The organism is Halomonas sp. OfavH-34-E (assembly GCF_024124525.1).
In the GTDB taxonomy this organism is placed as follows: domain Bacteria; phylum Pseudomonadota; class Gammaproteobacteria; order Pseudomonadales; family Halomonadaceae; genus Halomonas; species Halomonas litopenaei.
This window is the reverse complement of sequence record NZ_JAMXRY010000021.1, coordinates 1-83,133: the sequence shown is the minus strand read 5'-3', so window position 1 is coordinate 83,133 and position 83,133 is coordinate 1. Positions and strand designations below refer to the sequence as shown.

Annotated in this window: 64 protein-coding genes and 1 pseudogene; 35 read left to right on the top strand and 30 right to left on the bottom strand. The window is 64.3% G+C overall.

From position 1 onward, the window contains the following. The 4 genes and pseudogenes from NH448_RS11060 to NH448_RS11045 form a co-directional block, all read left to right on the top strand. Positions 1-1,611, top strand: a pseudogene (locus NH448_RS11060) (chromosome segregation protein SMC); the annotation flags it as partial. Between the two features lie 225 nt (positions 1,612-1,836). Continuing rightward, a complete protein-coding gene (locus NH448_RS11055) occupies positions 1,837-3,855 on the top strand; it encodes a cell division protein ZipA C-terminal FtsZ-binding domain-containing protein (RefSeq protein WP_253028784.1) in 2,019 nt (672 codons plus the stop codon). Between the two features lie 192 nt (positions 3,856-4,047). Next, on the top strand, positions 4,048-6,090 hold the full coding sequence (gene ligA, locus NH448_RS11050) for an NAD-dependent DNA ligase LigA (protein ID WP_213228528.1): 2,043 nt from the start codon (positions 4,048-4,050) through the stop codon (positions 6,088-6,090). Beyond that, positions 6,087-6,359: a YheU family protein gene (locus NH448_RS11045; protein ID WP_108449937.1), complete on the top strand. Its 273-nt coding sequence runs from the start codon at positions 6,087-6,089 to the stop codon at positions 6,357-6,359. Before ligA ends, NH448_RS11045 begins: the two co-directional genes overlap by 4 nt. A gap of 139 nt (positions 6,360-6,498) precedes the next feature. Here the strand turns inward: NH448_RS11045 and mnmC are convergent, their stop codons facing one another. Both mnmC and NH448_RS11035 read right to left on the bottom strand, forming a co-directional pair. Next, a complete protein-coding gene (gene mnmC / locus NH448_RS11040) occupies positions 6,499-8,544 on the bottom strand; it encodes a bifunctional tRNA (5-methylaminomethyl-2-thiouridine)(34)-methyltransferase MnmD/FAD-dependent 5-carboxymethylaminomethyl-2-thiouridine(34) oxidoreductase MnmC (protein WP_253028783.1) in 2,046 nt (681 codons plus the stop codon). Between the two features lie 275 nt (positions 8,545-8,819). Continuing rightward, a complete protein-coding gene (locus tag NH448_RS11035; protein WP_045991104.1) occupies positions 8,820-9,119 on the bottom strand; it encodes a YciI family protein in 300 nt (99 codons plus the stop codon). Positions 9,120-9,339: 220 nt separating this feature from the next. Between NH448_RS11035 and NH448_RS11030 the strand changes: the two genes are divergently transcribed. Both NH448_RS11030 and NH448_RS11025 read left to right on the top strand, forming a co-directional pair. Then, on the top strand, positions 9,340-10,377 hold the full coding sequence (locus NH448_RS11030; protein ID WP_253028782.1) for a PHP domain-containing protein: 1,038 nt from the start codon (positions 9,340-9,342) through the stop codon (positions 10,375-10,377). A 79-nt stretch (positions 10,378-10,456) separates the two neighbouring features. Beyond that, on the top strand, positions 10,457-11,080 hold the full coding sequence (locus NH448_RS11025; protein WP_045991103.1) for an L-threonylcarbamoyladenylate synthase: 624 nt from the start codon (positions 10,457-10,459) through the stop codon (positions 11,078-11,080). A 174-nt stretch (positions 11,081-11,254) separates the two neighbouring features. Here the strand turns inward: NH448_RS11025 and NH448_RS11020 are convergent, their stop codons facing one another. Continuing rightward, on the bottom strand, positions 11,255-12,232 hold the full coding sequence (locus NH448_RS11020; RefSeq protein ID WP_253028785.1) for an ion transporter: 978 nt from the start codon (positions 12,230-12,232) through the stop codon (positions 11,255-11,257). A 98-nt stretch (positions 12,233-12,330) separates the two neighbouring features. Beyond that, entirely contained in the window at positions 12,331-13,212 is an 882-nt protein-coding gene (locus tag NH448_RS11015) for a CYTH domain-containing protein (protein WP_253028781.1), read from the bottom strand. Between the two features lie 135 nt (positions 13,213-13,347). Between NH448_RS11015 and NH448_RS11010 the strand changes: the two genes are divergently transcribed. From NH448_RS11010 to glrR, 6 genes are all read left to right on the top strand, one after another. Further along, the gene (locus NH448_RS11010) at positions 13,348-14,028 is read left to right on the top strand and encodes a TIGR00153 family protein (RefSeq protein WP_253028780.1); all 681 of its coding nucleotides are present in this window, start codon (positions 13,348-13,350) and stop codon (positions 14,026-14,028) included. Between the two features lie 83 nt (positions 14,029-14,111). Next, positions 14,112-15,377 carry an inorganic phosphate transporter gene (locus NH448_RS11005; protein ID WP_045991099.1) on the top strand — a complete coding sequence of 422 codons (1,266 nt, stop codon included), beginning with the start codon at positions 14,112-14,114 and terminating at the stop codon, positions 15,375-15,377. A 345-nt stretch (positions 15,378-15,722) separates the two neighbouring features. Then, positions 15,723-17,033 carry an amino-acid N-acetyltransferase gene (gene argA / locus NH448_RS11000; RefSeq protein WP_045991098.1) on the top strand — a complete coding sequence of 437 codons (1,311 nt, stop codon included), beginning with the start codon at positions 15,723-15,725 and terminating at the stop codon, positions 17,031-17,033. 810 nt (positions 17,034-17,843) lie between these two features. Beyond that, positions 17,844-19,352, top strand: coding sequence for an ATP-binding protein (locus tag NH448_RS10995; RefSeq protein ID WP_253028779.1), 1,509 nt, complete (start codon positions 17,844-17,846; stop codon positions 19,350-19,352). Next, on the top strand, positions 19,349-19,936 hold the full coding sequence (locus NH448_RS10990) for a hypothetical protein (RefSeq protein WP_231498601.1): 588 nt from the start codon (positions 19,349-19,351) through the stop codon (positions 19,934-19,936). The genes NH448_RS10995 and NH448_RS10990 overlap by 4 nt, the downstream gene beginning before the upstream one ends. 141 nt (positions 19,937-20,077) lie before the next feature. After that, a complete protein-coding gene (glrR, locus tag NH448_RS10985) occupies positions 20,078-21,463 on the top strand; it encodes a two-component system response regulator GlrR (protein ID WP_045991097.1) in 1,386 nt (461 codons plus the stop codon). 277 nt (positions 21,464-21,740) lie between these two features. On the opposite strand, the gene xseA is transcribed toward glrR, so the two are convergent. Continuing rightward, on the bottom strand, positions 21,741-23,132 hold the full coding sequence (gene xseA / locus NH448_RS10980; RefSeq protein WP_253028778.1) for an exodeoxyribonuclease VII large subunit: 1,392 nt from the start codon (positions 23,130-23,132) through the stop codon (positions 21,741-21,743). A 180-nt stretch (positions 23,133-23,312) separates the two neighbouring features. Here xseA and NH448_RS10975 point away from each other — a divergent pair, with 180 nt between their 5' ends. The 4 genes from NH448_RS10975 to NH448_RS10960 all read left to right on the top strand — a co-directional run bounded on the left by NH448_RS10975 (position 23,313) and on the right by NH448_RS10960 (position 28,535). Then, entirely contained in the window at positions 23,313-25,046 is a 1,734-nt protein-coding gene (locus NH448_RS10975) for an alkaline phosphatase D family protein (RefSeq protein ID WP_253028777.1), read from the top strand. A gap of 170 nt (positions 25,047-25,216) precedes the next feature. Next, complete coding sequence (locus NH448_RS10970) at positions 25,217-25,837, top strand: hypothetical protein (protein ID WP_222570038.1); 621 nt, start codon at positions 25,217-25,219, stop codon at positions 25,835-25,837. Next, a complete protein-coding gene (locus tag NH448_RS10965; RefSeq protein ID WP_222570039.1) occupies positions 25,834-27,405 on the top strand; it encodes a GMC oxidoreductase in 1,572 nt (523 codons plus the stop codon). Before NH448_RS10970 ends, NH448_RS10965 begins: the two co-directional genes overlap by 4 nt. Positions 27,406-27,440: 35 nt before the next feature. After that, on the top strand, positions 27,441-28,535 hold the full coding sequence (locus NH448_RS10960; protein WP_253028776.1) for an alpha/beta fold hydrolase: 1,095 nt from the start codon (positions 27,441-27,443) through the stop codon (positions 28,533-28,535). Between the two features lie 31 nt (positions 28,536-28,566). Here the strand turns inward: NH448_RS10960 and NH448_RS10955 are convergent, their stop codons facing one another. From NH448_RS10955 to NH448_RS10940, 4 genes are all read right to left on the bottom strand, one after another. Beyond that, on the bottom strand, positions 28,567-29,637 hold the full coding sequence (locus NH448_RS10955) for an AbrB family transcriptional regulator (RefSeq protein ID WP_253028775.1): 1,071 nt from the start codon (positions 29,635-29,637) through the stop codon (positions 28,567-28,569). 238 nt (positions 29,638-29,875) lie between these two features. Continuing rightward, complete coding sequence (locus NH448_RS10950) at positions 29,876-31,381, bottom strand: tripartite tricarboxylate transporter permease (protein ID WP_045991091.1); 1,506 nt, start codon at positions 31,379-31,381, stop codon at positions 29,876-29,878. 95 nt (positions 31,382-31,476) lie between these two features. After that, a complete protein-coding gene (locus NH448_RS10945) occupies positions 31,477-31,911 on the bottom strand; it encodes a tripartite tricarboxylate transporter TctB family protein (RefSeq protein WP_045991090.1) in 435 nt (144 codons plus the stop codon). Then, positions 31,908-32,882, bottom strand: a complete 975-nt coding sequence (locus tag NH448_RS10940; RefSeq protein ID WP_108449946.1) for a tripartite tricarboxylate transporter substrate-binding protein — start codon at positions 32,880-32,882, stop codon at positions 31,908-31,910. The genes NH448_RS10945 and NH448_RS10940 overlap by 4 nt, the downstream gene beginning before the upstream one ends. A gap of 124 nt (positions 32,883-33,006) precedes the next feature. Between NH448_RS10940 and NH448_RS10935 the strand changes: the two genes are divergently transcribed. The 6 genes from NH448_RS10935 to NH448_RS10910 all read left to right on the top strand — a co-directional run bounded on the left by NH448_RS10935 (position 33,007) and on the right by NH448_RS10910 (position 40,719). Further along, a complete protein-coding gene (locus tag NH448_RS10935) occupies positions 33,007-33,675 on the top strand; it encodes a response regulator (protein ID WP_045991089.1) in 669 nt (222 codons plus the stop codon). Further along, on the top strand, positions 33,672-35,117 hold the full coding sequence (locus NH448_RS10930) for a sensor histidine kinase (protein WP_253028774.1): 1,446 nt from the start codon (positions 33,672-33,674) through the stop codon (positions 35,115-35,117). Before NH448_RS10935 ends, NH448_RS10930 begins: the two co-directional genes overlap by 4 nt. A 119-nt stretch (positions 35,118-35,236) precedes the next feature. Continuing rightward, positions 35,237-36,334 carry an ABC transporter substrate-binding protein gene (locus NH448_RS10925; RefSeq protein WP_108449979.1) on the top strand — a complete coding sequence of 366 codons (1,098 nt, stop codon included), beginning with the start codon at positions 35,237-35,239 and terminating at the stop codon, positions 36,332-36,334. A gap of 126 nt (positions 36,335-36,460) precedes the next feature. Continuing rightward, the gene (gene guaB, locus NH448_RS10920) at positions 36,461-37,930 is read left to right on the top strand and encodes an IMP dehydrogenase (protein ID WP_045991087.1); all 1,470 of its coding nucleotides are present in this window, start codon (positions 36,461-36,463) and stop codon (positions 37,928-37,930) included. 166 nt (positions 37,931-38,096) lie between these two features. Beyond that, complete coding sequence (gene guaA / locus NH448_RS10915; protein ID WP_045991086.1) at positions 38,097-39,674, top strand: glutamine-hydrolyzing GMP synthase; 1,578 nt, start codon at positions 38,097-38,099, stop codon at positions 39,672-39,674. A 520-nt stretch (positions 39,675-40,194) separates the two neighbouring features. Continuing rightward, positions 40,195-40,719 carry a DNA-binding protein gene (locus NH448_RS10910; RefSeq protein WP_253028773.1) on the top strand — a complete coding sequence of 175 codons (525 nt, stop codon included), beginning with the start codon at positions 40,195-40,197 and terminating at the stop codon, positions 40,717-40,719. Between the two features lie 158 nt (positions 40,720-40,877). On the opposite strand, the gene NH448_RS10905 is transcribed toward NH448_RS10910, so the two are convergent. The 3 genes from NH448_RS10905 to NH448_RS10895 all read right to left on the bottom strand — a co-directional run bounded on the left by NH448_RS10905 (position 40,878) and on the right by NH448_RS10895 (position 42,092). Further along, positions 40,878-41,246 carry a transcriptional regulator gene (locus NH448_RS10905; protein WP_108449948.1) on the bottom strand — a complete coding sequence of 123 codons (369 nt, stop codon included), beginning with the start codon at positions 41,244-41,246 and terminating at the stop codon, positions 40,878-40,880. Positions 41,247-41,262: 16 nt separating this feature from the next. Next, positions 41,263-41,565: a type II toxin-antitoxin system HigB family toxin gene (locus tag NH448_RS10900; protein WP_108449980.1), complete on the bottom strand. Its 303-nt coding sequence runs from the start codon at positions 41,563-41,565 to the stop codon at positions 41,263-41,265. A 224-nt stretch (positions 41,566-41,789) separates the two neighbouring features. Then, the gene (locus tag NH448_RS10895) at positions 41,790-42,092 is read right to left on the bottom strand and encodes a hypothetical protein (RefSeq protein WP_045991267.1); all 303 of its coding nucleotides are present in this window, start codon (positions 42,090-42,092) and stop codon (positions 41,790-41,792) included. 322 nt (positions 42,093-42,414) lie between these two features. Here NH448_RS10895 and NH448_RS10890 point away from each other — a divergent pair, with 322 nt between their 5' ends. Then, positions 42,415-44,082 (top strand): GGDEF domain-containing protein, encoded by a 1,668-nt coding sequence (locus tag NH448_RS10890; RefSeq protein WP_253028771.1) that lies wholly within the window; start codon positions 42,415-42,417, stop codon positions 44,080-44,082. A 148-nt stretch (positions 44,083-44,230) separates the two neighbouring features. Further along, entirely contained in the window at positions 44,231-45,022 is a 792-nt protein-coding gene (locus tag NH448_RS10885; protein ID WP_253028770.1) for an META domain-containing protein, read from the top strand. Positions 45,023-45,115: 93 nt separating this feature from the next. Here NH448_RS10885 and NH448_RS10880 read toward each other — a convergent pair whose 3' ends face one another. Beyond that, positions 45,116-46,216 carry a GGDEF domain-containing protein gene (locus tag NH448_RS10880; protein ID WP_253028769.1) on the bottom strand — a complete coding sequence of 367 codons (1,101 nt, stop codon included), beginning with the start codon at positions 46,214-46,216 and terminating at the stop codon, positions 45,116-45,118. Positions 46,217-46,407: 191 nt separating this feature from the next. Further along, on the bottom strand, positions 46,408-47,127 hold the full coding sequence (locus tag NH448_RS10875; protein ID WP_108132350.1) for a YebC/PmpR family DNA-binding transcriptional regulator: 720 nt from the start codon (positions 47,125-47,127) through the stop codon (positions 46,408-46,410). 156 nt (positions 47,128-47,283) lie between these two features. Between NH448_RS10875 and NH448_RS10870 the strand changes: the two genes are divergently transcribed. The 4 genes from NH448_RS10870 to NH448_RS10855 all read left to right on the top strand — a co-directional run bounded on the left by NH448_RS10870 (position 47,284) and on the right by NH448_RS10855 (position 54,572). After that, a complete protein-coding gene (locus NH448_RS10870) occupies positions 47,284-48,471 on the top strand; it encodes a Xaa-Pro peptidase family protein (RefSeq protein ID WP_108449952.1) in 1,188 nt (395 codons plus the stop codon). Positions 48,472-48,540: 69 nt separating this feature from the next. Then, positions 48,541-50,379: an ABC transporter ATP-binding protein gene (locus NH448_RS10865; protein ID WP_108449953.1), complete on the top strand. Its 1,839-nt coding sequence runs from the start codon at positions 48,541-48,543 to the stop codon at positions 50,377-50,379. Positions 50,380-50,560: 181 nt separating this feature from the next. After that, entirely contained in the window at positions 50,561-53,590 is a 3,030-nt protein-coding gene (locus tag NH448_RS10860) for an EAL domain-containing protein (RefSeq protein ID WP_162816536.1), read from the top strand. A 43-nt stretch (positions 53,591-53,633) separates the two neighbouring features. Further along, a complete protein-coding gene (locus NH448_RS10855; protein ID WP_108449955.1) occupies positions 53,634-54,572 on the top strand; it encodes a CorA family divalent cation transporter in 939 nt (312 codons plus the stop codon). A 112-nt stretch (positions 54,573-54,684) separates the two neighbouring features. Here the strand turns inward: NH448_RS10855 and NH448_RS10850 are convergent, their stop codons facing one another. The 8 genes from NH448_RS10850 to NH448_RS10815 all read right to left on the bottom strand — a co-directional run bounded on the left by NH448_RS10850 (position 54,685) and on the right by NH448_RS10815 (position 62,915). Further along, positions 54,685-55,926 carry an MFS transporter gene (locus NH448_RS10850; RefSeq protein WP_108449956.1) on the bottom strand — a complete coding sequence of 414 codons (1,242 nt, stop codon included), beginning with the start codon at positions 55,924-55,926 and terminating at the stop codon, positions 54,685-54,687. Beyond that, positions 55,923-56,870, bottom strand: a complete 948-nt coding sequence (locus NH448_RS10845) for a hydroxymethylglutaryl-CoA lyase (RefSeq protein WP_108449957.1) — start codon at positions 56,868-56,870, stop codon at positions 55,923-55,925. The genes NH448_RS10850 and NH448_RS10845 overlap by 4 nt, the downstream gene beginning before the upstream one ends. Before the next feature lie 19 nt (positions 56,871-56,889). Then, on the bottom strand, positions 56,890-57,438 hold the full coding sequence (locus NH448_RS10840; RefSeq protein WP_108449958.1) for a TRAP transporter small permease: 549 nt from the start codon (positions 57,436-57,438) through the stop codon (positions 56,890-56,892). A gap of 7 nt (positions 57,439-57,445) precedes the next feature. Next, on the bottom strand, positions 57,446-58,492 hold the full coding sequence (dctP, locus tag NH448_RS10835) for a TRAP transporter substrate-binding protein DctP (protein WP_108449959.1): 1,047 nt from the start codon (positions 58,490-58,492) through the stop codon (positions 57,446-57,448). A 68-nt stretch (positions 58,493-58,560) separates the two neighbouring features. Further along, on the bottom strand, positions 58,561-59,853 hold the full coding sequence (locus NH448_RS10830; RefSeq protein ID WP_108132357.1) for a TRAP transporter large permease: 1,293 nt from the start codon (positions 59,851-59,853) through the stop codon (positions 58,561-58,563). 52 nt (positions 59,854-59,905) lie between these two features. Next, a complete protein-coding gene (locus NH448_RS10825) occupies positions 59,906-61,114 on the bottom strand; it encodes a CoA transferase (RefSeq protein WP_253028768.1) in 1,209 nt (402 codons plus the stop codon). Positions 61,115-61,188: 74 nt separating this feature from the next. Then, the gene (locus NH448_RS23670) at positions 61,189-61,890 is read right to left on the bottom strand and encodes a GntR family transcriptional regulator (protein ID WP_253028767.1); all 702 of its coding nucleotides are present in this window, start codon (positions 61,888-61,890) and stop codon (positions 61,189-61,191) included. A gap of 278 nt (positions 61,891-62,168) precedes the next feature. After that, a complete protein-coding gene (locus tag NH448_RS10815; protein ID WP_045991981.1) occupies positions 62,169-62,915 on the bottom strand; it encodes a Crp/Fnr family transcriptional regulator in 747 nt (248 codons plus the stop codon). A gap of 178 nt (positions 62,916-63,093) precedes the next feature. Here NH448_RS10815 and thpD point away from each other — a divergent pair, with 178 nt between their 5' ends. The 3 genes from thpD to NH448_RS10800 all read left to right on the top strand — a co-directional run bounded on the left by thpD (position 63,094) and on the right by NH448_RS10800 (position 64,800). Next, complete coding sequence (gene thpD / locus NH448_RS10810; protein WP_045991982.1) at positions 63,094-64,017, top strand: ectoine hydroxylase; 924 nt, start codon at positions 63,094-63,096, stop codon at positions 64,015-64,017. An 89-nt stretch (positions 64,018-64,106) separates the two neighbouring features. Next, positions 64,107-64,316: a hypothetical protein gene (locus tag NH448_RS10805; RefSeq protein WP_045991983.1), complete on the top strand. Its 210-nt coding sequence runs from the start codon at positions 64,107-64,109 to the stop codon at positions 64,314-64,316. Between the two features lie 130 nt (positions 64,317-64,446). Beyond that, a complete protein-coding gene (locus NH448_RS10800) occupies positions 64,447-64,800 on the top strand; it encodes a DUF488 family protein (protein WP_045991984.1) in 354 nt (117 codons plus the stop codon). Positions 64,801-64,865: 65 nt separating this feature from the next. On the opposite strand, the gene NH448_RS23665 is transcribed toward NH448_RS10800, so the two are convergent. The 3 genes from NH448_RS23665 to NH448_RS10790 are packed head-to-tail and all read right to left on the bottom strand — an operon-like array spanning position 64,866 to position 65,732. Beyond that, positions 64,866-65,117, bottom strand: coding sequence for a Rha family transcriptional regulator (locus NH448_RS23665; RefSeq protein WP_083970288.1), 252 nt, complete (start codon positions 65,115-65,117; stop codon positions 64,866-64,868). 56 nt (positions 65,118-65,173) lie between these two features. Continuing rightward, positions 65,174-65,449, bottom strand: coding sequence for a type II toxin-antitoxin system RelE/ParE family toxin (locus tag NH448_RS10795; RefSeq protein WP_083970289.1), 276 nt, complete (start codon positions 65,447-65,449; stop codon positions 65,174-65,176). Continuing rightward, positions 65,436-65,732 carry a type II toxin-antitoxin system RelB/DinJ family antitoxin gene (locus NH448_RS10790; protein ID WP_045991985.1) on the bottom strand — a complete coding sequence of 99 codons (297 nt, stop codon included), beginning with the start codon at positions 65,730-65,732 and terminating at the stop codon, positions 65,436-65,438. The genes NH448_RS10795 and NH448_RS10790 overlap by 14 nt, the downstream gene beginning before the upstream one ends. A gap of 900 nt (positions 65,733-66,632) precedes the next feature. On the opposite strand from NH448_RS10790, the gene NH448_RS10785 reads away from it, so the two are divergent. Continuing rightward, entirely contained in the window at positions 66,633-67,259 is a 627-nt protein-coding gene (locus tag NH448_RS10785) for a recombinase family protein (RefSeq protein WP_239452521.1), read from the top strand. A gap of 1,619 nt (positions 67,260-68,878) precedes the next feature. On the opposite strand, the gene NH448_RS10780 is transcribed toward NH448_RS10785, so the two are convergent. Beyond that, positions 68,879-69,694, bottom strand: coding sequence for an acyl-CoA thioesterase II (locus NH448_RS10780; RefSeq protein WP_045991987.1), 816 nt, complete (start codon positions 69,692-69,694; stop codon positions 68,879-68,881). 122 nt (positions 69,695-69,816) lie between these two features. Here NH448_RS10780 and tadA point away from each other — a divergent pair, with 122 nt between their 5' ends. Next, positions 69,817-70,269 carry a tRNA adenosine(34) deaminase TadA gene (gene tadA, locus NH448_RS10775; protein WP_045991988.1) on the top strand — a complete coding sequence of 151 codons (453 nt, stop codon included), beginning with the start codon at positions 69,817-69,819 and terminating at the stop codon, positions 70,267-70,269. An 86-nt stretch (positions 70,270-70,355) separates the two neighbouring features. Here tadA and NH448_RS10770 read toward each other — a convergent pair whose 3' ends face one another. The 4 genes from NH448_RS10770 to mltF all read right to left on the bottom strand — a co-directional run bounded on the left by NH448_RS10770 (position 70,356) and on the right by mltF (position 78,253). Continuing rightward, on the bottom strand, positions 70,356-72,410 hold the full coding sequence (locus tag NH448_RS10770; RefSeq protein WP_083970291.1) for a diguanylate cyclase: 2,055 nt from the start codon (positions 72,408-72,410) through the stop codon (positions 70,356-70,358). Positions 72,411-72,530: 120 nt separating this feature from the next. Beyond that, positions 72,531-74,555 (bottom strand): sensor domain-containing diguanylate cyclase, encoded by a 2,025-nt coding sequence (locus tag NH448_RS10765; RefSeq protein ID WP_052704288.1) that lies wholly within the window; start codon positions 74,553-74,555, stop codon positions 72,531-72,533. Between the two features lie 237 nt (positions 74,556-74,792). Beyond that, complete coding sequence (locus NH448_RS10760; RefSeq protein WP_253028766.1) at positions 74,793-76,763, bottom strand: diguanylate cyclase; 1,971 nt, start codon at positions 76,761-76,763, stop codon at positions 74,793-74,795. 14 nt (positions 76,764-76,777) lie between these two features. After that, entirely contained in the window at positions 76,778-78,253 is a 1,476-nt protein-coding gene (gene mltF, locus NH448_RS10755) for a membrane-bound lytic murein transglycosylase MltF (protein ID WP_045991989.1), read from the bottom strand. Positions 78,254-78,393: 140 nt separating this feature from the next. Between mltF and purL the strand changes: the two genes are divergently transcribed. Next, positions 78,394-82,311, top strand: coding sequence for a phosphoribosylformylglycinamidine synthase (purL, locus tag NH448_RS10750; RefSeq protein ID WP_045991990.1), 3,918 nt, complete (start codon positions 78,394-78,396; stop codon positions 82,309-82,311). Positions 82,312-82,483: 172 nt separating this feature from the next. Next, on the top strand, positions 82,484-83,133 hold a 650-nt coding region (locus NH448_RS10745), incomplete at its 3' end, for an enoyl-CoA hydratase-related protein (protein ID WP_253028765.1).

The following is an 83,133-nucleotide window of genomic DNA, read 5'->3' as shown; positions in this document are numbered from 1 at the left end:
GCCGACGGCCTGTGGCTAGGCCCTGGTTGGGCGCGCCAGCGGGGCGAGGGAGATGGGCCGGATGCGTTGCTGGTGAGCCGTGCCCGGCTGGACGAGGCAAGTGCCGCCCTGGCAGAGCAGGAACAGCGGCTGGCGTCCGTCGAGCAGGCCCGCGAAGGTGCCCAGGCGCTGGTCGATCAGGCCGAGCAGGGGCTCGAGCAACTGCGGCTGTCGGAGCGTGAGCTGGATCAGGCGCGTCAGCAACTGGCGGTCCAGGACAATGGTCTGGCCAGCCGGCTTGAGCATCTGTCCAGTCGCGGCGCCGAGATCCACGAGGAGCTCGAGGGCCTGGCCGAAGCCGACGAGGAAGCGCGGCTGGCCATCGAGGAAATGCGCGAGCAGTGGCAGAGCGCCATGGCTCGGCTGGAAGAGGGCGCTGAGGTACGCGAGCGTCTCGAGCGCGAGCGCACCCAGGCGCGCGAACGGCTGGCCTCGCTGCGTACCCGCCAGCGTCCGCTGAGCGAGCGCTCCCAGCAGCTCACCCTGGAGCACCAGCGGTTGACCACCGAGCGTGCTGGCCTGGCCGAGCAGCAGGGGCGCGCGGGGGATACCCGCTCACGCCTGGAGGAGCGGGTGGCCGAACTCGAGGAAGCGCGTGAGGGGCTGCATGAGCCGGATGAGGAACGTCGCGAGCGTCTCGATGAGCTGTTGCACCGGCGCGAGCAGGAGGAGCGCCAGCTCAATGAGTCGCGGGCACGGGCGGCGGCGCTGGTCGAGCGCCTGCGCGACGACGAGCAGGCGCGGCAGAGCCACGAGCGAAATCTCGATGGCGTGCGCGAGCGTCTGCAGGAGGCGCGTATGCAGGTTCAGGCATTGGCGTTGAAGGCCGAGACCCAGGATGAGCAGCTCAGGGAACTTGGCCACGATGCCGAGGCTCTGACACAAGGGCTGGACCCCAATGCCACCGAGTCCGCCTGGCAGACCCGGCTGGAGGAGCTGGGCGAGAAGATTCGCCGGCTGGGGGCGATCAACCTGGCCGCCATCGAGGAGTACGAGCAGCAGGCCGAGCGGCGTGACTATCTCGAAGCGCAGCAGGCCGAGCTGAACGAGGCCCTCGAAACCCTGGACAAGGCGATCCGACGTATTGATCAGGAGACGCGGATGCGATTCCGCGATACCTTTGAGCGGGTCAATGCCGGCCTGCAGTCGCTTTTCCCGCGAGTCTTCGGTGGTGGAACCGCATGGTTGACCCTGACAGGCGATGATTTGCTGGAAACCGGGGTGGCCATCATGGCGCGACCTCCGGGCAAGAAGAACAGCACGATTCATTTGCTGTCCGGGGGAGAAAAAGCACTGACGGCGTTGTCCATGGTATTCGCCATCTTTCAGTTGAACCCGGCGCCGTTCTGTATGCTCGACGAGGTGGATGCGCCCCTGGACGATGCCAATGTCGGGCGCTATGCCAAGCTGGTGAAGGAAATGTCCGAGAGCGTTCAGTTCATCTATATCACCCATAACAAGATCGCCATGGAGGCCGGTGAACGACTGATGGGTGTGACGATGCAGGAACCTGGCGTCTCGCGACTGGTCTCGGTGGGCGTGGACGAGGCGGCCGCGCTGGCAGAAGCATGATGCACTTGAAAGGTGGTTATAATAGGGTTACCAAGTAAGACCATGATACTGCATGGCAAGGTAAGCAAAGGGAGTTGGAAGGGCGAATGCGAAGGGCACTGTCGAGAAGACCGGAGAAAATCCGGCGCTTGACAAATAAAAAAAGTGGCCCTTTTTTTCGCAATCACGCTATGCTGTTGACGGACAACCATCAGGCATGGCGCCTTAGCAAAGGCATGACGACCCATGGAACTAAGAGAGTGGCTGATCATTCTGGGGCTGGCACTGGTGACCCTCATCGTTATCGATGGGGCGCGTCGCCTCCAGCGCCAACGTCGCACTCCCCGCCTTGATGAGGTGCAGGGAGACGTCCTCGATAGTGGCTACGGTAGCTACGAAAGCGGCTATGGCAGTGGTCATGGCAGTCGCCATGATCAGGAACCCGCCATGGCGGCGAGCCCCGGACCCAGCGCGCCAGAGCGTCGGGAGGTGGCCTCGGTAGAGGACGACCCCGAGGAGCGTGCGCGCCAGGAAGAAATCAACTGGGAGCTGCCCAATGGAGGGGCCAGGGTCGTCAGGCCTGCGGACTTCTCCAATGTTCAGCCCAAGCCCAAGCTGCAGCGCCAGGAGCACCCCGGGCCATCCCGGGTGTTGTCCGAATTCCGCTCCAGTCAGGCCAGTCGCGCTCAGGAGGCTGGGGACAGCCAGCGCGCCGATGGATCGTCGACCAATGACCGGCCGGCGGACACCGTTGCCCCGCGAGCCAGTCAGCCGGCACCTGCAGCCCGGGCCGAGCAGCCCACCCAGGCAGAGGGTGTAGAAGAGGGTGCAGAACAAGCGCCCGCCGAGGCAGAACCGACTCCAGCACAGGCAGAACCGACTCCAGCACAGGCAGAGCCGTCGGTGCGGGTCGATCAAGCGCCCGCGCAGGCCCCGAACGCTGAAAACGCTGAAGAAGTGGCCGAGCAGTCCTCCCTGTCAGACGAGCCCATGGCGGCCGACAGCCGCGAGGAGCCAAGGGCCACCAGCGAGACGACGATGGACGCTCCGGTGGACGCTGACGCCTCCACCGGCAAGACTGCCCAGGACGAACACGCGGTGCGTGACGATGTCGCCGACGCGGGTGATGGGCGCCGCGAGCCCAGCTTGAGCGCGCGTCGTGACGATGACGTCGCCAGCGAGCCCGGCGACGCTGCCATGCCGTCTCTGGCGGCGGACCCACAGGACCACGAGGAATTCGACGAGGATCAGTATCGTCTGGTGGACTTCGAGGGGATGGGAGATTCGTTGAAGGATCGCTCTCGTCGCATGGGGTCCTCCGTGCATCGTTTTGGCGCTTCGCTGCAGAAGTCGCTGGGAGAACGCCGGGAACAGAAGCGTATCGAACGCGAGAAGCGTGAGGAGGAAAGAGCCGAGAAGGCACGACTCAAGGCCGAGCAGAAGGCCGAACAAGCCAAGCTCAAGGCCGAGGAAGAAGCTCGCCGGCAGGCCGAACAGGCACAGCATCAGGCCGAACAGCAGCGTCAGCGGCAGCAGGAAGAAGGGCTGCGTCAGGAGCAGGCCGCTCAGGAGGCCGAGCGCCGCCGTCAGGAAGCCTTGCTTGCCAGGCAGGCCGCTGCCGATCAGCGTGGCGCCTCGTCGATGGAAGACGAAGCCTCGTTCGACGATGCCACGTACGACGAAGCCGCGTATGACGAAGCCGCATTTAACGAAGCAGCGGACGCCAATGTCGAAGACTCCAGGGTGCGCACCCATCCGGTGCTCGAGAAGGCCCTGCGCCACGACGTCAACGCCGAGCATGCCCGTGACAGCCTGAGCAATGCCGAGGAAATCATCGTCATCAGCGTGATGTCCCGTGACGAGGACGGCTTCCCTGGCACGACCCTGCTGGAGCTGATGATGGCCTGCGGTTTGCGCTACAGCCGAGACATGGGCATCTTCCATCGCTTCGAGACCGAGGATGAGGGCAGCGCCCTGCAGTTCTCCATGGTCAACGTGCTCAAGCCCGGGACCTTCCCGATCGAAGCCATGGACGACTTCACCACACCTGGCATCACCCTGCTGATGCCGCTGCCCAGCGCCAAGGACAGCTCGGCGGCCTTCGAGGCCATGGTCGAGACCGCGATGGTGATCGTGCGCCATATGGGGGGTGAGCTGAAGGACGAGAATCACAGCGTGATGACCGCCCAGACCGTGGAGTTTGCCCGCCAGCGGGTGCAGGAGTTCGAGCGCCGCCACCGCCTGCATCGTTATCAGGTGAACTGACCGCGCAGGCGCTGCCTGGTACGCGACGGCCCCGTGGAGACACGGGGCCGTCTGCGTTTGCCTTCTGTGTCTTGATGGGGCGGACCGGGCTTGCCTGTCGGGGGCGGTGATGTCTGGCGGTTTTCTCCCGGCGGGCATGGGGTAGAATGGCCGATCATCAGCACTTCGCACTTCGCCAGGACAAGGGTTTACATGACCACCGATGCTTCGACCCGTGACGAGGTCGCGCGGCTTCGCACCGAACTCGATGACGCCAACTACCGCTATCACGTGCTCGACGACCCGCGCCTGCCCGACGCCGAGTACGACCGGCTGCTGCGTCGGCTGACGGAGCTCGAACAGGCCCATCCCGAGCTTGCGAGCCCCGACTCGCCGACCCAGCGGGTCGGTGCCAAGCCCGCCGACGGCTTCCCCGAGGTGACCCACGCGCTGCCCATGCTGTCGCTGGACAACGCCTTCGATGACGATGAGATACGAGCCTTCGTCAAGCGGGTGGCCGAGCGTATGGAACTGGACGCCGAGGCGCTGTTCTTCAGTTGTGAGCCCAAGTTCGACGGCGCCGCGGTCTCGCTGGTCTACGAAGACGGTGTGCTGGTCAGCGGTGCCACACGTGGCGACGGCCGTACCGGCGAGGGCATCCTGTCCAATCTGAAGACGCTGAAGTCCATTCCGCTGCGGCTACGGGGCGAGACGCCGCCGACGCTGATGGAGGTGCGCGGCGAGGTCATCATGCGTCACCAGGAGTTCGAGGCGATGAACGAGCGTGCCCGTGAGCAGGGCAGCAAGGTCTTCGCCAATCCTCGTAATGCCGCCGCCGGCAGCCTGCGCCAGCTCGACCCCAGGGTGACCGCCACGCGGCCACTCGAATTCCGTGGCTACCAGGTAGCGCGCCTTGAGCCCGATGGAGGCGCAAGCACCCATAGCGAACTGATGCAGCGGGTGGCCGAGGTCGGCCTGCCGGTCAGTCGCGAGCTCGAAGTGGTCAAGGGGGCGGACGGTGTGATCGACTACTGCCGCCGCCTGGGGGAGCGTCGTGAGCGCCTGGACGTCGATATCGACGGGGTGGTGATCAAGGTCGACGAGCTACGCCTGCAGCGCGAGCTGGGCTTCGTTTCGCGGGCGCCGCGCTGGGCCATCGCCTTCAAGTTCCCGGCTCAGGAGCAGACCACGACCCTCACCGACGTGGAATTTCAGGTGGGGCGCACCGGGGCGATCACCCCGGTGGCACGGCTTGACCCGGTCAGCGTGGCCGGGGTGACGGTGTCCAACGCCACCCTGCACAACGCCGACGAGATCGCGAGGCTTGGCGTGCGCATCGGCGACCGGGTCGCCATTCGCCGCGCCGGCGACGTGATCCCCCAGGTGGTCAGGGTGGTCGAGGCGGCAGGCGAAGGCCAGGATATCGTCTTCCCCGAGCGCTGCCCGGTGTGCGAGTCCGAGATAGAGCGGATCGAGGGCGAGGTGGTGGCACGCTGCTCCGGCGGGCTGGTATGCGCCGCCCAGCGCAAGGAGGCGCTCAAGCACTTCGCCTCGCGCCGGGCGATGGACATCGACGGCCTCGGCGTCAAGCTGATCGATGCCCTGGTCGAGCGTGACTGGGTCAAGACCCCGGCGGACCTGTTCAGCCTGTCCGCCGAACGGCTGGCAGAATTGCCGCGCATGGCCGAGAAGTCGGCCAGCAATCTGGTCGAGGCGCTGGAAAGGGCCAAGGCCACCACCCTGGCACGCTTTATCTACGCCCTGGGTATCCGCGAGGTCGGCGAGGCCACCGCGGCCAACCTGGCTAGCCACTTCGGCAACCTCGATGCCCTCAAGCAGGCCGACCGTGAGACGCTGGAGGCGGTGGACGACGTGGGGCCGGTGGTGGCCGCCCATATCGCCACCTTCTTCCACCAGGCGCACAACCTCGAAACGCTGGAGGCGTTGATCGCCGCCGGGGTGCACTGGGACGAGGTCGACGTCGGCGAGCGCCCCACGCCATTGGAAGGCCAGACCTGGGTGCTCACCGGTACTCTGGAGACCATGACAAGGGACGAGGGCAAGGCGCGCCTGCAGGCGCTGGGCGCCAAGGTGGCCGGCAGCGTGTCGAAGAAGACCCATTGCCTGGTGGCCGGCCCCGGTGCCGGCAGCAAACTGGCCAAGGCCGAGCAGGCGGGGGTCGAGGTGATCGACGAGGCGACCTTCCTCGCGCGCCTTAACGAGTGGGAATCCGAGAGTTCGGAGGAGCAAGCATGAGCCGTTTCGTCGAAGTACCCTATCGCATGTTGCCCGGGGAGACGCTGGACGCCCTGCTGGAAAGCTTCGTCACCCGTCAGGGCTACGACACCACCGACACCGGAGAGGGCATGAATGGCTGGGTCAAGGAGCTCAAGGGCCAGCTCGAGCGCTCGGAGCTGATCATCGCCCACGATCTGGAGACCGAGAGCACCGAGGTGCTGACCCTGGCCCAGTGGCGATCCTTTGGCAGAGACATCGCAGATGACGAGGAAGAAGGAGACATCTGATCTGCCGATGCCCCCGGCCACCAGACGCTTGCTGCGGCGGGTGAAAAAGACGACGGCCCGCCTTCAAGGCGGGCCGTCGGCGTCTGGGCGTTGCTGCTTGCGTCCAGCCCTGGAGCAAGCCTTGGTGCTCATCCTGGAGTCAGCCCTGGCGCTTGCCCTGGACGATATCGCGGATCAGCCGCCGCCCCGGGTGCAGGTGGTCGGCCAGGGGGGCTTCCAGCGGCAGCGGTTCATCGCAGATCCGCGAGGCCAGCAGTTCGGCGCACAGCGGCGCGCTGGCCAGCCCCCGTGAGCCGTGGGCGGCGCTGATCCATAGGCCGGGATGGTGGCTGCCCGCGACGTCCGGCACCCGGGTGGCGTCCTTGGCCAGCACCGCGTAGTCGCGAAGCCATGCCGGCTGATCGGGTAGCGGGCCAGCGTAGGGCGTCTTGTCGGGGCTTGCGCAGCGCACACCGCCACGACCGTCGAGAGTCTCGAGCGCCAGCGGGTGGCCGGCTTGGCGCAGCTGGTCGAGGTAGCCCGGCAGGGTTCTGTCGAGTTCCTCCAGGTTGGCCTGGTGGTCTTCGTCGAGGGTGTCGTTGTCGCTACGCCCCGGGGCAAAGGTCGCGCCGAAGGTCAGCACGCCATCCAGCGGCGGTGCCACGTAGCCACCGGCGCAGACCACTCGCTTCGGCGCCGGGGCCTCGAGCGCCAGGGGCGCGCGGCTGACCTGGCCGCGTACCGCCTGCAGCGGCAGGCCAGTGACCTGGCTGAAGTCAGCCGAGCGATAGGCGGCGGCGACGATGACCTGATCCACCTCGATGGCGACGCTGGAGTGATCGCCCTTCAGGGCGTGGCTGCCGACAAGACGCCAGCCGCCGTCCTCCAGAGGCTCGATGCTGTCGATGCTGGCCTGGACGAAGGTCACCCCTGGCGTGCGGGCGAGCTGCTCGCACAGCTCGCGCGGCCTGGCCCAGCCTGCCAGCGGATAGTAAAGGCCGCCGTGGGGCAGCGAGAGCCCGGCGAGGCTGGAGGCCTCGTCGGCGTCGATGCCACGCACCACAGTGTGGGGAAGGCCGTGGTGATCGAGAAAGCGTCGCTGACGACGGGCCTCGCGCTCGTTGGCACCGAGTTGCAGCACGCCACAGGGCGACCACAGGCGCTGCTCGGGGTCGAGCCGGGCGAGCCAGCGCTGGCTGTAGAGCAGCCCGCCCAGATAGACCCGGCTCTGGTGGTTGGTGTCGGCGGCGAGCTTCACGTATAGCGCGCCCTGGACATTGCCGGAGCCCCCGCTGCCGGGTCGCGAAGCGTCGATCAGGGTGACCTCGACACCACGTCGGGCCAGCGCCTCGGCGGCGCTGCAGCCGGCGATGCCCGCGCCGACAATGGCCACGCGCCGACAGGGCCGCGCCTCAGGGGGACGAAACCAGGGGGTGTGACGTCTGCCGGTATCGTCGGGAGGCGTGTCGATCTCGCCGGCGAGCATCTCGCGCTTGCGTCCGTGGCCCGGTACCTTGCGCCAGGTGAAACCGGCGGCCTTGAGCCCGCGCTTGACGATACCGGCGCAGGTGAAAGTAGCGAAGGTGGCGCCAGGACGGGAGTGCGCCGCCATCGCGGCGAACAGTGCAGGCTGCCACATCTCGGGATTCTTCGACGGGGCGAAGCCGTCGAGGAACCAGGCGTCCACCAGGCCGTCGAGCAGCGCAAGGCGTTCGCTGCTGTCACCCAGGTGCAGATCGAGAATGACCCGGGGCGACAGCACCAGTCGATGCACCCCGGTGACCGCCGCCGGCCATTGGCGAATCAACGCCGCCGCCTTGTCGGCCAGATCCGGCTGGCCTGCCAGGGCCCGAGTCAGATCCTCGGCGCTCATGGGATAGCGCTCGGTGGAGACGATGTGCAGCCGCGCCCGGGGGGGCGCCAGCGCCTCGAAGCTGTGCCAGGCGCACAGCACGTTGAGCCCGGTGCCGAAGCCCGTTTCACCGATCACGAAGGGGCGCTGCTCGTGCCAGGCGGCAAAGCGCTGGGGCAGCCGGTTGGCGGCGATAAACACGTGCTCGGTCTCGGCGCGACCGTCGTGGCGCGAGAAGTACACATCGTCGAAGGCACGGGAGTGAGGGCTGATTCCGCTGTCGTCCTCGCGCCAGTCCAGTTCGGCGGTAGTGGCGGCGGTCAGGGCGGGGAGGCCATCTGGAGATGATGTCACGTCGAAGATTTCCGGCTGGCGGGGCTGGTCAAGAATTGATCACTCTGTTGTCGAGGGCGTGGCAACAGGGTTACAGCAATGCGTCCGCGGCGTTTCAACAGACTTTTCCACAGACTCTGTGAACAAGCAGGCTGTGAACAAGCAGGCTGTGAACAAGACCTGTGCAAACAGGCTGTTCGTGAACGGCAGCCAGGACATCGCCTGTCCACGAACAGGTGCCAGAAGCTGGGTGCCCGCGATCCCGCCAGGTGCGCGGGGCAGGCACTCGGCTCGCCTCAGGGCAGGACCTTCTTGAACGGCTTGACGGTGACCGACGCGTAGACGCCGGCGATCATGTAGGGGTCGGCATCGGCCCAGGCCTGGGCGCTGGCCAGGTCGTCGAACTCGGCGACCACCAGGCTTCCGCTGAAGCCGGCGTCTCCGGGATTTTCGCTGTCCACCGCCGGGTGCGGTCCGGCCAGCACCAGGCGTCCCTCATCGCGCAGGGCCTCGAGTCGAGCCAGGTGGTCGGGCCGGGCGGCCAGTCGACGTTCCAGGCTGTTGTCCACATCTTCGCTGATGATCGCGTAGAGCATCGATAGTTCCTCGATAGGGCCCGGTTGACGTTGGCCCGGGCAGACTCGCCGGGCGGTCGGATGCCGCTCTACGGCATCCTGGATGACGATCACCCGGCTCGGGGAGGCGCATGCGCGACGCGACCAGCATTGACCGCGGCAGGCGCCACGCGCACCATGGAGGCCATATTCTGTCAAAGTCGCCGCCCGGCGTCATGTCGAGGAGCCAGTTTCCTGTCCCATGCCAGCCCTTCCTGAGTCCTTCGAGGGCACGGCCCTCGCCATCGATCTGCATATGCACTCGACCGCTTCCGACGGCGCTCTTGCGCCGTCGGAACTGGTGACGCTGTGCCACGCCAAGGGGCTTTCGCATATCGCCCTGACCGACCATGACAGCCTCGAGGGAGTCGCCGAGGCCGACCTTCGCGCCCGCGAGCTTGGGCTGTCGGTGCTGCCCGCCAGCGAACTGTCCTGTCAGTGGCGGGGACTCAATATCCATGTGGTCGGGCTGTTGCCGTCGGGGCCGGGGGCCATGCTGGAGGCCGGCCTTGCCGAGCAGGCCATCGCCCGCGAGAAGCGTGCCGAGACCATTGCCCGGCGACTCGAGCGCATCGGCCTGAGCGACGGGCTGGCCAAGGCGCGTGCCTGGGCCGGCAGCGACCGGCCGCTCAATCGCCCCGACTTCGCCCACGTGATGGTGGCAGAAGGGCTGGTGGCGGATCTGTCCGGGGCCTTCAGCAAGTATCTTGGCAACGGCAAGATCGGTGACGTGAAGTCGCATTGGCCCTACCTGTCCGAGGTGGTGGAGTGGATCCTCGACAGCGGCGGCGTGGCGGTGCTGGCTCATCCCCTTCGCTACAAGCTGACCCGGCGCAAGCGCGGCCTGCTGCTCGATGAGTTCTGTCGGGCGGGGGGCCAGGCGGCGGAGCTGGTCAGCGGCTTCCAGAACCCGGATGTCACCCGGGACCTGGCGCGACAGTTGATGGAGCGCGACCTGTACGGATCGCTGGGCAGCGACTTTCACTTTCCGGGAGGACACCTGGCACCGGGCAGCATGAGTCCGATTCCGCGCACCGCGGTGGCGCCGGTGTGGGCCCATCCGCGCCTTGCCGCCTGGTTCGCCAGCGCGGCGAGTACGGACGTGGCGGGCCCTGGCGCGATAAATGAGAGCGTGGACGATGACACCCCGCGCGCCCTAGGCCCTGAAGACAAGAGCCCGGAAGACAAGAGCCCGGAAGACAAGAGCCCGGAAGACAAGAACGCCGCCCATTCGGTCTAGTCTGAGAGGGAAGGCCCGCGCTGCGCCTCGTGCTTTCTTCGCCAACTTCTTTTGCCCGTTTGTTCGCCAGGGAGGCAACATGACCCAGTACTTTCAGATTCACCCCGACAACCCCCAGAAGCGCCTGATCGACCGCGCGGTCGAGATCATCCACAAGGGCGGAGTGGTGGCCTATCCGACCGACTCGGGCTACGCCCTGGGCTGCCACCTGGGGGACAAGAAGGCCATCGAGAAGATCAAGTGGCTCAGGTCGCTGGACGACAAGCACAACTTCACCCTGGTGTGCTCGGACCTGTCGGAGATCGGCACCTACGCCAAGGTGGACAACGCCGTCTTCCGCCTGCTCAAGGCCCACACCCCAGGCGCCTACACCTTTATCCTGCACGCCACCACCGAGGTGCCCCGGCTGCTGCTGCATCCCAAGCGCCGCTCCATCGGCGTTCGGGTGCCGGACCACGAGATCTCGCGTGCCCTGCTTGAACGCCTGGGCGAGCCGCTGATGAGCGTGACCCTGATTCCGGTGGGGGAGGCGTTGCCGATGACCGACCCCGAAGAGATTCGCGATCGCTTCGGTGCGCACCTGGATCTGGTGATCGACGGTGGCGCCTGTCAGCTGGAGCCGACCAGCGTGATCGATCTGCGCGACATGCCGCCGGTCATCGTGCGCGAAGGGCGCGGCGATATCTCGCCCTTCCAGGAGTAGCACTCGACGCAAATCAGCGAAAGCATGCGGCGCATTGTCAGCAAGGCGACTGGCGCATGCCGCCACGATGTTTCGACCGGTCCCGTCCCTGGCTCGCTCTCCTGAACCCCCCGCCCTGGACAGGGGCCCGCTGCGGCCAGGGCCTTGGACAGAGGGCCCGTTGCGGCCAGGGCCTTAGACAGAGGGGCCGCTGCGGTCGGGATTGCTGACGCCATCGTCGCCATCATCGTCGTCATCTTCGCGCTTGGCCTTTTCTTCCCCGCCGCCGTCGTCCTCCGGTTCCTCTTCAGGTTCTTCCTTCGGTGCGTTGGGGTCGGGGGTGTCCTCGTCGAGCCAGGTGCCACAGATCAGGCAGTACTTGGCACGCTGCTCGTGGCGGTCGTGGCCGCAGCCTGGGCAGGCTTCGTCGGAGTAGCGATCGGCACGAATCGAGCGGATTACCTCGGCGGAGAAGACCCCGGTGGGGACCGCGATGATCGAGTAGCCGATCAACATGACCACCACGCTGATGGCCTGGCCAAGCGGCGTCACCGGCGAGATATCGCCGTAGCCCACCGTGGTCAGGGTCACCACCGCCCAGTAGATGGCTACGGGAATGCTGGTGAAGCCGGCCTCCCTCGGCTCGATCAGATACATCATCGAGGCGAAGATGGTCACCAGCATGAACACCGTGAACAGGAACAGGAAGATCTGGTGGCCGCTGCGCTTCAGCGCGTCGATCAACAGGCGTCCCTCGCCGACAAATTCCATCAGTCTCAGTATCCGGAAGATGCGCAGGCTGCGCAGCAGGCGGATGACGATCAGCGACTGGGCCCCGGGGATCAGCAGCGCCAGCCAGCTCGGCAGGATGGCGATCAGGTCGACGGTGCCGTAGAAGCTCTTCAGATAATTGAGCGGCCGCTCGAGGCAGTAGAGCCTGAGGACCAGCTCGATGGTAAAGAGGATGGTGAAGGTCCATTCGATGGCCCTGAACAGCTCGCCATGCTGCATGCGCAGGCTATCGACGCTCTCCAGCACCACCACCAGCACGCTGGCCAGGATGGCGGTGATCAAGGCGATGTCGAAGCCCTTGGCCAGCCGGGTATCCGACTCGAAGATGATCTGAAAGATGCGCGTCTTGAGGCCTTCGGCGGCCGGCTTGTAGCCGTTGATCACGGGCGTGTCCTTGTGGTCTCGGGGCATTCTCCTGCAGGGATTGGGTTATCGCCTACAGGAAATGGGGCCATCGTCGGCGTTGCTCGCTATTGACGTTACTCCATCTCGACGTTGTCGGGTAGCCGGCGACCGAGTCTCAACAGGCCGGCGCCGACCTCGGCACTGAGCCAGTCGGGACGGTGCTCGGCGTCCTCGAGACAGCCTTGCAGGTGCTTGACTTCCTCACCGACACCGGGCGCCGACGAGCACTGTGCAAGCCGCTCTAGCGTCTCCCGGGCGGTGACCATCCAGCCGCTGTCCTGGGTGTCGGCGTAGGCGTCTAGGGCGACCACCAGGCGATGCAGCAGGGGCGAGGGACTGTCGCCGGACGGCAGCCGCCAACCCTCCGCCAGTGCCGTTCCGCGAGCCGCCTTGCTGGTGTCCGATGGGCGCAGCGGGACGCTCTCGGCGAAGCCGTCGGCCAGCTCCAGTAGCTGTCTGGCGTCTCCCCGCTTGAGCTCGAGCTCGACCTCGCGGATGGTAACGCTTCGCTCCCCCACGCGAATCTCTCCCTCGTCGAGGGCGATTTCGACCTCGCCACCATCGCTTTGCAAAAGCCACACCTCCCGCTGAAAGTCGGTGGTAAAGCAGGGGGCGAGGCGGGTCAGCAGGGTCTCGTCCAATGCCTGGATCGGCTCGAGCCCCTTGAGACCTTCCAGGTCGAGGGTGTCGCCGGCCACCTTCCATTCCCATTCTCCCCGGGTGGACAGGCCTCCACCGCCCTGGCCGCTGGTCTTCAGGGTCTGGCGCCACTCGTCGCCGATACGCCGCAGACGCAGGGCGACGCGGGCCTCTTTGAGATCTCCCTCTGGGGTGTCGTAGTAGGTATTGACCAGCGTCTGACGGCGGGAAGCCTCTCCGGCGAGGCGGGGGTGGCGTCGTAGCGCATCCGGGCCATCCGGCCCCAGGGCGAGTTTGAGTTCGACTTCATGGCTCATGCGGAGCGTCCTGACAGGGATAATGGAGGGTAAATCACATCAATGTGACGTCAGTGTGGCGGTATTTTTTCCATGACGTGACAGTTTGGGGTCACTATACTGTCGCCGCCATTTCTCCAGTGTCCGTGACTCCCTATGGTGACATCAAATCCGTTTTCGGCGATGTTTGGCCGCTCCCCCTTTCAACCGCTGCTGGCCCATATCGAAAAGGCGCACGACTGCTCTGCCGAGCTGCTGCCCTTCTTCGAGGCGACCCTTAGGGGCGACTGGGACGCGGCGGCCTCGCATCGTGAAGTGATTACCCGGCTCGAACACGAGGCGGACTCGCTGAAGACCGAGCTGAGGCTGAACCTGCCCAACACCCTGTTCCTGCCGGTTTCCCGTTCGGACCTGCTGGACCTGGTCAGCGTTCAGGACAAGATCGCCAACAAGACCCGCGACATCACCGGCATCATGCTCGGCCGCCAGATGCAGGTACCCGACGCCCTGGCGATCCCGATGCGCGAGTACATCGCCACCGCCGTCGACTGTGTCGCCCAGGCGCGTCAGGCCCTCGAGGAACTCAAGGACCTGCTCGAATCCGGCTTCGGACGCAATGTCACCGAGCTGATGCAGAAATTGATCCGTGGGCTGCATGACCTGGAGCAGCGTGCCGACGAGCAGCAGATCGCCATTCGTCGCCAGCTGTTCGCCCTCGAGAAGGACCTGCCGCCGGTAGACGTGATGTTCCTCTATCAGATCATCGAATGGATCGGTGAAGTGTCGGACCGCGCCGAGCGGGTCGGCAGCCGACTCCAGATCATGACGGCGAACTGAAGACCGTCTTTCCATCCGACCGCCCGCGGGCGGTCTGACGTCATTCAGACTTTCCTCAGTCAGCAATCAAGGGATCTTCTCCCATGTCGATCATTGCCCAGCACGGTGACATCTTCATCCTACTGGCCTGCGCGTTCGGTTTCTTCATGGCCTGGGGCGTCGGTGCCAATGACGTGGCCAATGCCATGGGTACCTCCGTAGGTTCACGGGCGGTCACCATCAAGCAGGCGATCATCATCGCCGTCATCTTTGAATTTCTCGGTGCCTGGCTGGCCGGTGGCCAGGTCACCGAAACCATCCGCAAGGGCATCATCAATCCGGCCCTTCTGGAAAACGACCCCCAGTTCCTGGTCTACGGCATGCTGGCCTCGCTGCTGGCCGCCGGCACCTGGCTGCTGATCGCTTCGATGAAGGGCTGGCCGGTGTCCACCACCCATTCCATCGTCGGTGCCATCGTCGGTTTTGCCCTGGCCGGGCTCGGCATCGAGGCGGTTGGCTGGGGCAAGGTGGGCCAGATCGCCGCCAGCTGGATCGTCTCGCCGCTGCTCGCGGGCTCCATCGGTTTCATGCTGTTCAAGTCGGTGCAGCGTCTGGTGTTCGAAGCCGACGATCCGTTCGCCGCTGCCAAGCGCTATGTGCCGATGTACGTGTTCCTGGTGGGTTTCATCGTCGCCATGGTGACCCTGACCAAGGGCCTCAAGCACGTGGGCCTGCACCTCGCTCCGTTCGAGAGTCTGTTGATCGCGGTGCTCTTTGGCCTGGCGCTTATGGGCCTGGGTATCTGGCGCGAGCGCAGCATCGGCCGTAGCCAGCGCAAGACCGACTCCTTCGGTTTCGAGGGTGTCGAGCGGGTGTTCGGCGTGCTGATGATCTTCACCGCCTGTGCCATGGCCTTCGCCCACGGTTCCAACGACGTGGCCAATGCCGTCGGCCCTCTGGCCGCGGTCATCAGCGTGGTGCATGAGCATGGCAGCATCGAAGGCGCCTCGGCGGTGCCCTGGTGGGTGCTGGTGCTGGGCGGTGGTGGCATCGTGGTCGGCCTGGTGACCTATGGTCACAAGGTCATCGCCACCGTCGGTACCGGCATCACCGAGCTGACCCCGAGCCGTGGCTTCGCCGCCACCCTGGCCGCCGCCACCACCGTGGTGCTGGCCTCGGGAACCGGCCTGCCGATCTCGACCACCCACACCCTGGTGGGTGCGGTGCTGGGCGTGGGTCTGGCCCGCGGTCTTGCCGCCCTCAACTTGCGGGTCATCGGTACCATCGTGATGTCCTGGCTGATCACCCTGCCGGCAGGGGCGGGCCTTGCGATCATGTTCTTCTTTATGTTCAAGGGGATCTTCAACTAACGGGTTGGAAAGGGGCGATAGGGCTGACAGGCGAGATCGCCAGGCGATCATGTTGCTCTTTCTTGCATGTTCAAGGGGATCTTCAACTAGGCAGGGAGATCTTCAACTAGGCAGGGGGGCTTCCCCTTATGCGGGAATGAGAAGATCGCCTGGCGATCATGTTGCTCCTTTTCTCCCTCCCCCCCCCCCACCCATGACGGCGCCTTCGGGCGCCGTTGTCGTGTCTGGCATTCACAGGTGCGCAGGTGGCAGCAGGGCGTAACGGGCGGGGCGGGTGTGGGTCGATAGCAGGCTCTGATATAGTGAGAACTCCTTTCTCCTTGTCCGCCGCAGCAGGTCCGGTCCTTGAACACGTCCTTTTCCTTCGTCGACTGGTTTCGCCATTCCTCGCCCTATATCAATGCCCACCGTGGCCGCACCTTCGTCGTGCTGGTCGAAGGAGAGGCGATGGCGGCGGGGCGAGGGGAGTCGCTGATCCAGGACCTGGCGCTCTTGCACACCCTGGGGGTCAAGCTGGTGGTGGCCTTCGGCATTCGCCATCAGGTACACAGCGTGCTCGAAGCCGAGGGTATCTCGCCGGTGCGCCATCAGGGGCGCTGGGTCGCCGACGAAACCATCATGGCCAGGGTCGAGCGGGTCGCCGCCGAGCAACGCCTGTGGCTCGAGGCGCGGCTGTCACTGGGGCTGCCCAACACGCCGCTGCACGGTATCGAGTTGACCACGGTGTCCGGCAATCTGGTCATGGCCAAGCCCCTGGGGGTGCGTGACGGCGTCGACTTCCAGCGTTCCGGCGAGGTACGCCGGGTCCGCTCAGGGGCGGTCAGAGCCCTGCTCGAGCAGCACTCGCTGGTGCTGCTGCCGCCGCTCGGGTTTTCCAGCACTGGCGAGGTCTTCGACCTGGACGCCGCAGAGGTCGCCCAGCAAGTGGCAGTGGCGCTGAAGGCCGACAAGTTGATCCTGCTGGGGGAATCCGACGGTCTGCGCGATGACAGCGGGCGGTTGTTGCGACAGCTGTCTCCGGCGGAGGCGCGGCCGCTGCTGGACGACGCCTCTATCGGTGAGGAGCGCGCACGCCACCTGGGAGCCGCCTGCGAGGCGGCGTCCCATGGCGTCGCACGCACCCACCTGTTGTCCTGGCGCGACGCCGACGCTCTGCTGGGCGAACTCTTCACCCGTGACGGCGTCGGCACCATGATCACCCAGCATCGCTACGAACAGCTTCGAGCGGCGGGCGTGGAGGATATCGGCGGGCTACTGGAACTGCTGGATCCGCTGGAGAAGCGCGGCATGCTGGTCCCGAGATCCCGCGAACGGCTCGAGCACGAGATCGACGACTACCTGGTGATCGAGCGTGATGGCATGGTCATCGGTTGCGCCGCCCTGCACCGTTTCGACGACGCCAACGTCGGTGAGCTGGCCTGCGTGGCGGTGCACCCGGACTATCGTAGCGGGGCCCGTGGTGAACGCCTGCTGGCAGAGATCGAGCGTCAGGCCCGGCGCCAGGGCATCGATCGTCTGTTTGCCCTGACCACCCACACCGCCCACTGGTTTCTTGAGCACGGCTTTGTCCCCTCGGCGCTCGATGAACTGCCACCGCTGCGACGCGACGCCTACAATCATGCGCGGAAGTCGAAGGTAATGAGCAAGGCCTTGTAGGGCGTACCAGGGAAGGTGCTCGTCGACGTTTCGGCCAACCATTGCGGCGTCTCCAAATGGAGACGCCGCAATTGTTTGTTAAGTAAGGATATTTTGATTTTGGCTCGTTTTGCGTCTGGATTTGGCGACGTTTGTTCAAGGGTCAGGCCTCGAAAGTCGGCCATGACGCTCAAGATGTCTATGGTTGGCGATTTTTGATAATTTTAAGTTATTGATAATAAATAAGTTGCTTTGTTTTTGGCACGGTGATCGCTATAGTCTTGGCGAGCAGGGAAGGTGGCGATCAAGTGTCGTTGTCCTTCCGGGATCGGCGGAGAAATCACTGCCCTGTGCGACTCCGACGAACCCAGCGCCTGCTCCGCGTGATGTGCGACACAAGGTTGCGATGAGACGGCACCGGCCGATCAGGCATGGAGAGGTGTCGTGAAGAGCAAGGATGCTCTGGCAAGGAAGCCGACCCCTTCGGGGGAGTCTTTCGCTCCGCCGCCCAGGCGACGGAGCCAGAACGAGGCAGGATGGGAGACCATCCGAGAGGTGAGATCAGGTTCCTGGTAACGACGATCGCACCTTGGCTTCGGGCCCTTCGGGCCACCCGAAAACCGTTCAATGGGCGGACCAGGCCATCGATTGATCTGTTTTCGACCCTTCAGTTCCCTGCGTATTCGGGCCGGCCTAGCCGGCCCCTTTTTTTTCATACGGTTTTTTGCGAAGTCGGCTGAGCGTTTGACGCGGGGGTAACGGGCCAATTCTGGTATTCTTCTGGATGGATTGATGGACGCTTCATTCACCTTCCTTCACAGAACTCTGGTCATGACCTCTGCTGCCACGCGCCGTTGGCGCCCCCGCTCGTTGTTGCAACTGGTGCTGCTGGCCTTCGTGGTGGTCATGCTGCCGCTTGGTGTGCTGATGTACCAGGCTGGTCAGGCGCTGTCGGAGCTGTCGCGGCTGGCCGAGGTCAGCGCTCGTCAGGCGGTGTCCGAGACGCGTCGGGCACGCACCCTGGGGTCGCTGGCGGTGGAAATGGAGCGTGGTGCGCGCCAGTACGCGGTGATCCAGGAAGAAAGCCTGCTCGACATCTATGCCGATCGTCTGGCCGAGTTCCGTGAGTTGCTGGCGCGCCAGCGCCTGCTGCTGCCCGATGACCCCGACATCCAGGCGCTGGAACGCCTGCTCGACGAACTCGCGACCCTGCCGCAACAGCCGCCGGAGGCCTACGCGGCTTCGCTCGACGACTTTGTAGCTTTTTCCCGACACGTCGAGGGTATGCGCCAGGCCACCAACAGGCGTATCGATCTACGCCTGGACGCCATCCGTGAGCGGGCTCGAAAAGTTCAGCAACGCCTGTGGTGGCAGACCGGGGCGCTGGTCTCGGCGAGTCTGATGCTGATGCTGTTGTTCACCCGCTTGATCATACGCCCGGTGCGTCAGCTCGAGCGGCGCATCCTCGGCATCGGCAGTGGCTATCAGGACAGCCAGCAGCGCCACGTTCAGGGCCCTGCAGAGCTGGTGGCGCTGGGCGAGAGGCTCGACTGGTTGACCCATCGCCTGGAAGAACTCGAAGCCCAGAAACAGCAGTTCCTGCGCCATATGTCCCATGAACTGAAGACACCGCTGGCCAGCGTTCGTGAGGGATCGGCGCTTTTGTCCGATGGCGTGGCCGGTGAGTTGAGCCCGCGTCAGCGTGAAGTGCTGGACCTGATCGACGCCAGCGGCGCCGAACTGCAGCGCCTGATCGAGCAACTGCTCGACTATAATCTGTTGCAGCACCACCGCAGTGCGGCCATCGAGCGCCTCGACATGGCCACGGTGGCACGCGAGGTGCTGGCCAAGCATCGATTGAGCCTGCAGTCCAAGGAGATGGCGGTCGAAGTGTTCTCGGGCCCGCTGCAGTGGCGTGCCGATCATCAGGCCACCGCCCGATTGCTCGATAATCTGGTGTCCAACGCCGTGGCTTACGGTGAGGATGGTGGCAAGCTGCTGATTCGCGCCCGTGCACGCCACGACAGGCTCGAGCTCGAGGTGGCCAACACCGGCGAGCCGATCGCCGAGCAGGACCGTGACCACCTTTTCGAGGCCTTCTACCAGGGACGAGCACGACGCAAGGGTGCGCTCAAGGGCTCCGGCATCGGACTCTCCGTGGCGGCCGACTGCGCTCGTCTGCAGCACGGCCGGCTCGAGCTGATCGATGATCCCGAGTGGCCGGTGTGCTTTCGACTGACGCTGCCGGCAGCACCACCGGAAGATGGCCGACATTACGGCCTACATAACGATACAAGGCCCGCATTGACGGGCCAGGACGCAAGGAACCTGACGCTATGAACTCAAGGGGTGTGACCCTGACACCTCGACGCTCGCTTACCCGAGTCGTCGGCCCTGCCGCTGTTGTCAGTCTGATGCTGGTGATCAGCGGTTGCGAAATGCTGCCTATCGAGTCAGTCGGTGACGAAACACCGGCGGTCGAAGCGCTCGATCTGACCACCTGCCATGCAGAGGTGCCGACCTTTGCCGAGTCTTCTTGCATGTTGACCGACTGGATCGCCTTCGGTCTGGCCTCCCAGCGTGGCGATCGCCAGTGGCGTGACGCCATGCTGGCGCGGCTGGAAGGTCATGCGCCCGAGCAACGCCTGGGGCGTGCCGTGGCCTTGAGCTGGGGCAGCGAAGCCCAGTGGGACCAGGCGTCGGAGCTTTACAAGGCGGACCTGAGCCTGGCGCCCGTTGAACTCCAGCCCCTGCTGCGCTATTGGCTCAACGAACTCGAAGGGCGGCGCGCCCTGGATGACCGCGCCGGTCGCCATCATGGCGAGGTGGCTCGGCTACGCCAGGAAAACAAGGAACTGGCAGACAAGCTCGATGCCATGACTGCCATCGAGCAGAACATCAATCTGCGACAGCAGGCGGAGTAAGCGCTGTCAGGACGCTGGCAGGCTGAAGCAGAGAATGCCATGACTGCCATCGAGCAGAACATCAATCTGCGACAGCAGGCGGAATGAGAGCAGAGCACCAACCAGCGACAGCGGATGGAGTGAAATTGTGGAGACGGTGATATGAAGCAAGTCGCAGCGACCGCGAACGCCAGGACATCGGCCCATGTACTGCTGGTAGACGATGATGTCAGCCTGCTGAAGCTTCTGGGCATGCGCCTGGAAAGCCGCGGCTACCGGGTGACCACCGCCGAGAGCGGTCGCGAGGCGCTCAAACGGCTGGAAGAAGGGCGGCCGGATCTGGTGCTGTCTGACCTGCGCATGGATGAAATGGACGGCATGGCGCTGTTCCAGGATATCCAGCGGCGCATGCCCGGCCTGCCGGTGATCATCCTGACCGCCCATGGCTCGATTCCGGATGCGGTCAGCGCCACTCGCCAGGGCGTGTTCAGCTTTCTGACAAAACCGGTGGACCGCGAAGAGCTGTTCGGTGCCATCGACGATGCTCTGTCCAATACCGCCAGCAGCGGCGAAGGTGACGACAGCTGGCGCGACGAGATCATCACCCGCAGCCCTGAAATGGAGCGTATTCTCGAGCAGGCGCGGATGGTGGCGGGGTCCGATGTCAGCGTGCTGGTCACTGGACCATCGGGCTCCGGCAAGGAGCTGCTGGCCAATGCCATCCACAAGGCCAGCGCCCGCGCCGACAAGCCCTTTATCGCGATCAACTGCGGCGCGCTGCCGGAGCAGTTGCTGGAAAGCGAGCTGTTTGGCCACGCCAAGGGCGCCTTCACCGGGGCCATCAGCGAACACGGCGGGCTGTTCCAGGCGGCCGACGGTGGCACCCTGTTCCTGGACGAGATCGGCGACATGCCGCTGGCGATCCAGGTCAAGCTGCTGCGGGTACTGCAGGAGCGTCAGGTGCGCCCGGTGGGCTCCACCACGTCGGTGCCGGTGGACGTGCGGGTACTGTCGGCGACCCATCGCGATCTGGATCAGGCCATGCATGAAGGCGAGTTCCGTGAGGATCTCTACTATCGCCTCAACGTGGTCAACCTGAAGCTGCCGGCGCTCAAGGATCGCGCCGAGGATGTGCCGCTGCTGGTCAAGCATCTGGTGGCCCAGGCGGCGTCGCGCCACAAGCCCTTCGTCAAGGGGTTCTCGCCGGAGGCGCTCAATCTGCTGGCAACCTGTGCCTGGCCCGGCAATGTGCGTCAACTGGTCAACGTGGTCGAGCAGTGCGTGGCACTGTCCAGTGCGCCGATGATCCCGGAAGCCCTGGTGGCCCAGGCGCTGGCGGCGGAAGACAACGCCATGCCGACCTTCAACGACGCTCGCGCAGGATTCGAGCGTAGCTACCTGGTCAAGGTGCTGAAGATCACCGAGGGCAACGTGACCCAGGCGGCGCGCATCGCCGGACGTAACCGCACCGACTTCTACAAGCTGTTGTCCCGCCACGAGCTGGAACCCGCCTCGTTCAAGCCGGGGGTGGCAAGCCCCTCTCGCTAGCCTGATGGGCAGGCTTGGTCCGATGGGCCGAGCCCCCGAAGATCCCCGCTCCGGCCCCGTCCGGCTGCTTCAGCCGGCGGCGGTTCGTCGGTAAGGTGCCGCCGGCAAGGTGCCGCCGGCAAGATACCGACAACCTAGGCGCTGTCCGAAAAGTCGACGAGCGAAGGTTAGACAAGGCAAAAATCGGTGAGAAAGCGCAGTTTACGGGGTGTAAATGAGCATTTTGATCCGATTTTTAACGCTGTATTACCGAGCGCAGGCACTTTTCAGACAAGCCCTAGGCCTCGTCGTCGGATCGGTTGTCCGGGGCCTGCTCGGCTGCCGGCCATGTCTCGATCACCTCGACGTCCAGCTCGCCATCGGCGAGGCGAGCGTGCAGTCGCTCGCCGGGCGCGGTCTGATCGGCGCGGCGCACCGCCTGGCCGTCGCTGGCGGTGAGGATGGCGTAGCCACGGCCCAGTACGGCCAGCGGACTGACCGCCTGCAACTCCCGAGCAGCGGCCGCCAGGCGCTCGCGCCGATGGACAAGCGATAGCCGCTGGGCGCCGTCGAGACGGCGTCTCAAGCGGCTCAGTTGGCGCCGATTCTCGTCCAGGGTGAGTCCGGGCGAGCGCAGCGATAGACGGTGAGCCAGGTCTGTCTGGCGGCGCCGCTCGGCAACCACTCGACCGCTGATGGCGCGTCCGAGGCGTTCCTTCAGCTGGCCAAGACTATCGCGCTGACGTGCGATCGCCTCGCCGGGGTGACGCAGGCGCGAGCGCAGGTGATCCAGCCGCTGGCCTTCCCGCTGCAACAGGCGTGCTTGTGCACCCTTCAGACGATTGTCTGCCTGGGTTAGCCGGGCCGTCAGTTCCTGGCGCGAGGGCACCAGACGTTCGGCGGCGGCGGAGGGCGTCGGTGCGCTGGCGTCGGCGGCCAGATCCGACAGGCTCTGGTCGGTCTCGTGGCCCACCGCAGACATCACCGGCAGGCGCGAGTGGTGGATCGCTCGGGCCAGGTGTTCATCGTTGAAGGCCCACAGATCCTCGAGACTGCCGCCTCCGCGGGTCATCAGCACCACGTCCCGGGCCGGGTCCAGCGTCGCCTGGCGATTGAGCAGGCCCAGGGCGGCGATGATCGCGGGCGCCGCCTCGGCCCCCTGGACCGGTACCGGTATCAGGGTCACCGTGACCAGCGGCCAGCGTGCCCGGAGTACCGCCAGCACGTCTCGCAGGGCGGCGCCGCTGGCGGAGGTCAGCACCAGCAGATGTCGCGGGGGAAAGGCCAGCGAGCGAGCGTTGGTGAAGACCCCCTGGTCGCCCAGGCGTTGCTTGAGCGCCGCCAGGGCGGCGAGCAGGGCGCCGGCTCCGGCGGCCTGCACCGCCTCGACGATCAACTGGTAGTCGCCCCTGGGCTCGAACAGCGAGACTCGGGCGCGCACCCGCACCAGATCTCCGTCGCGCATGGGCGTCGACACAAAGCGTCCACGCGTGCGAAACAGCACCGCCTTCACCTGGGCGCGTTCATCCTTGAGGGTGAAGTAGACGTGCCCCGAGGCCGGGCGCGAGACCCCCGACAGCTCGCCTTCGATCCACTGTTCGCCGAGATCGGCTTCCAGCGCAGAGCGCGCGCGTCGATTGAGGTCGCTGACCGAGAGTACGTCCTGGGCGCTGTCCGACGTCGCTGTCATGGAGGCTTCCTGGGCTGGCATTGAAGAGAATCGGCGAGCATCAGCGACTGGCAGGACCGCGCTGGCAAGTAACAGGTTACCAGAGCCCAGGTCGCCGCTTCAGCAAAGTCGAACTACGCTTAACGGGACAGGCGGGCAACCGGTCTGCCTCGCACGCGCCGCTGCGACGGAGGAGGGCACATGTCGGGACTTCGCGCGCCCGATATCGGGCCTATCGTGGGGCACACCACGGCTCACAGCTGTCGGCTGTGGGTTCGCGGTATCGCTCCCAATGATGATGGCGTCGACCTGACCGCGTCCTTGCGAACCGTGGGCCTGCTGGCGGTGGTCGAGGACAATGGCTTGCCCCGCCTGATCGACGGTGATCCGTCACGTCCCCACGCCTTCTATTTTCGTCTGCACCGGGAGTTTGATCGTACCGGGACCTTCGAGCTGGGGGCCGAGGAAGGTCTGGGAGCGATCGATGGCGTGGCGCCGCTGGGCCAACCCGATGGGGTGGTGCCGTTGACGCCCGATACCCGCTACAAGGTGCGTGTCGCGACCCTCACCCTGGATGACACGACGCCCGACGTGGAAAGCCTGAGTGATGCCCAGATCGCCGCCAGGCTCCCCGACGTCAACGGCATGGCGTCGCTGCTCGCCGACCTCGATGGCGAGCACTGCGAGGCCGAATTCACCACCTTTGCCGCCGCAGTGGAGCCACGACTGGCCTTTCTGCTGGGGTCCTGTCGCTATCCCGGTACCCTGTGGAAGACCAAGGAAGCCGATCGCATCTTCGGCCCCATGGCCAGTCACTTGAGGCGTCGAGGCAGTCGGCCGGCGGCGCGCTTCAGCCTGCTGGTGGGCGATCAGATCTACGCCGATCAGTACAGTCGCTTCGTGCCGATCGGTCGCGCCGAGACCTTCGCCGAGTTTCAGGACCGCTATCGCCAGGCCTTTGGTTCCCCGCAGATGCGCCACTTCCTGCGCCAGGCACCGGTGTACATGATCCTCGATGACCACGAAATCGAGGACAACTGGCATCGTGACCGCCTCGCCGCCAAGCGCGAGCTGTTCAATGTCGCCATTGGCGCCTACATGAGCTATCAGTGGTCACACTGCCCGCGCAGCTTCGGGCGTCATCTGCACTATCACTTCGACTGCGGCGGCTATCCCTTCTTCGTCTGTGACACCCGTACCCATCGTACCTACGGTCGCGAGAACCGGGTGATGGACAACCATCTGCTGGGACGGCCCAGCATCGACCCCCAGCATCCTTCCCAGCTGGACGTGCTGCTCACGTGGCTGAGCGACCAGCAGGCCCGCTGCGGCGCTATGCCCAAGTTTGTCGTTACCTCGACGGTTTTCGCGCCCAGTCCGCTGGATGAAAGGCTCGATCCGGCCCTGGATGGCCAAGACGCCCAGGCGCCGACGGATCTGGTGCGGACCAACCTCTCCCGGCGTGCCGAGAGCGATAGCTGGTCGGGGTTTCCGGCCACCCGCAAGGCGCTGGTCGAACATATCGTCGAGGCCGGCATCGACAACGTGATCTTCCTCAGTGGCGACGTGCACTGCGCCAATATCGCCGAGATGGTGGTGGAAGGGGGCGGTGGCGAGCCGCGACGGCTGTATGACGTCACCTCCTCGGCGCTGTACTGGCCGTTCTTCTGGGCCGACGGAGACCCCAACGGCTTTGTCCACGACTCCCGTCTGCCCGGTCAGGTGGATGGCTTTCCGCTGTTTGATGGTGACGTGACGCTGCACTACCGGGCCTTTGGCTTCTATCAGCAGGAAAACTTCTGTCGCCTGGAGCTGGACCGCGCTCACCACCGCCTGCGGGTCAAGGTGATCGATCGCTACGGCGATGAAGTCAGGGTGACGGACCCCGATGGCTCCGTGGTGCCCTATAACGATCTGGCGCTGGTGCCCTGGTAGCGAGCGATATGGCCGGTAGCGGCAGTGTCGAAAGCGGGGCTGAAGGGCGCTGGGCTGGAGAGCGCTCGTCGGAAGAGTGCTCGTCGGAAGAGTGCTGACGTGCCGGTCGCCAAAGGGCGGGCGGCCCGGACGACAGGCGCAAGAGCAGGTCCTTTCCTGGAGAAATGGCGGTGAATACGACTAACCCCATGCTGGCGGGATTGCTGTTCGAGGAAACCATGCGAGGCCATTTTTCGCTCGGAAGCCAGGCGCCCGAGCGTGGTGAACGGCTGGGGCATACAGAAGGCACCGAACTGGCCCTCCACGCCAAGGTCCAGATCAACGACATGGGCGCCTTCCTGGCCGACGACCGCCACCACGGCAGGCTGGGTGGTGTCGTCGATTTTGCCCCGCTGGGCCTCGGGCTGGTGATTCTCGAGGGCGACTTTCAGTTGTTTTCCCAGGGCCCCGGGGCGGGGCGTCAGATGGTCTACGATGCGGTTCTGGAACTGGATGAGCGGCGATTGTTCCTGCACGGGGTGAAGCGGGTCAACGACGATCCGGGGCCTGATCTCTGGCGCGATACCACCACCCTCTATACCACCCTGCACGAGGGCGAGAGCGCCACGGCCGACATTCTCGGGGCGGGCATCCTGCACCTGGGCGTGGCCGAGTTGATGGCCATGCTCAAGACCATGACGCCGACGGGCCAAGGGGACCTGCGCACGGTGGCGGATTTCGGTCGCTTCTTCTTTGGTGAACTGTGGCACCTCTATGCGCCCTGGGTCATTCGCCGGGGGCCCGAGGCATGAACTACGGCGCCATCGTGGTGGGGTCAGGGTTTGGTGGGGCCGTGGCGGCCTGCCGGCTCGCCGAGGCCGGGCTCAAGGTGCTGGTGCTTGAGCGCGGAAGACGCTGGGAGCGCGAGGACTTTCCCCGGGGGCCGGATGATGACTGGTGCTTCGATGTGGACGCCCCTCGGGAGCGTCATGGCTGGCTCGACCTGCGCTTCTTTTCGCGCATGGCGGTGGCACAGGGCGCTGGCGTGGGTGGTGGTTCGCTGGTCTACGCCAATGTCTCGGTGCCGGCTGAGCGCTTCGCCTTCGACAGTGGCTGGCCGGAGGCGATCGACTTCGATGAGCTCGTCCCCTACCAGGACCGGGTAGGCAAGATGCTGGAGGTGGCCGAGGTCCCCGCGGGCCAGGTCAGCGAGCGTTATCGACTGGTCCAGGAGGCCGCCGTGCGCAGCGGTGACGGCGATCGCTTTCGCCCCTTGCCGCTGGCGGTGCGCTTCGACCCCGACTGGAGCTACCGGCTCAGTGAGCCTCACCACCGTCGACACAGTCGGCAGACCATCAACGTCCACGGCAAGGAACAGGGGACCTGCATCCACTGCGGCTATTGCGATATCGGCTGCCCGGTGGGGGCCCGCAACACGCTCGACCTGAATTACCTGGCCCGGGCCGAGCAACTGGGGGCACAGGTCCGTCCACTGAGTATGGTGCGCTCACTGGTGCCTGAGTCCGGGGGCTATCGGGTGACCTTTCAGCATCTGGAAGGCGCGCCGACGATCCGTCACGAGCGCGCCGAGCGAGTGATCCTTGCCGCCGGCTCGCTGGGGTCCACCGAGCTGTTGCTGCGGGCCAGGGACCAGTATCGCACCCTGCCGGAACTGTCGCCGCTGCTCGGCCATCACTGGTGCGCCAATGGCGATTTCCTGACCCCCGCGATCTACCCGAACAGACGCATCGATGCCTGTCGCGGGCCGACCATCAGCGCCGCCATCGACTATCTCGACGGCAGCGACGGCGGTGAGCGCTACTTCGTCGAGGACGGCGGCTACCCTGACTTGATCGCCCACGCCTTGACGCAATTGCTGTCGCGCTCCGCCACCGCGAGCATGTTGCGGGGTGGCTGGCGTGCGGTGCTGGCCGAGGCGCTCAAGGAGAATGACCCCGATCGCTGCCTGATGCCCTGGTTCGGCCAGGGCATGGACACCGCCGACGGGGTGCTGAGGCTGACGCGGCGTTGGCTGGAGCGAGAGCCGTCGTTGAGCCTGGACTATCGGGTGGCCGCGTCGCGAGCCACGGTGCAGGCGCTGTGCGAACGCCACAAGCGCCTGAGCGCGGCCACCGGAGGCGTCGCCATCGAGCCACCGAGCTGGCGCCTGCTGGACTATTTGATCACCCCGCACCCACTGGGCGGTTGTCCCATGGGAGAGAATCGCTGGGACGGGGTGGTCGACCATGCCGGGGAGGTGTTCGGCTATCCGCGACTGTACGTGCTCGACGGTGCCATCGTGCCGCGCGCGCTGGGGCTCAATCCCTCGCGCACCATCGCCGCCCTGGCCGAGCGCGCCATGGTGCGGATGCTGGCCTAGCAGACGGAAGCGGCGACCCACCGGGAGGTAACATCATGGCCCGCGAGATCCCCCTCTACACCCTCGACGGCGTTGTCGACGCCGAGGTCACCCAGCACGGCTTCTGTACCGAGGACGGCCTGGGGCTGTCGCTGCTGCGCTTTCGTCGTGGCCAGGGGCGCATGGCGGTGATGATCGTTCACGGTCTGACCACCTCCAGCGACATGTTCATCCAGCCCGAGCATCGCAATCTGGTCAGCTTCCTGCTCGACGAAGGGGTCGACGAGGTGTGGACGCTGGACTTCCGCATGAGCAACCGCCACCCCTACAACCTGCAGCCCAACCGCTACTCCATGGATGACTGTGCGCTGTTTGATTTTCCCGCGGCGGTGGCAAAGATCCGGCAGGTCGCCGGTGACGACGTCGAGCTGCACGTGATCGCCCATTGTCTCGGCTCGATGGGCTTTGCCATGGCACTGTTCGGCAGAACCGTCAGCGGCATTCGCTCCTGCATCCTCAACAGCGTTGCGCTGACGCCCCATGTACCGCGCTGGTCGAGGATCAAGGGCCAGATCTTTCCCTTCGTGATCGAGCGCATCTTCCAGCAGCCCTACGTCAGCCCGCGCTGGAGCGAGGATCCAAGATTCACGCTGGGCAAGCTGTTGTCGAAAGGCGTATCGCTGTTCCACCGCGAATGCGACGTGCCGGCCTGCCATATGCTGTCACTGATGTGGGGCACCGGCTGGCCGGCACTGTACAACCACGAGAATCTGGACGAGCGCACCCACCGGCGGGGTGGTGACCTCTACGGCCCGGTAGGGCTCAACTACCACCGGCATGTCTTGAAGATGCTGGGCCGGGGCCATCGCACGGTGAAGATGCGCGAGGCGCCCGAATACGCCGCGCTACCCGACGACTACCTGCTCGAGGCGCGCCGCGTCGATACCCCCTGCCTGTTGCTGACGGGACGCGACAATCGCGTCTTCACCGACAGCAACGTGCACTGCCACCGGGCCCTGGAGGAGGCCGCCCCGGGGCGCCATGAGCTCGCGATCATCGACGGCTACGGTCATCAGGACGTGTTCATGGGCGCCCGGGTCGACCGTGAGGTCTTTCCCCGGTTGATGACGTTTCTGAACGCCCACGCCTGAGCCCAAGCGCCACGCCTGAATCCAGGTGCCTTCAGGCCCTGAGGCGGCGATGGGCCCAGCCCACCAGCGGCGGCAACGCCACCAGCAGAACGGTGATGCGCAGCAGATGGTGGGAGGTGACGAAGGCCGGTTCGATGTTCAGCGAAAGCGCCACCAGGCTCAGCTCAGGCGCCCCGCCCGGCATGTAGGCCAGCAATGCCGCGGCCACCGAGATGCCGGTCAGCGCCTGGCCGACCCAGGCTGCCGCCACCGCCAGCACCACCAGGATCAGCGCCTGGACCACCGCCAGACCCAGTTGCCGCGCCATGTCGGACAGCGCCACGCCGACGAAGCGCACGCCCACCGAGGTGCCGATGACTACCTGAGCCAGGGCGATCAGCGCCGGTGGCAGCACCGCGTGGGTCAGCCCGGAAAAGTGCAGCAGCGACGACACCAGCGCCGGCCCGAACAGCAGGGCGTTGGGCAGGCGTAGCACCCGGCCGACCACGGCGCCGAGCGCCGCTGCCGCCACCAGCCAGGCGGTGCCGGCGAGCGACGGTAGCTGACTCCACTGGGCCGGCCCGTTGCTGGCGCCGGCCAGATCCACGTGGCCGAACAGGCCGAGGATCGGTGGAATCGCCAGCAGCAGCACCAGGATTCGCACCGCGTGGGTGATACCGACGGCGCGCAGGTCAGCGCCAGACTCGTGGGCCATCATCAACAGCGCCGACAGTCCGCCCGGGGCGCCGGCGTAGAGCGCGGTGTCCAGCGAGTGACCGGCCACGCGGTAGCTGAAGGCCACCGCCACCACCATCATTACCGCGGTGGCGGCGAGCATGATCGCGGCGCTGGCGGCCCAGGCGGTGATATCGCCGGACAGCTCCGGGGTGAAGGCCGAGCCCAGCATTACCCCGATGACCACCAGAACCCCCTTGCGCAGCCGCCCTGGCGAGCCCAGGCGCACCCCGGCGAGGCTCGCCAGGGTGGTGGTGATCAGGGCGCCGAGCAGCCACGGAAGCGGCAGGTCGATCAGGTAGGCGATGACCCCGCCCAGTCCGCCCAGGGCGAGGGTGGGCAGGAAGCGCCAGGCGCCGGGGGGAAGGAGTGAGGGGGCGGCGGGCATGGCGTCTCCTGTGTGCGTTGCCTGTACTCTGTGCACAGGTGGTGGTGATCGAGCCTGACGACGGCGCGCGGCGCCAGATGGCGCCGCGCAGGGACTACATAAGGGCTACACAAGGGCTACATAAGGGCTACGCTGGGGCTTCGTGCGGGCCACACAAGAGCGATGCCGAGAGCGATGCCGAGAGCTATGCCAGGGCCTTTGCCGGGGCGACTCGAGCATGGCCCTGAAGCCCGTTGCATCAAGCCTGGCTCGAGGGCCGTTGCTTGAGCAGCTTGGGTACCAGCCAGGGCAATACCAGCAGCGCCGAGGCGGCAATCCACAGCGACAGCGAGATGCCGGACTGCCACAGAATGGCGGTGTCGCCACCGCTGATCGCCAACGCCCGACGCAGGTTCTCTTCCATCAGGCCGCCCAGCACGTAGCCGAGGATGACCGGCGCCAGCGAGAAGCCGAGCTTGCGCAGCAGGTAGCCGAAGACACCGATGACGAGCATCAGATAGATGGCGGTCAGGTCGGAATGCAGCTGATAGACCCCGACGAAGGATAGCACGGCGATGGCCGGCACCAGCACCCAGCGCGGGATGGTCAGCACCTTGGCGAAGACCCCGGCCAGCGGCAGGTTGAGCGCCAGCAACACCAGGTTGCCGATGTACAACGAGGCGATCAGGCCACCGGCGACCTCCGGGTTGTCGGTGAACATCATCGGACCCGGGGTGATGTTGTAGAGCATCAGCGCGCCGAGCAGCACCGCGGTGGTGCCGGATCCGGGGATGCCCAGGGTCAGCATCGGTACGAAGGAGCCTGCGGCGGATGCGTTGTTGGCCGCTTCGGGCGCCGCCAGGCCACGCATGTCGCCGGTGCCGAAGGTGTTGTCCTTGTCCACCAGCCGCTTTTCGGTGGTGTAGGACACCGCCCCGGCCACCGAGGCGCCGGTTCCGGGCAGTACGCCGATGATGAAGCCGAGCACGCCGGAGCGCAGCATGGTGCCCTTGCAGGCCATCACTTCCTTGAGGCTGACGAACACCCGGCCCAGCGGCGGCAGGGTGTCATCGACGTCGTCGCGATGGGCGTGCTCGAGCATCAGCAGGATCTCGCTGATGGCGAACAGGCCGATGATCATCACCACGAAGTCGATACCGTCATAGAGCTCCGGCATGCCGAAGGTGTAGCGCATCACGCCGGTGCCGGAGTCGACGCCGACGGTGCCGATCAGCACGCCGAGCACGGCGCCGATGGCGGTCTTGATCGGGTCCTTGCCCATCATCACCGACATCGACGAGAAGGCGAACACCATCAGCGCGAAGAATTCGGCGGGGCCGAACATCACCGCCACCCGGGCCAGCAGCGGGGCGAACAGGGTCAGGCCGATGATGGCGATGGTGGCGCCGACAAACGACGCCACCGCCGACAGGCCCAGCGCCGGACCGGCCAGGCCACGCTTGGCCAGCGGATGGCCATCGAGGGTGGTCATCACCGCGCCGGCGTCGCCGGGCACATTGAGCAGGATGCTGGACATGCGCCCGCCGTACTCGGCACCGGTGTAGATGCCGGCCAGCAGGATCAGCGCGGATTCGGCGGGCAGGCCCAGGGTGTAGGCCAGCGGCATCAGGATGGCGATGCCGTTGATTGGCCCGATGCCCGGCAGGGCGCCGAACAGGGTGCCCAGCAGCGCGCCGAGGAAGGCCAGGCCAAGATTGAGCGGCGTCAGGGCGACGCCGAAGCCTTCAATAAGAAAGTCGAACATGGGAACACCTTGATCAGGGATCGGTGGCGGTCAGGGCTGGGGCAGCGCTGGCAGCTGAGCTGTTACAGGAGCTGGCTTCAGGGCGGCGGTTCGCGCTACCACGGCAGGCCGGGCAGGCCGATGCCAAGGCCATGGGTGAACAGCCACTGGCCGCCCAGCGCCATCAGCACACCGGTGGCCACGGCCTTGAGCGGACTGGCCTCGAACAGCCAGGCCAGGGCGGCGATCACCAGCATCGAGCTCAACAAAAAGCCCAGGCGCGGGAACAGCACGGCGTAGACCAGCAGCAGCACCAGCACGCCGATCAGGCGCAATCCCAGGCGCTTGTCGGGCCAGTGGCCGTTTTCTCCCGGACGTATCACCAGCACCAGCGACAGCAGCCCCAGCAGGATGGAGAGCCCCAGCGGAAAGGCCTTGGGGCCGACGGGGTCGTAGCTGAAGGGCACCTCGAGGGACAGGGCGTTGACGGCGGTAAACGCCGCCAACCCCATCAGGGCGATACCCAGACAGCGGTCGGCGGCGATACTCATTGGGTCAGACCCACTTCCGTGGCCAGCTCCTTGAAGCCGGCGACCTGATCCTTGACGTAGCCGTCGAAGTCGTCACCGAAGCGGGCCATGGGGAACAGGCCGCGAGCTTCGCGCAGTTCGGCGAAGGTCTCGTTGCCGGCCAGGTTCTCGAGGCGCTCGACCCAGGCCTGGTAGGCCTCGTCGCTGACCTCGGGGCCCATGTAGTAGCCGCGCCAGATCGGCCACTGGACGTCGTAACCCTGTTCGGCGGCGGTGGGAATCTCGGCGTAGGGGCCGCCCATGCGCTCCTCGGACAGCGCCGCCAGCACGCGGATGTCGCCGCTCTCGAGCTGGGACTTGAGCTCCGACAGGTCACCGGAGAACACCTGGATATGGTTGCCGAGCAGTGCGGCCAGGGCCTCACCGCCACCCTCGAAGGCCACGTAGCGCAGGCTGCGCGGGTCGACGTCGGCGGCCTTGGCGGTCAGCGCGGCCTTCATCCAGTCCTGGCTGCCCACGCTGCCACCGGCGCCGAAGGCGACCTGGGTGGGGTCTTCCTGCAGCGCCGTCATCAGCTCATCCAGGGTCTGCCAGGGCGCGTCGGCCTTGACCACGATGGCGCCGTAGTCGACCCCCAGGGCGCCGACCCAGCGCACTTCGCTGGCGTCGTACTGGCCGAACTTGCCCAGCGCCAGGTTGACCGCAGCGCCGGTGCTGGCGGCGACGATCAGGTTGGGGTCGTCGGTGCGCACGCCGTTGACGTGGTTGTAGGCCACCGCACCGATGCCGCCGGGCATGTAGGTGACCAGCATCGGGTCCTCGATCAGTCCGGTCTCGAGCAGGCCATTGGCGGCCAGCCGGCAGGTCAGGTCGTAGCCACCGCCGGGCTTGGCCGGGGCGATGCATTCGGCCTCGTCGGCGGCCTGGGCGGTGCCGACGCTGAGGCTGGCGCCGAGCAGCAGGGCGGCGGGCAGAGCTGTGATATTCTTCATGCGGACTCCTGACAACTATTATTATGGGTTGATGAAACCGGGGTGCTTTAGCGTGAGAGATGCTAGGCCGACTAGCTTTCATCAACCTGTCATGCCCTCCCTGCCTGGATAAGACATTAGTCGCATGCGCCTTCTCGTCGTCGAAGATGATGCCCTCATCAGCCGCTCGCTGGTCGAGGCCCTGACCCCCCTTGGCAATACCGTAGAGGTGTTTGCCTGCTGCAGTGATGCCAGGGCGGCGCTGCGCCAGGGTGGGGTCGACCTGATGCTTCTGGACATCGGGCTGCCCGACGGTGACGGCCTGTCACTGCTGGCCGAGTTGCGTGACGCGGGCGATCGCACCCCGGTGATCATCCTGACCGCCCGGGACGCCCTGGATGACCGGGTCAGGGGACTCGACCTGGGGGCCGATGACTACCTGGCCAAGCCCTTTGAGCTGGCCGAACTTGAGGCGCGGGTACGCGCGCTGCTCAGGCGCAGCCAGCAGCGCGCCGACAACCGTCTTGGCCTGGGTCCCTTGTCCTTCGATCCGGCCAGTGGCGCCGCCAGTCTGTTCGGCGAGCCCATGGCGCTGCCCCATCGCGAGCTGCTGCTGGTCGAAAGCCTGTTGCTGCACGCTGGAGCCATCGCGCCTCGCGAGACCCTGGAAGGGCGACTTTTCGGCTTCGGCGAGGTGGGCTCCAATGCCCTGGAGGTCTACGTCAGCCGGCTGCGCAAGCGGCTCAAGGGCGCAGGTCTGCGCATCCGCACCTTTCGCGGTCTCGGCTACCGTCTGGAAGAGGACGACGGGTGATCGAGGTCGAGGGATCACTCAAGCGTCGGCTCGGTGGCTGGCTGGTGGTCACCGTCGGAGTGCTGGGGCTGGCGCTGATGGTGGAGGCCTGGGTCAGCAGTCAGCGGGCGGCGGCGCGGGCCTTCGACGCCCAGTTGCAGGCGGCGGCGCTGACCATCGCCGAGGCGGTGCGCTGGCAGGACGGCATCCCCCAGGTGGTGGTGCCGGCGGCGGCGCTGCAGATCCTCGCCACCGACAGCCAGGCGCGGGTGTTCTACGCGGTGCTGGACGATGAAGGCAGGACGCTGTCGCGTAACTGGCCGGTGGACATCCCCGTCGCCTGGCAGCAGGCGCTGGATGAAGGCGGTATGTCGCGGGACTTGACCACGACGCTGGGAGAGCTGCGTCTGCATGCCCAGCGGGTGGCCTCGGCGGGTTGGGTCACCCAGCTGCCGGTGCAGGTGTGGGTCGGGCATACCCTCGAGGGGCGCCGAGCCCTGGCCCGCTCACTGTTCGAGCGTTCGCTGTCGCGCTTTATTGCCATGGTGCTGCTGACCGGGGTGCTGATGGGCTTGACCATGCGCGCGGCGCTGTCTCCCCTGCGCCGCCTGCGCCGCCAGATTCGTGGACGCGGCGCCGATGACTTCAGTCCGCTGGCGGCCAGGGTGCCCAGGGAGCTTCATGAGCTCGCCCAGGCCTTGAACCACCTGTTCGCCCGTCAGCGCCAGGGCCGCGAGGATCTTCTGCGCTTCACCGCCGACGCCAGCCACCAGCTCAAGACGCCGCTGGCGGGACTCAAGACCGTCAGCGAGCTGGGCCTTCGCAGCAGTGATCCGGATGAATGGCGCCAGGCGCTCACGCGCGTTCACGCCCGGGCCGATGACACCAGCCGACTGGCCGGCCAATTGCTGTCGCTGGCGCGACTGCGCCACCTCGACCGGGAGACGGCGCTGCCTGCGCTCGACCTGGGTGAGCTGGTACGCGACGTCGCCCTGGACTGGGCGGCGCGGGAGCGGGCGGCGGAGCATGACCTCGGGCTTGGCAGCCTGCCAGCCGAGCCGCTGAAGGTCTGTGTCGAGGACTGGGCACTGCGCGAAGCCCTGGGCAACCTGATCGACAACGCCCTGCGCTACACGCCGACAGGTTGCGAGATCACCCTGCATCTGTCGCGCGAGGGCGACTGGGCGCGGTTGTCGATCGTCGACGACGGCCCTGGTGTCGCCGACGCGGCGCTGGCGACGCTGGGGCAGCCGTTTCAGCGGGGTGGGCGCCAGGACACCGAGGGCTCCGGGCTTGGTCTTGCCATCGTCGATACCACCGCCCGGCGCATGGGCGCCCGCGTGCAATTCGCCAACCGCTCGCCGCAGGGACTCGAGGTGGTGCTGTGGCTGCCGCTGGCGAAGGACGAACAGGATGTCACCGGTGCCTTTGCGGCCGACGTGAATCAAGGAGAGAGTACTTGATGTCCCTGCAGCCCGGACAACGCCTTCGATCCTGTGGACGTCTCCCGGCCCGCTGTGCGACGCAGGTCACACGGCGGCAGCCCCTGGTGGTATCGCCGTGCCTGCCGCTTTTACTGCTCATGCTTCTGCTGCTGGGTGGCTGTCACAGCGGCGACAGCCGCACCCCCACAGATGAAGATCCGCTGGTGATCTCGGCGGCGCTGGATCTTGACGTGGTGGCGCCGCTGCTGGACGCCTTTCGCCAGGCCTATCCCCAGATTCCCCTGCGCTTTGAGGATCGCACCACCCGGGAGGTGGACGACAGCGTGGTGGGACATCTTCAGGGAGGCCAGGCGACGGGCGAAGGGGCGAGCAGAGCGCCGGACGTGGTGATCAGCTCGGCGATGCCGTGGCAGATGGCCCGGGTCAATGAAGGACTGGCGCGGCGCCTGAACGGGCCGGAGATCGAGCGCTGGCCCGAGTGGGCGCGCTGGCGCGACGAGGTCTTCGCCTTCACCTTCGAGCCGGTGGTGATGGCCTATCGGCTGGATCTGTCGCGGCATATGCTGCCGCCTCAGACCCATGGCGACCTGCACGCACTGCTGGCGACCCAGGCCCGCTGGCTGACGGGCAAGGTGACCACCTACTCGCCGCTTTCCAGCGGGGTGGGCTACACCCTGGCCCAGCAGGATGCACGCTACTCCTCGCGCTTCTGGGAGCTGGTCGGCGCCATGGGGCGTGTCGATACCCGCCTGGAGACGACCACCCGGGCCATGCTCGAAGGGCTCAGCCAGGGACGCTACTGGCTCGGCTACAACCTGCTGGGGTCCTACGCCATGGTCTACGCCCAGGAACATCCCGAGGTGATCGTGCAGGTGCCCAGGGACTATTCGCTGGTGCTGATGCGCATGGCCTTCGTGCATCGCGATGCCCCCCACGTCGAGGCCGCCGAGACCTTCGTCAGGTTTTTGCTGAGTCAGCGTGGCCAGCGGGTGCTGGCGGGACAGACGCCACTGTTCAGCGTGCTGCCGGGGGTGACCGGCCCCTACACCGCCGCCAGGCTGCGCACCCAGGTGGGGGAGCGGCTCTACCCGATACTACCCAACGCCACCTTGCTGGCCTTCGTCGATCCTGCCCGCCGGGAGGCCTTCGCCGACCACTGGCGAGCGCGTTTTCAGGGCGAGCCGGCGGCCAACGATGCGGTCGAACGGGGTAGCGGGGCGCTGGCGCCGGAGTAGACGGCGGATGGCAACCGAGGAGCATCGATGTGTCAAGCTGGCACATTGCCGGAGGCCGGGGCGGAACGTTATAATGGGCGATTAACTTCTTCCCTCCCTCTAAAGCCTCAGTGGGTGTTGCCGATTATGCTACGTATGGCCCAAGAAGCACTTACGTTTGACGACGTATTGCTCGTTCCCGGCTATTCCGACGTTCTCCCCAAGGACGTCAGTCTCCGGACCCGCCTGACTCGCGACCTCTTCCTCAATATTCCCCTCGCCTCCGCCGCCATGGATACCGTCACCGAAGCCCGCCTGGCCATCGCCATGGCCCAGGAAGGTGGCATCGGCATCATCCACAAGAGCATGGGCATCGCTCAGCAGGCGCTGGAAGTGCGCAAGGTCAAGAAGCACGAGAGCGTCATCGTCAAGGATCCTGTCACCGTCGGACCCAAGGCCAAGCTGCAGGACCTGCTGGCGATGGCCAAGGAACACGGCTTCTCCGGCTTCCCGGTGGTCGAGGGCGAGACCCTGGTCGGCCTGGTGACCGAGCGTGACATGCGCTTCCAGCCCAACCATGGCGACAGCGTCGCCGACATCATGACCCCGAGCGATCGCCTGGTGACCGTGCCGGAAGGCACCCCGCTGGACGTCATCAAGGGCAAGATGCAGGAGCACCGGGTCGAGAAGATGCTGGTGGTGGACGGCGACTTCCGCCTGCGTGGCCTGGTGACCTTCCAGGACATCGAGAAGGCGCGTACCTTCCCCAGCGCCGCCAAGGATGCCGACGGCCGCCTGCTGGTCGGCGCCGCCGTGGGTACCGGTCCGGAAACCCCTGATCGGGTCAAGGCGCTGGCCGAAGCCGGTGTCGACGCCCTCGTCGTCGATACCGCCCACGGTCATTCCCGTGGCGTGATCGAGCGGGTGCGCTGGGTCAAGGAGCACTTCCCGCAGATCCAGGTCATCGGCGGCAACATCGCCACCGCCGACGCCGCCCGGGCGCTGGCCGAGGCCGGTGCCGACGCGGTCAAGGTGGGCATCGGTCCCGGCTCCATCTGCACCACCCGCATCGTCGCCGGTGTCGGCGTGCCGCAGATCACCGCGGTGTCCAACGTGGCCGAGGCGCTCAAGGAGTTCGACATCCCGCTGATCGCCGACGGTGGCGTGCGCTTCTCCGGCGACATCGCCAAGGCGGTAGCCGCCGGTGCCAGCTGCATCATGGTCGGTGGCCTGCTGGCCGGCACCGAGGAGGCGCCGGGCGAGGTCGAGCTGTTCCAGGGGCGTACCTACAAGGCCTACCGTGGCATGGGTTCCATGGGCGCCATGTCCCAGACCCAGGGTTCCAGCGACCGCTACTTCCAGGACAAGGACGACGGCGTCGAGAAGCTGGTGCCGGAAGGCATCGAAGGCCGGGTGCCCTACAAGGGCGTGATGGGTGCCATCGTGCACCAGCTGATGGGTGGCCTGCGTGCCTCCATGGGCTACACCGGCTGTGCCAGCATCGACGAGATGCGCACCAAGCCCGAGTTCGTCAAGATCACCGGCGCCGGCTTCAACGAATCCCACGTTCACGACGTCCAGATCACCAAGGAAGCGCCCAACTATCGAGCAGGGTAGGCGCTGACGTGACGCGCCAGGCGTATCGCACCAGACGCGTTGCACCAGAGGGCGCGCGGGGCGACTCGCCCCTCGTCACCCTGAGCTGGAAGCGGTCCGCCGCTTCCAGCTTTTCGCTTTTCGATTGCTCGGCCCACCGGCCCCACTGCCTGCAAGGTAAGTCCCCATGACCGATATCCACGCCCACAAGATCCTGATCCTCGACTTCGGCTCCCAGTACACCCAGCTGATCGCTCGCCGGGTTCGCGAGATCGGCGTCTACTCCGAGATTCGCGCTTTCGACATCACCGAGGAGGAGATCCGCGAGTATCGCCCCAACGGCATCATCCTGGCCGGTGGCCCGGAGTCGGTGACCGAGCTGGACTCGCCGCGAGCGCCGGCCTGCGTGTTCGAGATGGGGCTGCCGGTGTTCGGTATCTGCTACGGCATGCAGACCATGGCCGAGCAGCTGGGTGGCAAGGTCGAGGGCTCCAACAAGCGCGAGTTCGGCTACGCCCAGATCCGCCTGGACGCCGAGACGGCGCTGTTCAAGGACATCAAGGATCACGTCGATCCGGACAGCGGGCGCGGCCTTTTGGACGTGTGGATGAGCCACGGTGACAAGGTCGCCCAGGTGCCGGAAACCTTCACCGTCACCGCCTCCACCCCGAGCTGCCCGATCGCCGCCATGGCCTGGGAGGAAAAGCGCTTCTACGGCGTACAGTTCCACCCCGAGGTCACCCACACCCTGCAGGGTCAGCGCATCCTCGAGCACTTCGTGCTGGAGATCTGTGGCGCCGAGCGCAACTGGACGCCGGCCAAGATCATCGAGGACCAGATCGCCCGGGTGCGTGACCAGGTCGGTGACCGCCACGTGCTGCTGGGGCTGTCAGGCGGGGTCGACTCATCGGTGGTCGCGGCCCTGTTGCACAAGGCCATCGGCGATCAGCTGACCTGCGTGTTCGTCGACAACGGCCTGCTGCGCAAGAACGAAGGCGACCAGGTGATGGAGACCTTCGCCCAGCACATGGGCGTGCGGGTGATCCGCGTCGACGCCGAAGAGCTGTTCCTCGGCAAGCTCGAAGGAGAGGCCGACCCCGAAGCCAAGCGCAAGATCATCGGCAACACCTTCATCGACGTCTTCGACAGCGAAGCGGCCAAGATCGAGGGTGTGGACTTCCTGGCCCAGGGCACCATCTACCCGGACGTGATCGAGTCGGCCGCCGCCAAGACCGGCAAGGCCCACGTGATCAAGTCCCACCACAACGTCGGTGGCCTGCCGGAGACGATGAAGCTCAAGCTGGTCGAGCCGCTGCGTGAGCTGTTCAAGGACGAGGTGCGCAAGCTCGGCCTGGAACTCGGCCTGCCCTACGACATGGTCTACCGTCACCCCTTCCCGGGGCCGGGCCTGGGCGTGCGTATCCTCGGCGAGGTCAAGAAGGAGTACGCCGACATCCTGCGCGAGGCCGACGCCATCTTCATCGAAGAGCTGCACAACTCCGGCTGGTACCACAAGACCAGCCAGGCCTTCGCGGTGTTCCTGCCGGTCAAGTCCGTCGGCGTGGTCGGTGATGGCCGCCGCTACGAATGGGTCATCGCCCTGCGTGCCGTCGAGACCATCGACTTCATGACCGCCCGCTGGGCGCACCTGCCCTACGAACTGCTGGAGAAGGTCTCCAACCGCATCATCAACGAACTGTCCGGGGTCTCCCGCGTCACCTACGACGTCTCGTCCAAGCCGCCGGCGACGATCGAGTGGGAATGATCCCTTCTCCGACGACCTGACGGCGTCGGTGCAATGTTCGAAAACCACAACACCCGCCATTCGGCGGGTGTTGTGCGTTCAGGTGCAGATGATTGGCCCGGGCCAGGCGAGCCATCTGACTTGCTCCAGCGTGGTGGTGCCTCGCTCCGTTGTGGCATGGGTGTCGATGAGTACGCTGAATCAGGTGAGTTTGATGGTTATTGATCCCCTGTGGGAAGCAAGGCTACTGCTGGTCCCCATCCCCCCTCACCATGTCGGTATTGGCACCGGCTTGATGGAAGCCGTCGTACACCCTTGGTGACTGGGGTGAAGCCATCGCGAAGGAGTTTTTCTGGCACAAGGGGCGGGTGAGGGTTGTCAGTTGACAACCATGAGTGGCCGTTCCCATACTGGAGGCAAGGAATGACTCGTCCATCGCACTCGAAAAAGGAGATTGAAGCCGCGATCAGGCACGCGGAAGGGGAGGGCTGGCGAGTTGAAGTGGGGGCGCCGGGGTGAGTCGGAATCGGAGGATTGAGCCGTGGAGTATATTTTTACACTGAAATACCAACTGGCTGACCACGACTGCGCCCCGGATGCCCTGGTGGAGCGCCTTGGCGCTGCGGGTTGTGATGATGCTCTGGTGGGCGTGGGACAGCCGGGGCGCCTGGCGCTGGAATTTTCCCGGGAAGCAGACAGTGCCGAAGTGGCGATGCGCTCTGCCTTGTCCGACGTCAAGAGCGCCGTGTCGTCGGCACGTCTTGTCGAGGCTTCGCCGGACCTGGTGGGTTTGACCGATATGGCGGATGTTGTGGGTGTTTCCCGACAGGCAATGCGCAAGTTGATGCTTTCCCACCGAGCGACGTTTCCCGTTCCGGTTCACGAAGGTAGCGCCTCGATCTGGCATCTCGCCGAGGTGCTTCAGTGGCTCAAGGGCAGGGGAGGCTACACGATAGATGCCGGTGTCCTGGAAGTGGCGAAGGTGGCTTTGACGGTGAATATTGCCAAGGAGACCCAGCGCCACCCCGTGCATACCGGTGGGGATATGGAGCTTCTGACCGCCTAGTCCTTCTTATAGCCTGTCACATAGCCCGTCACATAGCCCATAACATGGCCCGTAACAGGGCCCGTCGCATATACGGTCTGTGTATCGTTACGACTTTCACAGGCTCTGTGCCCAGCACGGATACGTCATGTGGGTGAGGATGATCGGCGGCGACGTTTCTATGCGTGTTCCTTGGGTGGTTTGATGAGTGCTTCGGCTGGAATACCCAGCCCCTGGTGAAGCTTCCATATCATCTTCAGCGTCAAGGAGCGCTTGTGATTGAGGATCTCGTAGACGCGGTTACGTTTACCAATCATGGGCTCAAGATCCTTGATGCTCAGGCTCCTGCGCTCCATTTCAAATTTGATTGCCTCTACGGGGTCAGGAAGATCCATCGGGAAATGTCTGGATTCGTAGGCCTCGATAAGGGTAGTCATGACGTCCAGTCGTTCGCCTTCTGGCGTGTGCGGTTCGGCCATCATCAGGCTTTCAATTTCTGTCAGCGCCGCATGGTAGTCGGCCTCTGTTCTGATCGGCTTGATATCCATGATGTCCCTCCGAAGTTCAGACCGTCTGTACATTGATCTTGTCATACTGCGCATGGGTACCGATGAAACGGATGTAGACAACCCTGTAGGCGTAGTTGATCCAGACGACGAGTCGATACTTGTTTCCAGCGATATTGAACACCGCCCGACCATCTTTGAGAATGCTGGCGTTTCTGAAATCCTGCTTTACTGCGGCGGGTGAACTCCAATCGGCATGCAGCGCGTGGCGGTACCAGGCCAACGTTGGCTCCTTGGCATCCTGATGTTCCGGGTTGTCTTCCCAGAAGTCCTTCAGCGTCGACAGAGCGATGATTCTCATGCACTGCATGCTAGTCCCATTATGGGACTTTGGCAATGTGCCTGACGAGGCGTGTCGCGCCTGAAGGCCTAGAATCTTCGCAAGGATGAGCTACCGCAGGAGTTGGCTATCCAGCTTCCACAAACCACAACACCCGCCATCTGGCGGGTGTTGTGCGTTCAGGTGCAGACTATTGGCCCGGGCCTGGCGGGCCATCAAGCCGCGCCGGTCGGGGACTCTGTCGTTCAATCGCTCTCGTACAGTTCAGCCTTGGCGTCACGCATGATGTCCTCGCAGGCGGCCTGCTGGGCCAGCTCGGTCATCAGGGTCTGGGAAAGGGCAAAGCCCTTGCCCAGGCAACGATCCACATCGTCCTTGGCGATGGAGGGCTGGACATCCACATCCAGAATCAGGGTGCGGCGGCCTCCTTCGAGACGGTCTGCCATCTGCCTGAGCTGCCAGGCCAGGCGATTCTTCCAGCTTGCGGTCTGCTCTGCGCCCTCGGTCACGTTGAGGGTACATTGCCACTGAGGTTTGTAGACCTTCATGTGAACCTCCTTGCTGGTGAAGTGAGCGATCTCCTGTTCTTTCATCACGTTCAGGTCCCAGCATACTCGCATATGACGTCCTTGCCACTCCCTCCCTCGGGGGCGCTACCTCAACCCTGTTGGGTCGTCTCGTGTAAGTGAGTCCTTGCTGGGGGATTTAGGCACTATCCTTCCTCTGGGTTGAAACTTCGCTGGCGGCACAGTGCTGCAGGAAAGGTATGCCGGAAGGAAGCGGCTACACTGAGTCTGGGCGACAAGGAGTGCTGCGATGCAGTGGGGCGGGGGAGGTGAGTCGGGCAGAGGCATGGGGCGGATTTGGCTTTTGTTGACCGCGATGGTGGTGCTGCTGGCGTGGGAGCTGGCGGGGGAGGCCTCTCGCCCACAGCCCAATGTGTCGCTGTGGGTACTCGACCACCAGGGGCGGCAACCACCGGAGAAAGGAGCGCTTTCTACGGTTACCGCAGAGTCTCTCGATGAGCAGGTCAGCCTGGGACTCAAGGCGCATCCGGTATGGCTGCGACTGAGGGTGGTGGGTGCTCTGCCCGGGCAGCGCCTGGTGCTGTCCAATCCGCTGGTTCAGGGAGTCGAGCTGCTGGTCTGTGACGACTCGGGGTGTCGCCCCGTCGCGAGGGAGACGCATTTTGCCGATGATCCGGGGCTCGCTGCTGCCTTGCCTCAGTTCCGCTTGCCTGTGGCAACGAATGAACTGCTGTTGCGCGTCGAGACCGATCAGGCGATACGCTTCAATGTGCAGGTACTGGATGACGTCGATCTACACCGTTACTGGCGTGACTTGTTGCTGGGGCAGGGGCTCTATTTCGGCTTGATTGCGGGCCTGGTGATCTACAACAGCCTTCTGCTGTTCAGTCTTCGCGATACCAACTACCTCTGGTATCTGGGGTTCTTGAGTGGAGCGGGCGCTTACTTCTTGTGTCAGAACGGCTTGCTGCTGCTTTATTTTCCGCAGATGGGGGCACGCCTGAACGAGGCCTTGCTGCTGACGGCCCTGTCGGTGATCAGCATCTGTGGGTTGCAGTTCTGCCGGCGTTTTCTGATGACGGCGCGCCAGGACCCGAGAGTGGACTCGTTGATGCGGTGGCTGTGCTGGCTCCTGGCGCTGGCCGCCGCCATCGCCTGGCTGCTGCCGAGCTTCTTGACCGTGGTGTTCTATTCGCTGCTGGGGGTGCTGACGCTAACGGCTTTTCTGCTGTCGTCGGTGCGTGGCTTGTGGCGTGGCTTTCGCCCCGCTCAGTGGCTGTTGATGGCATGGTCGGTGCTGGTGGTCGGGGTGGTCCTGTTGCTGCTGGTGACCTATGGGTTGTCCCCCCACAACTTCTGGACGCTGCACGGTTTCCAGATCGGTTCCGCGCTGGAGGCCATCCTCTTGTCGCTGGCCCTGGCCGATCGCATCAGTCTGTTGCAGCGCGAGCGAGAGACGCTGCTGGAGGAGAAGGCGCGGTTGCACGGCATGAGCTATCTCGATGGTCTTACTGGTGTGCACAATCGCCGCTATCTCGATGAAGCCTTGCCCGCTGCGGTGGCCCAGGCCGAGGTAAGCGGGCGACCACTGTCGTTGATCATGCTGGATATCGATAACTTCAAGCGATTCAACGATGGCTGGGGGCATGCCGAAGGTGATCGCGCGCTGCAGCATCTGGGCAAGGTGATCGAGGAGGTCGTGCGCGACATCGATCCGGTGTGTCGTTACGGGGGAGAAGAGTTCGTGATTCTGCTCAAGGAGCGCGACGAGCATCAGGCGCTGGATATCGCCGAACGCATTCGCAAGGGTCTGGCGACGACGCCCTTGACGTTGCTCACCGGAGAGCAGGTGTTGTTGACCTGTACTCTGGGGGTGGCCAAACGACTGGAGGGCGAGAGCGCCTCAGCACTGTTGCGGCGGGCCGACCAGGCGCTGTATCGAGGCAAGTATGCCGGCCGCGATCGGGTGGTGCTGAATGCCTCCGGTGGCGTCGCCTCGACAACCTCATGAAGGTACCTTCTGAAGTCTGGCGTCTGGCCGGTTCCCTGATCTTCGACATGCGCAGGCGGGGAACCCTTGGCAGGATGGCGGTCCAAGATGCGTTATATGTTGCCACAGCCGTGTGCCAGCATCGTTTCTTCAACACCAAGGGGGCACCATGAAACCGACTCCAGGAACTCTACGCCAGTCGCGTCTGTGGGGCACGGCCTGGCTGTTGCTGCTGATGGCCGGTTGTACCGGGGCGTCCTCGAGTGGCACCGGGTCGAGCGAGTCGTTCCAGGCAGAGGCGTCCAGCCTGGCGCCACTTCCTGCGAGCTTTCGTGGTGAACTGTCCTGTGATGACTGCAAGGCGGTACGTCTCGATCTGGCGCTCGATGACGGGGGGCGATATCTGCTCAAGGAGACCCACCTGGGAACCGGCGAGCAACCTCGCCGCCGCCACCGTGGTCAGTGGCAGTTGACGGATGGCGAACTGTCGCTGGGCGAGCCCGCCCCGGAAGCGGCGCAGCGGTGGCAAGTCGTGCAGGGTGGCGATCTTGTGTCGCAGGCGTCGCGTACGCCGGATGGCGAGGCTGCCCGCCTGGCGCGTCTGCCCGAACCGCTGCGCGAACCACTGGAAGAGCGCTACTGGAAGCTGGTGCAAGTCGACGGAGAAGTCGCTGTCGACGGTTCTGCGCATATCGTGCTGCACACCCAGGAGGGTCGTCTGGCCGGATCCGGAGGGTGCAACCGCTTGATGGGAAGTTACCAGCGGGAGGGGGATGCGCTGTCGCTGGCCCCGCTGGCCACTACCAGGAAGGCCTGCCAGGGGCCTGTCATGGCCCAGGAGCGCGCGCTGGTCGAGGCACTGGGGGCCACCAGAGTGTTTCGTCTACTGGCCGATGAGCTTGAACTGCTCGATGAAAACGACAAGGTGCTGGCGCGATTCGAGGTGGTGCACCTGACCTGAGTCCTGCCTCAAGGCAGGCTTTGACGGGCGGCATTAGATTGGCGTGGGAGCGATGACCGAGCGCTGTCCGAGTGGTCGCTTGGCGCTTGCCGGCTAGAGCGGCGGTGGGACCTGCTCCCCGGTCTGATCGCTGATGATTCTGTCCCGACCTTCGGCCTTGGCTCGGTAAAGCAGGTGATCGGCGCGATTGATCAGCAGATCATAGTGCATGCCGGGCGTATGGCTGGTCACGCCGACGCTGACGGTCAAGGAAATGACGTCGCCGTTGTGCATGATGGGAAGGCTGTGAAGGCGCTCCTGGAAACCTTCGAGCACCGGAAGGATCTCGTTCAAGTCGGCGCCGGGGAAGATCAGCAGGAATTCTTCGCCGCCCCAGCGACAGAGTACATCCGAGCGGCGAAAGTGGCGCACCAGCAAATCGGAAATCTGGATCAGGCACTGGTCGCCGACCTTGTGCCCATGCTTGTCGTTGATCAGCTTGAAATGATCGATATCGATCAGCGCGAGGCTGTAGGGCGTGTTGGTGCCATCCTGTCTGTCGCCTGATAACTGGCGCAGGTATTCGCCGGCAAAACGACGGTTGTGCAGGCCGGTGAGGGCATCACGGGTCGCCATGCTGGTCAGCGTTTCTTCCTGGGTCTCGTAGACGTGGCGGGCCAGCATGGCGAAGCCGACCATGGTGAACAGCGCACAGGAGAGGTTCAGGGTCGCCAGCATCAGCGGGAAGCCGGGGCCGCTTTCCAGCGGAAACATCTGGGACAGCGGGAACTCCAGGAACAGGAAGATCAGCATCCCCATCAGACCGAGCACCAGCGCGACCCACTTGACCGAGTGGGTGACGGCCGCCCAGCAGGACAGTGTCAGCAGGTAGAAGTGAAAGCCGGCGGAGGTACCCAGGATCACGGTGGCGATGATGGCGTGGCAGTAAGCCTCGGTGGTGATCAGGTAGACCGCGCGGTCCTGCTCGCCATGTTGATTGGCGAGATAGGCGCCAAGCCACATGGCCACGCTGATCACGTTGACCAGCGCCAGCAGCGAGTGATCGAGCACCCAGAACAGTGGAATGAAGAGGAAGTGCACCGCCGCACCCATCAGACTGGCCCAGCGGGTGAGCAGGTGCTTGCGAAGATTGCGGTGTCGAATGTTGTCCGGGCGTTGTGCGGCAGCCTGGGTCAGGGTTGAAAATGGGGCCATGCACGGAAACTCGCTCTCGGTGGAAGTAGTCGTCGAAGCGTTCCAACGAACGGTAGAGTCCTCGCAGTTCTATCGAATCCCATGCCCGGAAGCAGTGTCAGGGCAGGGCTCATGCCTGGGTACGAGCCCCTGCCGGGCACTGCGATGCTACTTAACTGTAGCAGTTTCGTCAGTCGAAAGGCGTCGATGCGCTAGGGTAATTCAGCGCTGTGGTAAACGTTCTGGACGTCATCGAGGTCGTTGAGCATGTCGAGCAGCTTTTCGAACATGGCCAAGTCATCCCCCTCCACCGGCGTGGTGGCCTGGGGCAGGAACTGGATCTCGTCGATCTCGAACTCCTCGGCGCCGAGGGATTCGCGCAGCGCCTGACGCGCCTTGGCGTAGTCGGTCGGCGGAGCAAACACGGTGATCAGGCCGTTCTCGTTCTCGATGTCGGTGACATCCACGTCGGCTTCCATCAAGGCTTCCAGCGCGGCTTCTTCATCCTCGCCGGTGTAGGCGAGGATCGCCAGATGGTCGAACATGTGGCTGACGCTGCCCGGTGTGCCGATCTTGCTCTTGGTCTTGGTGAAGCAGGCACGAACGTCGCCGAAGGTCCGGTTGGGATTGTCGGTCAGACATTCGACGATCACCATGGCGTTGCCGGGACCGAAGCCCTCATAGCGTGCCAGCGAGTAGTCCTCTCCGCCGACGCCCGACGCCTTCTCCAGCGCCCGATCGATGACATGACCCGGTACCTGGTCCTTCTTGGCGCGGTCGAGAAGGCTGCGCAGCGACAGATTGGCGTTCGGATCGACGCCTCCGGACTTGGCGCAGACGTAGATCTCGCGTCCGTACTTGCTGTAGACCTTGGTCTTGGCGGCGGCCGTCTTGGCCATGGATTCCTTGCGGTTCTGGAAGGCCCTGCCCATTGCGTATTCCTGTGGCGTGTCTACACGAGTCTGGAATTCTACGAGAGTCCGCCCCTCGGCGAGAAGTCTTATTTCCCCTCGGCTTGCCCGGGATCGCCTGGAAGACGAACCGGCTTGACTGTCTACACTGTGGTGAATCGATCAAGGAGACGGCCCATGGATCACCATCAGTACCGCCAGGCCCTGGCGGTAGAGCACGCCGGAAGCGAACTGCCGTTTGCCGCCGAGGAGTTCGATCGCCGGCTGGCGCGCGCTCGCAGTGCCATGCAGCGACAGGGGCTGGACGCCCTGCTGCTGTGCCAGGCGGCGGACATCTTCTATCTATGTGGCTATCACACCTTCGAAGTCTCCGTGCACGCGGCCCTGGTGGTCACCCCTTCGCGCACGCTGCTGCAGGTGGCGTCCATCGAGACCGGGCCCGCCGTGGTGACGGCGAGGGTCGATGAAGTGGTCGGCTATCGCTGGGAAGCCCTCGATGAGGTGATCGATCCGTTGGCTGACGCCTTGGCGGACAGTCACGACATCGGCATCGATGGCAGCAGTAGCGGTCTACGGTTTGGCCTGATGCGTCATCTGCAGGGGCGACTCGGTGGCGATCGCTTCCATGATAGTGCCGGTGGCCTGATGGCGAGCCTGAGACTGGTCAAGAGCGACGCCGAACTCGATTGCCTGACGCGCAGCGCCAAGATGACATCGCTTGGGCTTGCGCGTGCCATCGAGGTGGTCGAGCCCGGTGTCACCGACAACCAGGTGGCCGCCGTCGGTGCCCAGGTGATGCTCGAGGCCGGCAGCGAATTTTTCAGCCTGGCCCCGATCGTCACCAGCGGGTCGCGCAGTGGCATCATCCACGTCAACCACAAGCGCCGGGGCATCGCTTCGGGCGATGCGGTGTTCCTCGAGTTTGGTGCCGTCTGGCAGCGCTACACCGCGCCGACCATGCGCACGGTGGTGGTCGGGCCGATCAGCGACGAGATGCGCCTCGCCGCCGACCTGTGTGTCGAGATGGAGGCCCGCATGTGCGAGGCCATGACGCCGGGCACACCTTTCGAAGACGTCGCCCGGCTCGCCGATGCTATCCTGGCGCCACACCGCGAACGCTTCTTCCATTCGGGGGTTTACGGCTACGCGGTCGGTGCCCAGTTTCCGCCGAGCTGGGTGGAAGGCACGGGTTTTCTCGCCGCCGGGCAGACCAAGCCGCTTGCCCGCAACATGGTCTTCCACTTGCCGCTGTGTCTGCGCTTGCCGGGAGGTTTCGGCATCGGTCTAAGCAATACGGTGAGGGTCACCGATCGAGGCGCGATGCGCCTGACCGACCACGACATGGCACTGGTGCACCGACCTTGACAGCACACGCCGCATGAACGGCACAAGGGTATGATGAGCGGCTGGCGTCATGCGATACGAGAGCGGAACATGCTGCGTTTTTTCGAGAGGCTGGTGGATCCCTATCCCGACCAGCCCGAGTCGGTACCCGCGGACCGGTTGTGGCCCTTCGTGCTGCACTACTCGCGTCCCTTCACCGGGCTGTTGGCGGCCATGGCGGTGGTCACGGCGCTGGTCTCCATCGCCGAGGTGGTGTTCTTCACCGCCATGGGCGAACTGGTGGACTGGCTGGCCGAAGCCGACCGTGAGGGCTTTGTCGACACCCACCTGACCAGCTTGATCGGCCTGGGAGCGGCGGTGCTGGCAGGACTGCCACTTCTGGTGTTTTTGCTGTCGTTGATCACCCACCAGGGAATCTTCGGCAACTACCCCATGCTCGGGCGCTGGCTCTCCCATCGGCTGATGCTCGAGCAGAGCCTGTCGTTCTTTCATGACGAGTTTGCGGGGCGCGTCTCGCAGAAGGTGATGCAGACCGCGCTGGCCATGCGCGAGACCGTCACCAAGGTGCTCGACATGCTGGTCTATGTGCTGGTGTATTTCACCGGCGCGCTGGTGGTGCTGGGGGCCGCCGAGCCCTGGTTGATGGCTCCTCTGGTGCTATGGCTTGCGGGCTACCTGGCATTGATGAGGGTTTTTATCCCCCGGCTACGCCGGGTGTCCATGGCCCAGGCGGACGCGCGGGCGGTGATGACCGGGCGGGTCGTGGACAGCTACAGCAATATCCAGACGATCAAGCTGTTTGCCGATGCCGGGGCAGAGCAGGCTTACGCCCGGGAAGCCATGGATGGCTTCATGGGAACGGTACATCGGCAGATGCGCCTGGCCACCTGGCTATCGGTGTCGTTGGCGACCCTCAATACCCTGCTGCTGGTGGGTATGGCGGGACTGGTCGTACTGGCCTGGTATCACCGCTGGGTGTCCCTTGGTGAAACGGCGGTGGCGATCGGTCTGGTCATGCGGGTGCGCTCCATGTCCGACTGGATCCTGTGGGAAGTCGCTGGCCTGTTCGAGAATGTCGGCACCGTTCAGGACGGTATCAACACCCTGTCGCGTATCCCCGAAGTGCAGGATCGACCAGCGGCCCCTGCGCTGCGGGTCCAGCACGGCGAGATTCGTTTCGAGGACGTGGTCTTTGGCTACGCCCGGGGAAGCCAGGCGGGCCCCAGGGTGTTCGACGGTTTCGATCTGCACATTTCCCCGGGCGAAAAGGTGGGCATCATCGGCCGCTCCGGCGCCGGCAAGTCGACCCTGGCGTCGCTGCTGATGCGCTTTCATGATCTGCAGGCCGGGCAGATAACGATCGATGGTCAGAATATCGCCGAGGTCACCCAGGCATCGCTGCGTCGACAGATCGGTATGGTGACCCAGGATACTTCCCTGCTGCATCGATCGCTGCGCGAGAATCTGACCTACGGTTGTCGAGACTGCAGCGAAGAAAGGTTGTGGCAGGCGGTGCGTCAGGCGCATGTTCACGAGTTTATCGAGGATCTGGTCGATCCTCATGGGCGTCGGGGCCTGGATGCCCAGGTGGGAGAGCGCGGTGTGACCCTGTCCGGGGGGCAGCGCCAGCGGATCGCCATCGCTCGGGTGTTGCTCAAGGATGCGCCGATCCTGGTGCTCGACGAGGCCACCTCGGCGCTGGACTCCGAGGTGGAAGCGGCAATTCAGCAGCATCTCTATACCCTGATGGAGGGCAAGACCGTCATCGCCATTGCCCATCGTCTGTCGACCATCGCCATGCTCGATCGACTGGTAATCATCGACAAGGGGCGCATCGTCGAGATGGGTGAGCACGAATCTTTGCTGGCCCGGGATGGCCTCTATGCTTCCCTGTGGCGCCGCCAGGTCGGAGGTTTTCTGGGGGAATGACGGACCATGGTCAGCTTGGTGTGATCAAGAAACTAGGCGGTTTAATGCGCGAGTGGTGCGCAAGTACTGCGCAAGTAGTGCAGGGTTGGCTATGATCACTCGTCCATGCCCAAGACAGTCGACGGAATCTGGATGCGCACCTTCCACATGAATGCTCTAGAGGCGAAACGACGACGTGTCCGTGTCAGTTGATCCATCCCCCTTTGTGACGAATGCGTCCGACTCGGGGCGTCGTCGTGCCATTGCGCTCTATGTGACCGCCTTGATGCTGCTGGTCGCCGGCATCGTGTGGACCCTCAGGGGCCAGTATCTGGCCGAGGTGGAGCGTGTGGAGCAACGTCTCGACGCGCGAGCGGAGGTGGTCGAGGCGCTGGTGGCCGAGCCTTTTGATGTCGCGACTCACGCGCTTGCCGGGCTACTGGCTCTCGATGAAATGATCAATCCTGCCGGCAATGGGCCGCCGATGGCACCCTTGCTCAGGGAGCGAACCAGGTCCCTTCCCCTGGTAGAAGACCTGGCGATCCTCTCGGACCCGACAAGCGCAGAAGCTCGCTTTTTCGAGGGTTGGTTGCCCCAGGATGCGTTTCTTCGACAGTTGGCCGGATTGAGGAGGGGAGAGACCCTGGTCTCGTCTCTGCACTATTCGCCGTCTGCCGGCGAATATCGCATGACCCTGGTGCAACGGAGCACGGCAGAGACCACTCAGATGCATGTTGCCATGGCATCGATCGACCCCGGGCCCTTGGCGGAAGCGATCAAGGGGTTCGGCCTGATGCAGGGAGAAAGCATCGCCCTGGTCGACAGCGAGGCACGACTGGTGGTCCGCGTGCCTGCGGCTGGGCTGGCGCCGGGAGAATTGGTGTCGCAGGCGGGAAGTCGATCGCTGACAGCGGACTCGCCGGATACGCTTCACTTCCGCCAGGTATCTCCAATGGACGGTCAGGAGCGGTTGTTCGTGGCGAGGCGAGTGGCCGAACTGCCTCTGTGGCTGGTGCTGGGCTACAGTCACGAGGCGTTGCTGTCCGGCTGGAGCCAGCGCCTGTGGCCACTGGTAGTGCTGGGGGCGTTGCTGGCCCTGCTCGGATTATGGTTGCTGCGTCACGTGCTGGCGCAGGGGCGTGCCCAGCTGGTGTTGCAGGGGGAGGTGGTCGAACGGCAACGCGCCGAACAGGCCGCCCACCGCCGTGAAGCTCGCTTGAAGGCGTTGATCGGTTCCATGCAGGACCTCGTGCTGGTGCTGGATCGCGGTGGCCACTTCTCCTTCGTCCATGCCGGAGACGAAGCCTTGCTGCTGGCACCACCGGAGGTCCTGGTCGGCAGCCACTACCGCGCCTTTCTGCCGCCTGACATCGCCAGACGTCTGGACGGGGCGCTGGCCGAGGTGGCGGCCAGCGGTGAAGTACGTCGGCTGGACTATTCTCTGAGCGTAGGTGGCGGCCCACGTGACTTCAGTGCATTGATCAGTCCGCTGCTCAGCGGTGACGGGGAGCATGACGGTGTCCTGCTGGTAGTGCGTGATGTCACCCTGGAGCGGTTGCATCAGGCCAATATGAGCATCGCCGCGGTAGCCTTCGAGACCCACCTGGGCATGATGATCACCGATGTCGATGGCCGCATTCTCAAGGTCAATCGGACCTTTACCGACATCACCGGCTATCGCGAAGACGAGGTCCAGGGGAGTCGCCCAGACATCCTGCGCTCGGGGCGACATGACGAACACTTCTATCGACAGCTATGGCAGCGGATCGGCGATACCGGTGCCTGGCAGGGCGAGATCTGGAATCGTCGCAAGAGCGGAGACATCTATCCTCAATGGCTGACCATCAGCGCGGTGCGTGACGAGCGGGGGCAGCTGCGCAACTACGTGGCGACGCTCAGCGACATCACCGAGCGCAAGGCAGCGGAGGAAGAAATTCATCAGCTTGCCTTCTTCGACCCGCTGACGGGCCTGGCCAATCGACGCCTGCTGCTCGATCGACTCGGCGAAAAACTGGAACGTTGTCAGCGGCATGGCTGTTACGGAGCGCTGTTGCTCATTGATTTCGATAACTTCAAGCAGGTCAACGATACCCTCGGCCACCACGGCGGTGACGAGCTGCTCAGAGAAGCCGCCCGTCGCTTCGAGTCGGTATTGCGCGAGGAGGATACTCTGGCACGCCTCAGCGCCGATGAGTTCGTGGTGGTCCTCGAAGGCGTGGGCGTGGAACTCGAGACCGCGGTGCGCGTGGCCGATACCGTTGCTCGCAAGCTGCTGAACACGCTGGATATGCCGGTCTGGATCGAAGGACGTCCGGTGTCGCCGAATGCGCGCGTCGGTATCAGTCCGTTTCGCGACGAGGTCTCTCGCGAACGGTTGTTGCAGCAGGCCGACATGGCCTTGTTCCAGGCCAAGAGTCAGACCGCCAGCGACGTCTGCTTCTTCGACCCGGGGATGCAGCGACGGATGCAGCAGCGTGCTCAGCTATACGAAGACCTGCTTGGCGCGCTGGCGCGCTCTGAGCTGTATCTGGTCTACCAGAAGCAGGTCGATCAGCTTGATTGTGTCACCGGGGTCGAGGCGCTGATCCGCTGGCGACACCCCGACAGGGGCCTCGTTCCGCCGTCCGAGTTCATTCCGCTGGCCGAGGAGCGCCCTCTGATCCACGAACTCGGTCTCTGGGTCATCGAGCAGGCCTGCCTGACGCTGGTGGATTGGGTGCAGCAGGGTGATGACACCACCAGGACCGTGTCGGTCAACGTCAGTCCCAGGCAGTTTCAGGATCCCGGCTTCGTTGCCCGGGTCAGTGATATCCTCGCGCGCACCGGGGCGCCGGCCCGGCGTCTCAAGCTTGAGGTAACCGAGTCGCTGTTCGTGGCGGATCGCGACGGGGTCGAACGCACCATGACGCGGCTCAAGGCACTGGGCGTGACCTTCGCGCTGGACGACTTCGGCACCGGCTACTCGTCGCTGGCCTATCTGAAGCGTCTGCCGCTGGACGAGCTGAAGATCGACCAGTCCTTCGTTCGCGACGTGCTCGACAACGCCACCAGCTCCGCCATCGTGGCAAGCACCATTGCTCTGGCGCGCAGCCTGGGGCTTGATGTGATTGCCGAGGGAGTGGAGTCAGCGGAGCAGCGGGACTGGCTTCATCGACACGGTTGCCACCGTTACCAGGGCTTTCTGTACGGACAGCCGGCGCCGCTGTCCGAGCTTGATTTCTCGACCTTGTAAGCGGCGGGCGCGGCCCGCCAGACGAACACCTGATGGAGCCTGCATGACCGCGCCTTTTTTCATCGACGCCTGGTCGTTTGGCCAGGAAGTCCGCCAGTTGCCCGAGCCAGCGCCTGGCCCGCTTCAGGCAGGCGCCTGGTACCACTTTCAGCGGGATGCCGAAGCCACCTGCGAGCGCCTCGAGCTGGCAGGAATCCCCGAATCCGCCATCGACGGCGTGCTGGCCGAGGACACCCGGCCGCGCTTCGAATCTCTGGGCAAAGGCAACTTCCTGTTGATTCTGCGTGGGGTCAACCTCAACCAGGGCGAGCAGCCCGACGACATGCTCAGTATCCGCATCCTCTATTACGATGGGGTGCTGATTTCCACCCGCAAGCTGCCTTCCCGGGCCATCGCCGACATACGCCGTGAGCTCGAGCAGGGCAAGGGGCCTGACGATCTGGGAGCAGTGGTGGTGGATATCATCGAAAAGCTCCACGAGCGCATCGAGGATTTCGTCGAGCCCTTCGACGCCACCATCGCCGCCCAGGAAGAAGAGCCTGAGGCCGACAACGCCGTCCTGATGTCGCTGAACAAGCGGTTGATCAAGCTGCGTCGCTTCCTCAAGCCCCAGCGCTACGCCATTGAAGCGATGATCGACAGCCTGCCACCGCTGCTTGCCGATGATCGATTCGATCTGGCCAATGCCCGCGACACCATCCAGCGAATCAACGAGTCGGTGGACTTCTATCTTGAGCACGTAGGCATGGTTCAGCAGTACCAGACCCACCAGCACACCGAAAAGGTCAACCGCAACACCTACCTGCTGTCGATCATCTCCGGCATCTTCCTGCCGATCAGCTTTCTGACCGGCCTGCTGGGCGTGAATATCGGCGGCATGCCTGGCGTCGACAATCCCATGTCCTTCGCCCTGTTCTGCACCTTCATGGTGGTGCTGGTGGCGGTGGAGCTGGTGGTGCTCAAGCGCTGGCGTTTTATCTAGGCCCCGTCAGCCACTTGAGCCAGCCTCTTGAGCCAGCCGCTTGAGCCTGCCGCTTGAACCAGCCGCTTCAGCGACCTTTGGCCGCCGAACGCTGGTCACACCGCGTCGACGGTTAGCCGGGAGCGGCGATGGCCCGTCGCGCCTTCAGCAGAAAGCCAAGGCCCACCAGGGAAAGTCCTGCCAACAGCCCGAACAGGGCGGTATAGCTGCCGAACAGCCCATGTAGCGCACCCAGCAGGGGTAGCCCGACAAGCACCCCGCTGTAGGTCAGCACCAGGCAACCGCCGGCGGCGTCGGCCACCCGTTCGGCGGGGGCCAGACGGGTGATCTCGGCCATGAACACGCCGTTCCAGCCAAGCGCCGACAGGCTCATGAGGCACAGCACCGCGACCATTGCCCAGCGCGGCCAGTCGGCGTCCATGGTGGCGATGGCCAGGCCGCTACCGGCGCTCAGGCAGGCCAGCCCCATCAGGGTGATCAGGCGATCGTCGAGGATATCGCCGACAAGGCCCCACAGCACTCGGCCGAAGATGCCGAAGACCTGGACCGCGGACATGGTGGCGCCGGCGACGACCAGGCCGACGCCCAGATCCTCGACCAGCAGCGCCACGGTGAAGGCCGAGACCGATAGCTGGATGGCTGAAAAGCAGAGACTCAAGAGGGCCAGATAGCGCAGCGCCGGGCGCTGCCAGACCACCTGGAGACCGGCCAGGGGCGTGGTCAGCCAAGGAGTGCGAGGGTCGCGCTCGCGGTCCCAGTGATGGCGCTGCAACTGCAATAGCAGAATACCGATGACGGCGACCAGGAACAGGCAGCCCAGAGCCGCCTGCCAGCCGATGGCCAGCGCCAGGGCGGGGGCGACAAGGCCCGCCAGCACGCCACCGAAGGGCACCCCGGTCTGCTTGAGCGAGAACACCAGGCCCTGGCGGTGACGCGGAGTAACCCGAAACAGCAAAAGCGACGCGGAGGGGTTGGTCAGGCCATAGCCGAGCCCGGCGATCAGCGAGGCCAGGGCGAAGGTGGCCAGCGACGGCAGGGTCAGCAGCGCCGCGCCGCCGCCAAGCAGCCCCAGCGCCAGCTGGCTGACTCGACAGGGGCCATAGCGTCGGGTCAGCGGCCCGCCGACCAGCGAGGTCAGCATGGCGCCACCGAAGATCAGGCTGACCTGGATACCTACGGTGGCGGTGGAAACCCCCAGCGAGTCCGCCAGGGTCGGCGCGATCGCCGAGGGAAACAGCGCCACCAGCGACGAGAAGGCCAGCACCAGGGTCGTTGCCAGCAGGGCGATACCGACCTGAGGAGGCGGTGAGGGTGGTGAAGAGGGAGCTGGAGAGGGCGCCGTCTGCTGGTTCATGCCCCCGCGTCTGCCCCGGCCAGGCCCTCACGCGGTACCCGGCGCAGGTGGCTTTCGGTCGTGCCGCCGGGCAGTGCCGCGATCAAGTCGGCCGCGTGCAACAGCGCGCCAAGATCGATGTCACCTGCCATCCCGCCCCCCTGCAGGGCGTAGACCAGGTCTTCGCTGGCGGTGTTGCCGGTGGCCCCCGGAGCGAAGGGACAACCGCCGAGGCCGGCGCAGGCAGCGTCGAGTGCGGTGGCACCGTGGCGGGCCGCGAACAGGGCGTTGGCCACGCCCATGCCGAAGGTGTCGTGGCCGTGGAACGCCCAGGACAGGGCGGGAGATCGGTGGCGCTCGGTCAGCTCGGTGAAGTGGTCCGCCACCTGGAAGGGTGTGGCGCGACCGGTGGTGTCGCACAGGGCGACTTCCACCGGCAACTCGCCGGTGATGGCGAGCGCCTTAGTGAGCACCTCATCGACCCGGCGCCAGTCGACTCTGCCGTCGAAGGGGCAGTCGAAGCTGGTGCCAAGGTCCAGGCGCAGGGCGGTGTTGCCCTTGGCGCGCACCGCCTCGACCACACGGGCGAAGGCCGCCAACGATTCATCCACCGACTGGCGCACATTATTGCGGTTGTGCGCCTCGGACACCGAGACCACGTAGACCAGCTCGCTGACATCGTGTTCAAGCGCAAGCTCGGCTCCCTTGAGGTTGGGAACAAGCGCGGAGAATCTCACATCGCGGCGATGGGCGAAGGCGCGGATCAGCTCGCCGGTGTCCGCCATCTGCGGAATCGCCCGGGGGCTGACGAAGGAGCCGATCTCCATGCGTCGGATGCCGGCGTCGAGCAGCGCCTGGATGACCTCGATCTTGCGCTCTGTCGGCAGCGGATCGGCGATCGACTGGAAGCCGTCGCGCGGGGCGACCTCGACCAGTTCGATCGGGGCGGGTGACGAGGTGGTCATGCGGGAGTCTCCGTCGGGTTCAAGGGTGGGTGGCATCGATGTGATCGGAGCCGTCCGGCGGCGGCAGTGGGGCTCCGCGGGAAAGGCTCGCCAGGGTGTCGATCAGAAACTGAAGGCCGAGTGCGGTAAAGCCGATCGGCAGCAGCGCGTAGGGGATGCCCATGGGGGTGCCGAGGGCGCTGGACACCCGTTCGCCGTACTCGAAGGCCTGGGCCGCCATCAGATAACCGCGCCAGGCGAGGATCGCGCAGAACGTCATCCCGGCAAGACCAGTGAACACTTCCAGCACCCGACGCGCCTTGGCGGGAAGCTTGTCCTTGAAGAAGGTGATACGGATATGGGCGTCGAAGCGTTGGGCCTCGGCGGCGCCCATCACCGCCAGATACACCAGCAGGAAGGAGTTGATCTCCAGGCTCCAGTGGGTGGGGGCGGAGAAGGCGTAGCGCATGACAGTGTCGTAGCAGATCGACACCGTCATGAACACCAGCACCGCCATCGAGGCCAGGCGCAGGATGGCGAGTACGCCATCCCAGCCCTTGAGGGGGATCCTCTGTGCGTGCGCTTTCATGGCGACCTCAGGCCTGTCCCAGCGCGAGCTTGATGGCACGTTCGCCGAGTTCCTCACCGACCTCGCCTTTCCAGTGGTCCCATACCTTGTGGGTGGCCTCGTTGAAGGCGGCCAGATCCTCGTCGCTGGGGGCGATGATCTCGACGTTCTCCTCGCGCACCTGAGGCCAGTACTCGTTGGGATAGATATCGTCGTTGCAGTGGCTGATGAAGTTCTCGTCGTACCAGCGGGCGGCATCTTCGAGGATCGCACGGCTGTCGTCGTCGAGGCTGTCCCAGCGGTCACGCAGCATGAAGGGCGCCACCGAGAAGCCGGTGATCGGCAGCTGGTAGCACACGTCCACCTGCTCCTGCAGGCTGCGCCCGATGATGGTGGAGATATTGAACACGCCGGCGTCCACGGTACCGCGCTGCAGCGCCATGTAGGTCTCTGACGAAGGAATGCGCACCGCACCGATGTCGTAGGGCTCCAGCGCCGAGGTGGCCTCGAAGCTGACCACCCTGACCTTCTTGCCGCGAATGTCCTCGAGGCTGCGCACCGCGTTGTCCTGGGTGCTCCAGATGTACTCGGGCTCGAGGATGCCGCCGCCGGAGGTCAGCATGTAGAGGTTTTCCTTGGCCAGCTCCTCATTGATCAGGTCGAACAGCGGGCTGCCCTGACGCAGCCGCTCGGGGTGGCGGTACAGCTCGCCGACGACACCGGGCAGCCCGGTGATGCCGAGGATCGGCAGCGAGCGGGTGATGTAGGAGGTGGTGTGGAACATGAAGTCGATATTGCGCGAGCGCAGCGCGGGAAGCTGTTCGTCGGCCTTGAGCAGCTGGCCCGAGTCGTAGAAATCGACCTCGAGCACGTCGCCGCCGTTGTCGCGCAGGTAGTTGACGAAGCCGGCGGAGCCGTAGGTCAGCGCCTTGTAGGACGGTGGCAGGTAGGTCACGCCGGTGAAGGTGGTGGCGGCGCGGGCATGGCGTGGCATCAGCGCCTGGGGGCCCAGCAGCGAGGCCCCTGCGGTGGCGAAGGCGGTGGTCTTGAGCAGTTGGCGGCGGGTCAGGTTCATGGGAATGTCTCCGTCTTGTCATTGTCGTTGTTGCCCCTGGCCAGCGGGGCGAGTGAATCGGGGCCCCTTCAGTGCATCAGGCTCGGTAGCCACAGGCTGATGCTGGGGAAGAACACGAACAGCATCAGCACCAGGAACTGCACCGCCACGAAGGGCAGCGCGCTCTTGATGATCTCCTCCACCGACAGCTCCGGGCAGACCCCCCTGAGCGCGTAGAGGTTGAGCCCTACCGGCGGGGTGATCACCGCGATCTCCAGGTTCAGCACCATGACGATGCCGAACCACAGGGGGTCATAGCCCATGGCCTGGATCAGCGGCAGCAGCACCGGCGTGGTGACCACGATCAGCGAGACCGCATCGACGATCATGCCGAGCAGGATCAGCAGCAGCATGACCGCCAGCAGGATCGCCCAGTCCGGCAGGCCCGAGGCGGTCAGCGATTCGGTCAGTAGCTGCGGCACCCGCACCATGTTGAGGTAGTCGCCGAAGATCTTGGCGCAGCCGATGATCAGCAGGATGGCGCCGCTGACTCGCGCGGTGCTGGCCAGGATGCGGCCGAAGGAGGCAAGCGTCAGGCAGCGGAAGATCAGCGCGGCGATCACGAAGGCGCCGAAGGCGCCGATGCCGGCGGCCTCGCTGGGGGTGGCCAGTCCAGAATAGATAGAGCCAAGCACCACCAGCACCAGCAGGGCGGCGTGCCAGATGTGGGCAAGGCTGGCGAAGCGCTCGCGCCAGCTGAAGCGTTGCTCGACGCTGGGCGCTTCCTCGGGCTTCAGACTCACCCGGATAAAGATGTAGAGCGACAGCGCCAGGGCCAGTACCACCCCGGGGACGATACCGCCGATGAACAGGTCGGCCACCGATACGCTGGCCACGGCGCCATAGATGATGAAGGGCACACTGGGCGGGATCAGCATCGCCAGGGCGCCGGCGCTGACCACCGCACCGGCGGCCAGCGAGCGGCTGTAGCCGCGCTCGAGCATCTGCGGTACGGCGATCGAACCGACCGCGGCGACGCCGGCCAGGCTCACCCCGGACACCGCGCCGAACACCGCCGAGGCGCCCACCGAGGAGATCGCCAGGCTACCCCTGAGCCAGTGCAGCCACCTCACCGCCGCCTGGAACAGGTTGTTGCCCACCGGCGTCGCGCCGAGCAGGTTGCCCATCAATATGAACAGCGGCAGGGCGATCAATTCGAAGGCATTGAGCTGGCCAAACAGCGATGACGGCGCGAAGAAGAACGCCATGGAGCCCCGGGCCATGTACAGGCCGGCGAGCCCGGCCAGCCCCAGGGACAGAAATATCGGCAGGCCGACGGCGATCAATACGATCAGCAGCGCCAGGACGAGTAGGGGTTCCATGCAAGAGCCTCTAGGTTGTTGTTGTCGGCAGAGTGGTCGCTGGTTGGCGGTGCTAGATCACGCTGTCCTTGCGCAAGGCGTCGATGCTGTTGTGGTCGAGTTCCAGCCAGTCGCCGAGCACCGCCTCGGTGTGTTCGCCCAGGGCCGGACCGACCTGGCGTACCTTGCCAGGCGTCTGCGACAGCCGCGGAAAGACGTTCTGCATCGGCAGCGGCTTGCCGTGGCGGTCCGGCACCTCGACGATGGAGCCGCGCTCCTTGATGTGTTCGTCTTCGAGCATGTCCTTGGCGGTGTACACCAGGCCCGCCGGGACACCGGCGTCGGCCAGCAGGTCGACGATATGCTGGGCATCGTGGTGGGCGGTCCAGGCGGCGATCAGCTCGTCGATGGCCTGCTGGTTCTCGCCGCGCGCACGATGGTCGGCATAGTCTGGGTGATCGGCCAGGGTGGGCTGGCCCATGGCCTCGCACAGCCGGCGGAAGACGGTGTCCTGATTGGCGCCGATGATGACGTCCCGGCCGTCCCTGGCGGGATAGGCGTTGGATGGGGCGATCTTGGGCAGGAAACTGCCTGCGCGCTCACGGATCTTGCCGGCCCGGGCGTAGTCGGGAATCAGGCTCTCCATCATCGCCATCACCGCCTCGAAGATGGCGCTGTCCACCACCTGGCCACGCCCGGTCTTCTCGCGCTGATGCAGCGCCAGCAACGCGCCCATGGCGCCCTGGACCCCGGCCAGGGTGTCGCCCAGCGAAATTCCCACCCTGACCGGGGGGCGGTCCGGGTAGCCGCTGATGTAGCGCAGCCCACCCATGGCTTCGCACACCGCCGCGAAGCCGGCACGCGACGCGTAGGGACCGTCCTGGCCGAAGCCGGTGACCCGCACCATGATCAGCCCCGGGTTGTCGGCCGACAGGCTCTGGTAGTCCAGGCCCCAGCGCTCCATGGTGCCGGGGCGGAAGTTTTCGATCAGCACGTCGGCCTTGGCCGTCAGTCGCCGCAGCAGGTCCTGGCCCTCTGGCTTGCGCAGATCGAGGGTCAGCGATTGCTTGTTGCGGGCGATCACGTTCCACCACAGCGGTTCGCCGCTCTCGTCGGTCTGGCCCCATTGGCGCATGGCGTCGCCCTTGCCCGGTGGCTCGATCTTGACCACCTGGGCGCCGAAGTCGGCCAGTACCTGGCCGCAGGTGGGCCCGGCGATAAGCTGGCCGAGTTCGAGCACCTTGAGGTCGTCCAGCGGGAGTGAGGCGATAAGCTCGTTCATGTTGGAGGTCCGTGGTCAGAGGTCGAAGGTGGAAGATGAAGGGTGAAACGCAAAAAAGGGCCGCGTCGGGAGGATCACGGGGGCGATGAGGTCGCGGTCGAGGTGTCGACGGTCACGTGCAATACCCGCGCGGCCAGCAGATGGGCGCGCATCACGTTCTCCGCCCAGGCGGCGTTGCCGGCGCCGATGGCGATCAGCATCTCGCGGTGGTGCTGCATGCTGCGCTTGAGCGCCGAACGGTCGTAGCTGGCGAAATTGCGTCGGATGATCGAGGTACGCACCACGCTCTCGAGGATCTGGGCCAGACGCTGGTTGTCGCTGGCCTGGATCAACAGGCGGTGAAACTCGTGGTTGAGCGAGGCCAGTTCGCTGTGGCCCGCACCATCGAGGGGGCTCTCGGTCAGGGTCTCCATGCGCGAGGCCAGGTCGTCCAGATGGGCGAGGGTGTCAGCGTCGATGTGTCGGCAGGCGAGTCCGACCGCCATGGGTTCGAGTACCAGGCGCAGTTCGAACACTTCACGAGCGTCCTTTTCGGTCCACTCGGCCACCCTGGCGCCCTGATGGGGGATGGCCTCGAGCCAGCCCTCGGAGACCAGCTCCCGCAGCGCCTCGCGGACCGGGGTACGGCTGACCTCGAGTTCCCGGGCAACCGCCGCCTCACGCACGAATTCGAGCGGTCGATAGACGCCGTCGAGGATGCGTTGCTTGATGGCTTCATGGACCTGGGCGGTGGCCGTGCGGGCACCGCTGGCTTCGAGCGGGGTGGTCGGAGTCACGAGGAAATCTCTTACATTGCATACAATCGTAAGAGTAGAGAGTTTTATGGCTGGGCGAAGTTAGACTTTTGGTCGAAATTGCATGCAGCGTCTGGTGATTCCCCGGTGATGGGCCAGTCCTAGGCGCTGTCCGAAAAGTCGACGAGCGAAGGTTAGACAAGGCAAAAATCGGTGAGAAAGCCCAGTTTACGGGGTGTAAATGAGCATTTTGACCGGGCTGGCGCACCAGCCGATTTTTAACGCCGTATTACCGAGCGCAGACACTTTTCAGACAAGCCCTAGCCCACCGCGTCGTTGGCCGCGAATACGCTGTCAGCCAGGTAGCGTTCGTCGAACTGGCCGGCATCGGCCAGGGCGGCCGGATCAGGCAGCAGCAGACGATGACGGTTTCGGTGCAGCAGGCCCTCCTCGTCGAGTGCGCTGAAGGTGCGACTGACGTGCACAGGACTCAGCCCCAGCACGTCGGCCAGCATTTCCTGGGACAGTGGCAGACGGATGCTGTGGTCTTCCTGCCGGCCGGCGGTCTTGGCCAGGCGCTCGTACATTTCCATGATGAAGTGAGCCAGCTTCTGTCTGGCGCTGCGTCGCGACAGATTGACCAGGCGCTCGGTCAGCAGCACCTGCTGGCGGCTGGCCATGGCGAAGAGGATCGAGGTCAGGGTGGTCGACTGTTGAAAGATGTCGGTCAGACGGGCGTGGGGGAAGCGGCAGATGGTGCCGTCCTCGATCATCTGGACGCCGGTAAGCCGCTGATGAAAGGCGTATTCGCGTAGCCCGATCACGTCGCCGGGGAGGTAGACCTCCAGGATCTGGCGCGCGCCATCTTCCAGCTGCCGGTAGGAGAAGGCCCAGCCCTGGCTCAGGGTGAAGAAGTCCTGGGCAGGATCGCGTTCTTCCCAAAGGCTATCGCCGGCCTTGACCTCCAGCGGTGACTTCTCGAGCGCGCCCAGCAGCTGGCGATCGCCATCGCTGAGCGGGTGATAGTGGCGAAAATGCTTGACGATGCAGCTGTCCCGGTTCGACACGGCAAGGCTCCTTGCACGACAGGCTCGATGGAGAATGCGTATTAGGGGTTTACGTTAACTCAGGTTATGTCGGCGCGGTAGATACACGCCCAGGATGGGGGTCCATCGCCGAGGTCGGTCAAGGCACAGCGTCTCCGGTCACGGCGATCCATTCTGGAATCGTTACGGAGGCGGAGTCATGACTTACGCACCCAACCAACTGTCGATCCGTTCGGATGATGGCTATCCCACACGCCTCGACGCGCCAATGGGCAATATCGCCCGCCATTGCCCGGTCGTCCATGCGACGCCCGAGCAGCGCCAGGCCGGGCCGCTCGACGAGCAGGAGCTGGCCGCATTCGAAGAACGTGGCTTTCTCTGGTTCGACAGCTTCTTCGAGGCCGACGACATTGAGCCCTTCTTCGATGAGCTAAGCGCCATGGAGCGCGATCCCGAGCTGACCGGCAGCGACAAGGTCATCACCGATCCTGTCTCTGGCGCCATTCGTTCGGTGTTCGGCATGCACGAATTGTCCGAGCGCTTCGATCGCCTGACCCGCTCGCCGCGGCTTCTGAAGATCGTCGAGCAGCTGCTCGGGGGCGGTGTCTACGTGCACCAGTCGCGGATCAACGACAAGGCCGGCTTTCAGGGCAGTGGCTTCGATTGGCACTCGGACTTCGAGACCTGGCACGCAGAAGACGGCATGCCCGGCATGCGCGCGCTGAGTGTCTCGCTGATGCTCACCGACAACGGCGAGTTCAACGGACCGCTGATGCTGGTACCGGGGTCCCATCGCCAGTTTGTTCCCACCGTGGGACGCACCCCGGACCAGAACTGGGAGACCTCGCTCAAGGCGCAGCACATCGGCGTACCCACCCGAGAGCAGCTGGGACCGATCATCGAAAAGCAGGGCATCGAGGCGCCCAAGGGGCCGGCCGGGTCGATTCTGCTGTTCGACTGCAACGCGCTGCATGCGTCCAACAGCAACCTGTCACCGTGGCCGCGCTCCAACCTGTTCTTCGTCTACAACAGCGTCGACAACCGCCTGGTCACTCCCTTCGGCGCCAAGTCCCCACGGCCCGAGCACCTGGCGGCGCGCGAGCGCACGCCAGCACTGGGATGATCAGGCGCCAGCCAATGTCGGTAGATGGCTTCGCCCTTGGGCGTGGCCGCTCCCCATCAAGAGAAAAGAGCCATCAAGAGGAAGCCCCCATGCACATTGGCGACACCCTGCTGATTGCCCGTGATCTGGTCGTGGTAGCCGAGGACCAGTTGTCCTCGGGTAACACCGCCGAGATCATCGATACCTCGGCCCTGGTCGAAGGTGACGGTGACGACATACGTCTGCCGCGCTATCGGGTACTGATCGACGAGGTGGGGGAGCGGGATTGCTCCTGCACCATTCTCGAACGCCTCGAATAGTCGGACGCTGGCGCCTGGTCTGATTGTCTCATTGGCATCGGCATCGGCTGCGACTGCCAAAGCCACACGGGGTGACGGCCGGGCCATGCGTCTGTTAAGGATGGAGCACATTCTCGGACGTGGAGGCACGATGACGATTCAGCTCAAGCGGGCCTACGATGCGCCCGCCGACAACGACGGCTATCGGGTGCTGGTGGACAGGCTCTGGCCGCGGGGGATCGCCAAGGACGAGGCGCGTATCGATGAATGGATCAAGGAGGCCGCTCCCAGTGATGACCTGCGCAAGGCCTTTCACAGCGAAGCACTGGGCTGGGGCGAGTTTCGTCAGCGCTATCTGGCTGAGCTGAAGGAGCAGCGGGAAACGCTCAGACCCCTGGCCGAGCGCAGCCAGCAGCACAAGGTCACCCTGGTGTTTTCCTCGAAGGATGAGACCCACAACAACGCCGTGGTGCTCAAGGACTACCTGGCCATGCTGACCGGATGACGTTCGGGCGGACCACCGGGCATCACGGCCTCGAACTGATCTTGCCCAGTAGCACTGCTACGGGTTTAGCTGCACCAGTTTCCAAGTCCATCCAGCGCTTGATGACGGCTGCCATACGCTTCACGTTGTAGCCAGTGACGAGGACTTCGGTGTGGTAGCGGTCGAGCGAAGCACGGAAGGAAAGGTCCGGTGCTGTCCCGGTACTGAGCGCAGAACTGCGCTGAGTCGGCATCAAGCTGATCAAACATGTTGCGGATGTCCCGCATCACATCGTTGTGTCGCTTCCCCGTCAGCTCTGCAATCTCTCGGCTGGACATGTTGAGGTTTGTTTAAAAGTTTACTGCTGCGTTTAAATACTATTCCTTTTGCGATTCTAAGGCCATTTTTGCGCAGCATGCAGCACCCGCAAGATGGTAATCAATGCTTCAGACTCTCGGTAAACAACGATGTAGTTATCTGTGACAACCATCTCGCGTGTTCCAGGCTCCCTTCCTGGTTTATACAGCTTTGGATGGTCAGGGAGACGACCTACCTTGTCCTTTATATGATGGAAGAGTTTTAGAGCCGCATCAGGGTTGTCTTCAGAAATGTATTCAACAATCCCTGATGCGTCTTCAAGCGCCAAGATTGACCACTCAATCTTCACCATTGCGCTTGCTCTCTATAATGGCCTGGATATGGCGCATTGCATCATCGTGTGGGATGCCCTGGCGTGTATCAGCCAGCGCCTCCTGTACCTTCATGCGAAACCAAGCATCATGTGCCTGGGGGTCACTGGTGAGTCCCGCTGGCAGCCCTCCTTCGGCGCTAACCCGTGTCAGGAGAATCCGTACAGCCTCCGACACCGTAAGACCCATTTTCGCAAGAGTTTCAGTGGCTTCTGCCTTCAGATCTTCGTCCACTCGGACATGCAGCATCGTTGTGCGGGCCATCGCCGTTGCCTCCTGGATGTGGACTTTTGAGTTTGTATCTCAATTGAGATGCAGTCAAGCTCAACCCTCTCTGAAGCCAACACTCATACAGCGCTTGCTCTTGATACCCTTCTGCAATACCTCGTCCAGCAAGCCGCTCAACAGTCCGCTTACGTTGTCATGACGAGACTCCACCAGTTCCGCGATCTCCAGGCTGGACATGGTGAGGTTTGTTTCAGCGTGTTAGCGGGCAGGGCGAAAGCACGGGCGGGTATGGTTCATTCTGAGTGCGGCTAAGCTTGAACGCCACTTATCGACAAGATGCCAGTGTGATATGTGATCAATTTGGGTATGAGACTACAGCTTCTGACCACTCTTCCTATCGATAATTTCGGCGTCCCAGCCTTGGCATAGTTTCATCGCCAGATTTTTGTCATGTTCTTCCCGCTTCTCCTTCTCAAAGTCCCACCCTCTTATCTTTGCGCGTATATCGTAGAACCAAACCATGGATAATATGAACACGAAGGGCATGCTTGTTACCAGACATAGCTTCAAAAGTTCAGTCATATTTACAATCCCTTTATCTTTAGGCCAAAGGCGATGATAACCCATACCGTTTAAACGCAGATGCCTCCCTTTCTCGCTATCATCAAGCAGTCTTGTCCGTCAACGTTCTTCTGTGCCCCATGGGCTTGTTTTGAGCGTGGATTACATGTTGGCTTTATCCCGCATATTTCAAACAGGGTGAGGGTGATGCTCGGCCTAGTTCATTCATGCATCCGCACGTACTCATGATTTTCTGTGATCAATAGAGTATACCTGAGAGAGCACGGGCTAGAGAGGCCCGTATTCGTATTCATAAATACTGATTTACAACCCAAACGAGTACGCAAATAATGAACACATCCTAATGAACATGGAGTGTTCAAAGTGACTTTCATCCGCGCTTATCTTCGAGCTTCCTCCGATGACCAAAACGCCAGTCGTGCCCGTGAAGCTCTGGAAGCCTTCTGCGATACCAAGGGTGTCAGGGTCGCTTCCTGGTACATAGAGAACGCCAGCGGCACCAAGGCTGACCGTACTGAGCTTGTACGGCTGATTGACGATGCCCAGCCTGGGGATGTTCTTCTCATCGAGCAGGTTGATCGTCTGACACGTCTCACCAAAGGAGACTGGGAGAAGTTGAAGGGTGTTATTCAAGGTTCAGGACTTCGTGTGGTAGCCCTCGACCTGCCCACCAGCCACACGGCCATGACGATCAGCGCCAGCGACGACTTCACGGGACGAATGTTGGATGCAGTAAACGCTATGCTTCTTGATATGCTGGCTGCGGTCGCTCGCAAGGACTACGACGACAGGCGTGGGCGACAGGCTGAGGGAATAGAGAAAGCCAAGGAGATGGGAGCCTACAGGGGCCGTCCTGTGAACGAGGCGTTGCACCAGAGGATCAGAGAGTTAAGAGAGAAGGGCTTCAGTATCAGGAAGACGGCTGAGCTTGCGGGATGTGGGACTTCTACAGTACAAAGAGCGATTGAAAGTTTAAGATAAATAGGAAATTTTCTTTAATTGAGACTTTTGAGGCGGAAGTGAAAAGAATTCATATAAGGAGTAGCAAGAAGTCGATGTCTTTTCGTAAGCTATTGTCACTGCCCCAAGGCGGGCCAGTTTTTCTTAGTGCTATGCTCTCGGTAGCAGTTTTTTCAATGTTATTAGTTTTGGTGTTATACTTTGCAAAATTTTATGGTGTTCTTTCGGCGGAGCATGAGCGTTGGGGTACCTTTGGTGATTTTTTGGAGGGGTCTTGAACCCTGTTTTAAGCTTTCTTGCTCTAGCTGCTCTATTGGTTACTATCGGACTTCAGCGTAAAGAACTTGAAGCTACGCGAGAAGAGCTAGCGCTATCGAGGCGTGCGGCGGAGAAGCAGGTAAAGCACTTTCAGGATGAGAGTAAAAAAGTGATATTTATAAAACGGTTCAGATACTTGAAGGAAGAATCGAGAGGCTTTATCGAGAAAGAGTTTTTTATATTGAAAACGGAGAGCTGAGGAATAGAGAATTATATTTTTTTCTAACTTTCACAAAAGACGAGGTCTTGTCTTCATTGGCCAAACCTGGCTTCCCAATCGGAAAGCATAAGTATGAGCATGAAATTCACCAGACTATGTCCTCGTTAACAGCGCTAGCAGAAACCATTACAAAATTATCTATGCAGCTGACTTTGCTAAATAATATTGATAGGGAGAATGATGTTGTTTCGTTCTATGAGCCGACTATTAACTTTTTAGCAAAGAAGCTTGAGGTGGCAGGGTTTATCCACGAAAATGAGATGATGACTATCAGGTGGATGTCGAAACATCGAAGTGTTTCATCGGGGAGGGTATGAGTTCTATATGTTTTTTGATAGTTTTTCAGTATGCTTGAAATGTAGATGTATGCATTATGAGGACTATGGCTTGGTATTGTAGGGTATCCAGAGAAAATTTGGAGCACTTCACTTCGAATTCTCCGCAAAAAAGGGGGCTACAAAATCTCAAAACGTCCCAGTGTTCTTGAACAGCCCCCATCGGCTCCCGTACCCCCTACTAGAAATATCCCGGTTCTCTTCACTGTGGGTCTGTCTCTGGCTTTCTGAGAGCCCTCGTAAGCGCTTCTATTCTCAAGCCAAGGCTTGGCCTTGTCGGTTCTCTAGCGGTCTTCAGATAGCCTTGTAAGCGGCTCTTAGGCAGGGGAGGGGACGCCTGTTGGTTGAGCAAGCACCGTCAGGGCCACGTGGCACGGAAAATCTGACAGTGTGACGATGTGCGTGGGCGACAAGCGGTAAGTCACTTGCACATGCAATGGGTCGAAAGTGGGTCTTTTCGTAGTGAGGCGCCGGGAAGGGTGGGGTATCATCCGATCACGAGGTTGTGCGTGCTGACACCTAATTGACACCTGGAAGAGATTGGGGCTTCAGAAACGAAAAAGGCTCCTGCGTGAATGTTCGCAAGAGCCTGATTCTACTAAATTCTTGGTCGGAGTAGCAGGATTCGAACCTACGACCTCTGCCTCCCGAATGCGTTGCTCTACCTGCTGAGCTACACCGGCTTGCCGTCGCCTTCTCGAGCACACCTGGCCTGCCGCCCGCCGCTCTGGCGGGGTTGTTACCGTCTCTGGCTGGCCCCGCGTGTGCTAACCCTTTGTTTCCCTAAGGCGCGTCAGGCCTTCCTGGGCGCTGGAGGCCACCAGTTCGCCTTTTCGATTGTAGATGCTGCCTCGAGCCAGGCCTCTGGCGCCGCCGGCCCAGGGGCTGTCCATGTCGTACAGCAGCCAGTCGTTGACGGCCACGTCCTGGTGAAACCACAGCGAGTGGTCGAGGCTGGCGATCTGCAGCTTGGGGTCGCCGAAACGGATGCCATGGGGCACCAGGGCGGTGGTCAGCAGGTTGAAATCCGAGCTGTAGGCGAGCAGGTAGCGATGCAGAGCGGGGTCATCGGGCAGCTCGCCATTGAGCCGGAACCACAACCGCTTGCGCGCGGGCGCGCCGTCCTCGGCGGTGTCTTCCACATGGCGAAATTCGATCGGGTGGCCGGGGAAGCGCAGGATCTCGTCGCTGTCGCCGGGCTCTGTTGCTTCGAGGGCGGGCATGCTGGCCTGGTGGCTCAGGCTGTGTTCCTGGCCATGGAAGGAAGCGCTGCAGAAGAAGATCGGACGGCCCTTCTGGATCGCGGTGATGCGGCGGGTGGTGAAGCTGCCACCGTCACGAACGCGGTCGACCTGATAGACCACCGGCATGGCGGCGTCGCCGGGACGCAGGAAGTAGCCGTGCAGCGAGTGCACCTGACGCTCCGCCGCGACGGTCTGGGTGGCCGCCGACAGCGCCTGGCCCAGTACCTGGCCGCCGAACAACTGGGGAAGCCCCAGGTCCTGGCTGCGTCCACGAAACAGGTTCTCTTCCAGCATTTCCAGGCCCAGCAGGTCTACCAGACCCTTCAAGGCGTCCGACATTCGCGTATCCTCCTTGCGCCGGGGTAGCCCGGCTAGTCGATGGCGGTGACACGGTGGCGATTGCCGTGCCCGCGACAATGGTTCAGCATTTGCCTGGGCTCAGTGTACGGGAGTGCAACACCTTGCGCAGTGACGAATTTTACATGCATCGAGCGCTGGAACTGGCCGAGCGGGCGGCCCAGGCAGGAGAGGTGCCGGTCGGTGCGGTGGTGGTGGACGCGGCCGGAGAGATCATCGGACGCGGCGCCAATGGCCCCGTGGCGAGCCATGATCCCAGCGCCCATGCCGAGGTTCAGGCGCTCAGGGACGCCGGGGTGAGCCTGTCGAACTATCGGCTCGAGGGCTGCACGCTGTACGTGACGCTGGAACCCTGCATGATGTGCTCTGGTGCCATCATCCACGCCAGGATCCGGCGTCTGGTCTACGGTGCCGCGGAGCCTCGTTCCGGCATGGTCGAGTCCCGAGCCAACCTGTTCGCCCAGCCCTGGCACTTCCACCAGGTGGAGGTCGAAGGTGGGGTGCTGGCGAGCCGAGCCTCTCGCCTGCTCAAGACGTTTTTTGCCGAGCGCCGATGAGCCTTTGCCGAAGCGCAAAGCACTGAGGCAACGTCGGCGGTGCAGACAGGGTACTCAAGACTCCCGTTGCAGGCCTCGAGCCTCGTTCAGGCGGTGAAGGGCGGTGTGTCCAGGTCCGATGCGCCGTCGACGGTATCCACGAAAAGCTCGACCCGGTCGCGTCCCTGGTGCTTCGCTGTATAGAGCGCCTGGTCCGCCTGCTGTATCAGGCGTGCCAGATCTAGCGGTGCCTGGTCCTGGCATGCCACCCCCAGGCTGATGGTCAGTGGCGTGCCGTCGTGATGAGCCAGCGGTGCCTGTCGGACGGCACGCCGCAGACGCTCGGCCACAGCGCTGGCTTCGGCTAGCCGTCCTTCGGGAATGATCACCAGAAACTCTTCCCCGCCGTAGCGCCCCAGCAGGCCGTCATCCCCCAGGGTCTCCTGTGCAAGTCGACCTACCGCCTTGAGCACTCTGTCGCCTTCGGCATGGCCGAGGCAGTCGTTGATGCGCTTGAAGTGGTCGATGTCGACAAGAATAACGCTCAGGGGCAAGCGCGCCCGCCAGGTCTGGGCGGTGGCCTGAAGGTGACGTCGGTTCGGCAGACCGGTGAGTTCGTCGTGGTCGGCGAGCCAGCTGAGTTGCTGCTGCAGGCGATGGCGAGTGCGGACCTCGCGGCGAAGGTCTCCGTTGGAGCGTGCAAGCGCACGATGCTGGGAGGCCATCTGGTGCTGGCTGAACAATGTCAGATAGAGGAACTGGCTGAACAGCAGACCCAGCATCAGGGTGACAGCCGGAAGACGGCTGCGCAGGCGCGTCAGCAATCGGGTATCGGGGCGCAAGGTCAGCTCGAGCGGTAGATAGGCTGTGTCGACTGTCGCCGCCTTATTGTCGGGTCGATGCAGGGGAATGGCGTCGAGGGGAACGGATACTGTCCACGAGGCCGGATGCCCCTCCATGGGCCATTCCTTGATCAGACGGTTGTGGTAGGTAAGTCGGACCTGCAGGCTCCCCGCCCCCGAGGGGGGATGCGTATACATATTCTCGGCCATGGCTGACAGTGACAAGGTCGCTGCCAAGTGCCCGAGCAGCTTTCCACCGGGACGGCGAATCGGTAGCGAGAGCGTGATCTTCATCGTCGGTGCAGGAGCGTCGATGGCGAGGGTAGTGATCTGGGCCTCCGGGGGGGGCACCGCGGCAGGTTGAGGCATATCAGTGGGCCTGGGGACGACTGTGGTCGCGGGGCTTCGCACATTGCCGCCGGTCACTTCGACGTAGCGCAGCGTCGCAAGGTAGGGAAAGTGGTCGCGAAGAGGTCGCGTCAGGTGCTGCCAGCGTTCGGTAGAGGGCGGGAGCGGCGATTGTTCGAGGAAAACCTGCAAATGTTGCAGGGAGTGTCGAAAGTCATTGAATTCGCTAGCCAGGCGTTCCTCCATGGCACGGCCTTCGCGCTGTCCTAGATATTGCAGTTCGCCATCGGCCTGAATCTCCAGGTACTGCCAAAGTGCCAGGGTCATCACGACCAGAAGTGTCGAAGGCCAAAGCCCACGCCTGAGGCTGTCGCGGGTGGGACGCCAGCCGCTTACCACGCCCACCCACTGGCCGGCCAGCAACAGGCCGAGGACGGCGGTGACGGTGAGCGAGTGGGCGTGCAGCAGTGCCGCTGAAGGCAGCCAGTGATGCAGTGGTGTCTGGTCCAGCAGCAACAGCAGCAAGCAGGACATGTGGAGCAAGGGGACGCCCAGGCTCGAGCGCGTGCGCGCCAGTATCCCCAGGGTCAGCAGCGTCAGCACGACCAGTTCGACCAGCGGCGGGCGCCAGTCCAGCAGAGTCGAAGGTGTCGTCAGCCAACGGAAGGGTTCGGACAGGCGCTCCAGTGACAGCCAGTCTTCCGGTGCACAGGTGCCGAATAGCAGAGTGACCAGGCACAGACACAGTGGCCATAGCACCAGGGCACTGGTGAAGACCCCCTTGCGTGTCCATCGCCATTGACCGATGGCGACGATAAGGGCCAGCGCCAGGGTCGTCTGATTCGCCGGCAGAGACGCTACCCGAGTATCGAGCACAGTGAGGGAGGCGACTGCCAGCACCAGGGCGAGCAGGGTCAGCCCTTGGCTCAATAGCCGGTAGTGACGAACAACGGGTGTCGAGGTGTACCACATTCAGGCGTTCCAACCCTGGCGGCTCGCGGCCTGACTGGCCGCGCTACGACCAGCTTACCCAGGCGTTGATCGAGGCTCAGGAAGAAGTGCGCCGCCTCGCGCCAGTGGGATTGACCTGAGTCAGGAGTGCAACAGACCGCTGGGCTCTGTGGCCTCGCTGGGCTCGGCAGCGGGCTTCGCCTCGGCGATCTCCACCCGATTGCGGCCCAGCCGCTTGGCACGATACAGCGCCATATCCGCTCGATGCAGCAAGTCCCTTGGCACAACGGGGCCGTCGGTCTGGGTGATCAGGCCGATACATACCGTCATGGGACTGCCGTCTTCGTGTTGTACGCCGCAGGCCTGCACCTCTCGCCTCAGGTGTTCTGCCCAGGCATGTACCCAGGCGATATCGCCCTGTGGCAGATAGACCACGAATTCCTCGCCGCCGTAGCGGGCCAGCACGCCACCCTGTGGAAGCAGTTTCTGCGCGCAGGCGGCGAAGCGCTTGAGTGCCTGGTCTCCGGCTTGATGGCCTTGTTGGTCGTTGATGCGCTTGAAATGGTCGAGGTCACATAACAGCAGACTGAGAGGGTTCTGTCCGGCGTTCGTCGGCAGGCTGGCGAGAAAGGTGCGTCGATTGGCCAGGCCCGTGAGGTCGTCGTGTCCTGCCAGCCATTCGATGTTTTTCTGCAGGCGTGAACGACGCCGCATCTCTCGGCGTAGTTCGAGATTGGTATCGGCAATCTGGCGGTGCTGCTGGCGCTGCTGATGGCGGCTGAACAACAGCAGGTAGAGCAGCAGAGCCATGATCAGGCCGGTGCACAGCGTTGAACTCGGATAGTGCAGCTTCAGGTGCTCCAGCAAACGGCGGTTGGGGCTGAGCTCCAGGCTCAGGGTATGGGACAGCAGACGAACGTCGCTGACGAGCCTCCAGGGCGAATTAGCCGCTGACGTCGGTACCCGCCATAGGGTGCTGTCGCCGTCTTTCAATGTCAGCGTCATGGCGTCCGGTATATCGGCGAGCGCGGGCAGGAGATTGGAAGCTAAGGCGTCGAGGCTGAAGACCATGGCGACCGAACCCAGCAGCCGCCCACCATCAACCGTGTGGATCGGCAGAAAGTGGATGATGCCCCAGCCCCCATCGGGCAGTGGCAGGATATCCGATGACACCGCGTCGCGCTGGTGAAAGCTCTGCTGCAGCACTTCCATCAGTGGCTGGTCGAGGGCTCCATCCAGCAAGCGCATGCCCGGGTAGGCCTGGTGCCAGTTGTCGTCGGGATAGAGGTGCTGGACCCGTCCGGAGGGATCGATCAGGGCCAGCAGGGGCAGTTCCGGGAAGTCGTTCATAAAGCTCTGGGCTTCGTGGCGCCACATCGATGCCGAGGGCAGGCGTTGATCGATCTCCCAGACCAGATGGAAGCGATGCATGGCTCGAAGGGTGTCGTCGATGCGGTCTGTCATCGTTGCCGACAGGCGATCGGTCTCCCGCTGGGCACGTTCGAATAGCTGTCGATTGGCCTCGCTGTCCTGCTGGCACCACAGCAGAACCGTTGCCGTGGCAATCAGAAGACCGGGGCCCAGGGCGCGCAACAGGCTCGCCTGGTTATGGCGCCAGCCGGTCACCACCGCCAGGAACTGGGTCAGCAACAGCAGCCCGCTGCCCGCCAGCGCCCAGGGGCCTGCGGGTGGCGCCAGCGGCGGCAGTGTCTCGGGCGCCGCCACCTGGTAGGCCAGACTCCCCCACAGCAGGACGGCGATGGCGTGGAGCAAGGGGGTGCCCAGGCTGGCACGGGTGCGCAGGGCAAGACTCAAGGCCAGGCACGCCAGCAGCAGGCTGTCGGCCAACCCCGGCCACTGCCAGGAAAGGCGTGGGTGGCCAGTATCGAGCGGCGCTGGTGGATCGAAAGTCGCCAGAGACAGCCAGCCCTGGGGCAGGATATCGCCGGCCACGCCGATCAGCAGAGCGGCCAACACCGCCACCACCAGCGTCAGACTCAAGCCCAGCCGCTGGCGGTACCAGGCCAGTTGAGCAAGACCGATCAAGCCGCCCAGTACCAGGGTGGGCAAGGTGGTCGAGGCGGTATAGCCGGCGAGGCTGGCGCAGAGCCCCGCAATGTACAGTGCCAGGGACAACAGCGTCAGCGGGATTCTTAGACGTAGCATGTACCCACTTTCCAGGCGAGGAGCTGGCGGTTGTTGGACGTTGTGGTCAGCGAAATATCTCGCCGAACCGATCAGCGAGAAGAATAGACGTTAGGGGGATTGTGCTGGAAAATGCGGCCAAGTGGGCGCGGAACCATGCCTTTCCTGATGTAGATCAAGGACATCGAGAGGGCGGGTGGGTGTCTGGTTGGCTCCTGGTGTATCAAGTCAGCGCGCCAGATCCGCGCGAGGCCGCGCTCAGGCAGGTGATCCACAAACCTCGATGCGATTTCGCCCCTGTCGCTTGGCCCGATAAAGTGCCAGGTCCGCGCGGTGGAGCAGGTCTTCGGCGATCAGGTCGCCGGCGCCGTGGCTGGCGATGCCGATGCTCACCGTCATGGGGCGCCCATCGGCATGCTCAACGCCGCAGTTCATCACGCTCTGGCGCAGGGATTCGGCGATCTCGACGGCCTCGTCCGCGGCCACCCCGGTCAGCAGGGCCACGAATTCCTCGCCGCCGTAACGGGCCAGCACCACCCCTTCGGGCATCGCCAGGCGTCCCACTCGGGCGAAGCGACGAAGCGCCTCGTCCCCCGCCTGGTGGCCGAGCTGGTCATTGATGCTCTTGAAGTGATCGATGTCACACAGAAGAACGCTCAGCGGGCGGCACTCCTGCTGTTCTCGCAACGTCGACATGAACAGGCGGCGGTTGGGCAGCAGCGTCAGCTCGTCGTGGCCGGCAAGCCACTCCACCTCACGCTGCAGTTCGGTACGATGGCGGACCTCTCGGCGCAGCTCCTCGTTGGAGCGGTACATCGACGAGTGTTGTACCGACATGCGGTGGTGGCCGAATACCACCATGTACAGCAGGTAAGCCAGCAGCAGCCCGATGCTGAGACTGGCCACCGGCTGGCGCGAACGCAGACCTAGCAGGTAGCCGGTGGAGGCGTTCAAGGCGACGGTCAGCTCTTGTTCGTCGAGGGCAAGCAGGCTCAGCATGGTCCATGGGCCTGGCGACTCGCTGGTCGGCCAGTCGCGAATGGTGTCACCGTCCACGGCGAAGCGCATGCGGATATGCTCACGGTCCAGCAGGGTCTCGGCGTAGAGCTTGTCGGCCAGCACCGGGAGGCTGAGCACCATGGCCGCAGCGCCGGTGACGCGCTGCTGGTCGGGGGAGGTGATCGGCAGGTAGTAGATCATGCCGGGCATCCCCTGCAGCAGTGGCACGACGCCGGTGTGGCCCTCCTGGTTGTCGGAAAGTGCCTTCGCCAGTGCGTCGACGTAGGGGCGGTCCACGTCTAGTGCATTGATGCCGATGATCGCCCGGTTGCTGTCATCGCGTGGGTGGACAAGGCGGATGGTACCGTCGGCTTCGATATAGGCGATGTTGAGAAAGTAGCTGAAGTCCTGGTGGTAAAAGGCGGCCTGGCGCTCCCACTCTTCGGCGCTGGGGGCCTCTTCCAGCAGGCTCCAGAAGCTGGCGAAACGTCTCACTGCCTCCAGGTGGGCCGTTATCTCGGCGCCAAGCTGAGTCGCCAGACGATCCGATTCGCCCTGCAGCTCGTCTTGAAGCTGCTGGTCCACGTACACACGTTGCTGGTTCCAGACGAACAGACTGACCAGCACCAGGGCGAGCGAGGGAATCAGGCTGCGCAGGATGCTGATCCGGGTGTGGCGCCACCCCGAGACCACGCCGACGAACTGGGCGACCAGCAACAGCGCCAGCAACAGCATGCTGGCGGGGGTGCCTGCCAGGTTCTGCGGCGAGCGGATCTCGTCGGTGATCACCAGCAGCGCTTCGGTGACCAGTAACAGCGCCGCCAGCGCCTGCAGCAGCGGGGCGGCCAGGCTCGCCCGGGTGCGTCCCAGCAGCCCGCCAGTCAGCGCCAGCAGGATGAGCAGCTCCATCAAGGGCGGTCGAAGATCGTCGAGGCCCTGGACCCCGGGTAGCCGCGATGCCCATTGGTCGAGCGTGACGTAAGAGATCAGGGCTTCGGGCAGCAGGTAGCTGGCCAGGCCCAGCAGCAGGATCGCCAGCACCGGCAACAGACACACGACCGACATCCTCACCCCACGCCAGTACCACATCGCCTGGCCGATGCCGGTCAGCAGCAGCAGGGTCCAGCTGGCGCTGTGGCTCTGATCCTGGATCATCGAGGGATCGACGATCAGTCCTGCCGTGGCCAGCAGGATGACCAGCAGCGTCATGGACAGGGCAATTCGAGACATGAAGGCAAGGTGTCCTAGGGCATGGGGGGCACGAGTTCGAAGATCTCGGCGTCGGCTTGATCGGGCAGGCGGGCATTCAGCTGGTGGAACTGCTGCTGGCTGCGATCGACGTAGTCGAGGATCTCGAGATAGCGGCGAATATTCTGCACATAGATGACCGGTTCGCCACCCCTTGCGTAGCCGTGGCGTGTCTTGCTGTGCCACTGGCTTTCCTGCAACAGGGGCAGCGCCTCACGCACATCACGCCACAGATCCGGGTTGCCACCCCGCATCCGGGCGATGTCACGGGCGTCATACAGATGGCCGAGGCCCACGTTGTAGGCCGCGAGCGCCATGTAGAGGCGGTCCTCACCGGTGATCGACTCGGGCAATCGCTGTTCGACGCTGCGCAGATAGCGTGCGCCGCCCTCGATGCTCTGGGCCGGGTCCAGCCGGTTCGATACTCCGACTTCCTCGGCGGTGGCGTTGGTCAGCATCATCAGCCCACGCACCCCGGTGGGCGACGTCGCCTCCGGGTCCCAGTGGGACTCTTGATAACCCACCGCTGCCAGCAGCTTCCAGTCGAAGTGCTGCGCGCGGGCGGCCTCTCGAAACAGGGCATCAAAGCGGGGCAGGCGCTTGTTGACGTGGTTGATGAAGACCCGGGCGCCAACGTACTCGAGATAGTCGTCATGACCGAAGTAGCGGGCGGTGAGGCGGTCGAGTTCACCGTCTGCGCGAAGCTCGTCGAAGAACGTATTGGCGCGTTCGATCAGCGCCAGACCGTCTTTCCCGGAGAAGGCCCAGGCCATGGTCACCGGCTCGCCGATGTCGAAGCCGTCTTCCACTTCGGGGAAGAACAGACGATTGAGGCGGAACTGGTGGGCGTACACCACCGCGGCGTCCAGCTCGCCATCCTCGATGCGCCTGAGCAGCGAAGCGATCTCCAGGTCTTCCGCTTCCTTCCAGCTGAGGCGAGGGTGCTCGCGCTGCAATTCGTGCATGACGCGGCTGATGCCGGTGCCCTTGGCGATGCCGATGTTCCAGTCCTTGAGGTCATCGAGCGCCTTGGGCGGCTGCAGTCCTCGGCGATACACCACCATCGGCTGCATCGACAGGATCGGGCGGGAAAACACCAGGCCTTCCGCCAGCGGGTCCAGCGGCAGGGCGGCCGCGCCGAGGTCGCCCTGGTGGCGCACCGCGTCGAGCACGCTCTGCACATGGTGGTCATCGCTCAGGTTCAGGCTGACCCCGAGGCGGTCGGCGAAGCGACGCATCAGTTCGTACTCGAAGCCGGTAGGTCCCTGGCGCCCCTCGTAGTAGGTAAAGGGGGTATTGCGGGTGTGCACGGTGATGAAATCACGTGCCAGTACTCGCTCCAGGGCAGCGCTTGAGGAGGGGCCGGGCGGTGTTGGCCAGAGCGCCCACAGCAGGCCCAGGCCACTGGCGGCAAGGATGCGCAGGCGCCGCGCATGACGGAAACCGTCCTTCATCGGGGCAAAATCGCTCATGGTGGAGCGCCCACCTTACCCAGCCCACGGGGCGCTGTCATCCGCATCGATTTCTCGCACCCGTCGGTTTCCAGTATCATATGCCGTCTCGCCCGCCGCGGCCCCCTTCTTTTATCGCTGATCTTCAGAGGCTCCTGGATATGCTCGAACTGCGCGGAGCGCCCGCCCTGTCCACCTTCCGTCACGCCAAGCTGCTGGCTCAACTGCGTGTGTCCGTCCCCGAGATCGAGGCGCTGCACGCCGAGTATGTGCACTTTGCCGATCTGGAGCGGGAGCTCGATGCCACCGAACTGAGCCTGCTCGAGCGCCTGCTCGACTACGGGCCGGCACAGCAGGATAGCGATGTGGAGGGGCTTGCGTTGCTGGTGGTGCCACGTATCGGCACCCAGTCTCCCTGGTCATCCAAGGCTACCGACATTGCCCACAACTGCGGTTTGACCCAGATCAACCGCCTGGAGCGCGGCATCCTCTATCGCATCAAGGTGCGCGGTACGCTGAAGGAAGCCCACTTCGACGCCATTGTCGCCGGCCTGCACGACCGCATGACCGAGACGGTGCTGCGAGACAGCTCCGACGCCGCCACCCTGTTCGCCCACCATGAGCCGGCGCCGCTGGGCCAGGTGGACGTGCTCGAGGGCGGCCGTACAGCGCTTGAGGTCGCCAATCGCGAGCTGGGACTCGCCCTGGCCGAGGACGAGATCGACTACCTGGTCGAGGCGTTTGTCGAGCTGGGCCGCAACCCCAGCGACGTCGAGCTGATGATGTTCGCCCAGGCCAACTCCGAGCACTGCCGCCACAAGATCTTCAACGCCGACTGGGTCATCGACGGCGAGGCCCAGAGCCACTCGCTGTTCAAGATGATCAAGAACACCTTCGAGGCCTCGCCGGACGGCATCCTGTCGGCCTACAGCGACAACGCTGCGGTGATCAAGGGCAGCGAGGCGCGTCGCTTCTTCGCCACCCCGCTGACCGGGCGTGACGGTGAGCGCGCCAGCTACGGCGGGGAAGTGGAGCCGATCCACATCCTGACCAAGGTCGAGACCCACAACCACCCGACCGCCATCGCGCCTCATCCCGGCGCGGCCACCGGTGCCGGCGGCGAGATCCGCGACGAAGGCGCCACCGGCGTCGGCGGCAAGCCCAAGGCGGGGCTGACCGGCTTTACCGTGTCCAACCTGCGTATCCCCGAGTTCGTGCAGCCCTGGGAGGCGTTCGACTACGGCAAGCCCGAGCGCATCGTCAACGCCCTGGAGATCATGCTCGAGGGCCCCATCGGCGGCGCCGCCTTCAACAACGAATTTGGCCGTCCCAACCTCACCGGCTACTTCCGTACCTACGAGCAGGACGCCGTCGGTGCCAGCGGCATCGAGCGTCGCGGCTACCACAAGCCGATCATGATCGCCGGCGGCTACGGCAACATCCGCGAGCAGCACGTGGCCAAGGGCGAGATCCCGGTGGGCGGCAAGCTGATCGTGATGGGTGGCCCGGCGATGTTGATCGGGCTCGGCGGCGGTGCAGCGTCGTCGATGGCCTCCGGCTCGTCGAGCTTCGATCTCGACTTCGCTTCTGTTCAGCGCGACAACCCCGAGATCGAGCGGCGTGCCCAGGAGGTCATCGACCGCTGCTGGGCGCTGGGTGACGACAACCCCATCTGCTTTATCCATGACGTAGGCGCCGGTGGTCTGTCCAACGCCTTGCCGGAACTGGTCAAGGACGGCGATCGTGGTGGTCTGTTCAGCCTGCGCGAGGTGCCCAACGCCGAGCCCGGCATGAGCCCGCTGGAGATCTGGTGCAACGAGGCCCAGGAGCGCTACGTGCTGGCGGTGGCACCTGCGGATCTCGAGACCTTCGACGCCCTGTGCCGGCGCGAACGCTGCCCTTACGCGGTGGTCGGCGAGGCCACCGCAGAACACCACCTGGCGGTGGTGGACGGCCACTTCGACACCCGCCCGGTGGACCTGCCGATGAGCGTGCTGTTCGGCAAGCCACCCAAGATGCAGCGTGAATTCGAGCGTGCCCCGCTGGAACTGCCGGGTGTGATGCTCGACAACCTGGACCTGCGCGAGGCGCTGGATCGCGTGCTGCGTCTGCCCACCGTGGCCTCCAAGAGCTTCCTGATCACCATTGGCGACCGCTCGATCACCGGCCAGGTCGCGCGTGACCAGATGGTCGGTCCCTGGCAGGTGCCGGTGGCCGACGTGGCGGTGACCACGGCAAGCTTCGATACCCACGCCGGTGAGGCCATGGCCATGGGCGAGCGGTCGCCGGTGGCGCTGATCGACCCCGCCGCCAGCGCGCGCCTGGCAGTGGCCGAGTCGATCACCAACCTGGCCGCTGCTCCGATCGCCCAGCTTGGCGACATCAAGATGTCGGCCAACTGGATGAGCGCGGCGGACCATGAAGGCGAGAACCAGGCGCTGTATGACGCCGTGCACGCCGTCGGCATGGAGCTGTGCCCGGCGCTGGGCATCGCGGTGCCGGTGGGCAAGGACTCCATGTCCATGCGCACCGCCTGGGAGCAGGACGGTGAGCAGAAGGCGGTGACCTCGCCGCTGACCCTGGCGATCACCGGCTTCGCTCCGGTCACCGACGCCATGAAGACACTGACCCCGCAGATTCGCCTCGACCAGGACGAAAGCGACCTGCTGCTGATCGACCTGGGCGCCGGCAAGAATCGTCTGGGTGGCTCCGCCCTGGCCCAGGTCTACGGTCAGGTCGGCAACGACTGCCCGGACCTGGACGACGCCGAGGACCTCAAGGCGTTCTTCAGCGTCATCCAGGGGCTCAACGCCGACGGTCGACTGCTGGCCTACCACGACCGCAGCGACGGTGGCCTGATCGTCACCCTGCTGGAGATGGCCTTCGCCGGCCGCGCCGGGCTCGAGATCAAGCTCGACTGGTTGATCGACGAGGCCGCCGAGGCGGTGGACGCGCTGTTCAGCGAGGAGTTGGGGGCGGTCATCCAAGTCAGCCGTGAGCACACCGAAGAGGTGCTGGCCCAGTTCGCCGCCGCCGGTATCGAGACCTGCGGCGTCATCGCCCGTCCGCGCTACGACGACCAGATCCGCGTGACCCTTTTCGAGGAGCCGTTGCTGGAGACCACCCGGCAGCTGACCCAGCGCACCTGGAGCGAGACCAGCTACCGCCTGCAGGCCCTGCGCGACAACCCCGAGTGCGCCAAGAACGAGTTCGACAACCTGCTCGACACCCGTGACCCGGGTCTGAGTGCCAGCCCGACCTTCGACGTCGACGAGGACATCAGCGCGCCCTTCGTCAACAGCGCACGTCCGCGTGCCGCCATCCTGCGCGAGCAGGGCGTCAATGGTCACCTGGAGATGGCCTGGGCCTTCGACAAGGCCGGATTCGAGGCGGTCGACGTGCACATGAGCGACCTGCTTGAGGGACGTGTCGGCCTCGACGAGTTCAAGGGGCTGGCCGCCTGTGGTGGCTTCTCCTACGGCGACGTGCTCGGCGCCGGTGGTGGCTGGGCCAAGTCGGTGCTGTTCAACCCTCGCGCCCGCGAGCAGTTCGCCGACTTCTTCGCGCGCGACGATAGCTTCGCCCTCGGCGTGTGCAACGGCTGCCAGATGCTGTCCCAGCTCAAGGAGCTGATCCCCGGCGCCGAGAACTGGCCGCGCTTCGTGCGTAACGAGTCCGAGCAGTTCGAGGCCCGAGTGGCCATGGTGCAGGTGGAGAAGACCCCGTCGATCCTGCTGGCCGGCATGGAAGGCTCGCGCCTGCCCATCGCCGTGGCCCATGGCGAGGGCCGCGCCGAGTTTCGCGATAGCGCCCACCTGCGCAGCATGCAGGGCACGGGCCAGGTGGCCCTGCGCTATATCGACAACCACGGCCAGTGCACCACCCGCTACCCGGCCAACCCCAACGGCTCGCCCTCCGGTATCACCGGCCTGACCACGCCGGATGGCCGGGTGACGATCATGATGCCCCACCCGGAGCGGGTGGTGCGTGCCGTCACCAACTCCTGGCGGCCGGCCGAGTGGAGCCAGGACGGCGCCTGGCTCAGGCTGTTCCGCAATGCCCGGGTGTGGCTGGGCTGATCCTCCAGTCCCTCCTGACCCACGACAACGCCGCCTGCGGGCGGCGTTGTCGTATCCGGGACAACGTCAGGTGTTGTATCGAGCGGCGTCAGGTGCCAAGTTGAAGTTCCCGCTTGCACAGTTTCGCCCCTTTATCGATCACCTGACCGGCCACCTTATCGACGGAGCTTCCATGTCCTCATCCACCCAGCGCAGTTTTCATGACCGCTTGAGCGTCTCCCTGATCGACCATGTGGCACGGGTACATCTCGAGCGGCCCGATCGCCACAACGCCATGGATCCGCCGATGATCGACGCCTTGCTCGAGGTCCAGCGCTGGCTGGGCGAACGGGTGGGCCTGCGCGCGGTGGTGCTTACCGGTGAGGGCGAGAGCTTCTGCTCGGGACTGGACGTGGCCTCGGTGGTGGCAAGCCCCGAGCGCGTGGCCTGGCTGCTGACGCCGGACGCCAGTGGGGTCAATCCGGCCCAGCGCCTGGCGCTTGGCTGGCGTGACCTGGGGGCGCCGGTGGTCGCGGCGCTGCATGGTCACGTCTTTGGCGCCGGCCTGCAGATGGCGCTGGGTGCCGATCTGCGTATCGTTCACCCGGAGGCGACGCTGGCGCTGCCGGAGATCGAGTGGGGGTTGATGTCGGATATGGCGGTCAGCGTCACCGCCGCCGCGCTGCGCCAGGACGTGATTCAGGATCTGATGCTGACCGGCGGCATCGGGGGCGCCAAGGCCGGCACCCTGACCTTTATCGTCGGTGGCGACGCCGACGCCTACGAGCAGGCCCGTCCGGTGCTCGAGGCCATGGGCAAGAACCTGTTCCACGCAGGCCCCAG

What these genes read in the sequence shown, in the direction of transcription:
- dctP (WP_108449959.1), bottom strand. Translation starts at nt 58,492, where the DNA reads ATGAACCTGACCCGCCGCCAACTGCTCAAGACCACCGCCTTCGCCACC.
- NH448_RS10840 (WP_108449958.1), bottom strand. Translation starts at nt 57,438, where the DNA reads ATGAAAGCGCACGCACAGAGGATCCCCCTCAAGGGCTGGGATGGCGTA.
- NH448_RS10965 (WP_222570039.1), top strand. Translation starts at nt 25,834, where the DNA reads ATGAACTACGGCGCCATCGTGGTGGGGTCAGGGTTTGGTGGGGCCGTG.
- NH448_RS10995 (WP_253028779.1), top strand. Translation starts at nt 17,844, where the DNA reads ATGACCTCTGCTGCCACGCGCCGTTGGCGCCCCCGCTCGTTGTTGCAA.
- NH448_RS10925 (WP_108449979.1), top strand. Translation starts at nt 35,237, where the DNA reads ATGCTTCTGCTGCTGGGTGGCTGTCACAGCGGCGACAGCCGCACCCCC.
- NH448_RS10935 (WP_045991089.1), top strand. Translation starts at nt 33,007, where the DNA reads ATGCGCCTTCTCGTCGTCGAAGATGATGCCCTCATCAGCCGCTCGCTG.
- NH448_RS10865 (WP_108449953.1), top strand. Translation starts at nt 48,541, where the DNA reads ATGCTGCGTTTTTTCGAGAGGCTGGTGGATCCCTATCCCGACCAGCCC.
- NH448_RS10825 (WP_253028768.1), bottom strand. Translation starts at nt 61,114, where the DNA reads ATGAACGAGCTTATCGCCTCACTCCCGCTGGACGACCTCAAGGTGCTC.
- NH448_RS11055 (WP_253028784.1), top strand. Translation starts at nt 1,837, where the DNA reads ATGGAACTAAGAGAGTGGCTGATCATTCTGGGGCTGGCACTGGTGACC.
- NH448_RS10885 (WP_253028770.1), top strand. Translation starts at nt 44,231, where the DNA reads ATGAAACCGACTCCAGGAACTCTACGCCAGTCGCGTCTGTGGGGCACG.
- NH448_RS10975 (WP_253028777.1), top strand. Translation starts at nt 23,313, where the DNA reads ATGTCGGGACTTCGCGCGCCCGATATCGGGCCTATCGTGGGGCACACC.
- NH448_RS10830 (WP_108132357.1), bottom strand. Translation starts at nt 59,853, where the DNA reads ATGGAACCCCTACTCGTCCTGGCGCTGCTGATCGTATTGATCGCCGTC.
- NH448_RS11045 (WP_108449937.1), top strand. Translation starts at nt 6,087, where the DNA reads ATGAGCCGTTTCGTCGAAGTACCCTATCGCATGTTGCCCGGGGAGACG.
- guaA (WP_045991086.1), top strand. Translation starts at nt 38,097, where the DNA reads ATGACCGATATCCACGCCCACAAGATCCTGATCCTCGACTTCGGCTCC.
- NH448_RS10790 (WP_045991985.1), bottom strand. Translation starts at nt 65,732, where the DNA reads ATGGCCCGCACAACGATGCTGCATGTCCGAGTGGACGAAGATCTGAAG.
- NH448_RS10850 (WP_108449956.1), bottom strand. Translation starts at nt 55,926, where the DNA reads ATGAACCAGCAGACGGCGCCCTCTCCAGCTCCCTCTTCACCACCCTCA.
- NH448_RS10870 (WP_108449952.1), top strand. Translation starts at nt 47,284, where the DNA reads ATGGATCACCATCAGTACCGCCAGGCCCTGGCGGTAGAGCACGCCGGA.
- NH448_RS10950 (WP_045991091.1), bottom strand. Translation starts at nt 31,381, where the DNA reads ATGTTCGACTTTCTTATTGAAGGCTTCGGCGTCGCCCTGACGCCGCTC.
- NH448_RS10960 (WP_253028776.1), top strand. Translation starts at nt 27,441, where the DNA reads ATGGCCCGCGAGATCCCCCTCTACACCCTCGACGGCGTTGTCGACGCC.
- glrR (WP_045991097.1), top strand. Translation starts at nt 20,078, where the DNA reads ATGAAGCAAGTCGCAGCGACCGCGAACGCCAGGACATCGGCCCATGTA.
- NH448_RS23665 (WP_083970288.1), bottom strand. Translation starts at nt 65,117, where the DNA reads ATGTCCAGCCGAGAGATTGCAGAGCTGACGGGGAAGCGACACAACGAT.
- NH448_RS11035 (WP_045991104.1), bottom strand. Translation starts at nt 9,119, where the DNA reads ATGCTCTACGCGATCATCAGCGAAGATGTGGACAACAGCCTGGAACGT.
- NH448_RS10955 (WP_253028775.1), bottom strand. Translation starts at nt 29,637, where the DNA reads ATGCCCGCCGCCCCCTCACTCCTTCCCCCCGGCGCCTGGCGCTTCCTG.
- guaB (WP_045991087.1), top strand. Translation starts at nt 36,461, where the DNA reads ATGCTACGTATGGCCCAAGAAGCACTTACGTTTGACGACGTATTGCTC.
- NH448_RS10895 (WP_045991267.1), bottom strand. Translation starts at nt 42,092, where the DNA reads ATGAAGGTCTACAAACCTCAGTGGCAATGTACCCTCAACGTGACCGAG.
- NH448_RS10760 (WP_253028766.1), bottom strand. Translation starts at nt 76,763, where the DNA reads ATGTCTCGAATTGCCCTGTCCATGACGCTGCTGGTCATCCTGCTGGCC.
- NH448_RS10765 (WP_052704288.1), bottom strand. Translation starts at nt 74,555, where the DNA reads ATGCTACGTCTAAGAATCCCGCTGACGCTGTTGTCCCTGGCACTGTAC.
- NH448_RS11025 (WP_045991103.1), top strand. Translation starts at nt 10,457, where the DNA reads ATGACCCAGTACTTTCAGATTCACCCCGACAACCCCCAGAAGCGCCTG.
- NH448_RS10805 (WP_045991983.1), top strand. Translation starts at nt 64,107, where the DNA reads ATGCACATTGGCGACACCCTGCTGATTGCCCGTGATCTGGTCGTGGTA.
- mltF (WP_045991989.1), bottom strand. Translation starts at nt 78,253, where the DNA reads ATGAGCGATTTTGCCCCGATGAAGGACGGTTTCCGTCATGCGCGGCGC.
- ligA (WP_213228528.1), top strand. Translation starts at nt 4,048, where the DNA reads ATGACCACCGATGCTTCGACCCGTGACGAGGTCGCGCGGCTTCGCACC.
- thpD (WP_045991982.1), top strand. Translation starts at nt 63,094, where the DNA reads ATGACTTACGCACCCAACCAACTGTCGATCCGTTCGGATGATGGCTAT.
- NH448_RS10800 (WP_045991984.1), top strand. Translation starts at nt 64,447, where the DNA reads ATGACGATTCAGCTCAAGCGGGCCTACGATGCGCCCGCCGACAACGAC.
- NH448_RS10780 (WP_045991987.1), bottom strand. Translation starts at nt 69,694, where the DNA reads ATGTCGGACGCCTTGAAGGGTCTGGTAGACCTGCTGGGCCTGGAAATG.
- NH448_RS10990 (WP_231498601.1), top strand. Translation starts at nt 19,349, where the DNA reads ATGAACTCAAGGGGTGTGACCCTGACACCTCGACGCTCGCTTACCCGA.
- NH448_RS11005 (WP_045991099.1), top strand. Translation starts at nt 14,112, where the DNA reads ATGTCGATCATTGCCCAGCACGGTGACATCTTCATCCTACTGGCCTGC.
- NH448_RS11015 (WP_253028781.1), bottom strand. Translation starts at nt 13,212, where the DNA reads ATGAGCCATGAAGTCGAACTCAAACTCGCCCTGGGGCCGGATGGCCCG.
- NH448_RS10770 (WP_083970291.1), bottom strand. Translation starts at nt 72,410, where the DNA reads ATGTGGTACACCTCGACACCCGTTGTTCGTCACTACCGGCTATTGAGC.
- NH448_RS10880 (WP_253028769.1), bottom strand. Translation starts at nt 46,216, where the DNA reads ATGGCCCCATTTTCAACCCTGACCCAGGCTGCCGCACAACGCCCGGAC.
- NH448_RS10875 (WP_108132350.1), bottom strand. Translation starts at nt 47,127, where the DNA reads ATGGGCAGGGCCTTCCAGAACCGCAAGGAATCCATGGCCAAGACGGCC.
- NH448_RS10795 (WP_083970289.1), bottom strand. Translation starts at nt 65,449, where the DNA reads ATGGTGAAGATTGAGTGGTCAATCTTGGCGCTTGAAGACGCATCAGGG.
- NH448_RS10945 (WP_045991090.1), bottom strand. Translation starts at nt 31,911, where the DNA reads ATGAGTATCGCCGCCGACCGCTGTCTGGGTATCGCCCTGATGGGGTTG.
- NH448_RS10845 (WP_108449957.1), bottom strand. Translation starts at nt 56,870, where the DNA reads ATGACCACCTCGTCACCCGCCCCGATCGAACTGGTCGAGGTCGCCCCG.
- NH448_RS10905 (WP_108449948.1), bottom strand. Translation starts at nt 41,246, where the DNA reads ATGGATATCAAGCCGATCAGAACAGAGGCCGACTACCATGCGGCGCTG.
- purL (WP_045991990.1), top strand. Translation starts at nt 78,394, where the DNA reads ATGCTCGAACTGCGCGGAGCGCCCGCCCTGTCCACCTTCCGTCACGCC.
- NH448_RS11030 (WP_253028782.1), top strand. Translation starts at nt 9,340, where the DNA reads ATGCCAGCCCTTCCTGAGTCCTTCGAGGGCACGGCCCTCGCCATCGAT.
- NH448_RS10855 (WP_108449955.1), top strand. Translation starts at nt 53,634, where the DNA reads ATGACCGCGCCTTTTTTCATCGACGCCTGGTCGTTTGGCCAGGAAGTC.
- NH448_RS11010 (WP_253028780.1), top strand. Translation starts at nt 13,348, where the DNA reads ATGGTGACATCAAATCCGTTTTCGGCGATGTTTGGCCGCTCCCCCTTT.
- NH448_RS10900 (WP_108449980.1), bottom strand. Translation starts at nt 41,565, where the DNA reads ATGAGAATCATCGCTCTGTCGACGCTGAAGGACTTCTGGGAAGACAAC.
- NH448_RS10940 (WP_108449946.1), bottom strand. Translation starts at nt 32,882, where the DNA reads ATGAAGAATATCACAGCTCTGCCCGCCGCCCTGCTGCTCGGCGCCAGC.
- xseA (WP_253028778.1), bottom strand. Translation starts at nt 23,132, where the DNA reads ATGACAGCGACGTCGGACAGCGCCCAGGACGTACTCTCGGTCAGCGAC.